The sequence below is a fragment of the Kitasatospora sp. NPDC058184 genome, assembly GCF_042883725.1.
Taxonomy (GTDB): Bacteria; Actinomycetota; Actinomycetes; order Streptomycetales; family Streptomycetaceae; genus Kitasatospora.
The window spans coordinates 1-111,983 of sequence record NZ_JBHVVE010000010.1 but is presented as its reverse complement, the minus strand read 5'-3'; the positions used below and the strand labels follow the sequence as shown (position 1 = coordinate 111,983).

Genomic DNA, 111,983 nt, shown 5'->3' with positions numbered 1-111,983 from the left:
ACTGCCCGCGCTGCTGGGCTGATGCGGCGTTCCGCCCCGGGCGGCGGCCCGGGGCGGAACGGTGGGCTCAGGCGACCGGCCGGCTCAGGCGGACGACTCCTTCGGCCGGCGCACCGACCAGAGCAGGGTGCCGTCGATCAGGACGTTGCAGCCGAGGAACGCCAGCAGGTAGGCGGAGGAGTCGGCCTCGCCGGGGAGCTTGGGGGCGACCCGCCCGGCCGGGTCCATCCGGACGGTGATCACCTGGCCGCGCTTGAACCGGGGGGAGCTCTCCGTGAGCGGGCCGCCCGGCACGTCGTCGTTCAGCTCCGTGGAGGCCAGGCTGTACGCCCGCCCGGTGCCGTGGAGGGCGTCGGTGACCTTCTCGTCGACGACCACGGCCTGCACGGTCCGCCCCGAACCCAGGATCAGGTTCGCCCAGGCCTCGGTACCGGCCAGGTAGGCGACGAAGCCGACGACGGAGATGCCCAGGCCCCAGGCGACCATGTTCTTCTGGAACCGGGGGTTGCTGTCGGCGTCGCGGCGCACGGCGAACGCGTACAGCACGATCAGCGGGTAGGCGAGCCCCACCACCGCGGCGAGGAACGAGTTGACGTAGACGTCCAGCGCGATGACGCCGACGAGCACCGCCGTGGTGACGGCGATGAGGGCCAGGGCCCCGCCGAGTCGGCGGGGCCCGCTCCGGGTGGTGCCCTGGTCGGGCTGGGTGATCGTCACCCGAAGGCCTTCCGGATGTTGTCCTGCCGCTCGGGCGGCAGGGCGTTCGACGTCTCGTTCAGCGGGGGGTAGAAGGAGATCCCGCTGATGGCGGCGCCCACCAGGACCGACCAGCCGTCCCAGTAGTCCAGGTGCTGGGTGGAGAAGACGACGGCGAGCACGTGGGGGCTCCACGGGTGCGCGAACAGGGCCTCCAGCTGGCGGACGGTGGTGACGCCCGACCCCGGCAGGCCGTAGGCCGTCCCGGAGACGGGCACGGCCAGGTCGCGGACGGTCACGGCGGCCCGGCCGAGCGGGAAGTCGAGGACCTCGATGTCGGCGTCCGGCCAGGCGGTCGCGAGCTCCCGGGCGACGCGCTGGGGGTAGCCGCCCGGGGTGCCCTGCTCCTGCTCGCGCAGGTACAGGCTGAACACGCCCTGGACGATCTCGCCCTCCTCGGTCTGCACCAGGCAGTTGGAGACGTGCACCGCACCCTCGCGCAGCTGCGCCTGGAGGGCGAGCTCGGCGGAGACGGCGATGCCGAGCTTCTGCTCCGGAGCGGCGTCGGTGAGCCCGTCGAGCCCGTCCACGATCCGGCTCATCCGGTCGCCCGGGTCCTCGGCCAGGTCGATGTCCGTGAACCCCTCGGGCAGGGAGAGCCAGACGGACGGCATGGTCGTATCAGTCATGTCCCACTCCCCAGACACCGGTGACGATCGCGCTGCCGCCGCCGAGCAGGGCGGGCAGGATCCGGCCCTTGCCGCTGCCGCCGATGGCGCCGCCGGCGCCGTTGAGCGCGGTGCCGCCGCCGGTGGTGTAGTTGATCGCGGCGCCCAGCCCCGGGCTCGGGCTGTCGGTGAAGAGGCCGGCCGCGGTGGGGGCCGTCAGCGCGACCCCGCTGGCCGCCTGCACGCCGTCGGAGACGTTCATCGCGGCGGCCTTGGAGAGCCCGAGCTTCATGGCGGGCTTCTCGATCGCGGTGGTGAAGATCGGGCTGGCCGGGTCCATCGCCCGGGCGGCGACGCGGATCTCCTTGGCGCCGGCGCTCACGGCCTTGGCCCCGCCCTCGGCGGCGCGGGCGCCCCGGAACGCGGTGACCCCGCCCTTGAGGAGGGCGCCTCCGGGCAGGGCCCCGAGGAGGTCGCCGGCCAGGGTGAGGTCGTTGCCGAGGTTGTCCCAGCTGGTCGGCATCAGGCCCTTGATGCCGTACTGCTTGGCGTGCAGGCCCGCCGCGCCGACGCTCAGCAGGATGGCGGGCAGGGCGAACGCGGGGCAGAAGATGGCCGCGACGCCGCAGATGCCGGAGGCCACCGTCAGCAGGTCCCCGCCGTGCTTGCTGAACCAGTCGCCGATCTTGCTGAGCATGCCCGGCTCCGGCGGGGCCTTGCTGTCGGCGGCCTTGCGGACGGCCTCGGCCGTCTTCTGGGCGTCCGACTTGTGGGTCCCGGCGAGCTCGTGGGCCTGCTTCTGGAGGCCGGCCAGCTCGTTGGAGGCGCTGGTGAGCAGGCTGGCGGCGGAGTCCAGGTGGTTCTTCGCCGTGTTGTAGCGCTGCTCCGCGGCGGCGAGGCTGGCGTCGTCGGGGTAGGAGCGGCCGGCCAGTTGGAGGTCGGGGGCGGCGGCCGCGGCGCTGTGGGCCTTGTCCGCCTCCTCCTTCTTCTTCTTGGCGGTGACCGCGGAGGCGGCCAACTCGGCTGCCTTGGGCTGGTGTTCGGTCAGCGCCTTGTACCAGACGTCGAGCGCCGTGTAGGCCGAGGTGATCGAGTCGGCGGCGTCCTGGAGGTAGCCGGGGAGCTTGCCGAACTGCTCGGAGAACTTCTTGGCGGCCTCACCCGTCCACTGGCCCTCGTTGTTGGAGATCTGGGAGAGCGTGGTGTGCACGCCGCTCAGGTGCTGGCCGACCCGGCGCAGGCTGGTGCTGAGCGCGGTGACGGCGGCGGAGTCGCCGGGCGTGGGGTTGAAGCCGAGGCCGGACCAGTCGGGCGCCGGCGTGGGGGCGCTCACGACTGCCCCGCCGGGGCGAGGACCTTGACGATGCTCTGCTCGGTGCCGTCGTAGTTCTTCTGCACCTGCTCAAGGCCCTCGTCCAGGGCCTTGACGCACTCGCGGACCTTCTTCAGGCCGAACTGCCACTTGTCCTTGAAGTGCCCGCAGGCCTCGTCCAGGAAGTCGAAGCCGGTGCCGGTGTGGCCGGCCGCCTCGAAGGCCTTGAGGCCCTGGTCGAGTTCGTCGGCACAGCCTTTGAGGTCTTGGGCCAGTTTTGCGAGGAATTCGGTACTGACTTTGAAGTCGGACACTTTCGCCCCCCGATGCGTCGATTGTCGGACCGGGCGAGCATAGCTCCAGCCGACCGGGGAGAGATCGTCACGGTCGTCACCGGAGGCGGTCGTTACGGGACCTTTACGGGCCGTCGACGCCTTCTTGACGTCGGCGGCCCAGCTTCGAGGTGTATACGTACGGTCGGTCTCAGCGGCGCCAGAAGCCGCGCTTCTTCGGGGTGACGAGCCGCACCACGGCCGTGACGAACAGCTCGGCGACGGGGGAGGGCCCCGGGCCGTGGTTGAGGTGGCTCTCGGCGGTCCACTCGCCGAGGACGGTGCCGGGGCTGCCGTCGAAGGGGCTGAACGCGTGCTCCAGGGTCACGTAGCGGACGGTCCTGGCGCCGCCCGGCTGGACGGCGGCGACGAAGTGGGCCTCGGTGGCGCCGACCGGGGCGGGCAGGGTGACCAGCAGCATGTGGTGGCCGTCGACCGACAGGTGGCGGCAGTCGAGGCCGTGGTCGGGCAGGCGGTCCTCGGGCGGCAGGGTGCTGCCGAGGTCGTCCCAGATCTGGGTGACGACGGGCAGCAGGCTGCCGCCGTCCGGGGTCGGGGTGGCCACGCGCGGGCCGAACTCCAGCACCTGGCGGGCCAGCTCGCGGTGGACGAAGCGGTAGTGGTGTGGGCGGGGGTCCGTCATGGGGGACACCGTAGCGAAGCGTCCGGGGCGGGTCGTCGGCACGTCCGACGTCCCGCCCCGGAAGGGGAGTTGACCAGCGAATTCAGAGTTGACGGAGCGTCAGAAAAGGTGTCGGAAACGGCGTCAGGAGTGCCCGCCCCTGAGGTTGAGCACGACCACCCCGACGATCACCAGCGCGATCCCCAGCCACTGGAGCCGCCCGAGCGACTCGCCGAAGGCGACCACCCCGATCCCGGCGACCGCCGCGGTGCCGGCCCCGGACCAGACCGCGTAGGCGACCGAGACCGGTATGTGCTTGAGCGCGCGGCCGAGCAGCAGGAAGGAGAGCACGTAGCCGACACCGACGCCGAGGCTCGGCCAGAGCCGGGTGAACCCCTCGGTGAGCTTGAGGCAGCTGGTGGCGCAGACCTCGCTGATGATGGCCAGGGCGAGCAGGAGATAGGGCATGTCAGGGTCGAACCGCGCCGGCGCCGGCGAGCTTCCCGAGCAGGGCGAGGTCGGCCTGCTCCAGGCTGGCGAGCAGGGTGATCCGCTCGCCCCGCGGCATCGGCACCGGGGTGGACGGCACGGCGAGCACGGCGCAGCCGGCCGCGGTGGCGGAGGCGACCCCGGTCGGGGTGTCCTCGACGGCGAGGCAGTCGGTCGGGTCCAGGCCGAGCCGTTCGGCGGCGGCGAGGTACGGGTCGGGCGCGGGCTTGGTGCGCGGGGTGTCCTCGGCGGCCAGGGTGACGGCGAACCAGTCCCGGCCGATGGCGGACAGCACCAGGTCCACCACCCGGCGCGGGGAGGCGGAGACCAGCGCGGTCGGCACCCCCGCGTCGCGCAGCGCGGCCAGCAGGGCGAGCGCGCCGGGGCGCGGCACCGTCTCGGCGGCGACCTTGGCGGCGAAGGACTCGCCGAGCCGGGCGGCGAGTTCGGCCTCGCTCAGGGCGGTGCCGCTGACCGCGTGCAGGTGGGCGGCGGTGTGCTCGACGGCCTGGCCGAGCACCTCGGGGGCGTCCTGGTCGGTGAGCGGGTGGCGCAGTTCCTCGGCGATCTCGGCGGCGGTCTGCCACCACAGCTGCTCGGTGTCGACCAGGGTGCCGTCCATGTCGAACAGGACGGCGGCGGGCAGCGCGTTGGACGCGGGCATGGCGGTGTCAGGCATGGCGGTACCTTCGGTGGTTCTCCGGCGCTTCGTCGGCGCTTCTTCGGTGCTCCGCCGGTACGTCGTCGGGCGGAGCGGGGAGGTACGAGGCTCTCAGGCGGCGCGGCGGTCCACCAGCACCGGGCGCTCCGGCAGGGTGAGCGCGGCCCGGGCGCCGGCCGGCAGTGCGGTGGCGGCCTCGGTGGGCAGGTCGGCCTTGACCTCGGTGCCGTCGTCCAGGCGGACGGTGAGCCGGGTGACGGCGCCCAGGAAGGAGGCGGTGACCACCAGCGCGGGGCCGTCCTCGGCCGGGGTCAGGGTGACGTTCTCCGGGCGGACCAGCACCTGGAGCTCGCCGTCGGCCGGGACCTCGCCGTCCACCGCGTGCCGGCGGCCGAGCACCTCGACGCCGTCCGAGGTGCGGGTGCACGGGATGCGGCTCATGGTGCCGACGAACTCGGCGACGAAGGCGGTGGCCGGCCGGCCGTACAGCTCGGACGGGGCGGCGCACTGCTCCAGCCGTCCGGCCCGCAGCACCGCGACCCGGTCGGCCATCGACAGCGCCTCCTCCTGGTCGTGGGTGACGAACAGGGTGGTGATGCCCAGCTCCTGCTGGAGGCGGCGGATCTCCTCGCGCAGCTGGAGGCGGACCTTGGCGTCGAGCGCGGACAGCGGCTCGTCCAGCAGCAGGACGCGCGGCTGGAGGGCGAGCGCGCGGGCGAGCGCGATGCGCTGCTGCTGGCCGCCGGACATCTGGTGCGGGTAGTGGTCGGCGCGGTGCGGCAGGCCGACCAGCTCCAGCAGCTCCAGGGCCCGCTTGCGGCGCTCGGCCTTGCCGGTGCCGCGCATCCGCAGCCCGAAGGCGACGTTGTCCAGCGCGGTCAGGTGCGGGAAGAGGCTGTAGGACTGGAACACCATGCCCGCGTCGCGCTTGTGCGCGGGGATCGCGGTGATGTCCTGGCCGTCGACCAGCACCTCGCCGGAGTCGTGCTGCTCGAAGCCGGCCAGGATCCGCAGCGCGGTGGTCTTGCCGCAGCCGGACGGGCCGAGCAGGGCGAGCAGCTCGCCCGGGCGGACGGTCAGGTCCAGGCCGTCGAGGGCGGTGGTGGCGCCGAACGCGCGGCGCAGGGAACGGAATTCGACGGTGGCGCTGCCGGAGGCGAGCGGGGCGTCGGCGGCGATGGCGGTGGCCGTGGTCATGACTGGTGACTCCGGGGGGTTTCAGGAGGTGGCGGTCTTGGCGCGGCGCTCGCGCCCGGCGGTGGCCAGCAGGAGCAGCAGCAGCCAGGTGAGCAGCAGGCTCAGGATGGAGACCGCGACCGACATGTGGGCCTGGCTGTTGCCGACCGAGTAGATCCAGACCGGGAAGGGCTGGAAGCCGAGGATCGAGGCGGTGGTGAACTCGCCGAGCACCAGGGCCAGGGTGAGGAAGGAGGCGTTCAGCAGCGCCCCGCGCAGGTTGGGCAGGACGACGGTGAACACCGCGCGCGGCCAGCTCGCGCCGCAGTTGCGGGCGGCCTCGACCAGGGTGCGCACGTCCATCGAGCGCAGGCCGGCGTCCAGGGCGCGGTAGGCGAGCGGCAGGGCCATCAGCACGTAGGCGATGACCAGCACCAGCGGGAAGTCCGGGTCCTGGATGAACACGAAGGTCTGGAAGAACGGGGTGTCCATCAGGTAGTCCGGGCCCCAGCGGAGCACGCCGATCAGGCCGGCGGTCAGCGCGACCGGCGGGACGACCAGCGGCAGGGTGCAGAGCACGTCGAGCACCGGGCGCAGCTTCGGCGAGCCGAGCCGCACGGAGATCAGCGCCGGGACGAGCAGGAGCAGCAGCACCACGACGGTCACGACGGCGAGGCCGAGGGTCAGCCAGAGGCTGTCCAGGAAGCCGGGGGCGGAGAGCAGCCCGGTGTAGGCCGCGAAGGAGATGCCCTGGGGGTCGTCGATCGAGAACCAGAAGGAGGCCGCGAGCGGGACGACGAAGTAGACGCCGGCGAGCAGCAGCACGGCTCCGCGCCACCAGCGCACGGTGCGTCGGCCGGGGCGGGCGGGGGTGGTCAGCTGAGCCATCGGGCGCTCCGGCGCTGGAGGGGGAGGTACACGGCCATCACCAGGACGGCCACGAAGATCATGTTGAGGCTGAGGGCGAGGGCGAGGTTGCCCTGGCCGACCAGCACGTTGCCGGAGAGCGCGTCCGCGATCGAGCGGCTGACCAGCGGGACGGTCGCGCCGACCATGGCGGCGGCCGTCGCGTAGGCGGCGAAGGCGCTGCCGAAGAGCAGCACGAAGCCGCCGAGCAGGGAGGGCAGCAGGATCGGCAGGGCGACGTGGAGCCAGTACTGGACGGTGGTGGCCCGGTTGTTCTGGGCCGCCTCGCGCCACTGGGTCCGCAGGCCGTCCAGGGCCGGGGTGATGGTGAGCACCATCAGCGGGACGAGGAAGTACAGGTAGACGACGGTCAGGCCGGTGAACGAGTACAGCGACCAGCCGTGGTCGGTGAGGTGCAGCAGCTTGGTGATCTCGCCGGCGTTGCCGAGGGTGGCGACGAACGCGAAGGCGAGCGGCAGGCCGCCGAAGTTGGCGAGCACGCCGGAGGCGGTGAGCACCGCCTGGCGCAGCCAGCCGCGCCGGGAGGTGACGACGGCCTGGGCGAGCGGCAGGCCGAGGACGGTGGCGAGCAGCGCGGTCAGCGCGGAGAGCTTGAGGCTGCTCAGCATGGCCGTCTGGTAGCCGCCCTGGACGGAGGCCGTCAGGTTGTCGAAGGTGAACTGCCCGGCGCCGGACTCCGCGTCGCTGGAGGTGGTGAACGCGCCGATCACGATGGCGACGGCGGGAAGGCCGAAGCCGATCAGGAAGAACAGCAGCAGCGGCACGGCCGCCAGCCAGGACGCGCCGCCGAGGCGGGCGAGCGGCCGGCGCCGCGGGCCGGGCGCGGTGGTGGTGGGGGAGGTGGTCGTGGCGGTGGCGGACGCCCCCGCGCCGCCACCGGGGGAGGTGGCGGCGGGGGTGGTCGGCACCGGGGTGGGAGCCGTGGTCATGAGTGCCTTTTCTCAGCCCGAAGTGCGGTACGTGGCCTGGGTGTCAGCCCGCGATCGCCTTGGTCCAGTTCTCGGTGACGACCTTCTTGGCCGCGTTGATCTGGTCGACGGTCGGGAAGGTGGTGAACGGCTTCTCGACGGTGGGCAGCTTGGCGGCGCCGGCGGCGTCCAGGGTGCCGTCCTTCTTCAGGGCCTCGAAGGTGGACGGGGTGGCGTAGCCGCCGAGGAAGAGGTTCTGGCCCTCGGTGCTGAACAGGTACTCCTGCCACAGGCGGGCGGCCGCCGGGTGCGGGGCCCACTTGTTGACGGCCTGGTTGTAGAACTGGGCGTAGGAGCCGTCGGTCGGGATGGAGACCTTCCAGTCGACGCCCTTGTCCTTGAACTCGTCGGTGTAGCCGGCGTTCAGGTAGGACCAGTCGATCGAGATCGGGGTCTCGCCCTTCTCGACGGTGGCCGGGGTCGACTCGACCGGGTTGAAGTTGCCGGACTGCTTCAGCTTGCCGAAGAAGTCGATGCCGGGCTGGATGTTGTCCAGCGAACCGCCGTTGGCGAGCGCGGCCGCGTAGACGCCGCCGAAGGCGGAGCCGGACTTGGTCGGGTTGCCGTTGAGGGCGACCTGGCCCTTGTACTCCGGCTTGAGCAGGTCGGCGAAGGTCTTCGGGCAGTTGGCGATCTTCTTGGCGTCGCAGCCGATGGAGACGTAGCCGCCGTAGTCGTTGACGGCGGCGCCGTTCGCGTCCTTCATGGTGTCCGGCACCTTGTCGAAGGTGGCGACCTTGTAGGGGGCGAGGATGCCGTCCTTGACCGCCTGGAGGGCGAAGGCGCTGCCCAGGTCGACCACGTCGGGGGCGCGGTCCTGGCCCTTGCGGGAGTTGATCGCGTTGATCTCGTCCTGGCTGGAGCCGTCCGGGTTCTCCTCCTCGACCTCGATGCCGTACTTGGCCTTGAAGCTGTCGATGATCTTGCCGTAGTTCGCCCAGTCCCGGGGCAGCGTGATGACGTGCAGCTTGCCCTCCTTCTTGGCGGCGGCGATCAGGCCGTCCATGCCGCCGAAGTCGGCGGCGGAGGTGGCCGTCTTGGCGTCCTTGGCGCCGCCCTGGGCGGTGTCGCCGGACTTGGCGCTCGAACCGGCGGAGCCGCAGGCGGTGAGGGAGAGCGCGGCGGCGGTCAGGACGGCCGCGAAGGCGGCGGCGCGGGCGCGGTGCACGGTCACGGGGAAGTCTCCTGTTAAGGGGGCGTACTGCGAGGGCGCTCGCGGGGGGTTCCGCGGGCTGGCGTCTCGCGAAGGATCGCGAAGGCCTGGGACGGCCTGCGAAGGTTCGTGAAGCCTTGCGAAGGTTCGCGAGGCCTTGCGGAGGGCGGCGGGCCGACCGGGGTGAGCGATCGATCGACGTCGTCCGAGTTGACTAGCCAACTTCGCTGACGGCAGTAAGTACGCCGGAGTCCGGTGACGGGAAGGTGAACGGACGGCCCAGCGCCGGGGTCGGGTGCGGGAACGGTGGAATCCGGCCATCGGAGCGTGATCCGTTCGGTGCGATGCTTCGAAGGCGCAGCGGAGTAAGGTCGGGCTGTCCGCGCCGGTACGGCTGCGCAGGACACCGCCCCAGGAGGGACATTGACTGACGTGGCAACTGAGCCCCAGCGCCCCGAGGGCCCCCCGGCCGCGGACGGGAGCCCGGCGGCCGGAGCCCCCTCGGCGGCCGGGGAGTCCCCGGCGGAGCGCCCCGGCGCGCTGTACCGGAAGGTGGCCGCCGACCTGCGCGAGGCGATCACCACCGGCGCGTACGGCGAGGCCGGCCGGCTGCCCGCCGAGGGCGCGCTGGCCGAGCAGTACGGCGTCTCCCGCGGCACCGTCCGCCAGGCGCTCGCGGTGCTGCGCTCCGACGGACTGGTCACCTCCCGCCGCGGCACCCGCCGGGTGGTCCTCGGCGGCGCCCGGGTGCAGAGCTTCTCCGAACTGCTCAGCTTCACGCACTGGGCGTACTCGATGGGCGAGGAGCCCGGCGGCATCCTCGACTCGCTGGTGCGCCGCCCGGCCGACGCCGCCGAACGCGAGCAACTGCGCCTGGAGCAGGGCGCCGAGGTGTACGTCATCGTCCGGCTGCGGACGCTCTCCGGCACGCCGGTGATGGTCGAGCGCACCGTCTACCCGCCGCGGGTCGGCGAGATCGTCGCCGAGCTGCCGCCGGACGTGGTCTCGCACACCGAAGTGCTGCGCGAGCACGGCATCCTGTTCACCGACGCCGACCACACCATCGACATCGTCCCGGCCAACGGTGAGGACGCCCGGCTGCTCGGCTGCCGCCGGGGCGGTCCGCTGCTGCGCGAGCGGCGCCGCACGACCGACCCGACGGGCACGCCGGTGGAGTGGTCCCAGGACCGCTACCTGCCCGGGACGGTGGCGTTCAGCGTGCACAACTCCCTGGCCACGTCGGCACTTTCGCGGCACGCGCGGGAGCTGGACTGAGCCCAGCCGGCTACCGCATGAGCGCGGCGAGCAGCGGGCGGTAGTGCGCGAAGCCGGGCGTCGGGGCGCCGGCCTCCTTCGCCTGCTCGTCCCAGCGCCGCACCGCCACCGCGTCCCGCGCGCCCGGGAGTTCGGCGAAGGCGGCGGCCTGCTGCTCGTCCATCGGGCCGCCCTGGACGGTCAGGGTGTACTCGGAGGCCGCGGAGAGCCGCTCCCGGTAGCCGGGCTCGACCGCGCACAGGTAGCGCTTGGCGGCCACGTGCAGCCGGACCGGCTCGGTGACCTCCGGGCCGAACCAGCCCGCCAGCCAGTCGGCCCCGGAGTCGCTGTGGCGGTTGTCCTGACCCTGCATCAGATCCGTTCCGTGCAGGGCCCCGTGGAAGTGGCCGACGTCGTGCAGCAGCGCGGCGGCGACCAGGTGGTCGGGCGCCCCGGCCGCTTCGGCGGCAGCGGCGGCCTGGAGCATGTGCTCGGCCATGGTGACCTCCTCGCCCAGGTACTCCGCGGCGCCCTCGCCGGCGAACAGCGCGGCGATCGTGTCCAGGGCGGCGGCGCGGCGGCGCAGCACGGCGAGGGTGGAGGAGAGCGAGTCGAGGTCGGCGTAGCAGCCCTGGAGGTGCCGGTGGCCGTCCTGCTGGAAGGCCGTCCGGGCGTGCAGCAGGCGGGTGTTGTCGAAGACCAGGCAGTCGCCGGGGCCGAGGCGGAAGGTGAGCTGGAGCTCGGGGCGCAGGGTGATCTCGGCGAAGCGGCGGTAGGCGGCGTAGAAGGCGTCCAGGCCCGATCCGCGCAGGGTGCCGGTCGAGCGGTTGTTGAACCGGACCTCGCGGATCCGCCCCTTCGGGTCCAGGTCGATCAGCGGGCGGTCGGCCCGGAGCTCGGTGCGGCGGTCGCGGAAGACGAACGGGACGGGCGTGCGGGTGAGGACCTCGAAGGCCTCCGGCGCCTCGTCCCGGAGGACCGCCGCGGCCTTGAAGCCGTCCACCAGTCCGGAGTCGCCGCCGGTCGCCGAGTTCTCCAGGCAGTGCAGCAGCTGGAGGGTCGGCACCGGGTCCCGGTACGGGTTGTCGGTGTGCGGGGCGATGGCGACGCTGGTGAAGGCGAGGTTGTTGGGGGACGGTTCGACCCGGACGTCGAACAGCTCCCCGTAGTTGGTGACCCGCACGTACCCGAAGCTCTCCGCCACCCGCAGCACCTGCCGCTCGACGGTCGGCACCCCGCGCAGCACGGCGAAGCCGCTGTCCCGTACGGCGGCCAGCACCGCGGCCTGCTCGGCCGGGTCGGTCAGGTAGGCCTCCCACGACGCCCCGGGGAGGCCGGGCGCGAAGTCCGCCGCCGTCCAGAGCCGCTTGCCCCGCTCGGTGCGCCCGTCGCCCTCGTCCGTCCCGTCCAGCCACTCCCGCGGGTACCGCGACCGGTGCCCGTCCGACCAGAGCACCTCCAGGTGCCCGTCGGCCTCCGTGCTCGCGGCGACCGCCAGGTCCGGCGGCAGCTCGTGGATCTGGAACAGCTTCTGTCCGTTGCGCGGGTCCCGGCACTCGGCGCACGGGCAGTTGTCGCGCAGCCAGTACGGCGGCAGCTCGGTCATCGGTCTTCTCCTCGGCGGCACTACGGCTGTCGTGTCGGCCAAAGTTGTATAGCCAACTTCGGCCCTGCCGGGAGCCTGCCCGCCCTCGGTGATTTCCACGTGCCCGGCGGGTGAACGCCACGGGAACTGTGCCCGGTGGGCCGTCCCGGAAAGTCCTTGCACGTGATGGTCCGGACCTGCTCCAATCTGCGCGTGCATGAAGCCGATACCGCCCCGCCCGCCGTCCCCGCCGCGCCCGTGCCGGACGGCGTCCACGCCGAATCCGTGGTGGACGAGGCCCCCGCCGGCCCGCTCCCGCGTTCCCGCCGCAGGTTCTGGCTGGGCGTCACCGGTGTCGCCGTCCTCGGAGCGGCGGTCTTCGGCGTCGCCTTCGCGGACAACTTCGCCGCCCTCGGCGCGTACGGGTACCGCGCGCCGGATTCCTTCGACGGGATGCGACTGCGCCCGGAGGTCTCCCGGGCCAAGCAGTCCACCAGTCTGGGCGGGCACTCCGGTGTCACGAGCACCGGCTACCAGGACCCCGCCGACAGTCGGGGGGCCGTCGTCATGGTCTACGAGAAGCACATCTTCCTGCCCTCCTCGGAGCTCGACGACGTCGTCGCCGCCCAGGACACCGAGGAGGTGACCCTCACCGGCCTGCGCGACGTCGAGCCCGGCGAGCGGGGCGGGGCCATGAAGTGCGGCCTCGGGAACACCCTGGGCAAGCCCGTCGCCGTCTGCGCCTGGGCCGACGGCAGCATGTGGGGCGTCTACGTGGAGTGGGTGCCGGGCCGGGCGCTCTCCGTCGACGCCGTCGCCGCCCGTACCCGCGAGTTCCGCAGGACGGCCGAAGTTCCGTCCTGAGCCGCCCGGCCGCCGCCTCCGGCGGGCTGTTCGGGTGAGGGGGTGCGGGGCGCCGCGCGTTTCGGTGGGGGAGGGGTGGGGGCTGCGGCACTGTCGGGGTGGATTTGTCCCGATATATGAGAGGTGCGAGCAATGGCCCATTCCTCCTCCAATCCGCCCGGCTCGGGGCACACCGCGCTGCGGCGCGAGGTCGGCGTCATCGGACTGCTCTGGGCCTCGGTCGGGGCGATCATCGGCTCCGGCTGGCTGTTCGGGGCGCAGAAGGCGGCGGTGGCGGCCGGGCCGGCGGCGCTGGTGTCCTGGGGCGTCGGCGCGGTGGCGATCATCCTGCTGGCGCTGGTGCACGCCGAACTGGGCGGGCTGTTCCCGGTGGCGGGCGGCACGGCGCGCTACCCGCACTACGCCTTCGGCGGGTTCGCCGGGATGTCCTTCGGCTGGTTCACCTGGCTGCAGGCCGCGACCATCGCGCCGATCGAGGTGCAGGCGATGATCAACTACGCCCAGCACTGGAGCTGGGCGGACGGCCTGCTGAACAAGGACCTGACGCTGACCGGCTGGGGGTTCGTCGTCGCGGCCCTGCTGCTCGGGGTCTTCGTCGCGGTCAACTTCCTCGGCGTGCGGCTGCTCGCGCACACCAACAGCGCGGCCACCGTGTGGAAGGTCGCCATCCCGGTGCTGACCATCATCACGCTCGGCCTCACCGAGTTCCACGGCTCCAACTTCACCGTCCACGGCTTCGCCCCGGACGGGGCCAAGGGCGTGCTCGCCGCGATCAGCAGCAGCGGGGTGATCTTCGCGCTGCTCGGCTTCGAGCAGGCCATCCAGTGGGCGGGCGAGAGCCGCAACCCGCGCCGGGACATCCCGCGCGCCGTGCTCGGCTCGGTGGTGATCGGCACGGTCGTCTACGTGATGCTCCAGGTGGTGTTCATCGGCGCGCTGCCGCCGGAGACCTTCGCCAAGGGCTGGACCACGCTCGACTACCCCGGGATCAGCGGACCGTTCGCCGGCCTGGCGACCCTGATCGGCCTGGGCTGGCTGGCCACCGTGCTGTTCATCGACGCGGTCGTCTCACCGGCCGGCACCGGGCTGGTCTACATCACCTCCAGCTCCCGGGTCACCTACGGCCTGAGCCGCAACGGCTACGCCCCGCAGGCGCTGCAGTCCACCGACAAGCGCGCGGTGCCCTGGCTCGGCCTGCTGATCGCCTGGGTGGCCGGGGTGATCTGCTTCCTGCCCTTCCCGAGCTGGCAGCGGCTGGTCGGCTTCATCACCTCGGCGGTGGTGCTGATGTACGCGGGCGCCCCGCTGGCCTTCGGGGTGCTGCGCAAGCGGCTGCCGGGGATGGAGCGCTCGTACCACCTGCCCGGCGGCTCGGTGGTCTCGCCGCTGGCCTTCGTGGTGGCGAGCCTGGTCATCTACTGGTCCGGCTGGGACACCCTGTGGCGGCTCGGCCTGGCGATCGTGATCGGCTACCTGCTGCTCGGCGGGTATTCCTGGTACGCGCGCTCGAAGGGGATGCCGAACGCGCCCCGGATGGACTTCCGGGCCGGGCAGTGGCTGCCGGTCTACCTGCTCGGCATGGGCGTGGTCTCCTGGCAGGGCACCTTCGGCGCGGGCGCGCAGGGGAACCTGCCGCTGTGGTGGGACATCGCCGTCGTGGTGGTGTTCTCGCTGGTCGTCTACTACTGGGCGCTGGCGATCGCGCTGCCGGCGGAGGAGATCGAGCGGAACATCCGCGGCGTCGAGGTGGTGGACGTCAACGGGCACTGACGGCCGGGTACGGCGGCGGCCCCGGGAGCTGTTCCCGGGGCCGCCGCCGTGCGCGGGTCGGGCCGTGACGGTCGCCGTGCGTGCGTCGGGTCGCGACGGTCGCCGTGCGCGCGTCAGGCCGCGACGGTCGCGTTCCAGGCGGCCTCGGCGGCGGCCAGGGCGGGCGCCGGGTCGGCCGAGGTGGCGGCGGCGAGGCCGGTGAGGCAGGCGCGGACGGTGTCCAGCGAGGCGGCCCGCCCGTAGTGGTTGACCCGCAGCATCGAACCGGCCAGCGCGCCGCCGCCCGGCTGGACCGGCAGGGCCGGGTCGAGGCGGGCGGCGAGGGCGGTCGCGTCGACGCCGTCCGGGGTGCGCAGGGTGGTGGCGACCGGGGCCGCGTGGGCGTCCTCGACGACGTACGGGGCCAGGGTGCCGAGCGCGCGGACGCCGGCCCGGGTGGCGGCCGAGGCGGCGCGGTGCCGGGCGATCACGGCGGGCAGGCCGTCGGCGGCGATCCGGTCCAGGCAGGCGCCGAGCGCGAGCATCTCCAACTGGGCCGGGGCGTGCGGCAGTACGGCGCGGCCGGCGTCGGTCCAGCGCTCCTTCCAGTCCAGCAGCGAGAGGTAGGAGCGGCGCGGGGCGGCCGGGTTGGCGGCGATCCGCGCCCAGGCGCGCTCGGAGACGGACACGGCGGAGACGCCGGCCGGGCCGCCCATCGCCTTCTGGCCGCCGATGACGCACAGGTCGACGCCCCACTCGTCGGTGAGCACGGGCTCGGCGGCGACGGAGGCCACCGCGTCGAGCATCAGCAGCGCGCCGTGCTCGCGGACCACGGCGCCGATCTCGGCGACCGGGTTGGTGTTGCCGGTGGCGGCCTCGGCGTGCACCAGGGAGACGAAGTCGATCTCCGGGTTCGCCTCCAGGGCCGCGGCGACCTGCTCGGCGCTCACCGCGCTGTCGAAGGGCACGGCCAGGTCGACGACCTTCGCCCCGCAGGAGCGCAGCCAGTTGCCGAAGGTCTGCCCGTACGGGCCGGTGACGACGTTGAGGGCGGTCGAGCCGGGGTGCGCGGCGCCGCGGATCGCGGCCTCCAGGGGGAGCAGCGCCTCGCCCTGGGTGACGATCACGTCGGCCCCGGTGTGCAGCAGGGCGGCCACCTGGTCCTCGATCGCCGCGAACTCGGCGGCGCTGAGCGGGGGCAGGTCGAGGAAGGGGCTCACGTCGGTATCGCCTTTCGCGGGGTTTCGCGGGGTTTCGCGGGAGTCGCGCGGGGGCCGCGCGGGGGTCGTGCGGGGGTCGTGCGGGGTGGGGGTGCGGAAACGAGTCTGCCGCATTGTGACTGCTTACACGGAACCCGCCCGTCGGTAGAGTGCGGCCATGAGCGATGGCGCGGTGCTGCACGTGCGGGGTCGGGTGCTGGTCGGTCCGCAGGACGTCCGGGACGAACTCTGGGTGGTGGACGGCCGGGTGAGCTTCACCCGCCCGCCGACCGCCGGGGACGTCCGGACGGTGACCGGCTGGGTGCTGCCCGGCCTGGTGGACGCGCACTGCCACGTCGGCCTGGACGCGCACGGCGCGGTGGACGCCGAGACCAGCGAGAAGCAGGCGCTCACCGACCGGGACGCCGGCACCCTGCTGATCCGCGACGCCGGCTCGGCCGCCGACACCCGGTGGATCGACGACCGCGAGGACCTGCCCCGGATCATCCGGGCCGGGCGGCACATCGCCCGCACCCGCCGCTACATCCGCAACTACGCGCACGAGATCGAGCCCGGCGACCTGGCCGCCTACGTCCGGGCCGAGGCCCGGCGCGGGGACGGCTGGGTGAAGCTGGTCGGCGACTGGATCGACCGCGACCGCGGCGACCTCGCCGCCTGCTGGCCCGGCGACGCGCTGGCCGAGGCGATCGCGGCGGCGCACGAGGAGGGCGCCCGGGTCACCGCGCACTGCTTCTCCGCCGAGTCGCTGCCGGACCTGCTGGCGGCCGGGATCGACTGCGTCGAGCACGCCACCGGCCTGACCGAGGAGCTGATCCCGGTCTTCGCCGAGCGCGGGGTGGCGATCGTGCCGACCCTGGTCAACATCGCCACCTTCCCGGACCTCGCGGCCGGCGGCGAGGCCAAGTTCCCGGCCTGGTCGGCGCACATGCGGCGGCTGCACGAGCGCCGGTACGCCACGGTGGGCGCCGCGCACGACGCGGGCATCCCGGTGTTCGTCGGCACCGACGCGGGCGGCTCGCTGGCGCACGGGCTGGTCGCGGAGGAGGTGGCGGAGCTGGTGAAGGCGGGGCTGAGCCCGGCCGAGGCGCTGTCGGCGGCGAGCTGGGGAGCGCGCGCGTGGCTGGGGCGGCCGGGGCTGGAGGAGGGCGCGCCGGCGGACTTCGTGGTGTACGCGCAGGACCCGCGGGCGGACGTCCGGGTGCTCGCGGACCCGCGGCTGGTGGTGCTGCGGGGGCGGCCGGTCGGGTAGCCGCGCCGGGGTTCCGCCGGCCCGCCTGGCCCTCTCGATCACATGATCATCCGCTGAAAGCCGTGTCGGTGTAGGCCGATAGGGTGGCGACCATGGCACCGCGTCCACTGAACGAGATCGTCGAGCCCGGCTGGGCCACCGCCCTGGAACCCGTCGCCGGACGGGTCGCCGCGATGGGCGACTTCCTGCGCTCCGAGCTGACCGCAGGCCGTACCTACCTGCCCTCCGGCCCGAACGTGCTGCGCGCCTTCCAGCAGCCCTTCGCCGACGTGCGGGTGCTGATCGTCGGGCAGGACCCGTACCCGACCCCCGGCCACGCCGTCGGGCTCAGCTTCTCGGTGGCGCCGGAGGTGCGGCCGATCCCGGCGAGCCTGATCAACATCTACCGGGAGTACGGCACCGACCTGGGCCTGCCGGAGCCGTCCAACGGGGACCTCACCCCGTGGACGAACCAGGGCGTGCTGCTGCTCAACCGGGTGCTCACCGTCCAGCCGCGCAAGAGCGGCGGGCATCGGGGCAAGGGCTGGGAGGCGGTCACCGAGCAGGCGATCCGGGCGCTGGTGGCGCGCGGCGGCCCGCTGGTGGCGATCCTGTGGGGGAGCGACGCCCGCAACCTGCGGCCGCTGCTGGGCAACGTCCCGTCGGTGGAGTCGGTCCACCCCAGCCCGATGTCGGCCGACCGCGGCTTCTTCGGCTCGCGGCCGTTCAGCCGGGCCAACGAGCTGCTGGTGCGGCAGGGGGCGCAGCCGGTGGACTGGCGGCTGCCCTAGGGCCTGTCGTCGAACTCGCGTCTGCGGGGCGCCGCTCCCCCAGCCTTCGGCCGGGAGGTACCCCCAGGGCACAAGCGCACCTCGCCGCGTTGTCGTCGGTCGCCAATGGCCCCCAGCCTTCGGCCGGGAGGTGCCCCCACCGCAGTGGCTCCCTCCTCCGCCTTGCGATGCACGCACCCCGACGCCGCCCCGCCCACCCTCCGGGCGGACGACGGGAGTTCGACGACAGGCCCTAGCAGAGATGGGTCAGCGCAGAACGCCAATCTCACTCCAACGGGTGAAATGACGTTCTGTGTTACTCATGTGACGGATTGTTCGAGAAGACTGGCGGCTCATCGTTTCATCTGTGTGGGGGTACCGCCTTGTCTTCTCGCCCGTCTTCGGCCTCGTCTTCGCGCCCGTCCGCTTGCCCGTCCGCTCGCCGAATCGTTTCCGCCGCCGCGGCCACCGCCGTGGTGGCGAGCTCCCTGCTCACCGCCGCGCCCGTCCAGGCGGCCGAGCCCGCCCCGTCGTCGCCCGGTAAGGCGCGCGCCGTCACCGCCGAACTCGACCTGGACGTCAGCCTGTTGAACAAGGCGGTGGACGTCCCGGTGAACATCGCGCTGAACAAGGTGGAGTCGCCGGCGCAGCGCGACGGCTCGATCCTGACCGCCACGGTGGCCGGGGTGGACCAGACGGGCCCGGTCACCCTGGTCAAGGCGGACGTCGGCAAGTCGGTCACCCGCGTCGACGCCAAGGGCGCCACCGCCTCCGTCAAGCTGGTCAACGCCGACGTGCACGCCCCCGGCCTGCCCGCCACCGCGCTGCTCGGCCTGGAGGCGATGAGCGCCGAGGCCAGCTGTCCGGTGGACGGGCAGCCCACCGCCGACGTGGTCGCGCCGCTCAAGCTCAGCGTGCTCGGCAAGCCGGTCACCGTCGGCCTGTACGGGCCGACCAAGGTGGACGTGCCGCTGGTCGGCAGCGTCTCGGTGGAGTTCTCCAAGAAGACCGTCACCACGACCACCGCCGCCGCCTCCGCCCTGGAGGTGCAGGTGGAGGTGAACCCGCTCAACCTGAACGTCGCCAAGGTCACCGGGAAGGTCACCGTCGCCTCGGTGAGCTGCGAGAAGCCCTCCGGGCCGGCGGCCACCCCGTCCGGCCCGGCCACCCAGAGCGCCGCGCCCACCAGCGCGCCCGCCGTCGAGCCGGTCGCCGACACCACCGCCTCGCGCACCCCCGTTCCGCAGGCCGCGGTGGAGAAGCCGGAGAAGTCGGAGAAGCTGGCCGCCACCGGCGGCAGCAGCGCCACCGGCCCGCTGGCCGCGGGGGCCGCGGCCCTGGTCGCGGGCGGGGCGGCCGCGCTGTGGGCCACCCGGCGCCGTCGCGCCGCGCACGCCCGCCGGCACTGACCGGGCGGCGGTACTGACCGCCCGCCGGCACTGACCGCCCGCCGGCGCTGACCGTCCGCCGGTACTGACCGTGTGGCTCCGCTGACCACGGGGTGGCGCTGGTCATGCGTCGTCACTGAGCGCACCGGCGTCGTCACTCATGGCACCCGGAACGGCGGGAGTGTCGCCCCCGGCACTCCCGCACCGTGACCGTGCCAATGCGGACGGTTGGTTCACCTGCGCGTTACACAAGAGGAACAACCGGGAAACGGCGGCTTGCGACGCTACGCGGGCACCCACCACCCAGCAATGCGAGGGACACGCAGTGGCAATCAAGGCCGAGTACATCTGGATCGACGGCACCAAGCCGACCGCGAAGCTCCGTTCCAAGACTCGCGTCCTGCCCAACGCCGACAAGATCCCGACCTGGGGCTTCGACGGTTCCTCGACCAGCCAGGCCGAGGGCCACGCCTCGGACCGCGTGCTGGACCCGGTGCGGGTGACGCCGGACCCGATCCGCGGCGGCGACAACATCCTGGTCCTCTGCGAGGTCCTGGAGACGGACGGCACCCCGCACGTCTCCAACACCCGCGCCCTGCTGCGCGAGGTCGCCGAGAAGTACGCCTCGCAGGAGTCGATCTTCGGCATCGAGCAGGAGTACACCTTCTTCAAGGGCTCCCGCCCGCTCGGCTTCCCGGAGGGCGGCTTCCCGGCCCCGCAGGGCGGCTACTACTGCGGCGTCGGCGCCGAGGAGGTCTTCGGCCGCGAGATCGTCGAGCTGCACCTGGACCGCTGCATCGACGCCGGCCTGGCCATCTGCGGCATCAACGCCGAGGTCATGCCCGGCCAGTGGGAGTTCCAGATCGGCCCGGTCGACGCGCTGACCGTCTCGGACGACATGTGGATCGCCCGCTACCTGCTGTACCGCACCGCCGAGGAGTTCGGCATCGACGCCACCCTCGACGCCAAGCCGGCCCGCGGTGACTGGAACGGTGCGGGCGCCCACACCAACTTCTCCACCAAGGCGATGCGCGAGGGCTACGACGCCATCATCACCGCCTGCGAGTCGCTCGGCACCTCGCAGGAGAAGGTGCTGGAGCACGTCAACCAGTACGGCCACGACATCCAGTCGCGCCTCACGGGCAAGCACGAGACCGCCCCGTGGAACGTCTACAGCTACGGCGTCTCCGACCGCGGCGCCTCGGTGCGCATCCCGTGGCAGGTCGAGGTGGACAAGAAGGGCTACATCGAGGACCGTCGCCCGAACGCCAACGTCGACCCCTACGTCGTCACCCGGCTCCTGATCAACACCTGCTGCGAGGCCCTGGAGAAGGCCGGCCAGGTCTGATCCGCCGCGTCTCCTGAGCAGTCCGCCGGGCCTCCCCTCCATGTGAGGGGAGGCCCGGCGGCGTTCCGGTCGGCTCCGCGAAATCGGCGGACCAGCCGTTGAACTCGGCCGAGCGGGGCTCCCGTTGCTACCGGAGAGGGCCCGACGGGCGGGCGCCGGGAAGCGCTCGCGCGCCGACCGGTCGCCGCCCGCGGCCCGAACCGTTCACTCAGGAGCGTTCATGAAGAAGATCCAGGCGGCCCTCGTCTCCGCCGCCGCCCTCGCGGGCATCGGGCTGGCCGCGGCTGCGGCTCCCGCCTCGGCAGCCGGCGGGACCACCGCCACCACGCCGGGCGTGCCGATCACGGTGCCGGGCGTTCCCTCGCCGGGTGCGCCGACCACGGTGCCGGGCGCTCCCAGGCCGGGCGTGCCGATCACGCCGGGCAAGCCGGCCGGGCCGGGTGTGGCGCAGGGCCTCGCCGTCGAGCCGGCCGGTTCCGGGAGCACCCCCGTGCCGGGTGTCACGACCTGCAGCGACCGACTGTTCGGCGGCACGTTCTACTGCGGCGGCAGCTACGGCAGCGGGGCGACCTTCTTCGACTTCCGGGACGGCACCCGCCTGATCCTGGTGATCGGCACCAACCACGCGGTGTACACGCGGTCGACCATCGCCAACTCCACCAAGCTGACCGATTGGAAGTCCCTCGGCGGCACCATGGCCGGCAAGGTCGAGATCACCGCGGCGACCATGGGCGGCGCCTTCCGCATCGACGTGCCCGGCGCCGACGGCCGGACCTGGTCCCGGGCCCGGGACACCAACGGCAGCTGGACCGGCTGGACGGCGCGGTAGCGAGCCGGTTCCGGCCGGGTCTTGATCGGGGTGGGGCGGTCCCGGAGAATCGGGCCATGACTGCTCCGGACCGCCCCCTCCTCGTGCGCCGTCTGCACGTGGACCTGGGGCGGGTGTGGGCGGACGGGTGTCGCGGTCGGCGGGTTCCGTCAACCGACCGCAGGCAGTACCGGCCCCAGGAGTGTGTCCGTCCATGGCTCTCACCTTCCACTGGTTCCTCCCCACCAACGGCGACAGCCGGCTGATCGTCGGTGGCGGGCACGGCTCCACGCCCGGCACGGCCGGCTCGGACCGGCCGCCGAGCGTCGGCTACCTCGGCCAGATCGCCCGCAGCGCCGAGCAGTTGGGCTTCGAGGGGGTGCTGACGCCGACCGGGGCCTGGTGCGAGGACGCCTGGCTGACCACCGCGATGCTCAGCCAGGTGACCGAGCGGCTGAAGTACCTGGTGGCGTTCCGGCCCGGGCAGATCAGCCCGACGCTGGCCGCGCAGATGGCCGCCACCTACCAGCGGCAGTCCGGCGGGCGGCTGCTGCTCAACGTGGTGACCGGCGGGGAGTCCGCCGAGCAGCGCGCCTACGGGGACTTCCTGGACAAGGACGCCCGGTACGCGCGGACCGGGGAGTTCCTGGGCATCACCCGGCGGCTCTGGGCGGGGGAGACGGTCGACCACCACGGGCCGCACCTGCGGGTCGAGGGGGCGCGGCTGAACCGGCTGCCGGACCCGGTCCCGGCGGTGTACTTCGGCGGCTCCTCCCCGGCCGCCGGCGACGTCGCCGCCGAGCACGCGGACGTCTACCTGACCTGGGGCGAACCGCCCGCCCAGGTCCGGGAGAAGATCCGCTGGATCCGCGGCCTGGCCGCCGCCCGGGGCCGGACCGTACGGTTCGGCATCCGGCTGCACGTGATCACCCGGGACACCGCCGCCCAGGCCTGGGCGGAGACCGAACGGCTGCTCGCCGCGATGGACCCGGAGCGGGTGCGGGAGACCCAGCGGGCGCTCGCCCGGAGCGAGTCGGAGGGCCAGCGGCGGATGCTCGCGCTGCACGGCGGCTCGGCGCAGCGGCTGGAGGTGTACCCCGGACTGTGGGCCGGCATCGGGCTGCTGCGCGGCGGCGCCGGGACGGCGCTGGTGGGCAGCCACCGGGAGGTCGCGGACCTGATCTGCGAGTACCACGGGCTGGGCGTCGACGAGTTCGTGCTGAGCGGGATGCCGCACCTGGAGGAGGCGTACTGGTTCGGCGAGGGCGTGCTCCCGCTGCTCGCCGCCCGCAACCTGTGGTCCCGCCCGTAGCGGGCGCCCGCTCCGCGCGTCGACCCGCAAACCGCTGGTCAAGCGCCCCCGCCGGACCGAGAATTCATGGCATGACCCAGCAGCCCCTGCTCCTCCTCGACGTGGACGGACCGCTCAACCCCTACGCCGCGCCGAAGCGGAGGCCCGAGGGCTACGCCACCCACCGGCTGCGCCCCTCCTGGTGGGTGGCGAAGCAGGAGCACCTGGCGGCGGTCCAGGCCCGGCAGGCGACCCGCGCCAGGCACGCCAAGCCCCCCGCCGTCCGGGTCAAGCCGCTGCGGGTCTGGCTCAACCCCTCGCACGGCGCGGAACTGCTGGCACTGCCCTACGAACTGGTGTGGGCCACCGGCTGGATGGGCGACGCGAACACCCACATAGGCCCGCACCTGGGCCTGCCCGAACTCCCGTACATCAGCTGGTCCGACCTGTTCGGCGAGGCACGGGACGGGCTGCACTGGAAGACCAGGGACGTGGTCGCCTGGGCCGCCGGGCGCCCGTTCGTCTGGGTGGACGACGAACTCGGCCCGCGGGACGAGGAGTGGATCGAGGCGAACCACCCCGGCCCGGCGCTCGCCCTGCACGTCAACCCCCGACTCGGCCTGCTCGCCGACGACTTCGCCACGCTACGGGATTGGGCGGAGGGGTGTGCTGTTCCAGGGGCGTGAACGGAGAAGGGTGGGGCGCGCGAGGTGTGAACGGTCGAGCGGAGTGCGCCGAGCGCCCCGTTGTGCTCGGGGCGCCGCCCTTTCTACCGTCCCGTCATGACCATTCTCACGGAGCCCATCGGCAGCATCCCCCGGCCGAGCACTCTGCTGAACGCCCTGACCGAACACGCCGAGGGGCGGCTGTCCGACGCCGACCTGAAGAAGCTGCAGGACGAGGCCACCGCCGACACCCTGGCCAGGCTGGCGGAGCTCGGCTGCCCCGTCCTGGTGGACGGCGAGCAGGCGAAGCCGAGCTTCGTCACGTACCCCCTCGCCGGGCTGACCTCCCTCGCCGGGGACGGCGCCGTCATCCCCTTCGCCGACGGACACACCCGGCAGCTGCCGCGGCTGACCGCCGGACCCTTCCGGTACCGGGTCCGTGCCGAGACCTATCTGCGCGACGCCCTGCGGCACACCTCGCAGCCCGTCAAGCAAGCCGTCATCGCACCCTCCGCGCTCAGCCTGCTCTACCCCGCCGACGGCATCGACGGGTACTCGCGCGAGAACTTCCTGGAGGACCTGGCCGACGAGGCCGAGGCCGACATTCGCGGCTGCCTGGACGCGGGCGCCCACGTCGTCCAACTCGACTTCACCGAGGCCCGGTTGTCGCTCAAGCTGGACCCGTCGGGCAGTCTGCTGGACGACTTCGTGGCCCTCAACAACCAGGTGCTCGACCGGTTCGCCGAGGAGGAGCGGGCCCGCCTCGGCGTGCACACCTGCCCGGGCGGGGACCAGGACTCCACCCACAGCCTGGACGTCGACTACGCCGAGCTGCTGCCGAAGCTCTTCCGGCTCAGGGTCGGCAACTTCTACGTGCAGCTGGCGAGCGAGGCCGACCCCGACCGCGTGCTCGCCGTCATCGCGGATCAACTCCGCCCCGGAATCCGGGTGTTCGTCGGAGTGACCGACCCGATCGACCCCAGGGTGGAGACCCCGGAGGAGGTGCGGGACCGGGTGCTGGCCGCAGCCCGGCACATCCCGGTCGACCAGCTCGGCACGACCGACGACTGCGGATTCTCGCCGTTCGCAGACGACGCCTCCACCTCGCGGGACACCGCCTTCGCCAAGATCGCGGCCCGCGTGAAGGGCACCGCCCTGGCGGCGGAGGCGCTCGGGCTCCAGTAGCGCTCGCCGGGTCGGCCGGGGGTGGGCTGTCGTGCGTCCGCCCGGCCGTCCGCCTGCCCGTCCGGCCGCCCGCCCGGCCTGACGGGCGGGCGGCCGGCGGCCGGGGGTGGGCTGGTGTTGCGCCGGTCAGGCCGAACGGAGAACGGCCTCAAGGGCGTTGAGGAACCGGTCGGTGGTCGCCTCGTCCCGGACGGCGATCCGCAGCCACTCCTCGCCCAGCCCCGGGAAGGTGTCCCCGCGCCGGACGGCGAAGCCGTGCTCGCGCAGCCGCCGCCGGACCGCCGCCGCCTCGGGCAGCCGTACCAGAACGAAGGAGGCGGCCGGTTCGCCGTACAGCCGCACCGACGGGAAGGCGGCCAGGCCCTTCACCAAGTGCTCGCGCCAGAGCGCCAGTTCGGCCGCCGCCAGCTCCGCCTCGGCGAGCGCCGCCGGGCCGCTGCACGCCTCGGCGGCGGCCAGTGCCGGGGTGGAGACCGGCCAGAGCGGCTGGGCGGCGCCGAGGTCGGCGATCAGCGGTGCGGGTCCGAGCACGTAGCCGATCCGCAGTCCGGCCAGCCCCCAGGTCTTGGTGAGGCTGCGCAGCACGACGACCCGGCCGGGCAGGTCCCGGGCGGAGGCGAGGGACTCCCGCTCGCCCGGGACGGTGTCCATGAACGCCTCGTCCACCACCAGGGTGCGCCCCGGCCGGGCCAGTGCGGCGACGGCCTCGGCGGGGTGCAGCACGGAGGTCGGGTTGGTCGGGTTGCCGAGGACGACCAGGTCCGCCTCCTCGGGGACGGCGCCCAGCCGGAAGCCGTCCCCGGGGGAGAGCAGTACCCGGTGCACGTGGTGTCCGGCGTCCCGCAGGGCCGCCTCCGGCTCGGTGAACTGGGGGTGCACCACGACGATGTGACGTGGCGTCAGCACGCGCGCCAGCAGGACGAAGGCCTCCGCCGCCCCCGAGGTGAGCAGCACCTCCTCGACCGGGCGGGCGTGCCGGGCGGCCACGGCGGCGCGCGCGGCGCTCTGGTCGGGGTAGGCGGCGAGGTCGCCGAGGGTGGCCGCGAGGTGCTCGCGCAGCCAGGCGGGGGGAGTGCCGGTGCGGACGTTGACGGCGAGGTCGACCAGGCCGAGCCCGTCGGCGCGCACCTCGGCGTCGCCGTGGTGGCGCAGGTCGGGTTCGGGGGCGGTCACGCGGGGTCTCCTCGCTGGGTGGTGCGGCTGGTTCGGGTGGTCGCGACTGGTGGTGGACGTGATGCGGCTCTACGGGCCGGGTGGTGCGGCGGGCCGCGGGTCGTCGCCGAGGTCGAGCGGTGCGAGCCGTCCGTGCGCCGCCGCCCGGGCGATCGCGAGCGTGGCCCGCGCCGACTTCCGCTTGGTGACCACGAGCCGGCCCCCCGGCGCGCTCGCCAGCGCCGCGGCCTCGGCCACGCTCGCGGTGCCGACGGCCGTACCGACGGCGGCGGAGGGGTTCGGCACCGGCACGCCCGCGAGCACCTCGGGCGGGTGCTCGTCCACGGGTACGCCGGTGAGGTGGTCGGCCGCCCAGCGCACCGCCGGGTGGTCCGCCTTGCCCGCCACGGTGGCCAGCCGGGCCACCTCGGAGCGGTCCAGCCCGGCCTCCCGGAGGGTGTCCGTCAGCAGCCGCAGCACCTCGGTCCGCTCGGCGCCGCTGCTCGCACCGATCCCGACCACCAGGGTGCGGGGGACGACGGCGACCAGTCCGCTCACGTGCCGCACCCTTTCGTCCCAAGCTCCGGTGATCCCACCACGCCCGGGCGGAACGGGTCAATCGCGGCGGGTGTGAGATCCGACGCCGGTGCCGTCGCTGCTCCCGACGCCCTTCCCGGTGTCCTTCCCGATGCTCTTGCCGACGCCGCCGGTCCGCCGGGGCGCGGCAGCTGTTCGTCTGTTCTTCACTTGTCTTGTGCGGTACACGTCACCGCGGCACTCCTACTGTTCTCGGCGCTCCCGCCAGGAAGCCCCGACATCCGGAGGACCCCATGGCCTTCGCACGACTGCGCACCCCCGGCACCCCCTCTTCCGCCGTCGCCTCCCTCCCGCGCCCCGGCCGCCGCCGGCCGCGCCCGCTGCGTCCGCTCACCGCGCTGGCCGCCGGCCTCGGCCTGGTCGCCGGCTCGCTCGGCCTCTGGGCCGCCGGCGGCAGCGCGGCCGCCGACACCGCCGCGGGCGCCGCCGCCGGCCTGCCCGCGCCCGACCACGTGGTCGTCGTCGTCCTGGAGAACCACGCCTACTCCCAGGTGATCGGCAGCTCCAAGGCCCCGTACATCAACACCACCCTGGTGGCCGGCGGCGCGACGCTGACCCAGTCCTACGCGCTCACCCACCCCAGCCAGCCCAACTACTACATGCTGTTCTCCGGCAGCTCCCAGGGCATCGTGGACGACGGCTGCGTGGACGTCGGCGCCCTGCAGCAGCCCAACCTCGCGTCCGAGCTGATCGGCGCCGGCCAGACCTGGGCCAGCTACAACGAGGGCCTGCCCGGCCCCGGCGCCACCGACTGCAGCAGCGGCAACTACGCCCAGAAGCACAACCCGTGGTTCGGCTTCGGCAACGTGCCCACCTCCAGCGCGTACGGCATGGACGCGTTCCCGAGCGACTACAGCACCCTGCCGAAGGTCTCCTTCGTCGTCCCGGACCTCTGCGACGACATGCACGACTGCTCCGTCGGCACCGGCGACTCCTGGCTCCAGGCCAACCTCGACGGGTACGCGCAGTGGGCGAAGAGCCACAACAGCCTGCTCCTGCTCACCTTCGACGAGGACAACAAGCTGTCCGGCAACCGCATCCCGACCCTCGTCTACGGCGCCCACGTCGCCCCCGGCAGCAGCACCGCCACCACGTACAACCACTACGACGTGCTGCACACCCTGGAGGACCTGGCCGGGGTCAACGCCCACGCGGGCAACTCGGCCGGTGCCGCCGACATCACCGGAATCTGGAACTGACGCCCGTGTACGTCGCGGACTCCCGCAGCTCGAAGGCCCCCGCCGCCCCGACCGCCGCCGACGCGGCCCCCCTCGGGGCGGCCCCCGCGCCGGCCACCGGTCGGGCGCGGCGGGGCGCCGTGCCGGGGGCGGTCCTCGCCCTCGGCACGGTCAGCCTGGTCACCGACATCTCCTCCGAGATGGTCACCGCCGTCCTCCCGCTCTACCTGCTCACCGGCCTCGGCCTCTCCCCGCTCGGCTTCGGCCTGCTCGACGGCATCCAGAACGGCTTCAGCGCGCTGGTCCGGCTGGTCGGCGGCCACCTCTCGGACCGCCGCGGCCGCGACGGCGCCGCCCGCCACAAGGCCGTCGCGGCCGTCGGGTACGGGCTGTCCGCGCTGTGCCGGCCGCTGCTGCTGTTCGTCCACACCGTGCCGCTGATCGGCGCCGTGATCGCCGTCGACCGCACCGGCAAGGGCCTGCGCACCGCGCCCCGGGACGCGATGATCTCGCTCGCCACCGAACCCGCCCACCGCGGCCGGGCGTTCGGGGTGCACCGGGCGATGGACACGGCCGGGGCCCTGCTCGGCCCGCTCACCGCCTTCCTGGTGCTGCGGCTGGCCGGCGGCCCGCTGCTCGCCGACGGCGGCGAACGGCACGGCTACGACGCGGTGTTCACGGTCAGCTCGTGCGTCGCGGCGCTCGGCGTGCTGATCCTGCTGCTGTTCGTGCCGAACCGGCAGCAGGGCGACGACGCCTCGGCGCCCGCCCCCTCGCTGCGCGCTAGCCTCACCCTGCTGCGCCTGCCGGGGCTGCGCCGGCTGACGCTCTGCGCCGTCCTGCTCGGCCTCACCACCGTCAGCGACTCCTTCCTCTACCTGCTGGTCCAGCGCCGACTGGACCTGCCCGTCGACCTGTTCCCGCTGCTGCCGCTGGGCACCGCCGCGGCCTTCCTGCTGCTCGCCGTCCCGCTCGGCGCGCTCGCCGACCGGATCGGCCGCCACCGGCTCTTCCTCGCCGGGCACGGGGTGCTGCTGCTCGCGTACGGGCTGCTGCTCTCGCCGCTGCGCGGGCTGCCGGCGGTGCTCTGCGTGCTGGCGCTGCACGGCACCTTCTACGCGGCGACCGACGGCGTGCTCGCCGCGGCGGCCGCCGACGCCGTACCCGCCGAGCAGCGCGGCGCCGGGCTCGCCCTGGTCGGCACCGGGCAGGCGCTGGCCCGGTTCGCCTGCTCGCTGCTGTTCGGCGCGCTGTGGGGCGCGGTCGGCGGCTCGGCGGCGCTGGGCTGGTCGGCGGGGGCGCTGGCGCTGTGCGTGCTCGGCGCGGCGGCGGTGCTGCGCCGGTCCGAGCCCTCCGCCGCGGCGGTGCCGCACCTGTCCGAACCCGTCGTCGTGAAGCCCCCGGAGGAGAAGAGCCGATGAACCTGCGGAACCGGACCAGGGTGATCATCCTGCTGGTCGCCGTCGTGCTGCTCGGCGCGGTCGGCACCGGGGCCGTCCTCTACGCCGCCGACCGCACCGCCCGCCGGGACCAGGCCCAGCCCGGCGGGCCGTCCGTCGCGTCCGGCCCGGTGTCACTACAGGTGCAGTCCGGCGGACGACAGCTGTTGTTCCGCAACATGGCCTGGGGCCCGCACCGGGACGAGATCACCACCGTCGCCGCCGACCACCCGGACGGCCCGCGCACCGCCTCGGGCGTCCAGTGCCTGCGCTTCCACGCCGCCGCCGGCACCGGCATCTGCCTCCAGGCCCAGCACGGCGCGCTGGAGGACACCTACCGCGCCGTCGTCCTGGACGACCACCTGCGCGAGCTCCGCTCGTTCCCGGCGGCCGGGATCCCCACCCGCTCCCGGGTCTCGCCGTCCGGGCACCTCGCCGCCTGGACGGTCTTCGTCAGCGGCGACTCGTACGCGGGCAGCGACTTCTCCACCCGCACCTCGATCGTGGACGTCCGGGACTGGAACCTGCGGGAGAACCTGGAGGACTTCGCGGTCGTCCTGGACGGCCGCCCGTACCAGGCGCACGACATCAACATCTGGGGCGTCACCTTCGCCGACGACACCACCTTCTACGCCACCCTCGCCAGCGCCGGGCAGACCCACCTCGTCCGCGGCGACCTCACCGCCCGCACCCTCACCGCCCTGCACGACAACGTCGAGTGCCCCTCGCTCTCCCCGGACGGCACCCGCGTCGCGTACAAGAAGCGCGTCCCCGGCCTGCCCGCCGACGCCCCGTGGCGGCTGTACGTGCTCGACCTCGCCACCATGACCGAGACCGCCACCGCCGAGCAGCGCAACATCGACGACCAGGCGCTCTGGTCCGGCGCCGGCACCCTGGTCTACGCCCTGCCCGGCGACTACGGCGCCGACCTGTGGACCGTCCCGGCGGACGGTTCGGGCCGCGCGGAGCCGGTCACCAAGGCCGCGGTCGCCCCCGCCTACCTGGGCTGAGGAACTCTCGGCTACCGTCCCACGTCGAGCAGAGTGTGACGTCCCGATCAGGCATCTCGAACAAATGTCCTGATCAGACGTCCTGATCGAGCGTTCTGACCGAACGGGGGAGCAAGACAACCGTGGACGGCATCCCACCCGAGCGCACGGTGACCGACTCGTGGCCCGCCCTGCACGGCCGCCCGGTCCTGCGGCGCACCGTCGCCGTCGGGCTGGTGCTGTGCGTGTCCGTCGCCGCCGCCCTCGTGGTGCGCGGCGTCAACGCGCTCACCGCCGGCGGCACCGGCCGCGAGACCGACCGCGACCGCGCCGAACGCCTGGCCGGGCTCCACCCCTCCCAGCACCCCGGCGTCGGCCGCTTCTACGTCCCCGTCGGCGCCGTCTACACCCACACCTCCGACGGCGCCCCGGTCGCCTACCTGCACTACCGCCTCGGCGGCGGCCGGGCCCCCGGCCTCGGCGACTTCCTCAGCGCCTACGACCTCCCCGCGCCCGGCCCGGTCGCCCCGCTGCCCGCCGACCTGCTCGCCGCCCTCGGCGGCGACGAGCCGGCCGAGGCCCCGGAACTCCCCGACTCCCCGCCGCCGCCCGTCGCCACCCCCTCTCCCTCGGCCACCCCCACCCCCGCCGAGAGCCCGTCCCCGGAGGCCACCCCCGTCCCGGAGTCCGACGACCCCCTCGCCGAGCCCGCCGACCCCGCCGACCCGGCCCCCGTGGTCGCCCCCGCCCCGGACCCCGTCCCGGACGAGCCCGCCACCCCGGACGAGCCCACCCCCGACGACCCCACCCCGAGCCCCACCTGGACCCCCACCCCCACCCCCAGCCCCACTGCCCTCCCCACCCACACCCCCACCGCCCGCCGCATCTACGTCGCCACCATCTCCGGCGGCCTCCCCGGCGCCGCCGACATCTACATCCGCGCCACCGGCTGACCCCCGCCGGGCGCCGGGTCAGGCCACGTGTCGGTCGATGGTGAAGGCCATGACGCTGCCGGGTTGGAGCGGGAACGGGAGCTGGATCAGCCCGGCGGTGTTGTTGAACGGCGCGGGGAAGGTGGCCCGGACGCTCGCACCGTGGGCGGCCCCGAGCGCGCTGATCTCCGACGCGTTCACGCTCAGGCGGGTCGGCCGGAGCGCGGGATCAACGGTGAGCCGGTACTCGGCATCGGTGACATGGCGGAACACCTGGGCCTGCACGCGAATCCGTCGGTCGTTTCCCACGAACTTGCGTGCCGTGACGCTCAGCTCCACCAGGTGGCCCGCGGTGACCTGAACCTCGCGCGGTACCGGGAAGTGTTCGACCCTGGCGCGTCCGCCGACGACGTCCTCGTGCGTGGCGGGCGCGCGTTCCAGTTCGCGGTTGTCGACCCGGACCGCGCCGACCCTGAAGACTTCCGGGTCGTCCGGATCCAGGTTGTCGTCGATCATCCATCGGAGCAGGCACTCGGGCCCGGTGAAGCCGTCCAGTCCGGCGTCGTCGTTGGAGGCGAGGCAGGCGATCGTCACCGTTCCGGGCAGGGCCTCGATCCGGTAGGAGATCCGGAAGCTCTGGTAGAGGTAGTCCGGATGGGCGTCGCCGTTTGGTGCGGGCGAGAGCAGGCAGTCGTAGCGGTAGGCGGACAGCGCTCCGGCGAACAGCGGGTCACGCACCGGACCGAGGACGTCCTGCATGCCGCGAAGTACGGCGCTGTCCACCTGTTCCGTGGTCTCCCGTACGGTGAGGGAGCCGATCGCGAGGGTGACGGCCGCCGCCGACACGAAGGCGCCGCCGATGAGGCTGAGGACGGTGGCGAGGACCTGCTGGTGGGTCATCAGTGCCGCGGTCACCACGCAGACCAGCCCCACCGTCAATGCGAGGGTGTTGATCAGCGCGAGGATCTTGCGCAGTTGTCGTTCACGAGACACGGCCACGCGCCACCCCCGTGGGCCGCGTCAGAGCGCCGACCCCTCTGTGATGATCCGGACGATGCGTTCGGAGACCTCCCCGATCTCCTGCGCCGTACGAATGTTGTCCGCCTGCCCCTCGGTCAGAAAGACCATGGCGACGCGGTGTGCGGGATGCAGGACGATGCCCGCGTCGTTCACGATGCCGCGCAGGCTTCCGGTCTTGTGCCGGACCGGGACGTCGTCGTCCAGGCGGGACGGAATCCGGTCGTTGCGCAGGTAGTTGACCAGGTAGCGGCGGACCGGCTCGAGGTGGGGCGTCCGGTCGATGTACTCGACCAGCCGCAGCATGTCCTCGGCGGTCGTGGTGTTGGCCCGGCCGAGCGGACCGAGTTCCCGCTCGGAGAACCCGGCAGGGAAGGTCGTGCTGTGCAGTCCGACGGCCTTGATCGTGGCGTCGATCCGCTCCTGGCCCAGGACGGCGCGTACGTGCTCGGCTGCCGGATTGTCGCTGGTCACCAGGGCGAACCCGCACAACTCCCGTACGGTGACGGTCGAATCGGGGTCGAGGGCCTGCAGCACACTCGGGTACATCGTGCCCGGGAGGGCCCCGATCCGGACGCGCTCATCGGGGTCGAGCTCGCCGCGTTCGGCCGAGTCGAAGAGGGCCACCCCGAGGATCATCTTGGTCAGGCTCGCCGCAGGAAGCACCAGGTCCGCCCGGTGGGCGACGGTGAGCCGGGGGCCGTCGAGCGTCTTGACCAGGACGCTGCGCACGCCTGTGCCGCCGGCCGTCGCGAACGCTTCGATCTGTGCGGCGATCGCGGAGTGCAATCCGTCGGAATCGACCATCGGGCAGTCCCCTTCCTCCCGCTCTGGTCGAGTCGGGCCAACGGCTCCCTACCCGCACGGGAGCGCCGTACGCCCCGGTCCGATGACCGGGCGGGGCAGAGAGGCCGGGAACGGCCGAACGCCCGCGGGCGGGTAGCCGGCGGGCGTTCGGGAGGGGTTGGTCAGCGGGCGGCGGTGGCCGGTTCGGGGCGGGGGGTGGGGGGCTCGGCCGCGGCTGTGGAGGGGGTGGTGGTCGGGGCCGGGGTTGGGGTGCGGCGGGTGGGGGCCTGGCCGACGAGCATGGCGGCGAGGGCGAGGAGGAGGCCGAGGACCTGCCAGGGGGTGAGGGTCTGGCCGAGGACGAGGAGGCCGCCGAGGGTGGCGACGACCGGGTTGATCAGGCCGAGGAAGGAGGCCGGGCCGGCGCCGAGGTGCTCGATGCCGCGGAACCAGAGGGAGTAGGCGAGCGCGGTGCCGAACAGGCCGAGGTAGGCGAAGCCGGCCAGGTTGGCGGCGCTCAGGGCGGGCGGTGCGCCCTCGACCAGGGCGGCGAGCGGGACGAGGAATACCGAGCCGGCCAGGAGCTGCCAGCCGGTGAGGTCGAGCAGGGTGGCGCCCTCGGGGCGGCCCCAGCGGCGGGTGAGGACGGTGCCCATGGCCATCAGCGAGATCCCGGCGACCATCGAGGCGATGCCGACGCCGTCCAGCCGGGCGCCGCTCTTGAGCACCAGCAGGGCCACGCCGCCGACCCCGACCAGTCCGGCGATCACCGCCCGCCGTCCGGGTCGTACCCGCAGCACGCCGATCGAGAATCCGGCGACGAGCAGCGGCTGGATCGCCCCGATGGTGGCGGCGACGCCGCCGGGCAGGCGGTAGGCGCCGACGAACATCAGCGGGAAGAACAGCCCGATGTTGAGCATCCCGAGCACGGCTGCGCGCCCCCACCAGCGCCCCTTGGGAAGTCGGCGGCCGATCAGCAGCAGGAGCAGTCCGGCCGGGAGTGCGCGGAGCGCGGCGAGCAGCAGCGGGCGGCCGTCGGGCAGCAGCTGGGTGGTGACGAGGTAGGTGGTGCCCCACGCGGCCGGGGCGAGTGCGGCGGTGGCGGCGATCCCCGCGCGCTTGCGGTCCATGACGGCCATGACGTCCCCCTGAACGTTGATTATCTGAACGTTGAGATAATTTCTACGCCGGGGATCCGTGAACGTCAAGTATGTGAATGTTAAGATATCTACGTCGGGTGGGCAGTGGACACCGGACGGCTACGGACAGACGGCTCCGGAAGGGCGGCGGGCATGCACCAGCGCGACACCGTGGACGACATCGTCGAGCAGTGGGCCCGGGCCCGCCCCGAGCTGGACGCCGGGCCGATGGCCCTGATCGGCCGGCTGCGACGGCTCAACGTCCGGGTCGACAACGCCCTGCGCGAGTACTTCACCGCCTGCGGCCTGGACTCCTCCGAGTTCGACGTGCTGGCCACCCTGCGCCGCTCCGGCGAGCCGTACGAGCTCAACGCCCGCGCGCTGCTCAAGTCCGCGATGGTCACCTCCGGGGCCATCACCAACCGGGTCGACCGGCTGTCCGCCAAGGGACTGGTCGAGCGCAACCCCTGCCCGACCGACCGCCGGGCCGTCCTGGTCCGCCTCACCCCGGCCGGCAAGGAGCTGATCGACGGGGCCCTGGCCGGTCACGTCCGCAATGAGGAGCGCATCCTCTCGGCCCTCGACGCGGACGAGCGCAACCGGCTCGACGCCCTGCTGCGCAAGCTCCTCATCGCGCACGGGGACACCGAGCCGCTCCTCTGAGCCGGGTCGGTGCCTCCAAGGGCGGGCGCGGGCGGCGTGTCCAGCGGTGTCCCGGCGGCGTTATCCCCTGCGGAAGCCCACCGGAGGAGAGGCCCCGATGAAAGAGAAGACCCCCAGGGACATCGCCGTCGGCGACCAGCTGCGGGCCGCCGGCACCGAGGGTGCCCAGTGGCTGACCGCCTCCGGGTGGGGGCCGCCGGTCAAGGTGCCGCTGCAGGAGGCGGCGAAGTGGCAGCAGGAGACCCGCGCCCGGATGCTGGCGTCGCAGCGGGACGAGTCCTGCACCTGGTGCGACCACCTGCTGTACGGCGGGCCGCAGCCCATCGTCGTGCACGCGGAACACCCGACCCACCTGATCTGCCGCGCCTGCTCGATCGCCGCCCGCCCCCGCCGGGTCTGCCTGGACTGCGGGGAACCCGCCGCCTCCACGTCCCCGGCCGACGGGCGCGAGGACGTCTTCATGGGCGCGGTGGCGATCTACACCCGGCTGCGCTGCGCCGCCTGTCACCACTCCGACCCGCTCACCGGTACCTTCGGCCAGCCTGTCTGACCTGGGCACCCGGCGGGCCGCTCAACGGCGTGCGACCAGCGCGTACCGCTCGTCGTCCACCGGGCCGCCCCACAGCTCGGCCTCCCCGGCGAGCGGCTCGACCCGCAGCTCGGAGACCAACGGCCGTACGGCCGCCGCGAGTTCCTCCGCCCCGACCCCGCCGCCCCACGGCAGCGGCCCCGCCCCGGCCGGGTACGGCGAAACGGTGGCCTGCCCGGTCTCCCGCCAGCGGCCCTCGACCAGGACCAGCCGGCCGCCCGGCCGCAGCAGTCGCACCCAGGCGCGCAGCGCCCGCTCGGGCTCGGGGAGCGTCCAGACCAGGTGCCGCGACAGCAGGACGTCGAAGCTCTCGTCCCCGAGCGGCGGCGCGCCCGCGTCACCCACCAGGAACCGCGCCGTCAGGCCCGCCGCGACCAGCTTCGCCCTGGCCCGCCCGACCATCCGCGGCGCCAGGTCCACGCCCGTCACCCGGTGCCCGTCCGCCGCGAGCAGCAGCGACAGCGAGCCGGTGCCGCACCCGACGTCCAGCACGTCCGCCGCCCCGCCCGGCACCCACCCCCGCACCCGCCGAAGCCACGCCGCCCGCACCGGCTCCGCCCGCAACCCGTGGTCGGGCTCCTCGTCGAAGGCCGCGGCGGCCGCGTCCCAGTACTCGGCAATGGCGCGGCGGCCGGAGTCATCCATGGCGCGCATCATCGCAACCGCCACCGACACGGGCCGCTACCCGTCGATGGGGAAGGGGATCCCGTGCCGGTCCCCGCTCACCGACCGCCGAATGACGTTGACCAGCCTGACCTGTGCCGCAGTCGTCGACCGCCGAGCCTGCTCGAACTCGTCCGGAGACAGCGGATCGGTTCGTGGGTCGCGGCTACGAGCCACCTGATCGAGGAAGGTCCCGACGGCACGGCCGAACTCGTCGATCTCGGCGGCGACTTCCCTGGGTGCGATCAGGCTCGCGTGCATCAGGGCCGCACTCCATGCGCCCCAGTCGTAGTCCCAGCCACGCCGTTCGCCGTGTGCGCGCCTGAGTTCCATTGTGAACCCGGCGTAGTGGCCCAGTAGTTCCCGGTATGCGGCGAGCTGCTGGTCCCGGGACCAGTGCCGGTCCTGGGCGCGGCGCGTGACGATGCCGCCGACCAGTACACCTGCCGTGGCTGAAAGCGCCCCGGCCGCCGTCGTCACCAGTGTGTCCAGCATGGAGCCTCCTCGCCAGCGCTGACGAACGGCGGCACGAGACCAGGGCCCGGGTGCGTTGCGGGGAAGTACCCGAAGCTGCCCTAAGGTGGCACGGTGCCGGAACCCGCCGACCGTACCGGCTCACCCCACCACACCCCGGGGAGCTTGCCAACTGTGTTGGGCGGGTTGGAGGTTGGCGCTTGCGGATCGAATTCGACAGCTTCTCCCGAGCTGTCATTCGCCCAGGGGTCTTGTGGACCGTTGGCTCCAGGCGGAGCCAACGGCTCTCTGTGTGTCGCCTGCGCCCGCCCCGCAGTCGGGGCGGCAGATCCCCTCACCCCGCTCGGCCCAGGGTCGGCGGCTGCCAGTCGAAGGTCGCGGCCGAGCGGTTCAGCAGGGTGCGGGCGGGGAGGAGGCCGGTGAGGGTGAGGGCGGTGTCGCGCAGGAGGGTGGCGGCGGGGGAGCGGAGGGCGACGAGGTTGCCGATGCGGCGGGAGGCGGCGACGACGGCGGTGGTGCGGGGGAGCCGGGCGGCGGTGTAGGCGGGCAGGGCGGCGGCCGGGTCGGCGGCGGGGGTGAGCAGGGAGGCGAGGACGACGGCGTCCTCGATGGCCTGGCAGGCGCCCTGGCCCTGGAAGGGGCACATCGCGTGGGCGGCGTCGCCGAGGAGGGCGACCCGGCCGCGGTGGTGGGCGGGCAGCGGGTCGGCGAGGTCCCAGACGTCGTGGCGCAGGACGCGTTCGGGCTCGGCCAGGGCGAACAGCTGCGGTACGGGGGCGCACCAGTCGCCGAACCGGTGCAGGAGTTCGGCCCGTTCGTCCCCGTCGGCGGCCCGCTCGCCGGCCGGGGCGAGGGCGGCACCGTAGACGTAGACCCGGCCGTCGGCGAGCGGGACGACTCCGGCGAGCCGGCCGCGGCCCCACACCTCGCCGACGGCGGCCGGGCGGCGGTCGGGGGTGACGACGGCGCGCCAGGTGGTGAAACCGCTGTAGCGGGGGCCGGGGTGGCGGGGGAAGAGCAGGGCCCGGGTCGCGGAGCGGATGCCGTCGGCGGCGACGACCAGGTCGGCGGTCTCCTCCCCGTCGGCGGTGCGCAGGACGGCGGGCTCGGTGGCGCTGCCGGGGGTGACGAGGGTGGCGGGCGAGCCGGTGCGGACGGTGTCCTCCGGGAGCGCGTCGACCAGGGCGGCGATGACGTCGGCGCGGGCGACGGCGGCGATGGTGTCGCCGAAGCGGGCCTCGAAGGCCGTGGTGTCGAGGCGGGCGAGCCAGCGGCCGGAGGGGTGGCGCAGGCCGACGGCGGGGTGCGGGGCGGCGAGGGCGCGCAGGCGCGCGCCGACGCCGAGCCGGTCGAGGGAGCGCAGGGCATTGGGGGCGAGGGCGAGCCCGGCGCCGACGGGTTCGAGGGATTCGGCGCGTTCGTGGACGCGTACGGGGATGCCCTGCCGGTGGAGGGCGAGGGCGGCGGTGAGGCCGCCGATGCCGCCGCCGATGACGATCGCCTGGTGCAGGCCCATGAGGGGGCTCCTCTTCTCGCGCGACCCGGTCACTACAGGTGTAGTGTCCGATGTCCGGCACGCTACTACATGTGTAGTGAGCCGTAAACTACGGCTGTAGTGAGTTGGGGGAGCCCGACTGGAAAGGCCATGATCGGACCCATGACACCCCCGCGCCCGACCCTGATCGCCGACGCCGCCATCGACCTGATCGCCGACGCCGGCCTGCGCGGGCTCACCCACCGCGCCGTGGACGACGCGTCCGGCCTGCCCGCCGGCTCGACCTCCAACCTCGCCCGGACCAGGGCCGCCCTGCTGGAGCTCGTGCTCACCCGGATCGTCGAGCGGGAGACCGCAGACTTCCCGGTCCTCGCCGAGGGCGAACTGCCGCGGGCCGCCGTCCCGCCGCGCGAACTGCTGGCCGAGGTCGGCGCCGAGGTGCTCTTCCGGGCGCTCACGGAGGGCCGCCGGCTCACCCTGGCCCGCCTGGAACTCGCCCTGGAGGCCACCCGCAGGCCCGAACTGCGCACCCTCTACGACCGCCTGGGCGCGCGCTTCGCCCAGCGCGCCGCCGAGCTGCTCGCCGCCTCCGGCTCGGGCGACCCCACGGGGGACGCCCGCCGGTTGATCCGTTGGTGCGACGGCGTGCTGTTCAACGCCACGGCCGGCAGCGGGCACTGGCACGTGCCGATGCCGGAGGACCTGCGCGAGGAGATCGACCGCTACCTCGCCGTGCTGCTCGACCGGTAGGAGCCGGTAGGAGCCGGTAGGACCGGTGGGACCCGGCAGGGCCGGGGCCCGGGGGTGCCCGCCTATACTCCCTCTGCCCGATCAGGCAGGGGGAAGAAATGCTGAACACGCTCGACGTCGCGGTACTGGTGGTGGTCGGGGTGGCGCTGCTGGTGCGGCTGGCGACGCTGCCGGTGCTGGTTCGTGCCCAAGCGGCAACGCGCCGCCGGGCATTGGCGGCCGCCGGCGCGGACCCGGCCGGAGGTGCGCGGGGCGGCACCGGCGCGACGATCGGCGAACTGACGGTGGGTCTGCTGACCGCCGTGGGAGTGCTGGCCGTCCTGCGCGCCTGGAGCAGCGTCCTCTTCGAGGGGCTGGGGCGGTCGTTCGACGTCTACAACGCGCGGTACCTCACGATCGTCTCGCACCTGCCCCTCCACTCGGCGCGGACCTGGTACATCACCTCCTTCGTCGTCTGCCTGCTGCTCTGGCTGCTGCTCTGGTGCCTGACCCAGCGCAACCTGTGGACCGTCGGCATGCCGCCTCGGCTGTGGCGGGCCGGCCGGACCCGGGCCCAGGTCGCCGGCCTGCTCGCCCTCCGCGCGGTGCTCGCCGTGTTCCTCCTGCCGGTCGGGCTGATCGTCGCCGCGCTGGTGTTCCAGGCCGTCGCGATGGCGGCGAGCCGCCGGGCCAGGCCGGTCGGCGCGGAGGCGGTGCGCGCCGAAGAGGCCCGAGTGGCCCAGGCCGCCCAGGCCGCCCAAGCGGTCCAGGCGTTCCCGGCGTCGCCGAACCCGTACGTGCCCACCGCGCCGGCGCGGGCGCCGTACGTCCCGCCGCAGGCGCCGTACGCCCCGCCTCGGGCCCCGTACGTCCCCACGCAGTTCGCGCAGCCCGCCTCTCCGGCGCCGGCTGCCCCGGCCGCCCCGCCGGTGCTGCCGAGGCCGCCCGTCGGCAGCCCCCTCAGTGCTCACGAGCCCCGCACGATCGGCGGCTACCAGCTCCTCGGCCGGATCGGCTCCGGCGGCATGGGCACGGTCTACCTCGCCCAGCGGCAGGGCTCCGCCACCCAGGTCGCGCTCAAGACCATCAACCTCGAACTCCTCGACGACGCCGACCTGTTGCGCCGCTTCCAGCGCGAGTCCGAGGTGCTGGCGATGGTCCCCGGCGCCTACACCGCCCGGGTGCTCGACACCGGTGTGGACTCCGGACGCCCGTACCTGGCCATGGAGTTGCTGGACGGCCGCCCGCTGGACGCCCACCTGCGCGAGCAGGGGCCGATCCGCTCCGCCGAGGCGCTGCGGGCCCTCGCGCTGGCGCTGGCCGTGGCGCTGTCCGGGGTGCACCGGCTGGGGCTCGTCCACCGGGACCTCAAGCCCGCCAACATCATGCTGACCACGGCCGGTCCGCGCCTGCTGGACTTCGGCATCGCGGCGATCGTGGACGGCACCCGGCTGACCGCCACCGGCGGCGGGCCGGGCACCCTGACGTACATGGCGCCGGAGCAGTTCGGCGAGGAGCGGGTCGGTACGGCGGCCGACGTGTGGGCCTGGGCGTGCTGCGTGGTGTGCGCGGCGCACGGCGCCAGCCCGTTCGCGGCGACCAACACGGGAGCGGTGATCCGCCGGATCGTGGAGACCGGGCCCGAACCCGCGGCGCTGGCGGCGGTCCAGGCCCTCGACCCGGCGCTCGCCGCCGTCGTCACCCGCGCGCTGGCCATGGCCCCCGAGCAGCGCCCGGCGGACGGTACGGCCCTGCTGGCGGCGCTGGCGGCGGCCCAGCCGACGGCGCCGGACCCGGCGGCCGTCCACGACCAGATCACCCGGGGCTGGCAGACCCTCGCGCTGTAGCGGCGGCGCCGGGCCCGGCCCCAGTGGCTCCGGAAGGGAGGGTGCGGCCTCAGCCGTCGGACGTTACCCGCCCGGCGACGAGCCGGGCGCAGTCGTCCACCGAGGCCCGCGAGGTGTCGACGAGCAGGTCGTACGTGACGCCCTCGTGCACCAGCGAGGCCTGCGCGGCGGCCATCCCGGCCGCCCGGTCGCCGCGGGCGGCCTCCCGCTTCGCGGCCACCGCCGGATCGCAGCGCACCCCGACCCAGAGCACGTCCAGGCCCTCCAGCGCCGACCGCCACCGGGCCTGCGAGGCGGCGCCGCCGAGGAACACCTCGTCCACCACGATCCGGGCCTCGGCCCGGGCCATCGCCGCGACCCCGAGCGTCCAGGCGGCGTCCAGGGTGGCGAAGACCGGGCCGACCTCGACCGTCCCGTCCCCGTCCTCCAGCCCGCCGATGCCCTCGCCGCCGGTGCGCAGTGACGGCGGCAGCGCCTCGACCATGGTGTCCGCGCCGAGGTGCAGCCAGGGGTCCGGCAGCAGCTCCTGCAGGCGCAGGGCGATGCTCGACTTGCCGGAGCTGGACCCGCCGTTGAGAACGATCACATGCATGCGCGGAGCCTACGGCCGCACACCCCGCGACGTCGCGGCGTTATCCCGGGGGTGCCACAGGGGTGCGGCCGTGGACCGCACGGCCCCGACCGCCCCCATCAACGCCGCCCCCATCAACGCCGCTCCCCACCGCCGAAGCCCCGGACTACGCCGCCCCCGCCGCGAAGGCCGCCGCCGCGGCGGTGAAGGAGGCGGCCACCGCCGGTGCGCCCGCCCAGTGCAGGTGCAGGTAGGAGGCGTGCACGTTGCCGCTCGCGAAGCCCTCGGTGCGGGGGCCGGTCGGCAGGCGCCAGCCCCAGGCGGGGAGTTCGCCCGCGCCGGGCTCGCAGACCGTGCGGTGGAACTCGTGGCCGCGCAGCCTGGTGCCGGCCGGGGCCAGCGGGGAGTCGTGCAGGGCGACCGCCTCCCGGTAGCCGAGGGTGAGGCGTTCGGTCATCCGGGCGTCGGTGGGCAGTACGCCGCACATCGGCAGGCCGTCCAACTCCCGTCCCAGGTAGAGCAGTCCGGCGCACTCGGCGGCGACCGGCCCGCCCGCGGCGGCGAACGCGGCGATGGCGGCGCGCAGCGGGGCGTTGCCGCTCAGCTCGCGGACGTACAGCTCGGGGAAGCCGCCGCCGATGACCAGGCCGGCCGTTCCGGCGGGCAGCGAGGAGGCGTGCAGCGGGTCGAACGGGACCACCTCCGCGCCCGCCGCGCCGAGCAGTTCGGCGTTCTCGGCGTACGAGAAGGAGAAGGCCGCGCCGCCCGCCACCGCGATCCGGGGCCGGCCGGCCACCGGGGTGACCTCGGCCGACGGGGCCCAGGGTTCGGCGTCCAACTCTGGTGCCGTCCGGGCGAGTTCGAGCAGGGCTTCCAAGTCGACCGAGGAGGCGACCAGTTCACCCATGTCGGCGACCGCCCGGAGGGCCTCCGCCGAGCGTTCCACCGCCGGGATCAGCCCGAGGTGGCGGGAGGGTGTGGCGACCGCCGTCGAGCGGCGCAGCGCGCCCAGCACCGGCACGCCGGAGCCCTCCTCCAGGGCCTCGCGCAGCAGGTGCTCGTGCCGGTCGGAGGCGACCCGGTTGAGGATCACCCCGGCGAGCCGCACCTGCGGGTCCCAGGAGGCGAAGCCGTGCACCAGCGCGGCCACCGAGCGGGACTGCGAGGAGCCGTCCACGACCAGTACCACCGGCGCCCGCAGCAGCTTGGCGACGTGCGCCGTGGAGGCCAGTTCGCCGCGCCCGGAGGCCCCGTCGAACAGGCCCATGACCCCCTCGACGACGGCGACGTCCGCCCCCGCCGCGCCGTGCAGGAACAGCGGCGCGATCCGCTCCGGCCCGCACATGAAGGCGTCCAGGTTGCGGCCCGGGCGCCCGGCGGCGAGCGCGTGGTAGCCCGGGTCGATGTAGTCGGGGCCGACCTTGTGCGGCGACACCGCCAGCCCGCGCGCGGCGAGCGCCGCGATCAGGCCGGTGGCGACGGTGGTCTTGCCGGCGCCCGAGGAGGGCGCGGCGACGACGAGGCGGGGGATGTTGCTCAACGGTCTACCACTCGATACCGCGCTGGCCCTTGCGGCCGGCGTCCATGGGGTGCTTGACCTTGGTCATCTCGGTGACCAGGTCGGCGAAGCCGGTCAGCGCCTCGGGCGCGTACCGGCCGGTGATGACGACGTGCTGGCTGCCCGGGCGGTCCTTGAGCACGGCGACCACCTCGTCCGGGTCGACCCACCCCCAGTGCATCGGGTAGGTGAACTCGTCGAGCACGTAGAAGCGGTAGGTCTCGGCCGCGAGGTCGCGCTTGACCTGCTCCCAGCCCTCCTTGGCCGCCTCCTCGCTGGACATCTCCTGCTCGGCGGAGCGCTGGATCCAGGACCAGCCGGAGCCCATCTTGTGCCAGTCGACGGTGCCGCCCTCGCCGGAGGCGCCGAGCACGCGCAGCGCGTTCTCCTCGCCGACCTTCCACTTGGCGGACTTCACGAACTGGAACACCCCGACCGGCCAGCCCTGGTTCCAGGCCCGCAGCGCCATGCCGAACGCGGCCGTGGACTTGCCCTTGCCGGGGCCGGTGTGCACGGCGGTGATCGGCAGCGTGCGGCGCTGACGGGTCGTCAGGCCGTCGTCGGGGACGCTCTCGGGGACTCCCTTGGGCATGTCGGCTCAGGCCGCCTTTCGCATCGAAGTGGTCGAACGGTTCGCGGAGCGGTCCGCGGCGCGGTTCTCGCGGACGAGCGAGGCCACGCCCTCGGCGCGCAGCTCGTCCAGGCTGACGGCGGTCCCGCCGAGCAGCCCGGCCAGGGTGCGGGCCAGGCCCAGGCGGACCGGGCCGGACTCGCAGTCCAGCACCACGCTGGCCGTGCCCTGCGCCGCGAACAGCGCGGCCGCGCGGCGCGACTGGGCGAGCGCGTCCCGCCCGCCGGTGGCCCGGCCGTCGGTCACCACGACCAGCAGCGGGCGCCGGCTCGGGTCGCGCAGCCGCTCCACCCGCAGCACCTCGTGGGCGCGCAGCAGGCCGGCGGCCAGCGGGGTCCGCCCGCCGGTGGGCAGCGACTCCAGCCGGGCCGCGCCGACCTCCACCGAGGAGGTGGGCGGCAGTGCCAGCTCGGCGCCCGAGCCCCGGAAGGTGATCATGCCGATCTTGTCGCGGCGCTGGTAGGCGTCCATCAGCAGCGACAGCACCGCACCCTTGACGGCGGTCATCCGCTGCCGGGCGGCCATCGAGCCGGAGGCGTCCACCACGAACAGCACCAGGTTGGACTCCCGTCCCTGGCGCACCTGTTCGCGGAAGTCGTCCTTGTGCACCACCAGTGCCCGCCCGCTGCGCCCGCGCGCGGCCTGGTGCGGCGCGGCGGCCTGGAGGGTCGCGGTCAGGTGCAGCCGGGCGAGCGCGCCCTGCGGGCGGCGGGCGCGGATGGTGTGCCCGCCGGTGGTCTCGGCGGGGGAGCGGCGGCCCTGGGCGCCGTGCCCGGTGCCCTTCACGGTGAACAGTCGCGTCCGGTACGGGTCGCCGGCCGCGACCGGCGCCGACTCCCGCGCGGGGGCCGGGTGTTGGGCCGGTACGGGCGGCTGTGCGGGTGCCTCGGGGCCATCGGAGGTGGGGTCCTCGGGGGAGGGCGCCTCGGGCGCCTCGGGGCCGCCGTCGGACGGATCGGGCGCGCCGCCGCCGTCGGGGCCGCCCCCGTCCGGGCCGCCCTCCGGCCCGTCGCCGTCGTCGCTGCCGCCACCGTCGCCGTCCGGGTCGGGCCCGTCGTCCTCGGGCTCCGGCTCCTCCTGCTGGGCGTGCTCCTCCAGCGTCCGGTCCAGCTGCTCCTCGTCCAGCCCGGGCGCGTCGAAGGGGTTGCGGCGGCGGCGGTGCGGCAGTGCCAGCTGGGCGGCCTTGCGGACGTCCTCCTCCAGCACCTCGGTGCGCCCGTCCCAGGCGGCCAGCGCGACGGCGGTGCGGGCCATCACGATGTCCGCGCGCAGCCCGTCCACCTCGAACGCGGCGCACACAGCGGTGATCTGACGCAGCGCCACATCGGTCAGCTCGACCTTGGGCAGCAACTCCCGTGCGGCGGTGATGCGTTCGGCGAGCGCCCGCTCCTCCTCGGCGAACCGCGCGGCGAAGCCGGCCGGGTCCGCGTCGTACCCGAGCCGGCGGCGGACCACCTCGGCGCGCTCGGCCGGGTCCCGGGTGGCGGCGATCTCGACGGTCAGGCCGAACCGGTCGAGCAGCTGCGGCCGCAGCTCGCCCTCCTCCGGGTTCATGGTGCCGACCAGCAGGAACCGGGCCGCGTGCCGCACCGACACGCCCTCGCGCTCGACGTACGAGCGGCCCATCGCGGCGGCGTCCAGCAGCAGGTCCACCACGTGGTCCTGGAGCAGGTTCACCTCGTCGATGTAGAGCACGCCGCGGTGCGCCCGGGCGAGCAGTCCGGGCTCGTAGGCCTTGACGCCCTCGGCCAGCGCCCGCTCCAGGTCGAGCGAGCCGACGATCCGGTCCTCGGCCACGCCGACCGGCAACTCGACCAGCTGGGAGGGCCGTTCGGAGGAGGGCGGGGAGTCGTGCGGCCCGTCCGGGCACTGCGGGTCGGGCGCGGCCGGGTCGCAGGCGAAGCGGCAGTCGTCCACGGTGGCGATGGACGGCAGCAGGCCGGCCAGCGCGCGCACCATGGTCGACTTCGCGGTGCCCTTCTCGCCGCGCACCAGCACGCCGCCCACGGCCGGGGAGACCGCGTTCAGCAGCAGTCCGAGCCGCAGGTCGGCCATGCCGACGATCGCGGTGAACGGATAGCGGACGTCACTCATGCCGTACCCCAGTCCTGTCGTGCCTGACTCTGTGATCGTGCCCGGCCCTGCTGCCCCGCCCGGTTCGGCGGTCCTGCCCAGCCCTGCGTCCGTGTCCGGCTCATGCGTCACTCCCAGGGGCCCCGGGCGGGAGGAACGGCAGCGATCCGGCCGCCGGCACCCCGCCCTCGATCAGCTTCCACAGCGCGTCGGTGTCCGCGTGCTCCTCGATCAGGTCGCCCAGCCGGTCCAGCCGGGCCTCGCGCGCCGCGGCGAAGGAGGTGTCCGGCGCCGGGACGAACGCCCGGCCGGACAACTCGGCGACCTCGCGCAGGAGTTCGCGGCGGAACCCGTCGCTCTCCAGCGCGCCGTGCCAGGTCGTGCCCCAGACCGGGCCGACCCGGCAGCCGTCCAGGAAGGGACTGCCCCCCTCCACGGTCACCACCCCGTGGTGGATCTCGTAGCCCTCGACCCGCTGCCCGAACGCCTCGCCGACCGGCCGCGCCAGCACCTTCTCGACGCCGAACCGCACCCGCGTCGGCAGCAGCCCGAGACCGTCGACGGCGCCCGCCTTCGACTCGACCTCGTCCACGATCGAGTGCGCCAGCATCTGGTAGCCGCCGCAGACCCCGAGGACCGGCAGTCCGGCCGCCGCCCGCGCCTTCAGGGCCGGCTCCAGGCCGCGCTCGCGCAGCCAGGCGAGGTCCGCGACGGTGGCCCGGGTACCGGGCAGCACCACCAGGTCGGCGTCGGCCAGCTCCTCCGGCCTGGTCGCCCAGCGGACCAGCACGCCCGGCTCCTGCGCGAGCGCGTCCATGTCGGTGAAGTTGGACAGCCGGGGAAAGCGCACCACGGCCACCCGCAGCACGTCCGCGCCGAGCGGCCCGGGCCCGTCCGCCCGGTCCGCCACGGTGGACAGGTCCAGCGAGTCCTCGGCGTCCAGCCAGAGCCCGGGCAGCATCGGCAGCGTGCCCAGCACCGGACGGCCGGTCAGCTCGTGCAGCATCTCCAGCCCGGGCGCCAGCAGCCGCGCGTCGCCGCGGAACTTGTTGACGAACCAGCCCGCCACGTGCCGCTGGTCCTCCGCCGACAGCAGCGCCAGCGTCCCGTACATCGCCGCGAAGACCCCGCCGCGGTCGATGTCCCCGACCACCACCACCGGCAGGGCGGCGGCCGTGGCCAGGCCCATGTTGGCGATGTCGCGGTCGCGCAGGTTGATCTCGGCGGGCGATCCCGCGCCCTCGCAGACCACCACGTCGTAGCGGCCGCGCAGGTCGGCCAGGCACTCCAGGGCGCGCTCCAGCAGGACGGGCTTGCGCTCGCGGTAGTCCAGCGCGCCGACCTCGGCCACCGGTCGGCCGAGCAGCACCACCTGGCTGCGGCCGTCCGCGCCCGGCTTGAGCAGCACCGGGTTCATCGCCGCCTCCGGCTCCACCCGGGCGGCCTGCGCCTGCATCGCCTGGGCGCGGCCGATCTCGGCGCCGTCGGCGGTGACGAAGGAGTTGAGCGACATGTTCTGCGCCTTGAACGGCGCGACCCGTACGCCCTGGCGGGCGAGCCACCGGCAGATCCCGGCCGTCACCACGCTCTTGCCCGCGTCCGAGGTCGTCCCCGCGACCAGCAGTGCGTTGCTCATGCCCGTCCCCTCTTCTTCAGCAGTGCCCGCAGCAGGACGTGCCCCGCGACCGTCGTACCCAGCGCCAGTGCGCCCACCCGCCGGGAGAGCGCGCAGGCCCGCTCGATGTCGTCCACCGTCACCGGCCGCAGCTCCGCGCCCAGGACAGGCCGGTGCTCCACCCGCTCGCCGTACCGCAGCGTGCCGCCCAGTCGGACGCCCACCGCGCCGGCGAACGCCGATTCGGCCTGGCCCGCGTTCGGGCTCGGGTGCGCGGAGCCGTCGCGCCGCCAGACCCGCCAGGCGGTCCGGGGCTCGGGGGCGGCGGCCACGGTCAGCAGCGCCGTCAGCCGGGCGCCCGGCCAGCCCGCCACGTCGTCCAGCCGGGCCGAGGCCCAGCCGAACCGGGCGTAGCGGGGCGAGCGGTGGCCGACCATGGCGTCCAGGGTGTTCACGGCGCGGAAGGCCAGCAGGCCGGGGGTGCCGGCCAGGGCGCCCCAGGTCAGCGCGTTCACCACGGCGTCGGCGGTGTTCTCGGCCACCGACTCGACCACCGCCCGGGCGATCTGCTGCCCGTCCAGCGCGCTCGGGTCCCGCCCGCACAGGTGCGGCAGCCGCTCCCGGGCGGCGGCGAGGTCGCCGGCGGCCAGCGAGCGGCCGATGGTGCGGGCCTCCCGGGTCAGCGAGGTGCCGCCGAGCACCGTCCAGGTCGCGGCCGCCGCCAGCGCCGCCCGGCCCAGCGGGCGCCGGCCCACCGTACGGTCCAGGGCGAGCGCGCCCGCCGCGACCGCGCCCACGCACAGCGCGGTGTACCCGGCCCCGGCGGCGCGGTCGTCGCGCCACAGCCGCCGCTCCAGCCGGGTCGCGGCGCTGCCGAAGACGGCCACCGGGTGGCCCCGGCGGGGGTCGGCGAAGCGGGCGTCGGCGGCGTAGCCCGCGGCGGCACCGAGTGCGAACACGGCGGCGCGGGCCAGCGGGCGCGAGGCTCGGGTCAGCGGGCGCGGAGCGGGGGAAGGCGCGCGCGGGGTCATCGGCCGCACGGCGGAGGGCAGCTCGGAGTCCGGCCGGGCGGGGCAGCCTGCATCGCGTGCGTGTCCTCACTCAGGGTCCGCGCCCTGGATCGACGTGACGGCGGCGAGAGTCTCCTGGCTTCCGGGTCGAACGCACCCCCGGAGCCTTCCAGCGGCCGTCGACGGCCCGCCGTGGCGATGTTCCGAGCGTGCTCCCCGGTGACAGTGGCGGGACCGCGCCGGACTTCCACCGGCTTCCTCTCCATGCCTCCGTTTGGCCCCAGGATCCCATCACGGGCCCGAACCGGGAGTCAACCGAGGTCACGGAGGGGTTGGTCACACGGGGACGCCGCTGACGCCCTGTCGGATCGCCCGGCGCGGCCCCGCCCCGACCCCCGCCACGGGCACCCCCTGAGTACCGCCCTGAGTACCGCCCTGAGCACCCCGGGAGCGCCCGCCGGGTGACCCGGACGGCCCAGCCCGGTGGCCGCTCGGGCGGAGCGCCGGTGAACTGGGGCTCGAACACCGTCCGGTCCGTGAAGAACGTCCGTGAACGACGTCCGTGAACAACAGAGCGGGGAGCGAGATGCGTTGGGGAACCGCCGCCGTCGTGGCGGCCGCCGCGGTGGGGGCCGCCGTGCTGGTGGTCGGCCGCCGGGCCTCCGAGCGGATGGTCCGTCCGGTGACCGCCGTCCAGGAGTCCGGGCCGGTCCAGGTCCGCGCCCTCGCCGCCGGCCGGGTCACCTTCACCCGCGGCCCCGCGAGCCTGCGCCCCGGCCGCTGGGCGGTGGAGTGGGCGGACGGCGGGCACGCGGTCGTCGAGGAGGTGCTGCACGCCGACGAACAGGGCGTCACCCGTCGGCTGGTCCGCGCCGACCGGGGCACCCTCGTCCCCGGCACCGAGGTCCGCTTCACCCCGCAGGTCCACCTCGGCGACCCCACCGAGGCGCTCGGCCTCGCCTTCTCCGACACCACCGCCGACGGCGAGCTCGGCGCCCTCCCCGCCTGGCGGCTCGACGGCAAGCGCGGCACCTGGGTGATCCTGGTGCACGGCCCCGGCGACGACCGCCGGCAGACCCTCCCGGTGCTCCCCGTCCTCGACCGGCTCGGCCTGCCCGCCCTCGCCGTCACCTACCGCGGCGACCGGGGCGCCCCCGCCTCCCCGGACGGGCTCAGCCACTTCGGCGAGACCGAGTGGCGCGACATCGAGGCGGCGGTACGGCTGGCGCTCGACAGCGGCGCGGGCAAGGTGATCCTGTACGGCTGGTCCGTCGGCGCGACCATCGTGCTGCAGACCGTGGCCCGCTCCGCCTGGTCGCACGCCGTCCGCGGTCTGATCCTCGACTCGCCCGTGCTCGACCTGCCCGCCTCCGCCCGCCGGGACGCCGCTCGGGCCGGCTTCCAGGGCGTCGCCGCCGAGCTCGGCGCCCTCGCCGCCGAGGGCCGCACCGGGGTCGACCTCGCCGACTTCGGCCGCATCGCCGACGGCACCGACCTGCGGGTGCCGACCCTCCTCCTGCACAGCCCCGAGGACCGGATCGCGCCCTTCGGCGCCGCCGAGAAGCTGGCCGCCGCCCGCCGCGACGTGGTGAGCCTCCAGCCCTTCCCCGGCGCCGACCACGCCACCCTCTGGAACACCGCCCCCGACCGCTACACCGAACTCCTCCGCCGCTGGCTCACCCCGCTCCTCTAGGGGCTCAACCACCCCCCCTGTGCGCGAGGGCGTTTTCGGCTGGTCCCCGCCGCTTTTCCCGGTGCGATTCCCCCCGTCCGGGAATGAACGTTCCTCCCATTCCTCCGGGCCCGCGTGAAAAGTCGGCCCGGCCGACTTCCGGTGCGGCTCGATCCCGATCACGCCGCCCACCATCCGTCCGGATTCGGGCTGGACAGTCCTGCCGGGCGTCGCCGGGCCGAAACGCCCCCGTACGGGCCCCTCGGCTGTCAGGAGCAATATTTGGCCCGGCCCCTTACCCCCCACCCGTACGCACGGTGACCGCCCGAGCATTCCGGGCAACCGGCCCGCCCCCTGTGGCATGGGCAGGTCACACGTTTCCGGCCAGGCGGTTTGCCGTTGTTGCCCGATCTTGCGGAGGTGCCACCGGCGGTCGCCCGGTCGTACGGACAACCGGATGTGACAGAAGGCCGGTACAAGGGGAAGACTGCTCGACGTGACGTCTCGGAACCCGCGCGACCGTGATGCCCCGCTCCCGCCGACGATCGGTACCGGTGCGACGGTGACCCGTCTCCCCGGAACGGCCCAACGGCCCGCCGGTGGCAGGCCGGGCGGGGCGGGAGTCCCCCGTAACGCAGTACCCCGGCGACGAGGGCCCGCTCCGGCTCCCGGGCGGGGCAGGGTTCCCGTGCCGGAGGGCTTTCCGGCACCCTCCGAGCTGGCGCCGCTGGCCCGCCGGATGCTGGTGGACGCCGTCCGGGTCGCCCGCTGGGCCGGTGAGCTGGCCGAGGTCGACAAGCGCGGCGAGCTGCTCCCGGACGACGCCCGCGCGGCGGGCCGGGCCCTGGCCATGACGGTCGGTGCCGCCGCCAAGGCGTGGGGTCAGGCGCTGCTGGTGGGCCTGGTGGAGGCCCGGGACGGCGGAGCCGGCCCCGGCTGGCGCCTGCACGCCTGGGAGCACGACGACGAGGCCGTGGTGCGCGGCTGGTCGGCGCTGTTCGACGCCTGGACCCTGCTCGCCCCGGTGCCGCCCGCGGCGCTGCGCGGCGTCTTCGCCGTCCTGGCCGGGCAGGCCGTGGACCAGGCCCCGCAGCTGCTCTCCTTCCTGCACCTGGTGGACGGCCCGGTCGCCGAGAGCGAGCTGCTGGAGCTGCTGCGCCGCGGCCTGGACGAGCGCCGGGTCGGCACCGGCCTCGGCGGCCCCGGCCTGTCGCCGGTGCCGCACGCGGCCTCGGCCGTCTCCGCCGTCCGCGGCACCTGCCGTGCGCCGCAGATCGACACCCCGGCCGCGCCCTCGGACGTGGCCGCCGTCCTGGACTGGATGCTGGACGGCCTGGCGGCCGTCGGCGCCCTGGTGCGCAGGAACGACGCCGCGGAGCTGTCGCCGCTCGGCCACTGGGCGGTGCGGGCGAAGCTGGAGGAGATCTGCACGGTCGCGCAGACCGCGGCCGGGCACATCGAGCAGAGCGCCTTCGAGCTGCTGAACGCTTGCGCGGACTACTCGCCGGGCCCGGCCCGCGCCGAGTTCCGGGCCTGGGTCGCGGCCCGTCCGGCCGACCGGGCGGTGGGCGAGCTGCTGGACGCCGCCCAGGGCGACGACGCGCTGGTGCGCGGGCTGGCCTTCGAGGCGCTGCGGGTGGCCGGCGGACCGGCCGAGCAGGCGGTGCGCGCGGCGGTGGACGAGCCGGTGCTGCGCCCGTACGCGCTGCTGTGGCTGGCGGAGCGCGCGGACGAGGGCGTCGCCCCGGCGGACGTGCTGGGCGCGGAGGACGCGGCCTGGCTCTGGGTGGACACCGCGGCCGCGGTGCTCGACCACGGCGAGACCGAGCTGCTGGTGGGCCACGTCGAGGGCGCCGCGGCGGGCGACCCGGTCCGGCTGTTCGCCCGGGCCCGGCAGTCCGGCCACCCGCGGGCGGCCTCGGTGCTGACGGCGGTCTCGAGCGTGCACCCGGACCCGGGCGTGGCCCGGGCGGCCCGCCGCTCGGCGTTCAGCGTGCACACCGGCGGCGCCTGAGCCGCACGGGCGCACGGGAACACGGGCGCACAGGAACACGGGAACACGGAAAGGGCCCGGAACCATCAGGTTCCGGGCCCTTCCCCATGTCGGTCGTGGGACGGCTCAGCCGAGCCGCGACTCCGCCCGCCGGGCGCGGACGTCGCCGACCTTCTGCCCCACCTTGCGGCGGATGACCAGCAGCGGCGCCATCGCGGCGAGCGTGATCTGGGCGAACGCGCCGACGTGCATCAGGCTGTCGCCGCCGGGCAGCCCGGTCGCCCAGGCGGCCAGGCAGCCGATCGCGACGACGACCCAGCAGAGCGTGGCGGTGGCCAGCAGCCCCTGCGGCTTCGGGTACTCGATCCGGCTGACCATCAGGTACGCGGCGCCGAAGATGGCGAGCAGACCGGGCAGGAACGGCGGGTCGAGCAGCACGATGGCGATCACCGTCATCGCGCCCATCGGGCAGGGCATGCCCTGGAACACCCCGGGCCGCATCTTGACGGCCGAGAAGCGGGCCAGCCGCAGGACCACCGCGAGCAGTACGGTCAGCGCGATCAGCGCCGACAGCTTGCTGTTGGAACCCGGGGAGACCATGCCCCAGACCGCGACGAAGTAGGCCGGCGCGATGCCGAAGCTGATCAGGTCCGCGAGGTTGTCCAGTTCCGCTCCGAGGGCGGAGGAGCGCAGCTTGCGCGCCACCAGCCCGTCGAAGAGGTCGCACATCGAGCCGATCAGCAGCAGCGTGACCGCGGTGGCGGCGCTGTGCCGGTCCGGAGCGGCGTCCGGGTTGGTGATGTGCGGGACCAGGACCCCGGTGGTGATCGAGTAGATCGCCAGGAAGCCGCAGACGGCGTTCCCCAGGGTCAGGAAGTCGGCCGTGGACAGGTGCTGGGGAGAGCGCGGGGCACGCAGCTCGCGGTCCCGTGCCCAGCGGCGGCGGCGCAGGGCCGTCTCCTCGTCGTCCAGGCCGACGATTGTCTCAGGATCAGTCACGGTCAAGGCGCGTCACCCCGGCTGTGGTCTTCTGGCCGACCTCGACGCCGACCTCGACGCTGGCCGGCAGGTAGGTGTCGACGCGGGACCCGAACCGGATCAGACCGATCCGGTCGCCCTGCTCGACCTTGGTTCCGGCGTCCACGTACGGCACGATGCGGCGGGCCACGGCCCCCGCGATCTGGACCATCTCGATGTCGCCGAGCTCGGTGTCGAAGTGCCAGACGACCCGCTCGTTCTGGTCGCTGTCCTTGTTGAACGCGGGGACGAAGCCGCCCGCGACGTGCTCGACCGACGTCACGGTGCCCGGCAGGGGCGCGCGGTTGACGTGGACGTTCAGCGGGCTCATGAAGATCGCGACCCGGGTGCGGCCGTCCGGCCAGGCGTCGATGCTCTGCACCACGCCGTCGGCGGGGGAGATCACTCTGCCCGTGCCGATCTCACGCTCGGGGTCGCGGAAGAACCACAGCATGCCCGCGCCGAGGGCACAGGCGGGTACCGCAGCCAGGGCCCACTTGCCGCTGCGCCGGGTGAGGGCGGTGGTCACGGCGGCCGTGGCGAGGGTGGGGACGAACCAGGGGGTGGCTCCGCGCGCGATGGTCACGCGGGGTCGCCGACCGGCCGTCGGGGCTGCGAGGGCATCGCGGTCCGTGACGGAGGTGTGAGGGGACGGGCTGATGGGCATCGAAGACCTTTGTCGCGGGGGATCATGGCCGCTGGACGGGGGCCACCGCGGAATCGGTAATAGAGGGACGGCTTGCTGTCCCGGTGGATGCTATCGGGAGCAGACGGTGGGTGGGCAACCCGCCTGCTCGTTCACGTGTCCGGTGGCGGCGCGTGTGCGCGTCCACTCCTACGACCGTAGCTCGGCCCGGTCCGGTTCCCAAGGGACCCGACAGGGCTGGTGACTCTTGTCTCAACGGGTGCGCGGACGGAACCCGGCGGACGAAACGGCCGTAGCGGCCGGAAGCGGGTGTGCGGAAGCGGCCGCAGGGCGCGTCGTTGCAGCTGTACGCCCTGCGGCCGCTTCCGGCGGGCCGTGCCGGACCCAGGCGGACCAGGCCGGGCCCGTGACGGGGCACGGCCCCGCGCCGGGACGGGCCCGCACGCCCGTCGACCGGCGGTTCGAGGGGGCCGCCCGGCGACGGGGTGCGTCGGCGGGCGGCCCGGGGGTCAGTCGGCGATCCGGTACTCCTCGAGGAGCCGGCGCCCGACGATCATCTTCTGGATCTCCGCAGTACCTTCACCGATGAGCAGCATCGGGGCCTCGCGGTAGAGGCGCTCGATCTCGTACTCCTTCGAGAAGCCGTAGCCGCCGTGGATGCGGAAGGCGTCCTCGACGACCTCCTTGCAGTACTCGGAGGCGAGGTACTTGGCCATGCCGGCCTCGAGGTCGTTGCGCTCGCCGCCGTCCTTCTTGCGGGCGGCCATGACCATCATCTGATGGGCGGCCTCGACCTTGGTGGCCATCTCGGCGAGCTTGAACTGGATCGCCTGGTGCTCGGCGATCTTCTTGCCGAAGGTGGAGCGCTGCTGGGCGTAGGCGATGCCGAGCTCGAAGGCGCGGCGGGCGACGCCGCAGCCGCGGGCGGCGACGTTGACGCGGCCGACCTCGACGCCGTCCATCATCTGGTAGAAGCCGCGGCCCGGGACGCCGCCGAGAACGCGGTTCACCGGGACGCGGACGTCCTGGAGGACCAGCTCGGTGGTGTCGACGCCCTTGTAGCCCATCTTCTCGATCTTGCCGGGCACGGTCAGGCCGGGAACCGAGGGGTTCGGGCCGAAACCGGCCTCCTTCTCGATCAGGAAGGTGGTCATGTTCTTGTACGGGCTGCTGCCGCCCTCGTCGGTCTTGCAGAGGACCGCGACCAGGGTGGAGGTGCCGCCGTTGGTGAGCCACATCTTCTGGCCGTTGAGGACGTAGAACTCGCCGTCCTTGACGCCCTTGGTGGAGATGGCCGAAACGTCGGAGCCGAGGCCCGGCTCGGACATCGAGAAGGCGCCGCGGATCTCGCCGGCCGCCATCCTCGGCAGGAAGTGGTCCTTCTGCTCCTGGGTGCCGTGGGCGTTGATCATGTGCGCCACGATGAAGTGGGTGTTCACGATGCCGGAGACCGACATCCAGCCGCGGGCGATCTCCTCGACCACCAGGGCGTAGGTGAGCAGCGACTCGCCGAGGCCGCCGTACTCCTCGGGGATGGTGAGGCCGAACAGGCCGAGCTGCTTCATCCCCTCGACGATGGCGGTCGGGTACTCGTCCTTGTGCTCCAGCTCGGTCGCGACCGGAATGATCTCCTTGTCGACGAAATCCCGCACGGTGGCGAGGATGTCCCGCTGGATCTCGGTGAGGCCGTCGGTCTGTGCGAGGCGTCCCATCGTGCGGCTCCGAAAGGTCTGAGGGTCTGCGGAAAAGTCGGGGAATCCCCGGGGGGGGGGGGGGATTGCGGGGGCCCTGCCGGCGTGGCTGCGGCAGCAGGGCCCCCGGGCCGGGTGGGGCGCGGCCGATGACGGCGGCCTGCCCGTCCGGGGTCTCTCGGGGGGCCCGCGGTGAAAAGCGGGCCCCTATAGAGGGGAGGGGCTCAGGAGAGCGGGGTCGGGCGGCCGGGCTGCTCGCCGCCGCGCTCCTCGGTGTACGTCGCGGTCGGCACCATCACCTTGCGGCGGAAGACGCAGACGACCGTGCCGTCCTGCTTGTACCCCTTGGTCTCGACGTACACGATGCCGCGGTCGTCCTTGGACTTGGACGGCCACTTGTCGAGCACGGTGGTCTCGCCGTAGATCGTGTCGCCGTGGAAGGTCGGCGCGATGTGGCGCAGCGACTCGATCTCCAGGTTGGCGATCGCCTTGCCGGAGACGTCCGGGACGGACATGCCGAGCAGCAGCGAGTAGACGTAGTTGCCCACCACGACGTTCCTGCCGAAGTCGGTCGTCTTCCCGGCGTAGTTGGTGTCCAGGTGGAGCGGGTGGTGGTTCATGGTGAGCAGGCAGAAGAGGTGGTCGTCGTACTCGGTGACCGTCTTGCCGGGCCAGTGCTTGTAGACCGCGCCGACCTCGAACTCCTCGTAGGTGCGTCCGAACTGCATGGCTGCTCAGGCCTCCGGGATCTCGAACTTGGTGGTGCGCTGAAGGCCCGCGGCCCGGCCCTTGCCGGCGACGACCAGCGCCATCTTGCGGCTGGCCTCGTCGATCATCTCGTCGCCGAGCATCGCGGAGCCCTTGGCGCCGCCCGCCTCGGAGGTGCAGTAGTCGTACGCGTCGAGGATCAGCTCGGCGTGGTCGTAGTCCTCCTGCGAGGGCGAGTAGATCTCGTTCGCGGCGGCGACCTGGTCCGGGTGGAGCACCCACTTGCCGTCGAAGCCGAGGGCGGCCGAGCGGCGGGCGACCTCGCGGTAGCCCTCCTGGTTGCGGATCTGGAGGTAGGGGCCGTCGATCGCCTGGAGGTCGTTGGCGCGGGCGGCCATCAGGATGCGCATCAGGATGTAGTGGTAGGCGTCGGCGCCGTAGCCGGGCGGCTGCTCGCCGACCACCAGCGACTTCATGTTGATGGAGGCCATGAAGTCGGCGGGGCCGAAGATGATGGTCTCCAGCCGGGGCGAGGCCTCGGCGATGGCGTCGACGTTGATCAGGCCCTTGGCGTTCTCGATCTGCGCCTCGATGCCGATCCGGCCGACCTCGAAGCCCATGGTCTTCTCGATCTGGGTGAGCAGCAGGTCGAGCGCCTTGACCTGCTCGGCGTCCTGCACCTTCGGCAGCATGATGCAGTCGAGGTTGGGGCCGGCGCCTTCGACCACGGTGATCACGTCGCGGTAGGTCCAGTGGGTGGTCCAGTCGTTGACGCGCACGACGCGGGTCTTGCCGCCCCAGTCGCCGTTGTTGAGGGCGTCGACGATGTTGTGGCGGGCGCTCTCCTTGACCAGCGGGGCGCAGGCGTCCTCCAGGTCGAGGAAGACCTGGTCGGCCGGCAGGCCCTGGGCCTTCTCCAGGAAGCGCGGGTTGCTGCCCGGTACGGCGAGGCAGGAGCGGCGCGGGCGCAGTCGGTTGACAGCAGTCATCAGAATCGAGGGTTCCTTCCCAGTGGTCAGCTGGTCAGCTGGTCAGTTCGTGGCCGCGGTCGGTGCGGACGTCCACGGCTGGAGCTTGTTGGCCAGCCGGATCTCGTCCACGATCCGGCCGATGATGGTGGTGATGCCGAAGTCCTTCGGGGTGAACACGGCGGCGACGCCCGCGGCCTTGAGGGCCTCGCCGTCCGCTGCCGGGATGATGCCACCCACGATCACCGGGACATCCTCCACCCCGGCGCGGCGCAGCCGCTTCAGGACGTCGGGCACCAGCTCGCTGTGCGCGCCGGAGAGGATGGACAGGCCCACGCAGTGGACGTCCTCCGCGACGGCGGCGGAGACGATCTGCTCCGGGGTCAGCCGGATGCCCTGGTAGACCACCTCGAACCCGGCGTCGCGGGCCCGGACGGCGATCTGCTCGGCGCCGTTGGAGTGCCCGTCCAGGCCGGGCTTGCCGACCAGCAGGCGCAGCTTGCCGGCGCCCAGCTCCGCGGCGGTCGCGGCGACCGCGGCGCGGACCTGCTCCAGCTCGCCGCCGGGCTCGGCGGCCACCGCGACGGGGGCGCCGCCGACGCCGGTGGGCGCCCGGTACTCGCCGAAGACCTCGCGCAGGGCGAAGGCCCACTCGCCGGTGGTGACGCCGGCCCGGGCGCAGGCGAGCGTGGCCGGCATCAGGTTGGCCTCGGTGGCGGCGACGGCCTTGAGCTCGGCCAGCGACGACTGGACGGCGGCCTCGTCGCGCTCGGCGCGCCAGGCCTCCAGGGCGGCGAGCACGGACTGCTCGGAGGCCGGGTCGACGACCATGATCGCGGTGTCGAGGTCGGCGGTGAGCGGGCTCGGCTCGGTGGTGTCGAAGCAGTTGACCCCGATGATCTTGTCCTCGCCGGACTCGATCCGGGCCCGGCGGGCGGCGTGCGAGGCGACCAGGTTGGACTTCAGGTAGCCGGACTCGACGGCCGGGATCACCCCGCCCATCTCCAGCACCTTGGCGATCTCCGCCTCGGCGCCGGCCAGCAGCTCCTCGGTCTTGGCCTCGATCACCTGGGAGCCGTTGAAGATGTCGCCGTACTCCAGCAGGTCCGACTCGTACGCCAGCACCTGCTGGATGCGCAGCGACCACTGCTGGTCCCAGGGCCGGGGCAGGCCGAGCGCCTCGTTCCAAGCGGGCAGCTGGACGGCCCGCGCGCGGGCGTCCTTGGAGAGGGTGACGGCCAGCATCTCCAGGACGATCCGCTGGACGTTGTTCTCCGGCTGGGCCTCGGTCAGGCCGAGCGAGTTGACCTGGACGCCGTACCGGAAGCGGCGCTGCTTGGGGTCGGTGACGCCGTAGCGCTCCAGGGTGACCTTCTCCCACAGCCGGGCGAAGGCGCGCATCTTGCACATCTCCTCGACGAAGCGCACGCCGGCGTTCACGAAGAAGGAGATCCGGGCGACCACCTCGCCCATCCGCTCGGCCGGCACCTGGCCGGAGTCGCGCACGGCGTCGAGCACCGAGATGGCGGTGCACATCGCGTAGGCGATCTCCTGGACGGGCGTCGCCCCGGCCTCCTGCAGGTGGTAGCTGCAGATGTTGATCGGGTTCCACTTGGGGATGCTGCCGACCGTGTAGGCGATCATGTCGGTGATCAGCCGCACCGACGGGCCGGGCGGGAAGACGTGCGTCCCGCGCGACAGGTACTCCTTGACGATGTCGTTCTGGGTGGTGCCGGTGAGCGTGGCGATGTCCGCGCCCTGCTCCTCGGCGACCACCTGGTAGAGCGCCAGCAGCCACATCGCGGTGGCGTTGATCGTCATGGAGGTGTTGGTCCGTTCGAGCGGGATGCCGTCGAACAGGGTGCGCATGTCGCCGACGTGCCCGACCGGGACGCCGACCCGGCCGACCTCGCCGCGGGCGAGGACGTGGTCGGAGTCGTAGCCGGTCTGGGTCGGCAGGTCGAAGGCGACGGACAGGCCGGTCTGGCCCTTCGCCAGGTTCCGCCGGTAGAGCGCGTTGGAGTCGCTCGCGGTGGAGTGGCCGGCGTAGGTGCGCATCAGCCAGGGGCGGTCGCGCTTCCGGGGCTCGGTCATCAGATGTTCCTGAAACGGTTGATGGCGTCGAGGTGCTTGGCGCGGAACTCCGCGTCGTGCACGCCCAGGCCCTCCTCGGGGGCCAGGCAGAGCACGCCGACCTTGCCCTGGTGCCTGTTGTGGTGCACGTCCAGGGCGGCCTGGCCGGTCTCCTCCAGGGAGTAGACCTTGGAGAGGGTCGGGTGGATCTTCCCCTTGGCGATCAGGCGGTTGGCCTCGAAGGCCTCGCGGTAGTTGGCGAAGTGCGAGCCGACGATCCGCTTGAGCGACATCCACAGGTACCGGTTGTCGTACTGGTGCATGTAGCCGGAGGTGGAGGCGCAGGTGACGATGGTGCCGCCCTTGCGGGTGACGTACACCGAGGCGCCGAAGGTCTCCCGGCCCGGGTGCTCGAAGACGATGTCCACGTCCTCGCCGCCGGTGAACTCGCGGATCTTCGCGCCGAGGCGCTTCCACTCGCGCGGGTCCTGGTTGTTCTCGTCCTTCCAGAACCGGTAGCCCTCGGCGGAGCGGTCGATGATCGCCTCGGCGCCCATGGCGCGGCAGATCTCGGCCTTCTGGTCGCTGGAGACCACGCAGATCGGGGTGGCGCCGCCGGCCAGCGCGTACTGGGTGGCGTACGAGCCGAGGCCGCCGCTGGCGCCCCAGATCAGCACGTTGTCGCCCTGCTTCATGCCGGCGCCGTTGCGCGAGACCAGCTGGCGGTACGCGGTGGAGTTGACCAGGCCGGGGGAGGCGGCCTCCTCCCAGGTGAGGTGCCGGGGCTTGGGCAGCAGCTGGTTGGTCTTCACCAGGGCCAGCTGCGCCAGGCCGCCGAAGTTGGTCTCGAAGCCCCAGATGCGCTGCTCCGGGTCCATCATCGTGTCGTTGTGGCCGTCCGCGGACTCCAGTTCGACCGAGAGGCAGTGCGCGACGACCTCGTCGCCGGGCTTCCAGGCGTTGACCCCGGCGCCGGTGCGCAGCACCACGCCGGCCAGGTCGGAGCCGACCACGTGGTACGGCAGGTCGTGGCGCTTGGTCAGCGGCGACAGCCGGCCGTACCGCTCCAGGAAGCCGAAGGTGGAGACCGGCTCGAAGATCGAGCTCCAGACGGTGTTGTAGTTCACCGCGCTGGCCATGACGGCGACCAGGGCCTCGCCCGGGCCCAGCTCGGGCAGGGCGACCTCGTCGAGGTGAAGGGACTTGCGGGGGTCCTTGTCGCGGCTGGCGAGGCCCGCGAACATCTGCTCGTCGTCCTTGTGGAGCGTCACCGCCCGGTAGGACTCGGGGAGCTTGATCGCCGCGAAGTCCGCCGACGTGCTGTCGGTGCTGAGGATCGCGTCGAGGATTTCCTGCATGGCTGCCTCCGAAGGCGTACCTGTGCGAGGGTCACAGGGCGTCTGGGGGAGCCGGGAGCGGACACCGGCTTCGCTGAGGTGGGTGGTGGGCGGGTCAGACGGGGCACCCGGGGTGGACCGGGCCGTTCTGGCTCTCTGCTCCCGGGGTGTGGGAACGCCGGACGACGGCGCGCCGAGGTGGGGAGCCGCGGCGCCGCGACTGGTGAGTAACAAGGTAGTGGCACCCTGTGCCACTCGTAAAGACACCGGGTGCCAGGAATTCCAGTCGGTTCAGAGGCCGCGTGACGCGCGTTGCGCGGGCATGCGAAAGGCCCGCGCCGACATCCCGGCGCGGGCCCTCGATACCGCTCTGACCTGCGTGAATACTGGGTCTACGACTCCCGGGCGCCACTCAGTGCGGCCCGGATGCTGTCCACCACGACGTCCAGCGGAGCGTCCGTCCGGGCGACTGTGATGAGCACCTCACCTCCGGGACTGGCACTCAGTGCGCTCTCGACCCCGGCGTCCCCCGGGGTCCCGTTGGCACCCGGTGCCACCACCGATCCCCGCCGCCTGGCACCCGGGGCACTGGAGGCCCAGAAGGTCCGCCGGATCACCTCGAAGGAGTGGTCCAGCTGCGCCTCCACGTCGCCCCGGCCGCCGGCCCGCAGCCAGCGCCGCAGCACGTGGTTGTGCGCCGCGACCACCGCCGCCGCCGAGACCTCGGCCAGCATCGAGTCGTCCTCGCCGCCGCGCTGCCAGCCGGACGGGATGGACTCGCCGGTGTCGAAACGGCCCAGCAGGTAACGGGTGAACAGCCGCTCGTAGCGGGCCACCACGGCGATCTCCCGCTCGCGCAGCGCCGGGACCTGACGGATCAGCTGGTACCGCGCCACCGACACCCCCGGGGTGGAGGCGTACATCCGCAGCACCTCCTTGATGCCGCGGCAGACCACGTCCAGCGGGTGCTCCTCCGGCTCCGCGCTGGCCAGCAGGTCGGCCACCCGCACCAGGGTGTCGTCGTGGTCCGGGAAGATCGCCTCCTCCTTGGACCGGAAGTACCGGAAGAAGGTGCGCCGGGCCACCCCGGCGGCGGCCGCGATCTGGTCGACCGTGGTCTCCTCGTAGCCCTGCGAGGCGAACAGCTCCATCGCGGCCGTGGCCAGGTCCTGGCGCATCTGCTGGCGCTGCGCCGCCGCCCGGCGGCTGCCCGGCCCGCCCTCCGGCCCGGTGCCCCCGGTCGAGGGGCTGGTCCGGTCGGCGCCGCCGTGCGGCCCGGCGGGGTGCTGCGGGGAGGTTGACTGAACCCGATCCATGTCCGGAACGCTACACGGCCCGGACGGCGCGCCCGCGGCCCTTCCCCGCCGCACCGGCACCACCGGTCCGGTCACGGCCGGGCGGGGCCAGCGGGAGGTCGCCGTCCCGGGGCTCCAGACGGGGCGCGGGGAGGCCATGGAGCCCTGTGGCGGCGCGGCGTGCGGTCCGGCAGGGGGCGGCTCGTACGGCAGCTCGTACGGGCCGCCCCCGGCCTGCGGGGTGGTCACCGGCGCGCGTGGTCGCGGAAGCCGCGGCCGGTCTTGCGGCCCAGGCAGCCCGCCGCGACCAGGTGCTCCAGCAGCGGCGCGGCCGCCAGGCCGGGCTCGCGGAACTCCTGGTGCAGCACCCGCTCGATCGTCAGCGAGACGTCCAGGCCGACCACGTCCAGCAGCTCGAACGGGCCCATCGGGTAGCCGCAGCCGAGCTTCATCGCGGTGTCGATGTCGTCCACCGTCGCGTAGTGCTCCTGGAGCATCCGCACCGCGTCGTTCAGGTAGGGGAAGAGCAGCGCGTTGACGATGAAGCCGGCCCGGTCGCCGCACTCCACCGGGTGCTTGCGGACCTTCGCGGTCAGCTCCAGCACCGTCGCGGTGACGTCCGGCGCGGTCAGCACCGTGGAGACCACCTCGACCAGCTTCATCGCCGGGGCCGGGTTGAAGAAGTGCATGCCGATCACGTCCTGCGGCCGCGAGGTGGCGGTCGCGCAGCTGATCACCGGCAGCGAGGAGGTGGTGGTGGCGAGCACCGCGCCCGGCCGGACGATCTTGTCCAGGGTGGCGAACAGCTCGCGCTTGACCGCCAGGTCCTCGGCGACCGCCTCGACCACCAGGTCCACCTCGGCCAGCTCGGTGTACTGGCCGACCGGGGTGACCAGCGCCAGCGCGGCGTCCCGCGCCTGCGCGGACAGCCGGCCCTTGGCCACCGAGCGCTCCAGCGACCTCGCCAGCTGCGCCTTGGCCGCCTCGGCCTTCTCCTGGCTGCGGGCGGCCAGCAGCACCGGGTGCCCGGCCTTGGCGAACACCTCGGCGATGCCGGTGGCCATCGTCCCGGAGCCGCAGACGCCGACGGTGCGCACCTCCCGGCCCGGCACCTTCGGCAGGGCCGGCCCGGTCGCCGCGTCCACGGCGCGGGACGAGCCCGGCGCCTCGTAGGTGTAGAAGCCGCGGCCGGTCTTGCGGCCCAGCAGCCCGGCCGCGACCAGCTGGCCGAGGATCGGGGCCGGTGCGTGCAGGCGGTCCCGGGACTGCTCGTACATCGCCTCCAGCACGGTGCGCGCGGTGTCGACGCCAATCAGGTCGAGCAGCGCCAGCGGGCCCATCGGCAGGCCGCAGCCGAGCCGCATCGCGGCGTCGATGTCCTCCCGCGAGGCGTACTTGGACTCGAACATCGCGGCGGCCTGGTTCAGGTAGGCGAACAGCAGGCCGTTCACCACGAAGCCGGCCCGGTCGCCGGCCGCCACCGGCTCCTTGCCGAGGTCGCGGGCGAAGGCGGCGGCGTCCTCGGCGGTCCGCGGGGAGGTCAGCACGGTGCGGACCACCTCGACCAGCTTCATGCCGTGCACCGGGTTGAAGAAGTGCAGGCCGAGCACCCGCTCCGGACGGGCGGTCGCGGCGGCGATCCGGGTCACCGACAGCGCGGTGGTGCCGGTGGCGAGCACGGTGCCCTCCGGGCAGATCCGGTCCAGCTCGGCGAAGACCTCCCGCTTCAGCTCCAGCTGCTCGGGGACCTCCTCGATCACCAGGTCCGCCCCGGCGGCGGCCGCGAGCTCGTGGCCGACCGAGATCCGGGCCAGCAGCCCGGTGCGCTCCTCGGCGGTGAGCCGCTCCCGGCCGACCGCGTGCGCGGTGGCCTCCTCGATCCGGGCCAGCGCCCGGGCGGCCGAGTCCTCGGTGGCCTCGATGCCGATCACCCGGCGGCCGCTCTTGGCGACGGCCACCGCGACGCCGGCACCCATCGTGCCGAGGCCGACGACGGCGACAGTGGGGAAGGGACGCTCCATCTGTCCTGTACTCCTAGTCATGAAGGGCCCGCGCGTGCTCCGGCGGGCACGCCGCCGCGCCCGTACGCCGGGGGCGGCCGCCGCCGGAGGAGGGTCCACGCGCGAGGGCTGGGGAGATGACGGGGTGTCGGCACACCAGGGCGGAGGCCGGTCCGCTCCGGCCCGATCGCGGGTGTGCCGTGGTGCTCAGGCGCTCGAAGGTGAAGGAGGCGGCCCTGATACGAGGAGGAACCCGGCCCGCCGCGGTCCGCGGCACCGGCCGGTGAAGGTGAAGGCGCACCGTGCGGGCGCCGGAGAAGCGGCGACCGCGGCCTGCCGCCGGTGCGGCTCCCGAAGCCCGGCGGTGGTGCGTGCCCGGCCACTGTAGCGAAGCTACTGGCGAGTAGGAAGAGGGCGGGGACGGAAAACCGTTCGGGGCCGCGGGCGTTCGCCGTCCCGGTGCCCGCCGACGTGCCCGCCGACCTGCCCGCCGACGTGCCCGCCCCGAACAGGTGAACGGGTGAACGGGGGCGCCCGCAGGACCACCCGATAGGGGAGTTACCCGACCCCGACCGGCGGGGCAGCATGACGGCATGACCACCGGAACCGCCGCCGTCGACCCCACCGCGCCCGGGCCCGCCGAGCCGCCCGTCACCGCCGAACGGCTCGCCGCCGCCGCGGTGGCGGCCGTCGCGCTGCCACCGCGCGAGGAGCGGGCCGCCAGGGCGGCGCAGGCCGTCGACCGGCTGCGCACCGAGGCCGTCGAGGCGGTGGCCGTCACCTGGGTGGACAACGCGGGCATCACCCGGGTCAAGGCCGTGCCGCTCGGCGGCCTGCTGCACGCCGCGCAGTGGGGCGTCGGCACCGCGCCCTGCTTCGACGTCTTCCTCGCCGACGACGCGATCACCACCAGCCCGATCATCGGCGGCCCCACCGGGGACCTCAGGCTCTACCCGGACCTCGACCGGATCGTCCCGCTGGCCGCCCAGCCCGGCTGGGCCTGGGCCCCGGGGGACAGGTACACCCAGGCCGGCGCCCCGCACCCCGGCTGCCAGCGGCTGTTCGCCCGCCGGGCCCGGGCGGTGGCGGCCGCGCGCGGCCTGAGCCTCAAGGCGGGCATCGAGGTCGAGTGGACGGTCGCCCTGGCCGGCGCCCCGGGGGAGGAGCCGCAGTACCCGACGCACGGCCCGGCGTACGGGATGCACCGGGTCACCGACCTCTCCGACTACCTGCGGGACGTCCTGCGCGCTCTCGGCCGGCAGGGCCTGAGCGTCCTCCAGATCCACCCCGAGTACTCCCCGGGCCAGTTCGAGGTCTCGGTCGCCCCCGAGGACCCGGTCGCCGCCGCCGACACCTCCGTCCTGGTCCGGCACACCGTCCGGGCGGTCTCCGCCCGGCACGGCCTGCGGGTCTCCTTCGCCCCGGTGGTGGAGGCCGGCGCCGTCGGCAACGGCGGGCACCTGCATGTCAGCCTCTGGCGCGACGGGCGCAACCTCGGCCACGGCGGCCCCGGCCCGCACGGCCTGACGGCCGAGGCCGAGGGCTTCCTCGCCGGGGTGCTCGACGCGCTGCCCGAACTGCTGGTGCTGGGCTGCTCCAGCCCGGCCGGGTACCTGCGGCTGGTGCCCTCGCACTGGGCGGGCGCCTACCAGTGCTGGGGTCTGGAGAACCGGGAGGCCGCGCTGCGCCTGGTGACGGGCTCCACCGGGGAGCGGTCCGCCGCCGCCAACGCCGAGGTCAAGTGCTTCGACGCGAGCGCCAACCCGTACCTGGCGGTCGGCGGGGTGATCGCGGCCGGCCTCGCCGGGCTGGAGCAACGCCGCGCGCTGCCACCGGAGTTCACCGGCGATCCGGCGGCCGCCGAGCCCGGCGTGGTGCCCCGGCTGCCGGCCTCCCCGGCCGAGGCGATCGCCGCGTACGAGCGCTCGGCGGTGCTGCGCGAGGCCCTCGGCGAGCCGCTCTACCAGGCGGTGCTGGCGGTGCGCCGGGCGGAGCGGGAGCAGTACGCGGCCGTCACGCCCGAGGAGTTGGTCGCGGCCACCCGCTGGCGGTACTGAGCGGTGGCCCGGCCGGAGGGGCCCGCGCTGGTCGACCACCACTGCCACAGCGTGGTGGCGGCCGAGCTCGCCGACGACGCCCTGGCCGGGCTGCTCACCGAGTCCGACCGCCCGCCCGCGCCCGGCTGTTCGCCCTTCGACAGCGCGCTGGGCCTCGCGGTGCGGCGCTGGTGCCCGCCCGTGCTCGGCCTGCCGGCGCACGCCCCGGCCGCCGACTACCTGGCCCGGCGGCGGGAGTTGGGCGCGGCCGGGGCCACCGGGCGGCTGCTGGCGGCGGCCGGGCTGGACACCTGCCTGGTGGACACCGGGCTGACCACCGCCGCGGGCCACGAGCTGCTGCCGTTGGCCGAACTCGCCGGGGCCACCGGGGCGTCGGTGCGCGAGGTGGTCCGGCTGGAGTCGGTCGCCGCGGCGGTGACGGCCGGCGCCGGGGACTGGCCGGGGGCCGTCGCGCAGGCGCTCGGGTCGGCCGCCGCCGGGGCCGTCGCGGTCAAGTCGGTGCTCGCCTACCGGCACGGGCTGGCGGCCCCCGCCGAACGCCCCGCCACCGCGGCCGTGGTGGCCGCGGCCGGCGCCCACCTGCGCGCCGGGCGGGGCCGGCTGACGGATCCGGTGCTGCTGCACCACCTGCTCTGGACGGCCGTGGACGTCTGCGCCGAGCTCGGCCTGCCGCTCCAACTCCACACCGGCTTCGGCGATCCGGACCTCACCCTGCACCGGGCCGACCCGTCGCTGCTGACGGACTTCGTGCGGGCCGCCGAGCCCAGTGGCGTCCCGCTGGTGCTGCTGCACGGCTACCCGTACCACCGGCAGGCCGCCTGGCTGGCCCAGGCCTTCCCGACGGTGTACACCGACCTCGGGCTGACGGCCTCCTACACCGGGCCGCGGGTGGCCGCGGTGCTGGGCGAGATGCTGGAGCTGGCCCCGTTCGGAAAATTGCTGTTCTCCACCGACGCCTACGGGCTGCCCGAACTCTTTCTGGTGGGGACCTGTCAGTTCCGGTACGGACTGGGCGCGGTGCTGGCGGACTGGCAGGCCGACGGCGCCTGTTCCGCGGCCGACGCCGAGCGGGTGGCGGGCCTGGTCGCGGGCGGCAACGCGCGTCGGTTGTACGCGTTGTAGCGGCGCGATCCGCGCTGGTGGCCGAGGTTCCGAGGGGTGTGGCCGCACGTCGGCGAACCATCACTTTTTAACACTCTTGACCTCTGTTTCCCTGTTGACCCCCGAACGGTCGCATCCCGGTTTCTGGTTCAGATGTGACGATTAGATGACTACCTCTTGCGCTTATAAGCAAATATTCATTAGCGTCCCGGTCATTCCCAAGCGCACCTGCCACCGCAGCTGCCGCCTTGACGACTCGGGAGGCCAACCCTCATGCGTGTTCCTCGGATCAGCGGTACCCGGTACGCGGCAGTGGGCGTCGTGCTCGCCACTGCCGGCGCCCTCGCGCTGCCGGCCGGCACCGCCGTCGCGGCCCCCGCGGCCGACCCGACGACCGGTCCGGTGATGAGCTACGTCGTCAACACCAAGGCCAACCACGGTCAGGTGCAGAAGGTCGAGAAGGCCATCACCGGCCTCGGCGGCACGGTGGTCCAGTCGTACGAGCAGGTCGGCGTCGTGGTCGCCCGCTCGAACGACACCAAGTTCGCCGAGAAGCTGCGCCTGGCCAAGGGCGTCGACTCGGTCGGTGCCAGCCGCACCAAGGGCATCCAGGCCTCCGACCAGGGCAAGGCCGACGTCGCCGCCGAGCCGGCCGCCGCGGCCGCCCCGGGCCAGGAGCCCTACGACGCCTACCAGTGGGACATGCGTCAGATCGGTGCCGACAAGGCCCACAAGATCTCGCTCGGCAGCCGCAACGTCACCGTCGGCGTCCTGGACTCCGGCATCGACGCCACCCACGAGGACCTGGCCGCCAACGTGGACGCCTCGCAGTCGGTCTCCTGCATCGACGGCAAGACGAACACCGACTGGAAGGCCTGGCAGCCGACCACCAGCGACCACGGCACCCACGTGGCCGGCACCATCGGCGCCGCCAAGAACGGCAAGGGCATCGTCGGTGTCGCGCCGAACGTCAAGCTGGCCGCCGTCAAGGTCGTCGACGACGGCGGGTTCATCTACCCGGAGAACGCGGTCTGCGGCTTCGTCTGGGCCGGCGAGCACGGCTTCAAGGTGACCAACAACAGCTACTTCGTCGACCCGTGGATGTTCAACTGCAAGACGGACAAGGACCAGGCCGCCATCTCGGACGCCGTCCGCAAGGCCGTCGCCTTCTCGCAGCGCAAGGGCGTCCTCAACGTCGCCGCCGCCGGTAACGAGAACCTCGACCTGGCGCACAAGACCGTCGACGTGGCCAGCCCGGACGACACCACCCCCGCCTCCCGCCCGGTCACCAACGACTGCCTGTCGCTGCCGACCGAGCTGCCCGGCGTCGTCGCCGTCTCCGCGGTGGGCTCCGAGGGTGTCAAGGCGTACTACTCCAGCTACGGCAAGGGCGTCGTCTCCGTCACCGCGCCCGGTGGCGACCGCCGCTTCCAGCTCCCGGACACCCCCGACAAGGACGGCCGCATCCTGTCCACCATCCCCGGTGGCAAGTACGGCTACATGCAGGGCACCTCGATGGCCACCCCGCACGTCGCCGGCGTGGTCGCGCTGCTCGCCAGCACCTTCCCGTGGGCCAGCCCGGACGAGCTGACCGAGATGCTGACCAGCCACGCCGAGTCCGTCCCGTGCCCGAAGGGCGAGTTCAACCCGGGCGGCGCCGGTGCCTGGAAGGCCACCTGCGAGGGCACCACGAACGACAACGGCTTCTACGGCGCGGGCCTGGTCAACGCCGAGAAGGCGGTCCAGTGGTGGCGCTGACGCGCTGACCGCGGACAGCACTGAACAGTAGAACCGGGGAGCGGGCCCACAGGGTCCGCTCCCCGGTCGCGTTCCCACCCGTCGGCGTTCCGGCCGCGTCGGGCCCGAACCCGGCTAGCCCTCGTCGGCGTACTGCTCCCAGGCCGTCTCCACCGACGGCTTGCCGTGCAGGTCCGGTACGTCCCGCAGCCAGGCCGGCCGCCCGGCCCTGGTCCGGGCCGCCCGCCGCCGCTCCGCCTCGCGCAGCTGCTCGGGCGTGGCGAAGCCCTCCGGCAGCCACTCCTCGGAGAGCACCACCCGGGCGGCGAGGTGGGCGACGTAGGCGTGCCGGACGGCGTCCACCGAGTCGAAGCCGGGCTCGCCGGCCAGCCACTCGTCCGGGACGAGCGCCGCCACCTCCTCCAGCAGCGGCACGGTGACCAGCGGCCCGAGCTCCTCGTCGGCCAGCCGGACGTCCGGGGCCGAGCCGCCGAGCGCGTGGGCGCTGAGGTCGTACCGCTTGCCGACCGAGGCCTCGGCCCCCGCCCAGCGGTGGTGGAAGATCAGCGCGGCGCCGTCGTCGATCAGCCAGAGCCGCCCGTGCCAGACCACCAGGTTGGGGTTGTGCACGGTGCGGTCGACGTTGCCGGTCAGGGCGTCCAGCCAGACCACCCGGCCGGCCTCGGCCGAGTCCACCGTGATCATCCCCGGCCGGAAGTCCCGCGCGCCGGGCAGCAGGTCCATCCCGAGGTTGACCCCGGCGCTGGCCTTGAGCATGTCCTGGATCTCGGCGTCCGGTTCGTCCGCGGCGACGGCCGGGTCGAAGTCCACCAGCCGCAGCTCCGGCACCCGCAGGCCCAGCCGCCGGGCCAGCTCACCGACGATGACCTCGGCGATCAGAGCCTTGCGGCCCTGCGCGGCCCCGGTGAACTTGACCACGTACGTGCCTAGGTCGTCGGTCTCCACCACGCCCGGAACGGAGCCGCCGGCCCGCAGCGGGTCGACGTAGCGCACAGCAGTCACCAGATCGAGCACACCGGCCACCCTATCCCGCCGCGTCGCGGGCGGGACCCTGTGATTGGCTTGCCGGACAGAGCGGTTCCCACCACATGAGGAGAGCAAGGTCATGGGACAGGTGCAGGCCACCACCGAGCGGGTCTACGACGCCGCCCCCGAGCGGGTGTACGAGGCGCTGGCCGACTACCAGGTGACCCGCCCGAAGCTGCTGCCCGCGCAGTACAGCGAGTACGAGGTGCGGGTCGGCGGCACCGGCGCCGGCACCCAGGTGCACTGGAAGCTCCAGGCCACCGAGAAGCGGGTGCGCGACTGCCTCTTCACCGTCTCCGCGCCCGAGCCCGACCAGCTGGTCGAGAAGGACGCCAACTCCAGCATGGTGATCACCTGGACCGTCTCGGCCGTCGGCGAGGGCCGCGCCAAGGTCACCGTGACCGCCACCTGGCAGGGCGCCACCGGCATCGGCGGCTTCTTCGAGCGCACCTTCGCCCCGAAGGGCCTGAACCGGATCCACGACCAGGTGCTGGCCAACCTGGCCGCCGAGGTCCGCTGAGGCCCACCGAGGTCCACGTGGGGCCGCCGGGACCACCACGGTCCGCCGGCCCCGCGGATTCGCCAACCGCGCGATTCGCGCGCGTAGATCCATCGAACCGCTCGAATCGCCCGGGGATTCGAGCGGTTCGGTCTCCCGTACGAGCCGAAAGCCGTACGGGTGGCCGAACCGCCACCTGCGGGTGACGGGGGCCGCCCGGCACCGGTGGGCCACCCTAGGCTCGCCGCCGTGCATATGACGATCCTTCACATTTCCCAACCGGTGGACGGCGGGGTCGCCCGCGTCGTCGCCGATCTGGTCCGGGGCCAGCGGGAGGCCGGCCACCGGGTGCTGGTCGCCTGCCCGCGCGGCGGGCGGCTGGCCGCGGAGGCCGCCGCGGTGGGCGCGCTGGTCCAGGACTGGCCGGCCCGGCGCCCGCCCGGCCCGGGCACCCCCGCCGAGGCCTGGCGGCTGCGCCGGATCGTCCGGGCGGCCGCGCCCGACGTGGTCCACCTGCACAGCGCCAAGGCCGGGTTGGCCGGGCGGCTCGCGGTGCACGGCACGGTGCCGACCGTCTTCCAGCCGCACGCCTGGTCCTTCGCCGCCGTCGACGGCGCGCTGGCCGCCGCCACGCTGCGCTGGGAGCGCTTCGCCACCCGCTGGTCGCACCGGCTGCTGTGCGTCAGCGTCCAGGAGCGGGCCGACGGCGTGGCGGCCGGGCTGCACGCCGACTGGGCGGTGGTGCCCAACGGCGTGGACGTGCGCCACTACGCGCCCGCCGACCGCCGCGCCGCCCGGATCGCGCTCGGCCTGGACCTGGAGGCCCCGCTCGCGGTGTGCGTCGGGCGGCTGTGCCGACAGAAGGGCCAGGACGTGCTGCTGGCCGCCTGGCCGGAGGTGCTGCGCCGGGTGCCGAGGGCCCGGCTGGCCCTGGTCGGCGGCGGGCCGGAGGAGCAGCGGGTCGCGGAGCTGGTCCGGCAGACCGCCGAGCCCGCCCGGATCCGGCTGGTCGGGGACGTGCCGGACCCGCGCCCGTGGCTGGCGGCGGCCGACCTGGTGGTGCTGCCCTCACGCTGGGAGGGGATGGCGCTGGCCCCGCTGGAGGCGATGGCGGCCGCCCGTCCGGTGCTGCTGACCGACGTGCCCGGCGCCCGGGAGTGCCTGCCGCCGTCCGAGCTGGCGCACGCGGTCGTCCCGCCCGAGGACGCGGGGGCCCTCGCCACCCGTATGGGGGACGCGCTGTCAGATCCGATCGAATGCGAGCGGCGCGGCGCCCGGTTGCGCGAGCACGTGATGGGCCGGCACGACGTGCGCACCGTGGTCGAACAGGTTGACGTCCTCTACCGCCACCTGCTGGGCGCGGGACCGGCGGCGGGGCGGCGCCGGGCCCGTGTCCCAGAGCGGATCTGATCGTTTCACATGCCGTGAATGCCCGCCGTTTCCGGCGTTGTCGTATTCGCACCCTCGGCCGGATAGGGAGGCGAGGCGTCAAATCCGAAATACCTATTAATGGGCGGCTGGAATGAATCGGCAAGTCAACTTCCGGCCTGTACCGCCCGGTTCTGTATTGTCGGATTTTGCCTGCTTCGTTCGGATTTCATGTCGGGAATTCACGGCTGGGCCCCTCGCGACCGACTTCTTCGTGACCAGTTCCTTTGCGATCGGCCCCGCCGCCGGACATCCGGAAGCCGCGAGCGGCAGCAGGTGCTGTCAGGACCGCGCCCACCGGGCCGGGACGGCCGCCCCGCGCCAACCGGTGCCGGGGCACCGTCACCCCGGGCACACAGCAGGGGAGATCGTGCGCTGATGACCATTGACCACGAGAGTGTGCCGCGATCGAGCGGACCCCTGTCCGGCCCCCGCCGGCCCGGCACCGGGCTGCTCGACCGGCCGGCGGGGGCGGCGCACCTCCGGACGGTCCCGCCGCAGCACCGGTCCCGTGGGACGGTCCGCTCCCGGCTGGCCCTGTCACTCGCCCTGGTCCAGGCCGACGTCATCGCGCTGTGCTCCGCCGGCGGCATCGCCAACCGCGCCTTCGACCCGGCCGCCCCGCTCGACCCGCTGCTCGGCGTCCCCGCCGTCCTGCCCCTGCTGCTCCTGCTCAACCTGGCCGGCGGCCTCTACCGCCCCCGGCTCACCCTGTCCGTCCTGGACGAACTGCCCGCGCTGTCCGCCCGGGCCGTGGTCGCCACCGCCTTCGCCGTCACCCTGTCCGGCGGCCTCGGCGGCCACTGGCCCGACTGCGGCCCGGCCAGCCCGGCCCGGCTCACCGTCCTGCTCGGCGCCCAGCTGCTGATCGTGGCCGTCGGCCGCGCCGTCCTCTACCACCTGGTCCGGCGGATCCGCCGCAGCCGCCCCAGCCCCGTCCTGGTGCTCGGCGCCGGCCGGCTCGGCCGCCGGGTCGCCGCCGCCCTCCGCGCGCACGGCGAGTACGGGATGCGCCCGGTCGGCTTCCTCGACGCGGACCCGCCGCTGCTGCCCGGCGACACCGACCTGCCCGTGCTCGGCGGCCGCGAGGCACTGGAGCGCGAGGTGCGCCGGCACGGCGTCCAGCACGTGATCGCCACCGCCGGCGCCGCCGACGAGGCCGAGACCGCCGCCACCCTGCGCGACGCCGCCCGGCTCGGCTGCCAGGTCTGGCTGGTGCCCGCGCTGCGCGAGTACGGCTCGCTGCCCGCCGCCCCGATCACCGGCGGCGACCACCTGTGGGGCTTCCCCTGCCTGCGGCTCGGCAGCCCCGCGATGCGCCGCCCCGGCTGGGCCGCCAAGCGCGCCCTGGACGTCACCGCCGCCGCGATCGGCCTGCTGCTGCTCGCCCCCGTCCTGGTGCTCTGCGCCCTCGCCGTCCGCTTCGACACCGGCCCCGGCGTGCTCTTCCGCCAGCAGCGCACCGGCCTGGACGGCCGGGTCTTCACCGTCCTCAAGTTCCGCACCCTGCGCCCGAGCAACGAACACGAGTCCGCCACCCGCTGGAACATCTCCCAGGACCACCGGATGGGCGCCGTCGGCCGGCTGCTGCGCAAGAGCTCGCTGGATGAGCTGCCCCAGCTGTGGAACGTCCTGCGCGGCGACATGAGCCTGGTCGGCCCCCGCCCCGAACGGCCGTACTTCGTCATGCGGTTCGGCCAGGCCTACCCCGAGTACGCGGACCGCCACCGCGTCCCGGTCGGCCTCACCGGCCTGGCCCAGGTCAACGGCCTGCGCGGGGACACCTCCATCGAGGACCGGGCCCGCTTCGACAACCGCTACATCGAGAGCTGGAGCCTCTGGCAGGACGTCAAGATCCTGTGCCGCACCGCGGCCCTGATGCTCCACCCGGACGGGAGCTGACCCCTTCGTGGCCCTGACCCTCCCCGCCTTCCCCCGCCCGGCCTTACGGGCGGCCCTACCCGCGCTCACCGAGCGCACCAGCCCGCTGGCCGCCGCCACCGTCCTGCTGGTCTGCGTGCCCACCGGGGAGAAGGACGTCGCCGCCGCCGTCCACGTCACCGCCGCCGACCTCGCCTCGCTGGCCCTGGTGGCCCTCACCGCGCTCAACCTGCTGCGCGGGCGGCTGCCCGCGGTCAGCCGCACCACCTGCGCGCTGTTCGGCGGGATCGTGGTCGCCGCCGCCGTCGCCACCCTCGGCTCGACCGACCCGGCCGCCAGCGTCACCGGCTTCGTCCGGCTCGCCCAGGTGTTCGTCCTGGTCCCCGCCGCCGTCCTCTGCGCCCTGCGCGACCGCACCGACCAGCGCCTGGTGCTCGGCTCCTTCGTGCTCGCCGCGCTGATCCAGGGCGTGGTCGGCGCGAAGCAGTACCTCACCCACACCGGCGCCTCCTACACCGGCCAGCCGATCCGGGCCGTCGGCACCTTCGGCGCGCTCGACATCATGGCGATGTCCAGCGTGGTCAGCTTCGGCCTGCTCGCCGCCCTCGCCCTGGCCCTCGGCGAGCGAGGCCCCGGGGGAAACGCCCGGCTGCGCCGCGCGATGTTCGCCGCCGCCGCCTTCCTCGCCTTCCCGCTGGCCGTCTCCTTCAGCCGCGGCAGCTGGATCGCCACCGGCCTCGCCGCCACCGTCCTGCTGCTGCGCGTCGACGCCCGGCTGCTGCTGCGCGGCGCCGTCCTCGGCCTGGCCGCCGCGGTCGTCCTGGTCGGCGGCCTCGGCCTCGGCGGCTCCGGCGTCACCAAGCGGCTCAGCTCGATCGGCTCCGTCTCCGCCGCCCCCGACCAGTCCGTCTCCGACCGGTACGACCTGTGGTCCACCGCCGGACGGATCTGGCAGGACCACCCCGTGCACGGCGCCGGCCCCAAGGCCTTCCAGCAGCTGCGCGACAGCCACGCCCCGCTGCGGCTGTCCTCCGGCAGCGACGCCGCCGACGCCACCATCGGCTTCCAGCGCGAACCGCTGCTCTCCCCGCACAACATGTACTTCCTGGTGCTCAGCGAGCAGGGCCTGATCGGCATCACCGCCTACGCCGCGCTCTTCCTCGCCCTGCTGATCGGCTGCCTGCGCCACCGCCGCGGCCCCGGGCTCGCCGCCCTCGCCCTGCTCACCTGGGTCCTGGTCGACTTCCTGTACTCCGACATCGGCGGCACCACCACCGTGCTGACCTCCGTCGTCCTCGGCCTCGCCGCCCGCGCGGCCGCACAGCACCCCGGGCACCCCGCCGCCGGTCCGGCGACCACCGGAGCGGCCCGGTGACCACCGACCGGCCCGCCGCCGTCGCCTCCCCCCTCCCGGCCCCCCGCGGCGCCCCCGGCGGGGACCCGTCCGCCGGGCCCCACCCGGCCCCCCGGCGCGGCTTCCTCGCCAAGGCCTTCGGCATCACCGCCGTGCTCAGCGCCGCCGGCTCCGGCCTCGGTCTGCTGCGCGACCTCCTGCTGGCCCGCTACTTCGGCGCCAACCAGGGCACCGACGCCTTCCTGGTCGCCTGGACCGTCCCGGAGACCGCCGCGCCGCTGCTGATCGAGGACGCCATGTCCTTCCTCATGGTGCCCGCGTTCGCCCTCGCCCTGGTGCTGCGCGAGGAGGACCCGGACGCCCCCGACCCGGTCCGCCAACTGGTCCGCGCCACCCTGCCCTGGCTGCTGCTCGCGCTCAGCGGCCTCGCCCTGGCCGTCGCCCTGGGCGCCCCGGAACTGGTCGACCTGCTCGCCCCCGGCCTCACCGACCCCGGCCTGGCCGTCACCTGCACCCGGATCACCGCGGTCACCGTGCTGCCCTTCGGAGTGGCCGGCTACCTGGCCGCCGCACTGCGTGCCCACCACCGCTTCACCGCCCCGGCCGGCATCTACGTCGCCTACAACCTCGGCATCCTCGCCGTCCTGCTCTGCCTCCACTCCTACCTCGGCGTGCGCTCCGCCGCCCTCGGCGTCGCGGGCGGCAGCCTGCTGATGGCCGGTCTGCTGGTCGGCCCGTTCCTGCGCCGGCTGCGCCAGGGCCCGCCCGGCACCGGCCGGGGCCGCCGCTCGCGCCGGGCCCTGGTGCTGATGCCGCTCGCCCTGCTGCCGGTGGCCGCCTTCACGCTCACCCGGCAGTCCCAGGTCTTCGTCGAGCGCTACCTCGGCTCGGCCCTGCCGCCCGGCACCATCTCGCACCTCAACTACGCCGCCAAGGTCTCCCAGCTCGCCATGACGGCGGGCCTGCTGATCTGCACCGTCACCTTCCCGCTGGTCGCCCGGGCGCTGGCCGCCGGGGACCTCACCGCCGCCCGCGACCGGGTGGAGAAGGACCTCGGCCAGGCGGCGGCCGTCGTCCTGTTCGGCACCGCCTTCCTGATGGCCTGCGCCCCCTCGGTGGTCTCGCTGCTGTTCGAGCGCGGCGCCTTCGGCCCGCACGACACCGCCGCCACCGCCGACGTCATCCGGGTGTACAGCTTCGGCCTGCCCGCCCAGGCGCTGATCGGCGTGATGGTCCGCCCGTACTTCTCGCTGCGCCCGGTGGTCCGCCGGGCCGACGACCCGGGCGCCGAGGACGGCCGCCGGCTGCTGGACTGGTACCCGGCCGCCGCGATGGTGCTCGGCCTCGGCGTCACCGTCGCCACCGGCCTGCTCGCCACGCCCCGCTTCGGCGCCCTGGGACTGGCCGCCGGCAACGCGGCCGGGATCACCGCCGCCGCCGCACTGCTGCTGCACGGCCTGGTGCTGCGCGGCATCCCGCTGCGGCTGCACCGGGTGCTCGGCGGCCACGGCCGGCTGGTGGCCGCCGCCGCCGGGGCCACCGTGCTCGGCACCGCCGCCGCCGGGCTGGCCGCCGACCCCCTGCTGTCGACCCTCCTCGGGGGCCTCACCGTGGCGCTGGCCTTCGCGGCCCTCGGCACCGGGCTCGGCGCCCGCGAGGTGCGCGGCCCGGTCCTCGCCCTCGCCCGGGCCCTGGGGCCCGTCCGGAACCCGCCAACCGCCGCCGAAGAAGGGAAGCGTCCCGATGGACAATGAACGGGGAACCGTCCGTTCGGCCCGGGCCGGCCTCCACAGCGCACCGCCGGACCGGGCACGACCGCCCAGGAGCCGCCACCCGCTCGGCGCACCGCCGGTCCCCGGCTCCGCCTCGCCGTGGATCCTGATGTACCACTCGGTGGCGGTCGAGCAGGAGGACCCCTACCGGCTCACTGTCAGCCCCGAGCGGTTCGCCGAACAGATCGGCTGGCTGTACCGGAGCGGTCGGCGCGGCGTCTCCGTCCGCGAGCTGATGCGGGCCCACGCCCTCGGCCGGGACGACAGGCTGGTCGGCCTGACCTTCGACGACGGCTACGCCGACATCGCCCGGTACGCGGTGCCGACCCTCCAGGCGTACGGCTTCACCGCCACCGCGTACGTGGTCGCCGACCTGCTCGGCCGGGACAACGGCTGGGACACCGAGGGCCCGCGCAAGCGGCTGCTCACCGTCCAGGAGGTCACCGGGCTCGCCGGCGCCGGCTGGGAGATCGGCTCGCACGGCCTCGGCCACCGGGCGCTGCCCGGCCTGCCGCCCGAGGCCCTCGCCGTCCAGGCCCGGGAGAGCCGGCGGCTGCTGGAGGAGGCCGTCGGCGGCCCGGTCACCGGCTTCTGCTACCCGTACGGCGCCGTCGACCTGCCCGCCGCCCTGGCCGTGCGCGACGCCGGGTACGACCACGCCTGCGCCATCGCGCACTCCCCGCTCACCGGCCGCTTCGCCCTGCCCCGCTGCTACGTCGGCGACCGCGACGGCGCCTGGCGGCTGCGCGCCAAGCAGGGCCGGCACCGGTTGCGGGACGCCGTCACCGGGCTGCGCCACGCCCGCCGGGAGCCCCGGCCATGAGGGTGCTGCACATCGTCACCGGCCTGGCCGCCGGCGGCGCCGAGCGCCAACTGCACCTGCTGCTGCGGCACCTGCCGGCGCACCAGCAGTGCGAGGTGCTCGCCCTGACCAACCCCGGCACGGTCGCCGAGGCGCTGCGCGCCGACGGCGTCACCGTCCACCACCTCGGCATGCGCGGCAACCGGGACCTCGGCGCGCTGCCCCGGCTGGTCCGGCTGGTCCGGGCCGGCCGCTACGACCTGGTGCACACCCACCTGTACCGGGCCCAGCTGTACGGCCGGACGGCCGCCCGGCTGGCCGGGGTGCGCGCGGTGGTCTCCACCGAGCACTCGCTGCACGCCGGGGTGATCGAGGGCCGCCCGGTCACCCGGGGCGTCAAGGGCCTCTACCTGGCGGCCGAACGGCTCGGCAGCACCACCGTCGCGGTATCCCGCCAGGTCGCCCAGACGCTGCGTTCCTGGGGCGTCCCACCGGCCCGGATCGAGCTGATCCCGAACGGCATCGACACCTCCCGCTACCGCCTCCCGCCCGCCGAACGGGCCGTCGTCCGCCGCCGCCTGCGCGCCGAGCTCGGGCTGCCGTACGGGGGCTGGGTGGTCGGCGGGGTGGGCCGGCTGGTGCCCGGCAAGCGCTTCGAGGTGCTGGTCGAGGCGCTCGCCGAGCTCGACCCGGCCACCCGGCTGGTGCTGGTCGGCGAGGGTCCGGAGCGCGCCGCGCTGGAGCGCCGGGCCGCCGAACTCGGCGTGCGGGACCGGCTGGTGCTCACCGGGGAGCGCGACGACGTCCCCGAACTGCTGGCCGCCCTGGACGTGCTGGCCGCCCCCTCCACCGCGGAGACCTTCGGCCTCGGCGTCCTGGAGGGCCTCGCGGCCGGGCTGCCGGTGCGCTACAGCGCCTGCCCGGCGCTCGACGAACTGCCGCCCAGGGCCGCCCCGCAGGCCCGTCGCGTCCCCTCCGAGCCCGCCGCCTACGCCGCCGCGCTGCGCGACCTGCGGCCGCTCAGCGGGCACACCGCCGACCCGCTGCCGCACCCCCCGGCCGTCGGCCACTACGACATCGTCCGGGTCGCCGCCGACCTGGGCGCCCTCTACGACCGGCTGGCCCGCGTCTGACCGCCCGCCACCGCCGGAACCGCCGTACCAGACCCAAGGAGCAACACCCATGACCACACCGCGCCGAAGCGCCCGCCGCCTGGTCCGCCGCTGGTGGCCGGTGGTGCTCGCGGTTCCGCTGGGCGCCGCGGTCGGCGCCGGGTACGCCGTCGCCGCGTCCCCGTCGTACGCCGCGAACGCCTACGTCCTCGTGGTCGCGCAGAACCCCGGGGAGGCCGCGATCGCGACCAACTTCGCCCAGGCGTACGGCCGGCTGGCCGGGCAGCCGCAGGTGCTCGGGGTGGCAGCCGCCGAGACCGGCCACACCCGGTCCGAGCTGGAGGCCCTGGTGCACGGGACGACCTCCCCGGACGCCCCGATGATCGAGATCACCGGGACCGGGGAGCGACCCCAGGAGGCCGCCCGGACGGCCGACGCGGTGGCCCGCTCGCTGGTCGCCTTCGCCAACACCAGCAGCAAGGACACCAACGTCCGGCTGGTGACGCTCTCCCCGGCCGCCGCGCCGGACAGGCCGACCACGCCGTCCGGGAAGCTGGACGTCGCGGTCGGCGGCGCGACCGGGCTGCTGCTGGGCGCGCTGGTGATGATGACCCGGCGCCGGGGTGCCCCGGCGGCGCCGGAGGCCGTCGAGAGCCCCGCGACGCCGCAGGAGCCGCAGGTGCCGCGGGCCGCGCGGGTGCCGCAGGCCCCCGCCGCGTCCGCGCCGGTGGCCGTCCCGGCGACCCCGCGCCCGCGCCGCGAGGAGCCGGCCGGGGCCGGGACCGAGCCCAAGCCCGACGCCGGCCCCAAGGCCGCGCCCAAGACCGAGGCCGAGCCCGAGGCCGAGCCCAAGGCCGAGCCCAAGGCCGGGACCAAGAGCGTGAAGGCCCCGGTGAAGGCCCCGGTGAAGGCTGAGAAGAAGCCCGCCGGGAAGCCCGCCGCGAAGGCCGACACGCAGGCCGCCGCCGAGCCCCCGGCGGCGGAGCAGCCCCCGGCCGAGGCGCCGGCCCCCGCCACCGCGGAGCAGGCCCCCGCCCGGCAGCAGGCCCCGGTCGGGGGCGGTCGATGAGCACCGAGACCCGCAGAGGCGGCCTGCCCGCCCAGGCGACGGCGCCGGCCTGGACCACCGAGCTGCGCTGCCAGGACGACGCCCTGGACGCCCTCGCCGAGGAGTGGGACGACCTGGCCGCCCGCTGCCGGACCGCCACCTTCTTCCAGGCCGCCGACTGGCAGCGCTCCTGGTGGCGCCACTACGGCCGCCCCGGCGGCCTGCTCGTGGTGCTGGTCCGCCGGGACGGCCGGCTGGTCGGCGCGGGCGCCTTCGTGCGCCGCGGCGGGCCGCTCGGTGGCCTGACCGGCCTCGGCGGCGGGTTGGTCGACTACACCGACGTCCTGCTCGACGACGAGTGCGCCGACCGGGCCGCCGCCGAGTTCGCCGCCGCGCTCCCGCTCACCCGCCCCTGGCACTGGCTGGAGCTGCGCGAGGTGCACCCCGAGGCGGCGGTGCACCGGGTGTACGGGCACTGGCGCGGCAGCCGCCGCCGCTACCAGGACTCCCTCTGCCAGTACCTGCCGGCCGTCCCGATGGACCGGCTGCTCAAGCGGGTGCCCGGCAAGACCGCCCAGCGCAGCCGGGTGAAGCTCCGCAAGATCGCCGAGGCCGGGGTGGAGGTCCGCTCGACCCCGGTGGCGGAGGTGCCGCAGGCGCTGGACGCGATGCTGCGGCTGCACTTCCTGCAGTGGCAGGCGCGCGGCGTCACGCCCGAGCACCGCACCGAGCGGTTCGCCCGGCACCTGGCCGAGTCCAGCACCGGACTGGTCGCCGCCGGCCGGGCCGCCGTCCACCAGTTCCACCTGGACGGCCAGCTGGTCGCGGTCAACCTGCTGCTGCTCTGCCCGTCCTTCGGCGGGCTGTACATGTACGGGGCGCACCCGGTGCTGCGCGAGCGGCTGGACATCGCCGGACTGCTGTTCAGCGCGGCGCTGGACGAGACGGTCGGCGCCGGCGTCCCGCTGCTCGGCCTGCTGCGCGGCCAGGAGCCGTACAAGCAGCGCTGGCGGCCGGACCAGCTGGCCAACCAGCGGCTGCTGCTCGGCCCGGCGGGGGCGGCACCGGCGGCCGCCGTCCGGGCCGGGGCGGTGCGCGCCCGGCAGGCGGCGGCGCACCAGCTGCGCACCCGCTTCCCCCGCCTCAAGGAGGCGCTGCTGGCCCGCCGCCGCAGCTGACCGCTCAGTGCCGGGCGTGCCGCGCGCCGCCCGTCGGCTTGTGCGTCGGCTTGGGGGCCGTCGGACGGGTCGACGGGCTCGCCGCCCGGCTCGGGGTGGCGCCACCCCCGGGCACGGCGGGGGCGGCGGGTACGGCGGGCGCGTCCGGCGGGTCCTCCGGAGCCGGTGCCGGGGCGGTGGGCGGCGCCGGCACCCCTTCCGGCGCCGGGGCCCCCTTCGAACCGGACATCAGCTGCTTGAACGTCGTCGCCGAGCGGGGATTGCGGTCGCACTCGAAGAAGCCGTGCGGACAGTAGTCGGTGACGGTCTGGTAGGCGGTGTCGTGGGTGCGGATCCAGTCGACCATCCGGCGCACGTACTCGGGGTTGTCGCCGTTGCGGAACAGCCCCCACTCCGGGTACGAGACCGGCTTGCCGCGCTTGGCGGCGAACTCCACCTGGTCCTGGAGGCCGTACGGCTCGCGCACGTAGTCGTCGAAGGTGCCGCCGGCGGGCTGGTCGTAGCTGTCCATGCCGATGATGTCGACCACGTCGTCGCCGGGGTAGCACTTGGTCCACGGGACGGCGTCCAGGCCCCGGCTGGGGGCGAAGTCGAAGCGGAAGCGCTGGCCGGGCACCGAGCGCATCACCCCGACGATCCGCCGCCAGTACGCCTTCCACGCGGACGGGTCGGGCTTGCAGCGGTGGGTGTAGGTGGTGCCGTTCATCTCCCAGCCGAGCGTGAGCACGGTGTCCGCGCCGCCCAGCGCGACCAGCCGGCGCGCGAGCTTGAGGAAGTGCGCGTCGAAGTCCCCGCGCTCCCCCTGGGCGAGCAGCCTGGCGACCTCGCCGTCCGGCACGTTCGCCTCGTTGGGCACCAGCATCGGCACGCCGAGCACCAGCAGCCGGGACGGGTCGGCCTGCCGCCACTGCGACCAGAGGCCGAGCACCATCGCCTCGCCCTCGATGTCGCTCCAGTCGTTGCCCGCCAGATAGGTGTGGCCGACCTGCATGTTCGCGTCGCCGAGCCACTGCGCGTACTGGCGGATCTGCGGGATGTGGTTGTCCCAGGAGCCGACGAAGGCGCCGAACGGCGGCTCGTGGTTCGGGCGCTGGACCGGAGGGCGGGGGGCCGCGCCGCGCGGCTCGACGGCGTCCGAGGAGAGGGTGTGCCGTTCGGTCTGGCTGAACGGCGTCCCCGCCGGGACGCTGGCCGTGGCCATCAGCAGCAGGGTGGCGGCGGCCAGCGTCAGGCGGCCGATTCGCATGGTGCTCTCCTCCGGACGTCGCGTGGGCGGGGCGCACGGTCTCGGCGTGGACGGACCGTGACGCCCCGCTGGCCGACAGTAGGCCCGAAGGGGGACGAAAAAGCCGAATGTCACCCTAAAGTGGGCGCCATTCGAACGCCGTCTGCCGCAACGACCGGCGGCCGGTGCTCAGGTATCAGATCTGTAACGGTCCGGCCGGGCCAGTCCGGCCCGCTCCGGCGGACCCGGCGGAGCGGCCACGGCCCCGACGGCGCAGGTGGGCGGGCGGGCGCGCGGGGAGGGCGCGCGGGGCCCGGCGGACGCCCGGCGGGGCCCGGCGGCGGCGGAACCGGGCTGACTCGCGTACCCGGTGAAAGGTACGCTCCGGCCGTGTCCTGGAAGCCTCTGCGTGTACTGACCCCCCGCTCGATCCTGCCTGCCTCGGCGGTGGTGCTGGTCCTTGCGGCCGGGGCGGCGGCGCACGCGAACAAGCCGGTGCCGTTCGGCGACCGGGTCGCGGGACCGGGCGACGCGGGGGCGACGCCGGTGAACTCCGAGTCGCTCGGCTCGGCCGACCTCGACCTGCGGGTGGGCCCGGGCCTGGAGGCCTTCCACCAGCAGACCGGCGAGCAGGCCTGGTCCTACCGCCGCGAGGGCGTCGAGGCGCTCTACCTGGCGATGGCCGGCGACAACGCGATCGTGGTCTGGGACGACGGCATGGTCACCTCGGTGCGCCCCGGCGACCACGAGGTGCGCTGGCACCGGGTGGTGCCCGGCCTGGCCGACTGGCTGCACGGCGACGGCGAGCCCGGCGCCGACAAGCGGACCGACGCCCAGCGCAAGGCGCTCGCCAAGCAGCGGGCCGCGGCCGCGCTGCACACCGTCCAGCGGGACGGCTCGCCCTGGCTGGCCCTGGTCACCCCGAACCTCACCATGGGCCTGCGCGACGCCGACGGCGACCTGCGCTACAACGACAAGCCCTCCGGCGGCTGCGTCTACGACCCGCTGCGCGCCGTCCACACCGACTACGCCGTGCTGATCCCGCGCACCTGCACCAACAGCGGCGGGCAGGCCGTCTCCGGCGGCATCACCGGCTACCGGCTGGACAGCAACGGCTGGTCGACGAGCACCGGCCCGACGGCCACGGTCAAGGTGCTGGACCGCAGCCGGGTGGAGATCACCGACGGCCCGGTCGTCCCGCCCCGGGTGTTCGACACCAAGGCGGCCGCGCCCGAGACGGCCTGCGGCAGCGTGGGGGCGCCGTTCGCGGCGGTCCGGCCGCAGGGCGGCTGCGCGGCGGACCCGGCCGCGGGCCAGGACCCGGCCGGGAACCCGACCCCGGACGCTCCGGCGGCCGCCGGAGCCCCCGCTGGAGACCAGCCGGCCGGGCAGCCCCAGTAGCCGGGACGGCCCCCGGTCGGTGGGCCGGCGGGCCGGTGGATACCCCTGGGCGGTACTTCCCCGGGGGCGGTACGGGGCCCGGTAGACTTGCCGTCATGGCTATCTTCTCCGGGCAATAGCGGGCGGCGGCGCCGCGAGGGCCGCGCCGACCGCCGATGAAGCCCCCCTCATGCCAACCCGGCCCCGGGTCCGTCGCACCCGGCCGCCCGCCCACGTCCCAGGAGTAGTCCCCAGCCATGATTTCCGCCAACGCCCTCGAACTGCGTGCCGGTGCCCGGATCCTGATCGAGTCCGCGAGCTTCAAGGTCGCCGCCGGTGACCGGATCGGCCTGGTCGGCCGCAACGGCGCCGGCAAGACGACGCTCACCAAGGTGCTGGCCGGCGAGGGCCTGCCGGCCGCCGGAACCGTCACCCGTTCGGGCGAGGTCGGCTACCTCCCGCAGGACCCGCGCACCGGCGACCTGGACGTCCTCGCCAAGGACCGCATCCTGTCCGCCCGCGGCCTCGACACCGTGCTGAAGAAGATGCGCGAGAACGAGGACCGGATGGCCAACGGCCAGGGCGCCACCCGGGACAACGCGATGAAGAAGTACGCCCGGCTGGAGACCGAGTTCCTCACCAAGGGCGGGTACGCCGCCGAGGCCGAGGCCGCCACCATCGCCGCCGCGCTGGGCCTGCCGGACCGCATCCTCGCCCAGCCGCTGCACACCCTCTCCGGTGGTCAGCGCCGCCGCGTCGAGCTCGCCCGGATCCTCTTCTCGGACTCCGACGTGCTGCTGCTCGACGAGCCCACCAACCACCTGGACGCGGACTCGATCGTCTGGCTGCGGGACTTCCTGAAGACCTACAAGGGCGGCTTCATCGTCATCTCGCACGACGTCGACCTGGTCGAGACGGTCGTCAACAAGGTCTTCTACCTGGACGCCAACCGCTCCGCCATCGACGTCTACAACATGGGCTGGAAGCAGTACCAGCAGCAGCGCGAGGACGACGAGAAGCGCCGCAAGCGCGAGCGCGCCAACGCCGAGAAGAAGGCCGCGACCCTGAACGCGCAGGCCGACAAGATGCGCGCCAAGGCGACCAAGACGGTGGCCGCGCAGAACATGGCCCGCCGCGCCGACAAGCTGCTCTCCGGCCTGGAGCAGGTCCGGGTGAACGACAAGGTCGCCAAGCTGCGCTTCCCCGACCCGGCCCCCTGCGGCAAGACCCCGCTGACCGCCAGCGGCCTGTCCAAGTCCTACGGCTCGCTGGAGATCTTCACCGACGTCGACCTGGCGATCGACCGGGGCTCCCGGGTCGTCGTGCTGGGCTTCAACGGCGCCGGCAAGACCACCCTGCTGCGGATGCTGGCCGGGGTGGAGGCGCCGGACACCGGCGAGGTGATCCCGGGCCACGGCCTGAAGATCGGCTACTACGCCCAGGAGCACGAGACGCTCGACCCGGACCGCAGCGTCCTGGAGAACATGCGCTCGGCCGCGCCGGACACCGACCTGGTGCAGATCCGCAAGATCCTCGGCTCCTTCCTGTTCTCCGGGGACGACGTGGACAAGCCGGCCGGGGTGCTCTCCGGTGGTGAGAAGACCCGTCTGGCGCTGGCCACCCTGGTGGTCTCCTCTGCCAACGTGCTGCTGCTCGACGAGCCCACCAACAACCTCGACCCGGCCAGCCGCGAGGAGATCCTGGGCGCGCTGCGCGAGTTCTCCGGCGCCGTCGTGCTGGTCACCCACGACGAGGGCGCGGTCGAGGCGCTCGACCCGGAGCGGATCATCCTGCTGCCGGACGGCGTGGAGGACCTGTGGAACCCGGGCTACGCCGATCTGGTCTCGCTGGCCTGACCGGAAGTAGACGCGAGATCCGCTTTTTGGATGAGAATATCTAGTCCTTTCGGCGTGTCCGGGAATGAAGTAGACCTGGATTCCGTTTAAGGACTTTCCGTCGGCCCGCCACTCGATCGTGGTCGGGCCGACGCTGCTGATCAGCTCCTTTTCGGCAAACGGCGGCATCAGTCCGGGGGCGCGCACTCTGTGTGAGCGCCCTGCTGCGCTCGGATCACCACCGGTGGACCACGCAATTCCGACATCGACCTTGTCGAATGGGTGGCCAGGACGCGGTGGATGGGTGATCATGGGAATCTGACCGAGCAACGCTACGAGGAGGCACGGGTGGCCGAGACTCTGAAAAAGGGCAGCCGGGTGACCGGTGCCGCGCGTGAGAAGCTCGCGGCCGATCTCAAGAAGAAGTACGACTCCGGGGCGAGCATTCGCGCTCTCGCGGAGGAGACCGGTCGTTCGTACGGCTTCGTGCACCGGATGCTGAGCGAATCCGGAGTCATTCTCCGGGGCCGCGGCGGTGCCACGCGGGGCAAGAACAAAGCGACTGCCGGGGCCAGTTCCTGACGGTTCGTCAGCCATTGGCTGGATGACGCGGCGGCAGGACGCCGACCGAGGAGACGACGGTTGACCATTCAGCCGGGCGTCCGCCCTCGGGTCGTGTGGACCGGCCGCCGATCGTCATGTCCGGGGTGTCGTCCGTCCCCCGTTTTCCGAAGTCCGTTCATTTCTCCCGGGACCGTGCCCTTCGTTCCCTCGCCGAGTGCCCCGGGTCCCGTCGATCCTTCCCGGTCGGGGCCCCTGCCCTTGCGCGTCGAGGTTTGTTACTCTCCGGTAGCCACGTCCCTCGCCACCGGAGGTTCCCCGCATGACCGCTCCCGCCACCGACCCGCAGGCCCCGAGCTGGGAGCGGGACGGCGTCCGCCTGGAGATCGACGGTGAACTCGCCGTCGTCACCCTGTGCCGACCCAAGCGGCGCAACGCCCAGTCGCCCGCGCTCTGGCGCGCCCTCGCCGCCGCCGGGTGCGACCTTCCCGGCAGCGTCCGGGTGGTGCTGCTGCGCGCGGAGGGGGTCTCCTTCTCCGCCGGGCTGGACCGGGCCATGTTCACCCCCGAGGGCATCCCGGGCGAGCCCACCTTCCTCCAGCTCGCCGCCTCCACCGACCAGGAGCTGGACGCCGCCATCGCCTCGTACCAGGAGGCCTTCACCTGGTGGCGCCGTCCGGATCTGATCTCCATCGCGGCGGTCCAGGGCCACGCCGTCGGCGCGGGCTTCCAGCTGGCCCTCGGCTGCGACCTGCGGGTGGTCGCCGAGGATGTCCAGTTCGCGATGAAGGAGACCTCGCTGGGCCTCGTCCCGGACCTGGCCGGCACCAAGCCGCTCACCGAACTCGTCGGCTACGCGCGGGCGCTGGAGATCTGCGCGACCGGCCGCTGGGTGGGGGCCGAGGAGGCCGCCGCGATCGGACTGGCCAACCTGGTGGTGCCGGGCGAGGAGCTGGACGCCGCCGCCCGGGACCTCGCGGCGGCCCTGCTGGCCGCTCCGCGCGGCGCGGTGATCGAGACCAAGGCGCTGCTGCAGGGTGCCGCCGGGCGCTCCTTCGACGAGCAGCGTTCGGCCGAACGGGCGGCGCAGGCCCGTCGGCTGCGGGAGCTCGCCGGGATCGGCGACTGACCGCACGGTGATGACGCGGGGCCCGGCCCGGGGAGATTCCCCCGGGCCGGGCCCTTTCCCGTGCCGGGGGAGGGCCGCCGGTGCTCGCCGGGCGGGGATCGTGGCGAAATGCCAGAGTTGGGGAGGTTTGCGATATAGCTGGTGCCGTACGACGGGAGAAGCACCCATGCCTGACACTCCGACGCCCGCGACCATGCCCAAGCACACCGGCAGCGGCAGCGCCCCGAACCCCGGTCCGCCGGGGGCCGGCGGCGGTGCCAAGCCGGTGGGGGAGCGTGGCCGCACCGCGCTGGCCGTCGGCGTGGTGGAGAAGATCGCCGGGATGGCGGCCCGCGAGGTCGCCGGGATCCACGCGCTCGGCTCCGGGCTCGCCCGCACCTTCGGCGCGATGCGGGACCGGGTGCCCGGCGGCAAGCCCAGCGTCGGGCGGGGCATCAAGGCGGAGGTCGGCGAGAAGCAGACCGCGATCGACATCGCCCTGGTGGTCGAGTACGGCGTGGTCATTCCCGAACTCGCCCGCCAGGTGCGGGAGAACATCATCAACGCGGTGGAACGGATGACCGGCCTGGAGGTCGTCGAGGTCAACATCGCGGTCAACGACGTCCACCTCCCGGACGAACCGGAGTTCGAGGAGGAAGAGGAGCCGGTGGCGCCCTCCGGGCAGCGGCCGAAGCTCAAGTAGCGCGTTCGGCGGCGGGCCGACGGCGGACCCGACGAGGCAGCGGGACACGAGGGAGTAGCGGATGAACCTGGCCATCGTCGGCCTGGTGGTGGGCATGGCCCTCGGCTTCGCCGGGTACTTCGGCGGGTTCGCGGCCTTCCTGCTGGTGGCCGCGCTCGGGCTGGTCGGATTCGTGCTCGGGCGCCTGCTGGAGGGCGACATCGAGCTGGGCGAACTCGGGGACCTGCTCCGCGGCCGCGACCGGCGCCGCTGATGGCGGGCCCCGCGTCGGCTCCGGCCGCGCTCTCCGGGTCGGGTTCCGTGCCGGGCCCCGGCCCGGGTTCCGGTTCCGGTTCCGTGCCGGGGCGCCGGGGGCGGCTCCGGGTCGCCGACCGGGTGTACGCGCGGATCGCGGCCCGGGCCGTCCGGGAGGTGCTGACCGAGGCCTGGCCCGCCGGGCGGGCGAAGGGGGCGCCGCCGCACGTCTCGGTGACCGTACCGGGGAGCACGGTGACGGTCCGGGTGGCGGTCGAGCTGCCGTTCCCCTCGGACATCGCGGCGCTGGCCGGGGCTGTTCGGACGCGGATCGCGGAGCGGGTGGTGGGGCTGACCGGGACGAGGGTGTCGGAAGTCGTCGTCGTGGTCGAGAAGTTGGTGACGGGGGGCGCCTCGTGACCGAGGAGGTGCCCGGAACGGCGGCGGTGCCGGGGGCCCGGCCGGAGAAGGTCAGGCGGCTGCGGGCGCCCCGTACGGCCGCGGCGGCCCTGGTGGCGACGGCGGTGCTGGTGGTGGCGGGGGCGCTGCTGTACGACGTGGTCGCCGTACGGGTGGGGCAGCCGGCGCGGCGGTGGCGGGCGCAGATCGCGGACGAGCTGGCGACCCGCCACCTCGACGACCTGGCGGTGCTGGTGGGGGCCGGAGCGGCGACCGCGCTCGGCGGGTGGCTGCTGTGGCTCGCCGTCGCGCCCGGGCTGCGGCGGTGGCTCGTGCTGCGGCCCTACGGGGGGACGACCGCGGCCGTCGACCGGGCCGGGGTCGGACACCTGCTGGCGGACCGGGCGGCGGGCCTGGACGGGATCGACCGCCTGCGGATCCGGGTCGGGCGGCGGCGGGTCCGGATCTCGCTGGAGGGGCTGGCGGACCCGGCGCTGGTGCAGCGGCAGTTGCGGGACGAGCTGGAGCGGGTGGGGCTGGGGCGGCCGCTGCGGCTGGACGTGCGGACGGGGCGGGGGGCCGGGGGCGTGGTGGGGGAGGACCCGGGGGCGGGGACCACCGGTTCCGGGACGGGGGCCGGGGCGGCTGGCGGCGAGGGGGCGGCCGGGTGAGGAGGACGGTCGTCAACCGGGTGGTGCTGGGGGTGGTGGGGGCGGTGCTGCTGGCGGCCGGGGTGCTGGTGCTGGCGGGCGGGCTCGACCTGTACCGGCGGCTGGGCGTCCACCCGCCGCAGTGGTGGCCGCTTACCTCACCCGACCAGCCGGTGGTGAGCGCGCGTTCCCGGGGGCGGTGGGTGGCGTCGTCGTGGTGGTGGCCGACGGTGATCGGCGGACTGACCGCCCTGGTGGCGGGGATGGCGTGGTGGCTGGTGGCGCAGCTGCGGCGCAGCGGGCTGTCGAGCATCGCGGTGCCGACGCCGGGGGTGAGCGGGCTGCGGCTGCGGGTCGGTGCGCGGGCGTTGGAGGAGGCGCTGGAGAACGGGACGGCGGTGCTGCCGGACGTCGAACGGGCCGGGGTGCGGCTGGTGCGGGCGCCGGGGCACCCGAGGCTGCGCGGGGCGGTGCGGCTGCGGCCGGGCGGGGATCCGGCCGCGCTGGTGGAGCACTTCGAGGACGGGCCCCGGACGGACGCGTGCGGGAGCCTGCGGCTGGCGGAGCTGCCGGCCGACCTGCGGATCCGGGTCCTCCAGGCGGCCCACGCCGAGCCGCGGCCCGGGCGGGGGCGGCGCGGTCGGCGGGGGCGCGGGCAGGCGCGGGTGGAGTAGGCGGGTCGGGCTCAGAGGCCGCGGAGGGCGCCGCCGTCGACGGGGACCATGATGCCGGTCAGGTAGGAGGCGGCGGGGGAGAGCAGGAAGGCGGCGACCTTGCCGAACTCCTCGGGGGTGCCGTAGCGGCCCAGCGGGATCGAGGCGGTGGCCTGGGCGCGGGCCGCGTCGGGGTCGGCGGCGAGGCCGTCGAGCTCGCGGACCCGGTCGGTGTCGATCCGGGCCGGGAGCAGGCCGAGCACCCGGATGCCGCGCGGGCCGAGCTCGTCGGCGAGGGCCTTGGCGGCCATGGCGAGACCCGGGCGCAGACCGTTGGAGATGCCCAGGCCGGGGATCGGCTGGCGGACCGAGCTGGAGAGCACGAAGGCGATCACCCCGCCGTCGGGGAGCGCGGCGGCGGTGGCGCGGGCGAGGCGCAGGGCGCCGAGGAAGACGGACTCGAAGGCGTCCCGCCAGGCCTCCTCGGGGGTGGTCTCCACGGGGCCGGCCTGGGGGCCGCCGACGCTGATCAGGATGCCGTCGAGCCGGCCGAAGCGGTGCCGGGCCTCGGCGATGAGGCGCTCGGGGGTGTCGGGGTCGGCGTTGTCGGCGACGAGGCCGTGGGCGGTGCCGAGGGTCTCGAGCCCGGCGACGGCGGTGTCGACGGCTTGCCGGGTGCGGCCGCTGACGAGCACGCGGGCGCCGTCGGCGACGAGTTCGCGGGCGCTCGCGAGGCCGAGGCCCCGGGTGGCGCCGGTGACGATGTAGGCCTTGTCCTTCAGTCCGAGATCCATGGGGACATAGTGCCCGGTGTGGAGGGTGGGGAGCGGGTCGAGGGGGCTGGCGTTGACGCCGGGGGGAAGGTTTACGGTCGTCGTCGGAAGTGCGGGAGGAGTGGTTCGGCATGCGGATCGGGGAGTTGGCGGAGCGGGCGGGGACGACCACGCGGGCGTTGCGGTACTACGAGCAGTTGGGGTTGTTGCCGGCCCGGCGGGCGGGCAACGGGTACCGGGCGTACGACGAGGCGGACCTCAGGCTGCTGCGCGAGATCCGGATGCTGCAGGACTTCGGGTTCGGGCTGGAGGAGACCAGGCCGTTCGTGGAGTGCCTGCGGGCGGGGCACCCGGAAGGGGACTCGTGTCCGGCCTCGCTGGAGGTGTACCGGCGGAAGCTGGGGGAGCTGGACGAGTGCATCGCCCGGCTCCAGGACGTAAGGGCGCAGGTGGCGGGGCAGTTCGACCGGGCCGTACGGGCGCGGGACGAGCTGGCCGCCGTCGAGGAACCGCCCCATTGTGAACTGGCGAAGGAGTAGACGGTGGTGGAGATCGCGGGTGTGCCGGCGGTGACGGACGAGACGTTCGCCGCGGAGGTGCTGGCGGCCGAGGGTCCGGTGCTGGTGGACTTCACGGCGGACTGGTGCCCGCCCTGCCGGATGATGGCGCCGGTGCTGGCGGACATCGCGCGGGAGGAGGCGCACCGGGTGCGGGTGGTGAGCCTGGACGTGGACCACAACCCGCGGACCCAGGCGGCGTACGGGGTGCTGTCGATGCCGACGCTGATGGTGTTCCGGGGCGGGCAGCCGGTGCGGTCGGTGGTGGGGGCGCGGGCGAAGGCGCGGCTGCTGCGGGAGCTGGAGGACGTCCTCTAGGCGGGGACGGCGTCGAGCGGGACCTCGGCCTCGGCGGCCTGCTTGGCGCGGTCCTTGGCCTCGCGGCGGGCGAGGACCCAGACGCCGACCGGGATCATCGCGGTGAACAGCCACCACTGGATGGCGTAGGCCATGTGCGGGCCGATGTCGGAGTGGTTGGGCTCGGGGACCAGCTGGGGCTGGTCGGCCGGGGCCGGGGTGGTGCCGGCGAGTTCGAGGTAGCCGCCGAGGAGGGGGGCGCCCGTCCGCTTGGCCTGCTCGTCGGTGTTGATCAGGTTGAACTGGCGGTCGGGCAGGCCGGTGCGGTCCTTGATGCCGCTGGCGCCGTAGGTCTCCTCGGCGCGCAGGCGGCCGGTGAGGGCGACCTCGCCGGCCGGGGTGGCCGGGACGGGCGGGTACTCGGTGGCGCCGTTGCCGGAGGCGACCCAGCCGCGGTTGACCAGGAGGGTGCCCTTGCCGTCGGCGAGCCGGAACGGGGTCACGACGAAGTAGCCGATGGTCCCGCTGGAGTCGGTCCGCTTGCGGACCACGAACTCGTGTGCCGGGTCGTACTGTCCGGTGGCGGTCACCGTGCGCCAGGTGAGGTCCTTGGGGACCGCGAAGCCGGGGGTCGGCGACAGGGTGTCGAAGGGGACCGGCGCGGCCGTGAGGGCCTGGCCGATCAGCTCGTTCCGGGCCACCCGTGCCTCGTGGCGGTGAAGCTGCCAGAAGCCCAGCTTGATCGTCGCGGGGATCAGCAGCAGCGCGACCAGCATGGTGATCAGCCACTGTCGGGTCAGCAGAAAACGGTACACATGGGAACGGTACGCCGACCTCACAACGGGCTCACGCACCGGGGTGCGGGGCGACCTCGCGCAGCAGTTGGAGGAAGGCGTCCTCGCCGACGACGGGGGTGCCGACCTCGCGGGCCTTGCGGGCCTTGCCGCTCCAGCTGTCCGGCTCGTTGGTGACCAGCAGGCTGGTGAGGCGGCTCACCGAGGTGGCGATGTGCAGGCCGGCCTCGACCGCGCGGTCCTCCAGGACCTCGCGGTCGGTGGCGGTGTCGCCGGTGATGGCCACCCGCATGCCCTGGACCAGCGGCTTGCCGTCCTGCCAGCGCCCCGGGTTGGGGTACGGGCAGGGCGGGCGCTTCTTGGCCTGGCGGTACGAGGCGCCGGTCCAGTTGCCGCGGCCGGGGGCGGCGGGCTCCTCCTCACCGAGGTCGGTGACCGCGACGCAGTTCTGCAGCGGCAGCGGCACGCCGCCGTCGCGGGCGAGGTGCAGGCTGGGGCGGAAGGCCTCGGCGAGCACCCGGGCGTCGTCCAGGGCGTTGTGGGCGTGGCGCTGCCGGACGCCGAAGTGGGCGGCGAGCGAGGACAGCTTGCCGTTGGGCAGCGGCAGGCGCAGGTCGCGGGAGAGGACCATGGTGCACAGCCGCTGCTCGACCGGGGCGCGCAGGCCGGCCCGCGAGAACTCGCGGGAGATCATGTTCCAGTCGAAGAGCGCGTTGTGCGCGACCAGGACGCGGTCGTGCAGGCGCGCGGCGAACTCCTCGGCGATCTGCGGGAAGGTCGGGGCGGTGGCGAGCAGCTCGGCGGTGAGGCCGTGGATCCAGACCGGGCCGGGGTCCCGCTCGGGGTTGACCAGGGTGTACCAGTGGTCGACGACCTCGCCGTCCGGGTCCAGCTGGTAGACGCCCGCCGAGATGACGCGGTCCGAGCGGCCGAGACCGGTGGTCTCGACGTCGACGACCGCGAAGCCCCCGGCGGGGGCGGCGGAGCGCTGCGCGGGGACCGGGGCGGTCCGCGGCGCTCCGTACGTCTCGGGCTGGATCGGTTGCATGGTCCAACAGGATAAGGGGCCGGGCGGGGGGCTCCGGCCGGAATGTTCCGACCGACCGGCCGGAATAGAGTGGTCAGCGGGGGTGTCGTACACCTGGTCGAGACCGTTCAGCTAAGGAACAGCGCATGCGTGCCACCGTGATTCACGGCCCCAACGACATCCGGATCGAAGAAGTCCCGGACCCGGTGATCCAGTACCCGACGGACGTGGTGCTCCGGGTGGTGAACGCCTGTATCTGCGGCAGCGACCTGTGGGCGTACCGCGGGGTCGCGCAGCGGGTGGCCGGGCAGCGGATCGGGCACGAGTTCCTCGGCGTGGTCGAGGATGTCGGTGCCGAGGTGCGCGGCTTCGCCAAGGGCGACTTCGTGGTGGCGCCGTTCGTCTGGTCGGACGGCGTGTGTGACTTCTGTCTCGAAGGCCTCCAGACCTCCTGCCCGCACGGCGGGTTCTGGGGGCAGGTCGGTTCGGACGGCGGCCAGGGCGAGGCGGTGCGGGTGCCGTTCGCGGACGGGACGCTGGTGAAGCTGCCGAAGGAGGCGGCGGGCGACGAGAAGCTGCTGCCCGGGCTGCTGGCGCTGTCCGACGTGATGTCCACCGGGCACCACGCGGCGGTCTCGGCGCGGGTGCGGCCCGGGGCGACGGTCGCGGTGGTCGGCGACGGCGCGGTGGGCCTGTGCGGCGTCCTGGCGGCGCACCGGCTGGGCGCGGGCCGGATCATCGCGCTGGGCCGGCACACGGCCCGCACCGAGCTGGCCCGCCGCTTCGGTGCGACGGACGTGGTGGCGGAGCGCGGCGAGGCCGCGGTCGAGGCGGTGAAGGAGCTGACCGGCGGGCAGGGCGCGCACGCGGTGCTGGAGGCGGTCGGCACCGAGGAGTCGATGCGGACGGCCGTCTCGATAGCCCGGGACGGCGGCGCGGTGGGCTACGTCGGGGTGCCGCACGGCGGCAGCGCGGGCGTCGACATCGGTCAGATGTTCGGCCGGAACGTTTCGCTGAACGGCGGCGTCGCCCCGGCCCGCGCGTACATCCCCGAGCTGCTGCCGGACGTCCTCTCGGGCGCCATCGAGCCGGGCCTGGTCTTCGACCGGACCGTCGGCCTGGACGGCGTTCCGGACGGCTACCGCGCGATGGACGACCGCTCGGCCCTGAAGGTGCGGATCGCCTTCTGAGGCGTCGGCCTCCCGGCTCCGGCCCGTGCCGCCCCGTTCGGGGCGCGGCACGGGCCGGAGCCGTTCTCCGGGGAGGTTCCGGGGGCCGATCGTGGGCGGTGCGGTCGCTGGGATGGGCTGTTTTTCGGCCAATCGGATGGTGCGAGGGGGTGAACGGTCGACTGATCGCGGTCAACCCCTTCCGGGGCGGGCAGGACGCTCCTAGCATTGCGCGGCGCACACCAGACATGTGACGCCCCTCACGTTCGATCGTTCCCCCCGTGTGACAAATACGCCGAAGGAGTGAGACAGCGTGGATTCGCCGCCGCTCACCACCACCGCCGCCACGGAAGCCCAACTCATCGACGACAGCGAGGAGTTCCGTACGCTGCGGCGCTCGTTCCGGAGCTTCGCCTTCCCGGTCACCATCGGCTTCGTGCTCTGGTACCTGTTCTACGTCCTGCTCTCCTGCTACGCCCCGGGACTGATGCGCACCAAGGTCCTCGGGCACGTCAACGTGGCCCTGGTCCTCGGGCTGCTGCAGTTCGTGACCACCTTCGCCATCGCCGCCTGGTACGCCCGCTACGCGGACCGGCGGATCGACCCGCCCGCCGCGGCGATCCGCGAGGCGCACGGCGCCGTCGTCCACGCTCCCCGGGAGTCCGCCGAATGAGCCTGCTCGCCAGCTCCGCCACCGAGCACCGCGGCCTGACGATGGCCCTGTTCGGCGTGTTCGTCCTCGCCACGCTCGGCATCACCGTCTGGGCCGGGCGGCAGACCAGGAGCGCCGCCGACTTCTACGCCGGCGGCCGCGGCTTCACCGGCTTCCAGAACGGCCTGGCCATCTCCGGCGACTACATGTCCGCCGCCTCCTTCCTCGGCATCGCCGGGACCATCGCGCTCAGCGGCTACGACGGCTTCCTCTACTCGATCGGCTTCCTGGTCGCCTGGCTGGTCGCCCTGCTGCTGATCGCCGAACCGCTGCGCAACTCCGGCCGCTTCACGATGGCGGACGTGCTCGCGTTCCGGATGCGCCAGCGCCCGGTGCGCACCGCGGCGGGCGTCTCCACCATCGTGGTGTCGATCTTCTACCTGCTCGCCCAGATGGTCGGCGCCGGCACCCTGGTGGCCCTGCTGCTGGGGGCCGAGGGGGGCGCCGCCAAGCGCTGGACCATCGTCGGGGTCGGCGCGCTGATGATCGTCTACGTGGTGATAGGAGGGATGAAGGGCACCACCTGGGTGCAGATCGTCAAGGCGGTGCTGCTGATCGCCGGCGCCGCGCTGATGACCGTCCTGGTGCTGGCCAAGTACCACTTCAACCCCTCCGAACTGCTCGGCGCGGCGGCGAGCGCGAGCGGCAAGGGCGAGGCCTTCCTCCAACCGGGGCAGAAGTACGGCAGCGGCACCGCCAAGCTCGACTTCATCAGCCTCGGCATCGCGCTGGTGCTCGGCACCGCCGGCCTGCCGCACATCCTGGTCCGCTTCTACACCGTGCCCACCGCCAAGGCGGCCCGGAAGTCGGTGCTCTGGGCGATCGGCATCATCGGCGTCTTCTACCTGATGACCCTGGCGCTCGGCTTCGGCGCGGCCGCGCTGGTCGGCTCCAAGGCGATCAAGGCGGCGAACGCGGCGGGCAACACCGCGGCCCCGCAGCTGGCCGAGGCGCTCGGCGGGGGCGCCGGGAGCACCGGCGGCGCGATCCTGCTCGCGGTGATCTCGGCGGTCGCCTTCGCCACCATCCTGGCCGTGGTCGCCGGGCTCACGCTCGCCTCCTCGGCCTCCTTCGCCCACGACCTCTACGCCAACGTGATCCGGCGCGGGAAGGCGAGCGAGAAGGAGGAGGTGCGGTCGGCGAAGTGGGCCGCGGTCGCGATCGGGGCGGTGGCGATCGTGCTCAGCCTCTTCGCGGACAAGCTCAACACCGCCGCCCTGGTCGCGCTGGCCTTCGCCGTCGCCGCCTCGGCGAACCTGCCCACCCTGCTCTACTCGCTGTTCTGGAAGCGCTTCACCACCGTCGGCGCGGTCAGCTCGGTCTACGCCGGACTGCTCACCTCGGTGACGCTGGTGGTCTTCTCCCCGGTGGTCTCCGGCGCGAAGACCTCGCTCTTCCCGCACTCCGACTTCCACTGGTTCCCGCTGGAGAACCCCGGCCTGGTCTCCATCCCGGTCGGCTTCCTGGCCGGCTGGCTCGGCACGCTGCTGTCCAGGGAACGCCCCGACGCGGCGAAGTACGCTGAACTGGAGGTCCGCTCGCTGACCGGGCTGGGCGCCCACTGATCGTCCCGCGATGACTATGCTGGCCCGGCCCGCCGTGACGGTGGCCGGGCCGGCCGCATCTCGGGGAAGGACGAACGTGCTGCTCGACACCTTCGGACGCCAGGCCGTCGACCTGAGGGTCTCCCTCACGGACCGCTGCAACCTGCGCTGCACCTACTGCATGCCCGAGGAGGGCCTGCGGTGGCTGGCCAAGCCCGAGCTGCTGACCGACGAGGAGATCGTCCGGCTGGTCACCGTGGCCGTGCGCGACCTGGGCGTGCGCGAGGTCCGCTTCACCGGCGGCGAACCGCTGCTGCGTCCCGGACTGGTCGCCGTCGTCGCCGCCTGCTCGGAGCTGGAGCCGCGCCCGGAGCTCTCGCTGACCACCAACGGCATCGGACTGGCCCGCACCGCGACGGCGCTGCGCGAGGCCGGCCTCGACCGGGTCAACGTCTCGCTTGACACCCTCGACCCCGAGGTGTTCCACACCCTCACCCGCCGCCACCGCCACCAGGACGTCCTGGACGGGCTGGCCGCCGCCGAGGCCGCCGGGCTGGCACCGGTGAAGCTGAACGCGGTGCTGATGCGCGGGGTCAACGACCACGAGGCGGCCGACCTGCTGGCCTGGTGCCTGGAGCGGGGCTACGAGCTGCGCTTCATCGAGCAGATGCCGCTGGACGCCCAGCACGGCTGGGACCGTACGTCGATGGTCACCGCGACGGAGATCCTGGACCTGCTGCGCACCCGCTTCACGCTCACCCCGGAGCCGTCCGCGAGCCGGGGCGCGGCACCCGCCGAGCGCTGGCTGGTGGACGGCGGCCCGGGCCGGGTGGGCGTGATCGCCTCGGTCACCCGGCCGTTCTGCCGGGCCTGCGACCGCACCCGGCTGACCGCCGACGGCCAGGTGCGCAACTGCCTGTTCGCGACCGGCGAGACCGACCTGCGCACCGCGCTGCGCTCCGGCGCGGACGACGCCGAACTGGCCGCGCTGTGGCGGGCGGCGATGTGGGGCAAGAAGGCCGGGGCCGGGATCGACGACCCGGAGTTCCTCCAGCCCGAGCGGCCGATGTCCGCGATCGGCGGCTGAGCGGGCCGAGCGGGCCGAGCGGGTTGGGCCGGTTGAGCCGGTCGGGCAGGCGCTAGGCCGGCTTCCCGGAGCCCTCGGCGGGCTCGGGGGTCCAGTCGGCGAAGGCGACGACCTCCTTGAGGAAGCCGCGCACCGAGAGGAACTGGGACAGGTGCTCGCGGTGCCCGTCGCAGGCGAGCCAGGTCTTGCGGCGGTCCGGGGTGTGCAGCTTGGGGTTGTTCCACACCAGCACCCAGCCGGCGTCCGTCCGGCAGCCCTTGGCGGAGCAGATCGGCGTCTGCGGGGTGTCCATCGGGCCGTCCTCAACGATTGGCGGGTGGGTCTGCACCGCCAGTCTGTCACGCCCGTCCGGGCCGACCGGATCCGGGCATGGCGACGCCGGGCAGCCACGGGGGGAGCCGCCCGGCGTCGGTCCGTCGCTCCGACGGGGGATGCGGAGCGCGTACGCAGTATGTCACGCCAAGACCCTCGGATGGGGAGGTCTTGCATGATTAATCTGAGCTTCTTTTGAGCTTTCGCTGAGCCGGACGGGGGTGAAGCGGCATGAAACGGACGGTCAGTCCACGTCCTGTGAAGGATCGGTGGGAACGGCCTTTGCCTCTCCTGTACCAGCCTTCGCACCAGCCCCACCCGTCCCACCGGGGCCGAGCATCAGCGGGGTGTCCAGCGGGATGTCGAAGGTGCTCGGCAGCCCCGGGGCCCGCTCCCGGCCCGCGTTGGCGATCAGCACCGCGAAGTACGGCAGCAGGACGGCGCCCGCCAGCGCCGCGAACGCCAGCCAGCGCTGGACGTCCCACAGCACCACCGCGAGCAGCACGCAGACCGTGCGGAGCAGCATCGAGATGACGTAGCGGCGCTGGCGTCCCCGGACGTCCTCGGTGAGGCTGCTGCGCGCCCCCGTGATCCGGAAGACCTGCCCGTCGTCGGCGCTCTTGCCCATGTGTCCTACCGCCCTCGTCGCGCACCCGCGCGCCTGGCCGCGCGGCCTCCTCACGGTACGCCCGGGCGCACCCGGCGACGAGACCGGGTGGGCCGCACCCACCCGGTCGGGTACGCGAAGGGCCTGTCCGGCGGAGCGGACAGGCCCTCGGCGGTGCGGTGCGGCGCTAGGGCCTGTCTTCAAACTCGCGTCTGCGGGGCGACGCCGGGGCACGCACCTCGCCGCGTTGTCGTCGGTCGCCAATGCTCCGCAGTGGCTCCCTCCTCCGCCTTGCGATGCACGCACCCCAACGCCGCCCCGCCCGCCCTCCGGGCGGACGACGGGAGTTTGAAGACAGGCCCTAGGAGCGGCGGGAGAGGTACTGCGGGGGCACGGCGTCGGTGAGCCAGACGCCGTTCTCGCTGAGCCGGAACTCGTGGCCGGCCGCCGTCATCGCCGCCGCGTTCACGGTCAGCACCACCGGACGGCCGTGCCGGGCGCCGACCCCGGTGGCCGTCCCGGTGTCCGCCGAGAGGTGGACGTCCTGGCGGGCCATCGGGCGCAGGCCCTCGCGGAAGATCGCCGCCAGGTGCCGGTCGGCGGTGCCGTGGTAGAGCACGGGCGGCGGCACGGTGGCGGTCAGGCCGAGGTCGACCGCCACCGTGTGGCCCTGGTTGGCGCGGATCGAGAGACCGTCGGGCGAGTAGCCGAAGCGGCGCTTGTTGTTGGTCGCCACGACGTGGTCCAGCTCGGCCCGGGTGAGCGGCCGGCCCCGGGCGGCGAGCCCGGCGAGCAGCTCGTCGACCCGGACCCAGCCGGACGCGTCCAGCGCGACCCCCGCCAGCCCGGGCTCGTGCCGCAGGATCCGCGACAGCATCTTGCTCGACCTGACCAGGCGCTTCTCGTCCATCATGTCTCTCGTATCCCCCGTTGGTCAGCGGCTAAGAGGCCTGGCTGACCGAACTCATGTTGAAGTCCGTGACACGCACGGGTGGCATCGCGGTGCGGGTGACGTTGTCGCTCCACTCGCGGGGCAGGCAGCGTTCGGTGCGGCCCACCTCGGTGATCCGGTTCAGCAGGTCCACCGGGGACTCGTTGAACCGGAAGTTGTTGACCTCGCCGACGACCTCGCCGTTCTCCACCAGGTAGACGCCGTCCCGGGTGAGCCCGGTGAGCAGCAGCGTCGCCGGGTCCACCTCGCGGATGTACCAGAGGCAGGTGAGCAGCAGGCCGCGCTCGGTGCGGGCGATCATCTCGTCCAGCGTCGGCGCGGACTCCTGGTCGGCCGTCTCCAGTACGAGGTTGTCGATCGCCGGGCGCAGCGGCAGGCCGGTGAGGGCGGCCGCGTGGCGGGTGGTGACCAGGTCGTTCAGCACGCCCTCGCGGATCCACTCGGTGGCGGTGATCGGCTGGCCGTTGTCGAAGACCGAGTAGTCCCCGCCGGAGGAGTGGGTGAGCACGAACGGCGCGGCCTCCAGGCCGGGTTCGCGCGGGTCGGAGCGCAGGGTCAGCGGCAGGGCGCTGAGCTTGTCGCCGATCCGGGTGCCTCCGCCGGGCTTGGAGAAGACCGTCCGGCCCTCCTGGGCGTCCCGGCCGCCGGAGGACCAGTTGAGGACGATCAGCAGGTCGGCGACGGCCGAGGGCGGCAGCAGCGCCTCGTACCGCCCGGCGGGCAGGTCCACCTTGCGGGAGCCCCAGCCGAGCCGCCTGGTCAGCTCGGTGTGCAGGCCGGCGACGTCGACGTCGGCGAAGTCCCGGGTGGAGGCGCCCACCCAGGCGGAGCTGGAGAGGTCGGCGGTCTTGGCGTTGATCTCGACCATGCCGGTGGGCTGGTCGTGGCGCAGCCGCAGGCCGGTGGAGCTGCCCAGGTAGCTGGAGGTCATCTCGTGCCGGGCGAAGCCGTACAGGAGCTGGCCCTGGGCCGCGGCGCGGGCGAAGGCCTCGCCGAGGGCCGGGCCGAAGGCGTCGAACACCTCGATGGAGGTCAGTGCGGGCGGCTCGGTGAAGTCCGGCGAGGAGGGCCCGCCGGCGATCAGCGGCTGGGCGTCCTCGGCCGGGCCGGCCGCGCGGGCGGCCTCCTCGGCGGCCCGTACCAGGCCCTCCACCTCCGCCGCGGTGACGGCCTCGCGGGAGACCACGCCGGAGGCGGTGCCCTCGGCGCCGGCCACGGTGGCGATCACGGTGAGGCGGCGGCCGCGGGTGACGCCGTTGGTGGTCAGGGCGTTGCCGGCCCAGCGCAGGTTGGCGGTGGACTCCTCGTCGGCGATCACCACGCAGCCGTCGGCGCGGGAGAGGCCGAGCGCCAGCTCGACGAGTTCGTGGGGCTGCTTCGCGGTCATCAGTGACCCGCCTCCTGCTGGGTGTTGAGCACGTTGACGTTGCGGAACAGCGCCGACGGGCAGCCGTGGCTGACCGCCGCGATCTGACCGGGCTGCGCCTTGCCGCAGTTGAAGGCGCCGCCGAGGAAGTAGGTCTGCGGGCCGCCGACCGCCGCCATCGAGCCCCAGAAGTCGGTGGTGGTGGCCTGGTAGGCGAAGTCCTTGACCTGGCCCGCGAGTTCGCCGTCCTTGATGGCGTAGGCGCGCTGCCCGGTGAACTGGAAGTTGTACCTCTGCTGGTCGATCGACCAGGAACGGTCGCCGACGATGTAGAGGCCGTTCTCGACCTGGCCGACCAGGCCCGCGGTGTCCGGGCCGTCGGCGGCCGGCCGGAGCGAGACGTTGGCCATCCGCTGCACCGGGACGTGCGCGGGGGAGTCGGCGAAGGCGCAGCCGTTGGAGCGCTCGAAGCCCTTCAGCGCGGCGATGCGGCGGTCGAGCTGGTAGCCGACCAGGACGCCGTCCCTGACCAGGTCCCAGGACTGGGTGGCCACGCCCTCGTCGTCGTAGCCGATGGTGGACAGGCCGTGCTCGGCGGTGCGGTCGCCGGTGACGTGCATCAGCTCGGAGCCGTACTTGAGCGAGCCGAGCTGGTCGAAGGTGGCGAAGGAGGTGCCGGCGTAGGCGGCCTCGTAGCCGAGCGCGCGGTCCAGTTCGGTGGCGTGGCCGATCGACTCGTGGATGGTCAGCCAGAGGTTGGTCGGGTCGATCACCAGGTCGTAGCGGCCGGCCTCGACGCTCGGGGCCCGCATCTTCTCGGCCAGCAGGACGGGCAGTTCGGCGAGTTCGGCGTCCCAGTCCCAGCCGGTGCCGGTGACGTACTCGTAGCCGCGGCCGACCGGCGGGGCCAGGGTCGTCATCGAGTCGAAGGCGCCGGTGCGCTCGTCGACCGAGGTGGCCTCCAGGTCGGAGTGCACCCGGATCCGCTGCTGGGTGGTCACCGTGCCGGCGGTGTCCGCGTAGAACTTGTTCTCCTGGACGGTCCGCAGGGCCGCCTGGACGTGCGAGACGCCCTCGGCGGCCAGCAGCCGGGAGCTGCGCTCGGCGAGCAGCGCGGTCTTCTCGGCGTCCGGCACCTCGAAGGGGTTGACCTCGTACGCGGAGACCCAGGTGACGTCCCGGTGGACCGGCTCGGCGGCCAGCTCGACCCGCTCGGTGGAGCCGGCCGCCCGGCTGATCCCGCCGGAGAGGCGGGCCACCGCGACGGCCTGCTCGGCGACCCGGGCCGCCGCGTCGGGGGTGAGGTCGACACCGGCGGCGAAGCCCCAGGCGCCGTCCAGCACCACCCGGACGGCGAAACCGAGCTGCACGCTGTCGGAGGTGCCGGCCGGGCGCGCGTCGCGCAGCCGCCAGGAGGCGCTGCGGATCCGCTCCAGGCGGAAGTCGGCGTGGCTCGCGCCCAGTTCGCGGGCGCGGGCGAGGGCGGCGTCGGCGAGGGGCCGCAGCGGCAGGGCGAGGAACGCCGGGTCGACGGCGCGCCCGTGCGGGGCACCGGAGCGATCGGCCGGAGGGATCGGAGGCAATCGGGCTCCCAGGTCGCGGAGGGTGGCGGTGCGGCGCCACAGGGGCGCCCGCACCGCATCATTTCCCGTCCACCGGGTTTCCGGCCAGCGCATTTCGACCGGTGCGCCGCAGTGAGGGACCGTCCGGTCGGGCCTCCGGTGCCCGGCTCCGCGGCCCTCGGGCGCGGGCCGTCAGCCGACGGTCTCCCACCAGCCGTCCAGCTCCGGCGGGTTGTCGACGTCGACCCGCTCGCCGGGGCGCGGCACGGCCAGCGGGACGGCCTGCTCCTTGGCGGCCTTCACCAGTCGTTCGATCGGCTCGGCCCACGGGTGCAGGCCCAGGTTGAAGGTGCACCAGTGGACCGGCACCAGCAGGCCGGCGGTCAGGTCCCGGTGCGCGAGGACGGCGTCCTCGGGGGTCATGTGGATGTCCGCCCAGGCCGCGTCGTAGGCGCCGATCTGGACCAGCGCGGCGTCGAAGGGGCCGTGCTGCGCGCCGATCCGGGCGTAGCCCTCGAAGTAGCCGGAGTCGCCGGTGTAGAAGACCTTGCGGTTCGGGCCGGCGATCACCCAGGAGCCCCACAGGGTGGTGTTGCGGGTCAGCCCGCGGCCGGAGAAGTGGTGCGCCGCGGTCAGGGTGAGCACCAGGTCGCCCAGGGTGCAGGTCTCGTCCCAGTCCAGCTCGATGATCCGGTGCTCGGGGACGCCCCAGCGGCGCAGGTGGGCGCCGATGCCGAGCGGCACCGCGAAGGGCGCGGACTGGCTGCGCACCAGGCGCTTGACCGTCGCCATGTCCAGGTGGTCGTAGTGGTCGTGCGAGATCAGCACCGCGTCGACTTGGGGCAGCTCCTCCAGCCCGACCGGCACCGGGTGCAGCCGCTTGGGGCCGACGTGCGCGGCGGGGGAGCAGCGGTCGCTCCAGACCGGGTCGAGCAGCACCCGGAAGCCCTCGATCTCCACCAGCGCGGAGGCGTGCCCGTACCAGGTGACCTCCACGCCCTCGGCGGCCGGCCCGGGCGGGGTGGCGGGGCGGACGGTCGGCACCGGGTGGGCGGGGACGCGGCCGGCCCGCTCGAACAGCATCCGGCGGGCGGTGGCGCCGTCGAAGCCGGGGGCGCCGGTGGCGCGGGCGAGCGCGGAGGGCGCGTTGTGGAAGACGCCGTCGCGGTACTGCGGGGAGTTGCGCACCCGCTCCTCGCGCTCGCCGTCCGGCCGTCGCCCGAACGCCGCCGGCAGGTCGCGCAGCGACCAGGCGGTCGCGCCCAGGCCGGCCGCCAGGGCGGTGAGGGCCAGCAGTCGTCCGCGTCGGTGGGTGCTCCCGGGCCGTGCCTTGGTCATCCGCTCTGCCTTCGTCGCTCGCCGGGATGGTCGGGGATCGGTACGGCCGGTCCCGGGCCGGCCCCGCACCACGGGGGCAACGGGTGCGCCCGCCCGTGTTGTTCCCGTACAGTCGCCCCGATCCGGGCAGCGCCCGGGCCTGGGCGGTCTCCGTCGCCGGGACGGCACGGACGGGTACGGATTGTCGGATTGCGACAGATCCGCCGGGGCGGCGCTGTGGGAGACCGATGCGCCGCCGTCGCCGACCGCCCGATAGCGTCACACTGCGTACGCATTCCGACGTACGCGCTCACTCACGGAGAGAGGTGGATCGTTGAGCCGCTCGGTTCTCGTCACCGGAGGAAACCGGGGCATCGGCCTCGCGATCGCCCAGGCCTTCGCCGAAGCGGGCGACAAGGTGGCCATCACCAGCCGCTCGGGCGAGGTGCCCGAGGCGCTGGCCAAGTACGACGTCCTCGCGGTGCGCTGCGACATCACGGACGCCGGGCAGGTCGACGCCGCCTTCACCGAGATCGAGCAGAAGCACGGCGCGGTCGAGGTGCTGGTCGCCAACGCGGGCATCACCAAGGACACGCTGATGCTGCGCATGTCCGAGGAGGACTTCACCTCCGTCGTGGACACCAACCTGACCGGCACCTTCCGGGTGGTCAAGCGCGCGTCCAAGCTGATGATGCGCGCCAGGAAGGGCCGCGTCGTGCTGATCTCGTCCGTGGTGGGCCTGTCCGGCTCCCCGGGCCAGGCCAACTACGCCGCCTCCAAGGCCGGCCTGGTCGGCTTCGCCCGGTCGCTGGCGCGCGAGCTCGGCCCGCGCAACATCACCGTCAACGTGGTCGCCCCCGGCTTCGTCGACACCGACATGACCGCCGTGCTCAGTGACGAGCGCCGCGCGGAGATCGTCGCGGGCGTGCCGCTGGGCCGCTACGCGGCGCCCGCCGAGGTCGCCTCCACCGTGCGGTTCCTCGGGTCGGACGAGGCCGCGTACATCACTGGAGCCGTCATTCCCGTCGACGGCGGATTGGGCATGGGTCACTGATCATGAGTGGAATCCTCGAAGGCAAGCGGATCCTGATCACCGGTGTGCTGATGGAGTCCTCCATCGCCTTCCACACCGCCAAGCTCGCGCAGGAGCAGGGCGCGGAGATCATCCTCACCGCCTTCCCGCGTCCGAGCCTGACCGAGCGGATCGCCCGGAAGCTGCCGAAGCCGGTCAAGGTGCTGGAGCTGGACGTCTCCAACCCGGAGCAGCTGGCCGGCATCGCCGACCAGGTCCGCGAGCACCTGCCGACCCTGGACGGCATCGTCCACTCGATCGGCTTCGCCCCGCAGGACGCGCTGGGCGGCAACTTCCTGGACACCCCGTGGGAGTCCGTGGCTACCGCGATGCACGTCTCGGCGTACTCGCTGAAGTCGCTGACCACGGCGCTGCTGCCGCTGATGCAGGACGGCGGTTCGGTGGTCGGCCTGACCTTCGACGCGCAGTACGCCTGGCCGCAGTACGACTGGATGGGCCCGGCCAAGGCCGCCCTGGAGTCGACCAACCGCTACCTGGCGCGCTACCTGGGCGACCGGGACATCCGCTGCAACCTGATCTCGGCCGGTCCGATCGGCTCGATGGCCGCCAAGTCCATCCCGGGCTTCGGCGACCTGGCCGACACCTGGAACCACCGCTCCCCGCTGAAGTGGGACCTGAGCGACCCGGAGCCGGCCGGCCGCGGCATCGTCGCGCTGCTGTCGGACTGGTTCCCGAAGACCACCGGCGAGATCATCCACGTCGACGGCGGTCTGCACGCCATCGGCGCCTGACGCTCCGCCCGTACGCCGCTGCCCGGCCCTCCCTCGCGGGGGTGCCGGGCAGCGGCGTTCCATGTGGACGCCGGCGCGGTCAGACGTCCGCGGTGCCGCAGGCGCCGATGGCGCGGCCGGCCTCGACGGAGGCGCGCTGGGCGTCGCCGTCCCGGATGGCCTCCAGGATGGTGTGGTGGCCGATGTAGCGCTCGGCGATCAGCTCGGGGCCGACGTCGTGCCGCAGGTGCTCGCGGGTGACCTCGCCGAGGTCGGCGTAGACGGCGAGCAGGACGTCGTTGTGGGCGGCGGCCACCACGGCCTGGTGGAAGGCGGCGTCGGCCTGGACGAAGTCCTCGGCGTCGCCGGAGTGCCAGGCGGCCTCCCGGCGGGCCAGGGCGCCGTCCAGGAGCTCCAGGTCGCGCGGGGTGCGGCGGTGGGCTGCGAGGCCCGCGGCCGAGGTCTCCAGGGCCGCCCGCAGCTCGGCGACCTGGTCCTGGCCGGCGTCGGCGAAGCGGCGGTGCATCACGCCGGCCAGCTCGCTGGTGGCCAGCACGTACGTGCCGGAGCCCTGGCGGATGTCGAGCAGCCCGTTGTGGGCGAGGGCGCGGACGGCCTCGCGGACGGTGTTGCGGGCGACGCCGAGCTGTTCGACCAGGGCGGCCTCGGTGGGGATGCGCGAGCCGACCGGCCACTCCCCGGAAGTGATCTGGGCACGCAGCTGTGCGATCACCTGGTCGGACAGCGGGGTGCGCCTCGGCGAGGACAGCGCCACGGGGTACTCCTTGCGGCTACGGCTCGGGTGGGGCCTGGGTGGGAGGTGGCCGGTGGATGAACGGTCGGCACATCATGCCAATTCCAAGGTGCATCAATTCATCCCATCATTCTATGATGCTCTCTATGCCCGCAGCAGACACCACCGCTTCCTCCCGGACCGAGAGCCGGCCGCCGACCGAAGAGCGGCCCGCCGCCTCCGGCTCCGCCAAGTACCTCGGCGTGCTGTTCGCCGTCGCGATCGCCGCCGCCGCCTTCAACCTGCGCCCCGTGGTCACCAGCCTCGGGCCGCTGCTCAAGCAGGTCCGCGACGACCTCGGGATGAACCCGACGCTCGCCGGGCTGCTCACCGCCGTCCCGTCGCTCTGCTTCGGGCTGTTCGGCTTCGCCGCGCCCGCGGCGGCCCGTCGGATCGGTCCGATCGCGGTCGTCACGGCGGGCATGGGCGCCATCACGGCGGGCGTGCTGGCCCGCTCGTTCGCCGGCGGCACCGCCGTGTTCCTGCTGCTCACCGCCCTCGCCCTGGCCGGGGTGGCGGTCTCCAACGTGCTGCTGCCGGTGGTGATCAAGCGGTACTTCCCGGACCGGGTCGGGCCGATGATCGGCCTCTACTCGATGGCGCTGTCCGCCGGCACCGCGCTGGCCGCCGCCGTCACCGTGCCGCTGACCAAGTCGCTCGGCGGCGACTGGCGCTACGGCCTGGGCGTCTGGGCCGTCCTGGGGGCGCTCGCCCTGGTGCTCTGGCTGTTCGTGCTGATCGCCAAGCGGGAGCGCGGCGAGCGGGCCGGCGGCGCCGCCGCCCCCGTCCGGCTGCCGATCACCCGCAGCCGGACCGCCTGGGCGCTGGCCGGGTACTTCGGCCTCCAGGCCACCGGCGCGTACGTGGTCATGGGCTGGATGTCGCAGATCTTCCAGGACGCCGGCATCGGCGAGGGCACCACCGGCGTGCTGCTCGCGGTCACCATGGTGATCGGCGTGCCGGTCTCCTTCGTGCTGCCCAACCTGGCCGCCCGCCGCGGCGACCAGCGGCTGTTCGTGGTGCTGCTGGCCTGCTGCGGCATCGCCGGGTACGCCGGCCTGGCGATCGCCCCGGCCGGGGGCGCCTGGCTCTGGGCGGTCCTGCTGGGCCTGTCCAACTGCGCCTTCCCGCTGGTGCTGACCATGATCGGACTGCGGGCCCGGTCCGCGGGCGGGGTCGCGCAGCTCTCCGCCTTCGCCCAGGGCATCGGCTACCTGGTGTCCATCCCGGGCCCGATCCTGGTCGGCTGGCTCTACGGGGCCACCGGCGAGTGGTACTGGCCGCTGGGCTTCCTGTCGCTGCTGCTGGTGCCGCAGATGCTGTTCGGCCTGCGCGCGGCGCGGGCCCGGCACATCGAGGACGAGGCGGTGCACCCGGCGGAGCGGGCCGCGGTGTGACGCCCCCGCCGGGGGTGTGAGGACGCGCGGGGAGGGACGGGCCCGACGGCGAGGGTCAAGACCCGGCCAAGGGGGCGGGGTCGGCGGACGGCGGGCGTGTTCGGAGTGGGAGACTTCCGGACATGCCCGTTCTCGATCCAAACCCCACCGACGGCCGCAAGCAGCTCGGCCGCATCGCCCTCGCCTTCGCCGCCATCGCGGTGCTGGTGTCGATCATCGCCACCGTCGCCGCCACGATGGGCTGACGGACGGCCGTACGCCGGCTGACGCCCCGGTGAACGGGGCATGGTGACACGGGTCGTCCCTCGGAGTGGCGGCATCCCGGGGCATCGCGCCGCCGGGCCGCTTTTCTGCCAAGCTTGCTGGGTATGAGCGCCGACACGCCCCGCAGGATCATCGTTCTCCGCCATGCCAAGGCCGACTGGCCGAACGGCGTGGACGACCACGACCGGCCGCTGGCCGACCGGGGCCGTCACCAGGCCCCGGACGCCGGCCGCTGGCTGGTCGACTCCGGCATCAGCCCCGACTACGTGCTCTGCTCGACCGCGCTGCGCGCCCGCGAGACGTGGAAGCTGGCGGTGCACGAGCTGCCGCAGCGGCCGCTCCGGACGGTGTACGAGGAGCGGGTCTACGAGGCCAGCCCCGGGGAGATCATCGCCGTCCTCCAGGAGACCCCGGAGGAGTACGCGGACGTGGTGCTGGTCGGCCACAACCCGGGCGTGCTGGGGCTGACCCAGGTGCTGGCCGGGGACGCGGGCGATCCGGACGCGCTGGAGCGGCTGCGCCTCGGGGGTTTCCCGACGGCGGCGGTCGCGGTGCTCAGCTTCAGCGGCTCCTGGAAGGGCGTCGAGCCGGGCGTGGCCCAGCTGGTCTCGTACCACACGCCGCAGGACTGACCGCGGGACCGTACACGAGGGGCGCGCGGATCGAATCCGCGCGCCCCTCTGGTACGTCCACAGGCCCTCTCCGGGCGGCCGCCTCACTCCATCGGCCGCCGGACGGGCCCTACTCGGTCGGGGTGCCGTGCAGCGCGTCGGCGGCCTCGACCTCCTCGCGGGTGATGCCCAGCAGGTACAGCACGGTGTCCAGGAACGGCACGTTCACCGCGGTGTCGGCGGCCTCCCGCACCACCGGCTTGGCGTTGAACGCCACCCCGAGGCCGGCCGCGTTCAGCATGTCCAGGTCGTTGGCGCCGTCGCCGATCGCCACCGTCTGCTCCAGCGGCACCTTCGCCTGCTCGGCGAAGCGGGCCAGCCAGCGGGCCTTGCCCGCCCGGTCCACGATCTCGCCGACCACCCGGCCGGTGAACCGGCCGTCCACCACCTCCAGGGTGTTCGCGGCCGCGAAGTCCAGCCCCAGCTGCTCCACCAGGTGGTCGGTGACCTGGGTGAAGCCGCCGGACACCACCGCGACCTGGTAGCCGAGGCGCTGGAGCGTACGGATCAGGGTGCGCGCGCCCGGCGTGAAGCGGACCTCGGCGCGCACCTTCTCGGTCACCGAGGCGTCCAGCCCGGCCAGCAGCGCCACCCGGGCCCGCAGCGACTCGGCGAAGTCCAGCTCCCCGCGCATGGCCGCCGCCGTCACCGCGGCGACCTCCTCCTCGCAGCCCGCATGGGCGGCGAACAGCTCGATCACCTCGTCCTGGATGAGCGTGGAGTCGACGTCCATGACCACCAGGCGCTTGGCCCGGCGCTCCAGACCGGCGGCGACCACCGCGACGTCCACCCGCTGGGTGGCCGCCTCCTGGGCCAGCGCGGCCCGCAGCTCGTCGGTGGCCACACCGGAGACGGCCAGCTCGACCGCCGTCACCGGGTACTTGGCGAGCCGGAAGACACGGTCGATGTTGCCGTCCGAGGCGGTGATCCGGGAGGTGAGCGCGGAGACGGCGGCGGCGGTCAGCGGGTTGCCGAGCACCGTGACGTGCGAACGGCCCTCACGGCGCGGCCGGTTGTCACCGATGCCGGAGAGGATCTCGGCCTGGAGCTTCTGCTCGTCGGCCCAGCGGTGGACGGTGGCCCGCAGCCCGCCCTCGGCGCCGGGTGCGGTGGGCGGGGTGACCAGGGCGCACAGCGTGATGCGCCCACGGGTGACGACCTGCTCGATGTCGATGACGTCGACGCCGAAACCGGCCAGCGTCGTGAAGAGGCCGGCGGTGATGCCGGGACGGTCCTTGCCGAACACCTTGACGAGCAGGGTGCGCTCGTCCGCGGTCCGGTGCTGGGCGGCGGGGAGGGGCTCAGCGGCCAGGGGCGATGCGTTCATGGTGCCTCCCACGCTACCGGGCGCCCGAGGGCCCGGGAGCACCCGTCCCACCTCGCGGGACGCCGCAGGTCCGGGCTCGGTAGCAGCCTGGTCACAGTCGCCCGGGCCGACTTTCACCGGCGGTCGGCGGGCTGGAATGATTCCCCCGGCAGTCACAGGAACATCGCGGCCCCGGCCGGGGCCACAATTCGGGGGAACCGAGAGAGCGGGGCAGGCGAGCAGTGCCGCAACTCGTCATCGAGATCAACGGACAGCAGCGGACTCTGGAGCCCGGGCGGTCCTACACCATCGGGCGAAACCCGCAGTCGGACTTCACGTTCGACGACGCGAGGGTCTCCTGGCAGCACGGGACCATCGGCTTCAACGGCAGCGGTTGGCAGCTGGACGACCACGGCAGCACCAACGGAACGTACGTGGCCGGTGCCCGCACCCTCCAGGCCCAGCTGTTCCCCGGCGCCGTGGTGAACCTGGGCAACCCGGAGAACGGCCCCCGGCTCGGCTTCTCCGCGCCCGCCCAGGCCGCCGCCCCGCACGCCGCGGCCCCGCAGGCCACCCCGATGCACGAGGCCGCCACCAGCCGCGGCCCGGTGCCCACGCCCCAGCAGCCCGCCCCGCAGCAGGGCTGGCCGCAGCACGACCCGTACCAGCAGCAGCCGCAGCAGGCCTGGCCCGGCCAGCAGCAGGCCCAGCCGCCGTTCCCGCAGCAGCAGTACGCGCCGCCGCAGGACCGGCCGGCCCCGCAGCAGCAGCCCCAGCCCCAGCCCCAGCACGGCGGCTTCCCGCAGCAGGGCTTCCCGCCCCCGCCGCACGACGGCGGGCCGCAGCCGACCATCATCCGCAACCTGACCTCGGCGATGCGCACCGTCCGGATCGGCCGCGCGCTCGACAACGACATCGTGGTGTCCGACCTCCAGGTCTCCCGCCACCACGCCGAGCTGCGCCAGCTCCCGGACGGCCGCTACGAGATCGTCGACCTCGGCAGCCACAACGGCATCTTCCTCAACGGCCAGCGGGTGCAGCGTCAGCTGATGGGCCCGCAGGACCGGCTGACGGTCGGCCACTCCGGCTTCGTCCTGGTCGGCGACCAGCTGCAGGAGTTCGTCGACACCGGCGCCGTCTCCTTCTCCGCCCGCCACCTGACCGTCGAGGTCGACCACAAGGGCGGCAAGAAGGTCCTGCTCGACGACGTCAGCTTCGGCGTCCCGGAGAAGTCCCTGGTGGCCGTCATCGGCCCGTCCGGCTCCGGCAAGTCGACCCTGCTGCGCGCCCTCACCGGCTACCGCCCGGCCGACCGCGGCGAGGTGCTGTACGACGGCCGCAACCTCTACAAGCAGTTCGCCGAACTCCGCTCGCGCATCGGCCTGGTGCCGCAGTCCGAGATCCTGCACCGCGAGCTCACCGTCCGGAAGGGCCTCAAGTACGCGGCCCGGCTGCGCTTCCCCGGGGACACCGAGGCGAAGGAGCGCGAGGCCCGGATCGACGAGGTGCTGTACGAGCTGCGCCTCGACAAGCGCGCCGACAACAAGATCACCGCGCTCTCCGGCGGCCAGCAGAAGCGCGTCTCGGTCGCCCTGGAGCTGCTCACCAAGCCCTCGCTGATCTTCCTGGACGAGCCCACCTCGGGCCTCGACCCGGGCATGGACCGCGAGGTCATGCAGATGCTGCGCGGCCTGGCCGACGACGGCCGCACGATCCTGGTCGTCACCCACTCGGTGGCCGAACTCGCCCTCTGCGACCGGCTGCTGGTGATGGCGCCGGGCGGCTCGGTGGCCTACTTCGGCCCGCCGGACGAGGCGCTGCACTTCTTCGGGTACGAGACCTGGGCGGACGTCTTCCAGGCCTTCGAGAACTACCCGGACCACGACTGGGCCGGCCGCTACCGCGGTTCGGTGCACTACCAGCAGTACTCCGCCCCGACCGTCGAGGCGGGCGAGGTGCAGCACGTCCAGGTCGCCCAGGAGGCCGTCAAGCCGCCCAAGCCGCAGAGCTGGGGCTCGCAGCTGTGGACCCTGATGCGCCGCTACATGTCGGTGCTCGCCTCGGACCGCGGCTTCCTGGCCCTGTCGGTGCTGCTGCCCGCGGTGATCGGCGCGGTCAGCGTGCTGATCCCCAACGAACCGGGGCTCGCGCCCAACCCGAACACCCAGCTCCACCTCAACAACGGGGCCGCGACGATCCTGCTGATCCTGGCGATCGGCGCCTGCTTCTCCGGAGCGGCCAACTCGGTCCGCGAGCTGATCAAGGAACGGGCGATCTACGAACGGGAACGGGCCACCGGGCTCTCCCGCTCGGCGTACATGATGTCCAAGATCATCGTGCTGGGCTTCTTCAGCGTGATCCAGGGCGCGATCATCTCCGCCGTCGGCTTCCTGCCGCGCAAGCTCCCCGAGCACGGCCTGCTCGTCAAGAACCTGCCGATCGTCGAGATGACCGTCGGCATGATCCTGCTCAGCTTCGCCGCGATGATGTTCGGCCTGATGATCTCCGCGCTGGTGAAGACCGCCGAGAAGACCATGCCGCTGCTGGTCATGTTCGCCATCGTCCAGGTCGTCTTCACCGGCTGCCTCTTCCAGATCTTCAGCAAGCCCGGCCTGGAGCAGGTCGCCTGGCTGATGCCGGCCCGCTGGGGCACCGGCATCGTGTCCACCACGCTGGACCTGTCCACGCTCATGGGCCCCTGGAACAAGGACTTCCAGAACCCCAACTACGACCCGCTCTGGAAGCACAGCGTCGCCCAGTGGGCGATCGACGCGGGCGTGCTGGTGGCCATCTCGGTCGTCATCGGCGTCCTCGTCACCCGGCTCCAGCGCCGGCACGAGCCCGAGGTCATGCAGAAGGGCTGACCCCTTCCCCGACGTCTCGGACGGCAGTCCGAGGGGCGGTCCTCCCACGCCTTGGGTTCTAGGAGTCGTTGCAACACCCCAGTTCAGGGGATGCATTGGACTTCGAGATCCGTGAGGACCGGACGCCTCAGGGCCCGAG

The 111,983-nt window shown here is 73.9% G+C and carries 104 protein-coding genes and 1 riboswitch (1 of these 105 running past the window's edge); of the genes, 55 read left to right on the top strand and 49 right to left on the bottom strand.

The window, feature by feature from the left end; translation table 11 throughout:
- Positions 1-22, top strand: the 3' portion of a protein-coding gene (locus tag ACFVXH_RS20645) for a phosphonatase-like hydrolase (protein ID WP_074002110.1). It extends 683 nt beyond the left edge of the window; only the last 22 of its 705 coding nucleotides appear in the window; its start codon lies off the left edge, out of view; the stop codon is at positions 20-22.
- A 62-nt stretch (positions 23-84) separates the two neighbouring features.
- On the opposite strand, the gene ACFVXH_RS20640 is transcribed toward ACFVXH_RS20645, so the two are convergent.
- The 11 genes from ACFVXH_RS20640 to ACFVXH_RS20590 all read right to left on the bottom strand — a co-directional run bounded on the left by ACFVXH_RS20640 (position 85) and on the right by ACFVXH_RS20590 (position 9,025).
- Complete coding sequence (locus ACFVXH_RS20640; RefSeq protein ID WP_387825809.1) at positions 85-717, bottom strand: hypothetical protein; 633 nt, start codon at positions 715-717, stop codon at positions 85-87.
- Complete coding sequence (locus ACFVXH_RS20635; RefSeq protein WP_387825806.1) at positions 714-1,385, bottom strand: hypothetical protein; 672 nt, start codon at positions 1,383-1,385, stop codon at positions 714-716. Before ACFVXH_RS20635 ends, ACFVXH_RS20640 begins: the two co-directional genes overlap by 4 nt.
- A complete protein-coding gene (locus ACFVXH_RS20630; protein ID WP_387825803.1) occupies positions 1,378-2,697 on the bottom strand; it encodes a putative T7SS-secreted protein in 1,320 nt (439 codons plus the stop codon). Before ACFVXH_RS20630 ends, ACFVXH_RS20635 begins: the two co-directional genes overlap by 8 nt.
- Positions 2,694-2,990, bottom strand: coding sequence for a hypothetical protein (locus ACFVXH_RS20625; RefSeq protein ID WP_049654274.1), 297 nt, complete (start codon positions 2,988-2,990; stop codon positions 2,694-2,696). Before ACFVXH_RS20625 ends, ACFVXH_RS20630 begins: the two co-directional genes overlap by 4 nt.
- 169 nt (positions 2,991-3,159) lie before the next feature.
- A complete protein-coding gene (locus ACFVXH_RS20620; RefSeq protein WP_074001651.1) occupies positions 3,160-3,651 on the bottom strand; it encodes a hypothetical protein in 492 nt (163 codons plus the stop codon).
- 123 nt (positions 3,652-3,774) lie between these two features.
- Positions 3,775-4,098: a multidrug efflux SMR transporter gene (locus tag ACFVXH_RS20615; protein ID WP_049654278.1), complete on the bottom strand. Its 324-nt coding sequence runs from the start codon at positions 4,096-4,098 to the stop codon at positions 3,775-3,777.
- A gap of 1 nt (position 4,099) precedes the next feature.
- Positions 4,100-4,798: an HAD family hydrolase gene (locus ACFVXH_RS20610; RefSeq protein ID WP_387825799.1), complete on the bottom strand. Its 699-nt coding sequence runs from the start codon at positions 4,796-4,798 to the stop codon at positions 4,100-4,102.
- Between the two features lie 93 nt (positions 4,799-4,891).
- The gene (locus ACFVXH_RS20605) at positions 4,892-5,977 is read right to left on the bottom strand and encodes an ABC transporter ATP-binding protein (protein ID WP_387825796.1); all 1,086 of its coding nucleotides are present in this window, start codon (positions 5,975-5,977) and stop codon (positions 4,892-4,894) included.
- A 21-nt stretch (positions 5,978-5,998) separates the two neighbouring features.
- Entirely contained in the window at positions 5,999-6,844 is an 846-nt protein-coding gene (locus ACFVXH_RS20600; RefSeq protein WP_049654281.1) for an ABC transporter permease, read from the bottom strand.
- The gene (locus ACFVXH_RS20595; RefSeq protein ID WP_074001649.1) at positions 6,832-7,812 is read right to left on the bottom strand and encodes an ABC transporter permease subunit; all 981 of its coding nucleotides are present in this window, start codon (positions 7,810-7,812) and stop codon (positions 6,832-6,834) included. The genes ACFVXH_RS20600 and ACFVXH_RS20595 overlap by 13 nt, the downstream gene beginning before the upstream one ends.
- Positions 7,813-7,855: 43 nt before the next feature.
- Positions 7,856-9,025 carry an ABC transporter substrate-binding protein gene (locus ACFVXH_RS20590; RefSeq protein ID WP_049657932.1) on the bottom strand — a complete coding sequence of 390 codons (1,170 nt, stop codon included), beginning with the start codon at positions 9,023-9,025 and terminating at the stop codon, positions 7,856-7,858.
- A gap of 411 nt (positions 9,026-9,436) precedes the next feature.
- Between ACFVXH_RS20590 and ACFVXH_RS20585 the strand changes: the two genes are divergently transcribed.
- On the top strand, positions 9,437-10,279 hold the full coding sequence (locus ACFVXH_RS20585; protein ID WP_380779248.1) for a GntR family transcriptional regulator: 843 nt from the start codon (positions 9,437-9,439) through the stop codon (positions 10,277-10,279).
- A gap of 10 nt (positions 10,280-10,289) precedes the next feature.
- On the opposite strand, the gene ACFVXH_RS20580 is transcribed toward ACFVXH_RS20585, so the two are convergent.
- Positions 10,290-11,864, bottom strand: a complete 1,575-nt coding sequence (locus ACFVXH_RS20580) for a phosphonate degradation HD-domain oxygenase (RefSeq protein WP_380779246.1) — start codon at positions 11,862-11,864, stop codon at positions 10,290-10,292.
- A 192-nt stretch (positions 11,865-12,056) separates the two neighbouring features.
- Between ACFVXH_RS20580 and ACFVXH_RS20575 the strand changes: the two genes are divergently transcribed.
- Positions 12,057-12,707 (top strand): hypothetical protein, encoded by a 651-nt coding sequence (locus tag ACFVXH_RS20575; RefSeq protein WP_387825791.1) that lies wholly within the window; start codon positions 12,057-12,059, stop codon positions 12,705-12,707.
- A gap of 132 nt (positions 12,708-12,839) precedes the next feature.
- Entirely contained in the window at positions 12,840-14,477 is a 1,638-nt protein-coding gene (locus ACFVXH_RS20570) for an APC family permease (RefSeq protein WP_049657940.1), read from the top strand.
- A gap of 113 nt (positions 14,478-14,590) precedes the next feature.
- On the opposite strand, the gene ACFVXH_RS20565 is transcribed toward ACFVXH_RS20570, so the two are convergent.
- Complete coding sequence (locus tag ACFVXH_RS20565; RefSeq protein ID WP_117490014.1) at positions 14,591-15,676, bottom strand: alanine--glyoxylate aminotransferase family protein; 1,086 nt, start codon at positions 15,674-15,676, stop codon at positions 14,591-14,593.
- Positions 15,677-15,833: 157 nt separating this feature from the next.
- Between ACFVXH_RS20565 and ACFVXH_RS20560 the strand changes: the two genes are divergently transcribed.
- From ACFVXH_RS20560 to ACFVXH_RS20525, 8 genes are all read left to right on the top strand, one after another.
- Positions 15,834-16,925, top strand: coding sequence for an amidohydrolase family protein (locus tag ACFVXH_RS20560; RefSeq protein WP_074001643.1), 1,092 nt, complete (start codon positions 15,834-15,836; stop codon positions 16,923-16,925).
- A gap of 92 nt (positions 16,926-17,017) precedes the next feature.
- Positions 17,018-17,695, top strand: a complete 678-nt coding sequence (locus tag ACFVXH_RS20555) for a uracil-DNA glycosylase (RefSeq protein ID WP_049659571.1) — start codon at positions 17,018-17,020, stop codon at positions 17,693-17,695.
- A gap of 311 nt (positions 17,696-18,006) precedes the next feature.
- The gene (locus ACFVXH_RS20550; RefSeq protein ID WP_387825786.1) at positions 18,007-19,083 is read left to right on the top strand and encodes an SCO1860 family LAETG-anchored protein; all 1,077 of its coding nucleotides are present in this window, start codon (positions 18,007-18,009) and stop codon (positions 19,081-19,083) included.
- Positions 19,084-19,387: 304 nt separating this feature from the next.
- On the top strand, positions 19,388-20,410 hold the full coding sequence (gene glnII, locus ACFVXH_RS20545) for a glutamine synthetase (RefSeq protein WP_074001642.1): 1,023 nt from the start codon (positions 19,388-19,390) through the stop codon (positions 20,408-20,410).
- A gap of 220 nt (positions 20,411-20,630) precedes the next feature.
- The gene (locus tag ACFVXH_RS20540) at positions 20,631-21,239 is read left to right on the top strand and encodes a hypothetical protein (protein ID WP_074001641.1); all 609 of its coding nucleotides are present in this window, start codon (positions 20,631-20,633) and stop codon (positions 21,237-21,239) included.
- A gap of 193 nt (positions 21,240-21,432) precedes the next feature.
- Positions 21,433-22,530 (top strand): LLM class flavin-dependent oxidoreductase, encoded by a 1,098-nt coding sequence (locus ACFVXH_RS20535; protein ID WP_117490022.1) that lies wholly within the window; start codon positions 21,433-21,435, stop codon positions 22,528-22,530.
- Between the two features lie 71 nt (positions 22,531-22,601).
- Positions 22,602-23,195, top strand: coding sequence for a hypothetical protein (locus tag ACFVXH_RS20530; protein ID WP_049656658.1), 594 nt, complete (start codon positions 22,602-22,604; stop codon positions 23,193-23,195).
- A 96-nt stretch (positions 23,196-23,291) separates the two neighbouring features.
- Entirely contained in the window at positions 23,292-24,359 is a 1,068-nt protein-coding gene (locus tag ACFVXH_RS20525) for a cobalamin-independent methionine synthase II family protein (protein ID WP_049656656.1), read from the top strand.
- A gap of 126 nt (positions 24,360-24,485) precedes the next feature.
- On the opposite strand, the gene cobC is transcribed toward ACFVXH_RS20525, so the two are convergent.
- Together cobC and ACFVXH_RS20515 are read right to left on the bottom strand one after the other, a co-directional pair.
- Positions 24,486-25,532 (bottom strand): Rv2231c family pyridoxal phosphate-dependent protein CobC, encoded by a 1,047-nt coding sequence (gene cobC, locus ACFVXH_RS20520; protein ID WP_387825781.1) that lies wholly within the window; start codon positions 25,530-25,532, stop codon positions 24,486-24,488.
- A gap of 69 nt (positions 25,533-25,601) precedes the next feature.
- Entirely contained in the window at positions 25,602-26,069 is a 468-nt protein-coding gene (locus tag ACFVXH_RS20515; RefSeq protein WP_387825779.1) for a cobalamin biosynthesis protein, read from the bottom strand.
- Positions 26,070-26,341: 272 nt separating this feature from the next.
- On the opposite strand from ACFVXH_RS20515, the gene ACFVXH_RS20510 reads away from it, so the two are divergent.
- From ACFVXH_RS20510 to ACFVXH_RS20495, 4 genes are all read left to right on the top strand, one after another.
- Positions 26,342-27,307 (top strand): alkaline phosphatase family protein, encoded by a 966-nt coding sequence (locus ACFVXH_RS20510; RefSeq protein ID WP_387825776.1) that lies wholly within the window; start codon positions 26,342-26,344, stop codon positions 27,305-27,307.
- Positions 27,308-27,312: 5 nt separating this feature from the next.
- Positions 27,313-28,707: an MFS transporter gene (locus ACFVXH_RS20505; protein WP_387825773.1), complete on the top strand. Its 1,395-nt coding sequence runs from the start codon at positions 27,313-27,315 to the stop codon at positions 28,705-28,707.
- Complete coding sequence (locus ACFVXH_RS20500) at positions 28,704-29,735, top strand: TolB family protein (RefSeq protein WP_380737310.1); 1,032 nt, start codon at positions 28,704-28,706, stop codon at positions 29,733-29,735. The genes ACFVXH_RS20505 and ACFVXH_RS20500 overlap by 4 nt, the downstream gene beginning before the upstream one ends.
- Positions 29,736-29,857: 122 nt before the next feature.
- A complete protein-coding gene (locus tag ACFVXH_RS20495) occupies positions 29,858-30,667 on the top strand; it encodes a hypothetical protein (protein WP_387825770.1) in 810 nt (269 codons plus the stop codon).
- 18 nt (positions 30,668-30,685) lie between these two features.
- Here ACFVXH_RS20495 and ACFVXH_RS20490 read toward each other — a convergent pair whose 3' ends face one another.
- The 3 genes from ACFVXH_RS20490 to ACFVXH_RS20480 all read right to left on the bottom strand — a co-directional run bounded on the left by ACFVXH_RS20490 (position 30,686) and on the right by ACFVXH_RS20480 (position 33,579).
- Positions 30,686-31,639: a hypothetical protein gene (locus ACFVXH_RS20490; protein ID WP_387825767.1), complete on the bottom strand. Its 954-nt coding sequence runs from the start codon at positions 31,637-31,639 to the stop codon at positions 30,686-30,688.
- Between the two features lie 27 nt (positions 31,640-31,666).
- On the bottom strand, positions 31,667-32,470 hold the full coding sequence (locus ACFVXH_RS20485) for a serine hydrolase (protein ID WP_387825764.1): 804 nt from the start codon (positions 32,468-32,470) through the stop codon (positions 31,667-31,669).
- Positions 32,471-32,631: 161 nt separating this feature from the next.
- The gene (locus ACFVXH_RS20480) at positions 32,632-33,579 is read right to left on the bottom strand and encodes an EamA family transporter (RefSeq protein WP_117492054.1); all 948 of its coding nucleotides are present in this window, start codon (positions 33,577-33,579) and stop codon (positions 32,632-32,634) included.
- Between the two features lie 162 nt (positions 33,580-33,741).
- On the opposite strand from ACFVXH_RS20480, the gene ACFVXH_RS20475 reads away from it, so the two are divergent.
- Together ACFVXH_RS20475 and ACFVXH_RS20470 are read left to right on the top strand one after the other, a co-directional pair.
- Positions 33,742-34,251 carry a MarR family winged helix-turn-helix transcriptional regulator gene (locus tag ACFVXH_RS20475; protein ID WP_049655344.1) on the top strand — a complete coding sequence of 170 codons (510 nt, stop codon included), beginning with the start codon at positions 33,742-33,744 and terminating at the stop codon, positions 34,249-34,251.
- Between the two features lie 97 nt (positions 34,252-34,348).
- Positions 34,349-34,801 carry a hypothetical protein gene (locus ACFVXH_RS20470; RefSeq protein WP_387825761.1) on the top strand — a complete coding sequence of 151 codons (453 nt, stop codon included), beginning with the start codon at positions 34,349-34,351 and terminating at the stop codon, positions 34,799-34,801.
- Between the two features lie 21 nt (positions 34,802-34,822).
- Here ACFVXH_RS20470 and ACFVXH_RS20465 read toward each other — a convergent pair whose 3' ends face one another.
- The 3 genes from ACFVXH_RS20465 to ACFVXH_RS20455 all read right to left on the bottom strand — a co-directional run bounded on the left by ACFVXH_RS20465 (position 34,823) and on the right by ACFVXH_RS20455 (position 37,493).
- Positions 34,823-35,494, bottom strand: coding sequence for a class I SAM-dependent methyltransferase (locus ACFVXH_RS20465; RefSeq protein WP_387825758.1), 672 nt, complete (start codon positions 35,492-35,494; stop codon positions 34,823-34,825).
- A 27-nt stretch (positions 35,495-35,521) separates the two neighbouring features.
- On the bottom strand, positions 35,522-35,998 hold the full coding sequence (locus ACFVXH_RS20460) for a hypothetical protein (RefSeq protein WP_387825755.1): 477 nt from the start codon (positions 35,996-35,998) through the stop codon (positions 35,522-35,524).
- A gap of 313 nt (positions 35,999-36,311) precedes the next feature.
- The gene (locus ACFVXH_RS20455; protein WP_387825752.1) at positions 36,312-37,493 is read right to left on the bottom strand and encodes an FAD-dependent monooxygenase; all 1,182 of its coding nucleotides are present in this window, start codon (positions 37,491-37,493) and stop codon (positions 36,312-36,314) included.
- A gap of 141 nt (positions 37,494-37,634) precedes the next feature.
- On the opposite strand from ACFVXH_RS20455, the gene ACFVXH_RS20450 reads away from it, so the two are divergent.
- A complete protein-coding gene (locus ACFVXH_RS20450; protein WP_049655369.1) occupies positions 37,635-38,222 on the top strand; it encodes a TetR/AcrR family transcriptional regulator in 588 nt (195 codons plus the stop codon).
- 98 nt (positions 38,223-38,320) lie between these two features.
- A complete protein-coding gene (locus tag ACFVXH_RS20445; RefSeq protein ID WP_387825749.1) occupies positions 38,321-40,048 on the top strand; it encodes a serine/threonine-protein kinase in 1,728 nt (575 codons plus the stop codon).
- A 49-nt stretch (positions 40,049-40,097) separates the two neighbouring features.
- Here ACFVXH_RS20445 and cpt read toward each other — a convergent pair whose 3' ends face one another.
- From cpt to ACFVXH_RS20415, 6 genes are all read right to left on the bottom strand, one after another.
- Positions 40,098-40,634, bottom strand: coding sequence for a chloramphenicol phosphotransferase CPT (gene cpt / locus ACFVXH_RS20440; RefSeq protein ID WP_387826178.1), 537 nt, complete (start codon positions 40,632-40,634; stop codon positions 40,098-40,100).
- A 151-nt stretch (positions 40,635-40,785) separates the two neighbouring features.
- The gene (locus ACFVXH_RS20435; RefSeq protein WP_387825746.1) at positions 40,786-42,159 is read right to left on the bottom strand and encodes a cobyrinate a,c-diamide synthase; all 1,374 of its coding nucleotides are present in this window, start codon (positions 42,157-42,159) and stop codon (positions 40,786-40,788) included.
- 4 nt (positions 42,160-42,163) lie between these two features.
- A complete protein-coding gene (gene cobO / locus ACFVXH_RS20430) occupies positions 42,164-42,769 on the bottom strand; it encodes a cob(I)yrinic acid a,c-diamide adenosyltransferase (protein ID WP_049655361.1) in 606 nt (201 codons plus the stop codon).
- Positions 42,770-42,775: 6 nt separating this feature from the next.
- The gene (locus ACFVXH_RS20425; RefSeq protein WP_387825743.1) at positions 42,776-44,902 is read right to left on the bottom strand and encodes a putative cobaltochelatase; all 2,127 of its coding nucleotides are present in this window, start codon (positions 44,900-44,902) and stop codon (positions 42,776-42,778) included.
- Between the two features lie 100 nt (positions 44,903-45,002).
- Positions 45,003-46,517: a cobyric acid synthase gene (locus ACFVXH_RS20420; RefSeq protein ID WP_387825740.1), complete on the bottom strand. Its 1,515-nt coding sequence runs from the start codon at positions 46,515-46,517 to the stop codon at positions 45,003-45,005.
- Positions 46,514-47,527 carry a cobalamin biosynthesis protein gene (locus ACFVXH_RS20415; RefSeq protein WP_387825737.1) on the bottom strand — a complete coding sequence of 338 codons (1,014 nt, stop codon included), beginning with the start codon at positions 47,525-47,527 and terminating at the stop codon, positions 46,514-46,516. The genes ACFVXH_RS20420 and ACFVXH_RS20415 overlap by 4 nt, the downstream gene beginning before the upstream one ends.
- Before the next feature lie 107 nt (positions 47,528-47,634).
- Positions 47,635-47,768: riboswitch (cobalamin riboswitch) on the bottom strand.
- Between the two features lie 324 nt (positions 47,769-48,092).
- On the opposite strand from ACFVXH_RS20415, the gene ACFVXH_RS20410 reads away from it, so the two are divergent.
- Both ACFVXH_RS20410 and ACFVXH_RS20405 read left to right on the top strand, forming a co-directional pair.
- A complete protein-coding gene (locus ACFVXH_RS20410) occupies positions 48,093-49,199 on the top strand; it encodes an alpha/beta hydrolase family protein (RefSeq protein ID WP_387825734.1) in 1,107 nt (368 codons plus the stop codon).
- Between the two features lie 667 nt (positions 49,200-49,866).
- Complete coding sequence (locus tag ACFVXH_RS20405) at positions 49,867-51,192, top strand: hypothetical protein (protein ID WP_074001623.1); 1,326 nt, start codon at positions 49,867-49,869, stop codon at positions 51,190-51,192.
- Positions 51,193-51,297: 105 nt separating this feature from the next.
- Here the strand turns inward: ACFVXH_RS20405 and ACFVXH_RS20400 are convergent, their stop codons facing one another.
- The 9 genes from ACFVXH_RS20400 to ACFVXH_RS20360 all read right to left on the bottom strand — a co-directional run bounded on the left by ACFVXH_RS20400 (position 51,298) and on the right by ACFVXH_RS20360 (position 62,927).
- Complete coding sequence (locus ACFVXH_RS20400; protein WP_369808332.1) at positions 51,298-52,176, bottom strand: phosphatidylcholine/phosphatidylserine synthase; 879 nt, start codon at positions 52,174-52,176, stop codon at positions 51,298-51,300.
- Positions 52,163-52,855, bottom strand: a complete 693-nt coding sequence (locus ACFVXH_RS20395) for a phosphatidylserine decarboxylase (RefSeq protein WP_387825730.1) — start codon at positions 52,853-52,855, stop codon at positions 52,163-52,165. Before ACFVXH_RS20395 ends, ACFVXH_RS20400 begins: the two co-directional genes overlap by 14 nt.
- 488 nt (positions 52,856-53,343) lie before the next feature.
- On the bottom strand, positions 53,344-54,546 hold the full coding sequence (locus ACFVXH_RS20390; protein ID WP_387825727.1) for an acyl-CoA dehydrogenase family protein: 1,203 nt from the start codon (positions 54,544-54,546) through the stop codon (positions 53,344-53,346).
- A gap of 203 nt (positions 54,547-54,749) precedes the next feature.
- Positions 54,750-55,253: a MaoC family dehydratase gene (locus ACFVXH_RS20385; protein WP_049655661.1), complete on the bottom strand. Its 504-nt coding sequence runs from the start codon at positions 55,251-55,253 to the stop codon at positions 54,750-54,752.
- A gap of 6 nt (positions 55,254-55,259) precedes the next feature.
- Positions 55,260-56,222, bottom strand: a complete 963-nt coding sequence (locus ACFVXH_RS20380; protein WP_049655662.1) for a CoA ester lyase — start codon at positions 56,220-56,222, stop codon at positions 55,260-55,262.
- Positions 56,223-56,264: 42 nt separating this feature from the next.
- A complete protein-coding gene (locus ACFVXH_RS20375) occupies positions 56,265-58,295 on the bottom strand; it encodes a protein meaA (protein ID WP_049655664.1) in 2,031 nt (676 codons plus the stop codon).
- The gene (gene ccrA, locus ACFVXH_RS20370) at positions 58,295-59,632 is read right to left on the bottom strand and encodes a crotonyl-CoA carboxylase/reductase (RefSeq protein WP_049655667.1); all 1,338 of its coding nucleotides are present in this window, start codon (positions 59,630-59,632) and stop codon (positions 58,295-58,297) included. The genes ACFVXH_RS20375 and ccrA overlap by 1 nt, the downstream gene beginning before the upstream one ends.
- A gap of 371 nt (positions 59,633-60,003) precedes the next feature.
- A complete protein-coding gene (locus tag ACFVXH_RS20365) occupies positions 60,004-60,927 on the bottom strand; it encodes a TetR family transcriptional regulator (RefSeq protein ID WP_380737341.1) in 924 nt (307 codons plus the stop codon).
- A gap of 224 nt (positions 60,928-61,151) precedes the next feature.
- The gene (locus tag ACFVXH_RS20360; RefSeq protein ID WP_375873289.1) at positions 61,152-62,927 is read right to left on the bottom strand and encodes a 3-hydroxyacyl-CoA dehydrogenase family protein; all 1,776 of its coding nucleotides are present in this window, start codon (positions 62,925-62,927) and stop codon (positions 61,152-61,154) included.
- A 572-nt stretch (positions 62,928-63,499) separates the two neighbouring features.
- On the opposite strand from ACFVXH_RS20360, the gene ACFVXH_RS20355 reads away from it, so the two are divergent.
- The 3 genes from ACFVXH_RS20355 (at position 63,500) to ACFVXH_RS20345 (ending at position 67,822) form a co-directional block, all read left to right on the top strand.
- Positions 63,500-64,963 carry a glutamine synthetase gene (locus ACFVXH_RS20355; RefSeq protein ID WP_387825722.1) on the top strand — a complete coding sequence of 488 codons (1,464 nt, stop codon included), beginning with the start codon at positions 63,500-63,502 and terminating at the stop codon, positions 64,961-64,963.
- 3 nt (positions 64,964-64,966) lie between these two features.
- The gene (locus ACFVXH_RS20350) at positions 64,967-66,085 is read left to right on the top strand and encodes an amidohydrolase family protein (RefSeq protein WP_387825719.1); all 1,119 of its coding nucleotides are present in this window, start codon (positions 64,967-64,969) and stop codon (positions 66,083-66,085) included.
- Between the two features lie 252 nt (positions 66,086-66,337).
- Positions 66,338-67,822 (top strand): S8 family serine peptidase, encoded by a 1,485-nt coding sequence (locus ACFVXH_RS20345; RefSeq protein WP_049659264.1) that lies wholly within the window; start codon positions 66,338-66,340, stop codon positions 67,820-67,822.
- 114 nt (positions 67,823-67,936) lie between these two features.
- Here the strand turns inward: ACFVXH_RS20345 and ACFVXH_RS20340 are convergent, their stop codons facing one another.
- Entirely contained in the window at positions 67,937-68,836 is a 900-nt protein-coding gene (locus ACFVXH_RS20340) for a HipA family kinase (protein ID WP_387825716.1), read from the bottom strand.
- A 91-nt stretch (positions 68,837-68,927) separates the two neighbouring features.
- Between ACFVXH_RS20340 and ACFVXH_RS20335 the strand changes: the two genes are divergently transcribed.
- From ACFVXH_RS20335 to ACFVXH_RS20295, 9 genes are all read left to right on the top strand, one after another.
- The gene (locus ACFVXH_RS20335; RefSeq protein ID WP_074001617.1) at positions 68,928-69,368 is read left to right on the top strand and encodes an SRPBCC family protein; all 441 of its coding nucleotides are present in this window, start codon (positions 68,928-68,930) and stop codon (positions 69,366-69,368) included.
- A 234-nt stretch (positions 69,369-69,602) separates the two neighbouring features.
- On the top strand, positions 69,603-70,757 hold the full coding sequence (locus ACFVXH_RS20330; RefSeq protein WP_387825713.1) for a glycosyltransferase: 1,155 nt from the start codon (positions 69,603-69,605) through the stop codon (positions 70,755-70,757).
- A 396-nt stretch (positions 70,758-71,153) separates the two neighbouring features.
- Positions 71,154-72,677, top strand: a complete 1,524-nt coding sequence (locus ACFVXH_RS20325; protein ID WP_375873293.1) for a sugar transferase — start codon at positions 71,154-71,156, stop codon at positions 72,675-72,677.
- Between the two features lie 7 nt (positions 72,678-72,684).
- Positions 72,685-74,031, top strand: coding sequence for an O-antigen ligase family protein (locus tag ACFVXH_RS20320; protein ID WP_387825710.1), 1,347 nt, complete (start codon positions 72,685-72,687; stop codon positions 74,029-74,031).
- Complete coding sequence (locus ACFVXH_RS20315) at positions 74,028-75,764, top strand: lipid II flippase MurJ (RefSeq protein ID WP_074001613.1); 1,737 nt, start codon at positions 74,028-74,030, stop codon at positions 75,762-75,764. Before ACFVXH_RS20320 ends, ACFVXH_RS20315 begins: the two co-directional genes overlap by 4 nt.
- Entirely contained in the window at positions 75,754-76,605 is an 852-nt protein-coding gene (locus ACFVXH_RS20310) for a polysaccharide deacetylase family protein (protein ID WP_380777209.1), read from the top strand. Before ACFVXH_RS20315 ends, ACFVXH_RS20310 begins: the two co-directional genes overlap by 11 nt.
- Entirely contained in the window at positions 76,602-77,717 is a 1,116-nt protein-coding gene (locus ACFVXH_RS20305) for a glycosyltransferase (protein ID WP_387825706.1), read from the top strand. The genes ACFVXH_RS20310 and ACFVXH_RS20305 overlap by 4 nt, the downstream gene beginning before the upstream one ends.
- A gap of 49 nt (positions 77,718-77,766) precedes the next feature.
- On the top strand, positions 77,767-78,765 hold the full coding sequence (locus tag ACFVXH_RS20300) for a Wzz/FepE/Etk N-terminal domain-containing protein (RefSeq protein ID WP_387825703.1): 999 nt from the start codon (positions 77,767-77,769) through the stop codon (positions 78,763-78,765).
- The gene (locus tag ACFVXH_RS20295) at positions 78,762-79,922 is read left to right on the top strand and encodes a GNAT family N-acetyltransferase (protein WP_387825700.1); all 1,161 of its coding nucleotides are present in this window, start codon (positions 78,762-78,764) and stop codon (positions 79,920-79,922) included. The genes ACFVXH_RS20300 and ACFVXH_RS20295 overlap by 4 nt, the downstream gene beginning before the upstream one ends.
- A 4-nt stretch (positions 79,923-79,926) precedes the next feature.
- Here the strand turns inward: ACFVXH_RS20295 and ACFVXH_RS20290 are convergent, their stop codons facing one another.
- On the bottom strand, positions 79,927-81,168 hold the full coding sequence (locus ACFVXH_RS20290) for a glycoside hydrolase family 26 protein (protein ID WP_375873298.1): 1,242 nt from the start codon (positions 81,166-81,168) through the stop codon (positions 79,927-79,929).
- Between the two features lie 369 nt (positions 81,169-81,537).
- Here ACFVXH_RS20290 and ACFVXH_RS20285 point away from each other — a divergent pair, with 369 nt between their 5' ends.
- From ACFVXH_RS20285 to ACFVXH_RS20245, 9 genes are all read left to right on the top strand, one after another.
- Positions 81,538-82,548 carry a hypothetical protein gene (locus ACFVXH_RS20285; RefSeq protein ID WP_387825697.1) on the top strand — a complete coding sequence of 337 codons (1,011 nt, stop codon included), beginning with the start codon at positions 81,538-81,540 and terminating at the stop codon, positions 82,546-82,548.
- A 236-nt stretch (positions 82,549-82,784) separates the two neighbouring features.
- Positions 82,785-84,383 carry an ABC-F family ATP-binding cassette domain-containing protein gene (locus ACFVXH_RS20280; protein WP_049658446.1) on the top strand — a complete coding sequence of 533 codons (1,599 nt, stop codon included), beginning with the start codon at positions 82,785-82,787 and terminating at the stop codon, positions 84,381-84,383.
- Between the two features lie 327 nt (positions 84,384-84,710).
- A complete protein-coding gene (locus ACFVXH_RS20275; protein ID WP_049658450.1) occupies positions 84,711-84,944 on the top strand; it encodes a helix-turn-helix domain-containing protein in 234 nt (77 codons plus the stop codon).
- 301 nt (positions 84,945-85,245) lie between these two features.
- Positions 85,246-86,052 carry an enoyl-CoA hydratase/isomerase family protein gene (locus ACFVXH_RS20270; RefSeq protein ID WP_387825693.1) on the top strand — a complete coding sequence of 269 codons (807 nt, stop codon included), beginning with the start codon at positions 85,246-85,248 and terminating at the stop codon, positions 86,050-86,052.
- Positions 86,053-86,245: 193 nt separating this feature from the next.
- Entirely contained in the window at positions 86,246-86,734 is a 489-nt protein-coding gene (locus tag ACFVXH_RS20265) for an Asp23/Gls24 family envelope stress response protein (RefSeq protein ID WP_074001607.1), read from the top strand.
- A 61-nt stretch (positions 86,735-86,795) separates the two neighbouring features.
- A complete protein-coding gene (locus ACFVXH_RS20260; RefSeq protein WP_049658455.1) occupies positions 86,796-86,987 on the top strand; it encodes a hypothetical protein in 192 nt (63 codons plus the stop codon).
- Positions 86,988-87,070: 83 nt separating this feature from the next.
- Positions 87,071-87,388, top strand: coding sequence for a hypothetical protein (locus tag ACFVXH_RS20255; RefSeq protein ID WP_241852790.1), 318 nt, complete (start codon positions 87,071-87,073; stop codon positions 87,386-87,388).
- Positions 87,385-88,038 (top strand): DUF6286 domain-containing protein, encoded by a 654-nt coding sequence (locus ACFVXH_RS20250; RefSeq protein WP_387825689.1) that lies wholly within the window; start codon positions 87,385-87,387, stop codon positions 88,036-88,038. The genes ACFVXH_RS20255 and ACFVXH_RS20250 overlap by 4 nt, the downstream gene beginning before the upstream one ends.
- The gene (locus tag ACFVXH_RS20245; RefSeq protein ID WP_143204497.1) at positions 88,035-88,691 is read left to right on the top strand and encodes an alkaline shock response membrane anchor protein AmaP; all 657 of its coding nucleotides are present in this window, start codon (positions 88,035-88,037) and stop codon (positions 88,689-88,691) included. Before ACFVXH_RS20250 ends, ACFVXH_RS20245 begins: the two co-directional genes overlap by 4 nt.
- 11 nt (positions 88,692-88,702) lie before the next feature.
- On the opposite strand, the gene ACFVXH_RS20240 is transcribed toward ACFVXH_RS20245, so the two are convergent.
- Positions 88,703-89,464 carry an SDR family oxidoreductase gene (locus ACFVXH_RS20240; protein WP_049653500.1) on the bottom strand — a complete coding sequence of 254 codons (762 nt, stop codon included), beginning with the start codon at positions 89,462-89,464 and terminating at the stop codon, positions 88,703-88,705.
- A 110-nt stretch (positions 89,465-89,574) separates the two neighbouring features.
- Between ACFVXH_RS20240 and ACFVXH_RS20235 the strand changes: the two genes are divergently transcribed.
- On the top strand, positions 89,575-89,982 hold the full coding sequence (locus ACFVXH_RS20235) for a MerR family transcriptional regulator (RefSeq protein WP_049653502.1): 408 nt from the start codon (positions 89,575-89,577) through the stop codon (positions 89,980-89,982).
- Positions 89,983-89,985: 3 nt separating this feature from the next.
- Positions 89,986-90,318 (top strand): thioredoxin, encoded by a 333-nt coding sequence (gene trxA, locus ACFVXH_RS20230; RefSeq protein WP_049653505.1) that lies wholly within the window; start codon positions 89,986-89,988, stop codon positions 90,316-90,318.
- Here trxA and ACFVXH_RS20225 read toward each other — a convergent pair.
- Both ACFVXH_RS20225 and ACFVXH_RS20220 read right to left on the bottom strand, forming a co-directional pair.
- Positions 90,315-91,112: an SURF1 family protein gene (locus ACFVXH_RS20225; protein ID WP_074001604.1), complete on the bottom strand. Its 798-nt coding sequence runs from the start codon at positions 91,110-91,112 to the stop codon at positions 90,315-90,317. The genes trxA and ACFVXH_RS20225 overlap by 4 nt on opposite strands.
- Before the next feature lie 31 nt (positions 91,113-91,143).
- A complete protein-coding gene (locus tag ACFVXH_RS20220) occupies positions 91,144-92,139 on the bottom strand; it encodes a DEDDh family exonuclease (RefSeq protein WP_074001603.1) in 996 nt (331 codons plus the stop codon).
- Between the two features lie 125 nt (positions 92,140-92,264).
- Between ACFVXH_RS20220 and ACFVXH_RS20215 the strand changes: the two genes are divergently transcribed.
- From ACFVXH_RS20215 to moaA, 4 genes are all read left to right on the top strand, one after another.
- Positions 92,265-93,308: a zinc-dependent alcohol dehydrogenase family protein gene (locus ACFVXH_RS20215; RefSeq protein ID WP_387825683.1), complete on the top strand. Its 1,044-nt coding sequence runs from the start codon at positions 92,265-92,267 to the stop codon at positions 93,306-93,308.
- A gap of 292 nt (positions 93,309-93,600) precedes the next feature.
- Positions 93,601-93,960, top strand: a complete 360-nt coding sequence (locus ACFVXH_RS20210; RefSeq protein WP_049653515.1) for a DUF485 domain-containing protein — start codon at positions 93,601-93,603, stop codon at positions 93,958-93,960.
- Positions 93,957-95,564, top strand: a complete 1,608-nt coding sequence (locus ACFVXH_RS20205) for a cation acetate symporter (protein ID WP_049653517.1) — start codon at positions 93,957-93,959, stop codon at positions 95,562-95,564. Before ACFVXH_RS20210 ends, ACFVXH_RS20205 begins: the two co-directional genes overlap by 4 nt.
- Positions 95,565-95,640: 76 nt before the next feature.
- Positions 95,641-96,630 carry a GTP 3',8-cyclase MoaA gene (moaA, locus tag ACFVXH_RS20200; RefSeq protein ID WP_049653518.1) on the top strand — a complete coding sequence of 330 codons (990 nt, stop codon included), beginning with the start codon at positions 95,641-95,643 and terminating at the stop codon, positions 96,628-96,630.
- 52 nt (positions 96,631-96,682) lie between these two features.
- On the opposite strand, the gene ACFVXH_RS20195 is transcribed toward moaA, so the two are convergent.
- From ACFVXH_RS20195 to ACFVXH_RS20170, 6 genes are all read right to left on the bottom strand, one after another.
- Positions 96,683-96,922 carry a hypothetical protein gene (locus ACFVXH_RS20195; RefSeq protein WP_049653520.1) on the bottom strand — a complete coding sequence of 80 codons (240 nt, stop codon included), beginning with the start codon at positions 96,920-96,922 and terminating at the stop codon, positions 96,683-96,685.
- 264 nt (positions 96,923-97,186) lie between these two features.
- Positions 97,187-97,570, bottom strand: coding sequence for a DUF3099 domain-containing protein (locus ACFVXH_RS20190; protein WP_049653522.1), 384 nt, complete (start codon positions 97,568-97,570; stop codon positions 97,187-97,189).
- A 340-nt stretch (positions 97,571-97,910) separates the two neighbouring features.
- Positions 97,911-98,459, bottom strand: a complete 549-nt coding sequence (locus tag ACFVXH_RS20185) for an RNA 2'-phosphotransferase (protein ID WP_375873315.1) — start codon at positions 98,457-98,459, stop codon at positions 97,911-97,913.
- Between the two features lie 31 nt (positions 98,460-98,490).
- Positions 98,491-99,888 carry a metallopeptidase TldD-related protein gene (locus tag ACFVXH_RS20180; protein WP_387825679.1) on the bottom strand — a complete coding sequence of 466 codons (1,398 nt, stop codon included), beginning with the start codon at positions 99,886-99,888 and terminating at the stop codon, positions 98,491-98,493.
- Positions 99,888-101,441 (bottom strand): TldD/PmbA family protein, encoded by a 1,554-nt coding sequence (locus ACFVXH_RS20175; RefSeq protein ID WP_387826174.1) that lies wholly within the window; start codon positions 101,439-101,441, stop codon positions 99,888-99,890. Before ACFVXH_RS20175 ends, ACFVXH_RS20180 begins: the two co-directional genes overlap by 1 nt.
- Before the next feature lie 180 nt (positions 101,442-101,621).
- Positions 101,622-102,767 (bottom strand): MBL fold metallo-hydrolase, encoded by a 1,146-nt coding sequence (locus ACFVXH_RS20170; RefSeq protein ID WP_117490081.1) that lies wholly within the window; start codon positions 102,765-102,767, stop codon positions 101,622-101,624.
- A 313-nt stretch (positions 102,768-103,080) separates the two neighbouring features.
- Between ACFVXH_RS20170 and fabG the strand changes: the two genes are divergently transcribed.
- Together fabG and fabI are read left to right on the top strand one after the other, a co-directional pair.
- Positions 103,081-103,800: a 3-oxoacyl-[acyl-carrier-protein] reductase gene (gene fabG, locus ACFVXH_RS20165; protein ID WP_049652094.1), complete on the top strand. Its 720-nt coding sequence runs from the start codon at positions 103,081-103,083 to the stop codon at positions 103,798-103,800.
- Positions 103,801-103,802: 2 nt separating this feature from the next.
- Positions 103,803-104,570 (top strand): enoyl-ACP reductase FabI, encoded by a 768-nt coding sequence (gene fabI / locus ACFVXH_RS20160; protein ID WP_049652095.1) that lies wholly within the window; start codon positions 103,803-103,805, stop codon positions 104,568-104,570.
- 79 nt (positions 104,571-104,649) lie between these two features.
- Here the strand turns inward: fabI and ACFVXH_RS20155 are convergent, their stop codons facing one another.
- Positions 104,650-105,324, bottom strand: coding sequence for a FadR/GntR family transcriptional regulator (locus tag ACFVXH_RS20155; protein WP_074001597.1), 675 nt, complete (start codon positions 105,322-105,324; stop codon positions 104,650-104,652).
- Positions 105,325-105,440: 116 nt separating this feature from the next.
- Here ACFVXH_RS20155 and ACFVXH_RS20150 point away from each other — a divergent pair, with 116 nt between their 5' ends.
- From ACFVXH_RS20150 to ACFVXH_RS20140, 3 genes are all read left to right on the top strand, one after another.
- Positions 105,441-106,739, top strand: coding sequence for a CynX/NimT family MFS transporter (locus ACFVXH_RS20150; RefSeq protein WP_387825674.1), 1,299 nt, complete (start codon positions 105,441-105,443; stop codon positions 106,737-106,739).
- Between the two features lie 122 nt (positions 106,740-106,861).
- Positions 106,862-106,984, top strand: a complete 123-nt coding sequence (locus ACFVXH_RS20145) for an SGM_5486 family transporter-associated protein (RefSeq protein ID WP_255357429.1) — start codon at positions 106,862-106,864, stop codon at positions 106,982-106,984.
- Positions 106,985-107,107: 123 nt separating this feature from the next.
- A complete protein-coding gene (locus ACFVXH_RS20140; protein WP_049652098.1) occupies positions 107,108-107,635 on the top strand; it encodes a histidine phosphatase family protein in 528 nt (175 codons plus the stop codon).
- A 109-nt stretch (positions 107,636-107,744) separates the two neighbouring features.
- Here the strand turns inward: ACFVXH_RS20140 and serB are convergent, their stop codons facing one another.
- Entirely contained in the window at positions 107,745-109,001 is a 1,257-nt protein-coding gene (gene serB, locus ACFVXH_RS20135; protein WP_049652099.1) for a phosphoserine phosphatase SerB, read from the bottom strand.
- A 221-nt stretch (positions 109,002-109,222) separates the two neighbouring features.
- Between serB and ACFVXH_RS20130 the strand changes: the two genes are divergently transcribed.
- Positions 109,223-111,844: an FHA domain-containing protein gene (locus tag ACFVXH_RS20130; protein WP_387825669.1), complete on the top strand. Its 2,622-nt coding sequence runs from the start codon at positions 109,223-109,225 to the stop codon at positions 111,842-111,844.
- The last annotated feature ends 139 nt before the right edge of the window (positions 111,845-111,983 follow it).

Bases quoted from the DNA above. Each gene is read 5' to 3' on its own strand.
- ACFVXH_RS20635 (WP_387825806.1), bottom strand. From the start codon at position 1,385: ATGACTGATACGACCATGCCGTCCGTCTGGCTCTCCCTGCCCGAGGGG.
- ACFVXH_RS20620 (WP_074001651.1), bottom strand. From the start codon at position 3,651: ATGACGGACCCCCGCCCACACCACTACCGCTTCGTCCACCGCGAGCTG.
- ACFVXH_RS20615 (WP_049654278.1), bottom strand. From the start codon at position 4,098: ATGCCCTATCTCCTGCTCGCCCTGGCCATCATCAGCGAGGTCTGCGCC.
- ACFVXH_RS20610 (WP_387825799.1), bottom strand. From the start codon at position 4,798: ATGCCTGACACCGCCATGCCCGCGTCCAACGCGCTGCCCGCCGCCGTC.
- ACFVXH_RS20605 (WP_387825796.1), bottom strand. From the start codon at position 5,977: ATGACCACGGCCACCGCCATCGCCGCCGACGCCCCGCTCGCCTCCGGC.
- ACFVXH_RS20600 (WP_049654281.1), bottom strand. From the start codon at position 6,844: ATGGCTCAGCTGACCACCCCCGCCCGCCCCGGCCGACGCACCGTGCGC.
- ACFVXH_RS20595 (WP_074001649.1), bottom strand. From the start codon at position 7,812: ATGACCACGGCTCCCACCCCGGTGCCGACCACCCCCGCCGCCACCTCC.
- ACFVXH_RS20580 (WP_380779246.1), bottom strand. From the start codon at position 11,864: ATGACCGAGCTGCCGCCGTACTGGCTGCGCGACAACTGCCCGTGCGCC.
- ACFVXH_RS20570 (WP_049657940.1), top strand. From the start codon at position 12,840: ATGGCCCATTCCTCCTCCAATCCGCCCGGCTCGGGGCACACCGCGCTG.
- ACFVXH_RS20560 (WP_074001643.1), top strand. From the start codon at position 15,834: ATGAGCGATGGCGCGGTGCTGCACGTGCGGGGTCGGGTGCTGGTCGGT.
- ACFVXH_RS20555 (WP_049659571.1), top strand. From the start codon at position 17,018: ATGGCACCGCGTCCACTGAACGAGATCGTCGAGCCCGGCTGGGCCACC.
- ACFVXH_RS20540 (WP_074001641.1), top strand. From the start codon at position 20,631: ATGAAGAAGATCCAGGCGGCCCTCGTCTCCGCCGCCGCCCTCGCGGGC.
- ACFVXH_RS20535 (WP_117490022.1), top strand. From the start codon at position 21,433: ATGGCTCTCACCTTCCACTGGTTCCTCCCCACCAACGGCGACAGCCGG.
- ACFVXH_RS20530 (WP_049656658.1), top strand. From the start codon at position 22,602: ATGACCCAGCAGCCCCTGCTCCTCCTCGACGTGGACGGACCGCTCAAC.
- ACFVXH_RS20525 (WP_049656656.1), top strand. From the start codon at position 23,292: ATGACCATTCTCACGGAGCCCATCGGCAGCATCCCCCGGCCGAGCACT.
- ACFVXH_RS20510 (WP_387825776.1), top strand. From the start codon at position 26,342: ATGGCCTTCGCACGACTGCGCACCCCCGGCACCCCCTCTTCCGCCGTC.
- ACFVXH_RS20500 (WP_380737310.1), top strand. From the start codon at position 28,704: ATGAACCTGCGGAACCGGACCAGGGTGATCATCCTGCTGGTCGCCGTC.
- ACFVXH_RS20485 (WP_387825764.1), bottom strand. From the start codon at position 32,470: ATGGTCGATTCCGACGGATTGCACTCCGCGATCGCCGCACAGATCGAA.
- ACFVXH_RS20480 (WP_117492054.1), bottom strand. From the start codon at position 33,579: ATGGACCGCAAGCGCGCGGGGATCGCCGCCACCGCCGCACTCGCCCCG.
- ACFVXH_RS20475 (WP_049655344.1), top strand. From the start codon at position 33,742: ATGCACCAGCGCGACACCGTGGACGACATCGTCGAGCAGTGGGCCCGG.
- ACFVXH_RS20470 (WP_387825761.1), top strand. From the start codon at position 34,349: ATGAAAGAGAAGACCCCCAGGGACATCGCCGTCGGCGACCAGCTGCGG.
- ACFVXH_RS20465 (WP_387825758.1), bottom strand. From the start codon at position 35,494: ATGCGCGCCATGGATGACTCCGGCCGCCGCGCCATTGCCGAGTACTGG.
- ACFVXH_RS20460 (WP_387825755.1), bottom strand. From the start codon at position 35,998: ATGCTGGACACACTGGTGACGACGGCGGCCGGGGCGCTTTCAGCCACG.
- ACFVXH_RS20455 (WP_387825752.1), bottom strand. From the start codon at position 37,493: ATGGGCCTGCACCAGGCGATCGTCATCGGCGGCGGCATCGGCGGCCTC.
- ACFVXH_RS20450 (WP_049655369.1), top strand. From the start codon at position 37,635: ATGACACCCCCGCGCCCGACCCTGATCGCCGACGCCGCCATCGACCTG.
- ACFVXH_RS20445 (WP_387825749.1), top strand. From the start codon at position 38,321: ATGCTGAACACGCTCGACGTCGCGGTACTGGTGGTGGTCGGGGTGGCG.
- cobO (WP_049655361.1), bottom strand. From the start codon at position 42,769: ATGCCCAAGGGAGTCCCCGAGAGCGTCCCCGACGACGGCCTGACGACC.
- ACFVXH_RS20425 (WP_387825743.1), bottom strand. From the start codon at position 44,902: ATGAGTGACGTCCGCTATCCGTTCACCGCGATCGTCGGCATGGCCGAC.
- ACFVXH_RS20420 (WP_387825740.1), bottom strand. From the start codon at position 46,517: ATGAGCAACGCACTGCTGGTCGCGGGGACGACCTCGGACGCGGGCAAG.
- ACFVXH_RS20415 (WP_387825737.1), bottom strand. From the start codon at position 47,527: ATGACCCCGCGCGCGCCTTCCCCCGCTCCGCGCCCGCTGACCCGAGCC.
- ACFVXH_RS20410 (WP_387825734.1), top strand. From the start codon at position 48,093: ATGCGTTGGGGAACCGCCGCCGTCGTGGCGGCCGCCGCGGTGGGGGCC.
- ACFVXH_RS20395 (WP_387825730.1), bottom strand. From the start codon at position 52,855: ATGCCCATCAGCCCGTCCCCTCACACCTCCGTCACGGACCGCGATGCC.
- ACFVXH_RS20390 (WP_387825727.1), bottom strand. From the start codon at position 54,546: ATGGGACGCCTCGCACAGACCGACGGCCTCACCGAGATCCAGCGGGAC.
- ACFVXH_RS20385 (WP_049655661.1), bottom strand. From the start codon at position 55,253: ATGCAGTTCGGACGCACCTACGAGGAGTTCGAGGTCGGCGCGGTCTAC.
- ACFVXH_RS20380 (WP_049655662.1), bottom strand. From the start codon at position 56,222: ATGACTGCTGTCAACCGACTGCGCCCGCGCCGCTCCTGCCTCGCCGTA.
- ACFVXH_RS20375 (WP_049655664.1), bottom strand. From the start codon at position 58,295: ATGACCGAGCCCCGGAAGCGCGACCGCCCCTGGCTGATGCGCACCTAC.
- ccrA (WP_049655667.1), bottom strand. From the start codon at position 59,632: ATGCAGGAAATCCTCGACGCGATCCTCAGCACCGACAGCACGTCGGCG.
- ACFVXH_RS20365 (WP_380737341.1), bottom strand. From the start codon at position 60,927: ATGGATCGGGTTCAGTCAACCTCCCCGCAGCACCCCGCCGGGCCGCAC.
- ACFVXH_RS20360 (WP_375873289.1), bottom strand. From the start codon at position 62,927: ATGGAGCGTCCCTTCCCCACTGTCGCCGTCGTCGGCCTCGGCACGATG.
- ACFVXH_RS20355 (WP_387825722.1), top strand. From the start codon at position 63,500: ATGACCACCGGAACCGCCGCCGTCGACCCCACCGCGCCCGGGCCCGCC.
- ACFVXH_RS20345 (WP_049659264.1), top strand. From the start codon at position 66,338: ATGCGTGTTCCTCGGATCAGCGGTACCCGGTACGCGGCAGTGGGCGTC.
- ACFVXH_RS20335 (WP_074001617.1), top strand. From the start codon at position 68,928: ATGGGACAGGTGCAGGCCACCACCGAGCGGGTCTACGACGCCGCCCCC.
- ACFVXH_RS20330 (WP_387825713.1), top strand. From the start codon at position 69,603: ATGACGATCCTTCACATTTCCCAACCGGTGGACGGCGGGGTCGCCCGC.
- ACFVXH_RS20325 (WP_375873293.1), top strand. From the start codon at position 71,154: ATGACCATTGACCACGAGAGTGTGCCGCGATCGAGCGGACCCCTGTCC.
- ACFVXH_RS20310 (WP_380777209.1), top strand. From the start codon at position 75,754: ATGGACAATGAACGGGGAACCGTCCGTTCGGCCCGGGCCGGCCTCCAC.
- ACFVXH_RS20305 (WP_387825706.1), top strand. From the start codon at position 76,602: ATGAGGGTGCTGCACATCGTCACCGGCCTGGCCGCCGGCGGCGCCGAG.
- ACFVXH_RS20300 (WP_387825703.1), top strand. From the start codon at position 77,767: ATGACCACACCGCGCCGAAGCGCCCGCCGCCTGGTCCGCCGCTGGTGG.
- ACFVXH_RS20295 (WP_387825700.1), top strand. From the start codon at position 78,762: ATGAGCACCGAGACCCGCAGAGGCGGCCTGCCCGCCCAGGCGACGGCG.
- ACFVXH_RS20290 (WP_375873298.1), bottom strand. From the start codon at position 81,168: ATGCGAATCGGCCGCCTGACGCTGGCCGCCGCCACCCTGCTGCTGATG.
- ACFVXH_RS20280 (WP_049658446.1), top strand. From the start codon at position 82,785: ATGATTTCCGCCAACGCCCTCGAACTGCGTGCCGGTGCCCGGATCCTG.
- ACFVXH_RS20270 (WP_387825693.1), top strand. From the start codon at position 85,246: ATGACCGCTCCCGCCACCGACCCGCAGGCCCCGAGCTGGGAGCGGGAC.
- ACFVXH_RS20265 (WP_074001607.1), top strand. From the start codon at position 86,246: ATGCCCAAGCACACCGGCAGCGGCAGCGCCCCGAACCCCGGTCCGCCG.
- ACFVXH_RS20260 (WP_049658455.1), top strand. From the start codon at position 86,796: ATGAACCTGGCCATCGTCGGCCTGGTGGTGGGCATGGCCCTCGGCTTC.
- ACFVXH_RS20240 (WP_049653500.1), bottom strand. From the start codon at position 89,464: ATGGATCTCGGACTGAAGGACAAGGCCTACATCGTCACCGGCGCCACC.
- ACFVXH_RS20235 (WP_049653502.1), top strand. From the start codon at position 89,575: ATGCGGATCGGGGAGTTGGCGGAGCGGGCGGGGACGACCACGCGGGCG.
- ACFVXH_RS20220 (WP_074001603.1), bottom strand. From the start codon at position 92,139: ATGCAACCGATCCAGCCCGAGACGTACGGAGCGCCGCGGACCGCCCCG.
- ACFVXH_RS20215 (WP_387825683.1), top strand. From the start codon at position 92,265: ATGCGTGCCACCGTGATTCACGGCCCCAACGACATCCGGATCGAAGAA.
- ACFVXH_RS20205 (WP_049653517.1), top strand. From the start codon at position 93,957: ATGAGCCTGCTCGCCAGCTCCGCCACCGAGCACCGCGGCCTGACGATG.
- ACFVXH_RS20195 (WP_049653520.1), bottom strand. From the start codon at position 96,922: ATGGACACCCCGCAGACGCCGATCTGCTCCGCCAAGGGCTGCCGGACG.
- ACFVXH_RS20190 (WP_049653522.1), bottom strand. From the start codon at position 97,570: ATGGGCAAGAGCGCCGACGACGGGCAGGTCTTCCGGATCACGGGGGCG.
- ACFVXH_RS20185 (WP_375873315.1), bottom strand. From the start codon at position 98,459: ATGGACGAGAAGCGCCTGGTCAGGTCGAGCAAGATGCTGTCGCGGATC.
- ACFVXH_RS20180 (WP_387825679.1), bottom strand. From the start codon at position 99,888: ATGACCGCGAAGCAGCCCCACGAACTCGTCGAGCTGGCGCTCGGCCTC.
- ACFVXH_RS20170 (WP_117490081.1), bottom strand. From the start codon at position 102,767: ATGACCAAGGCACGGCCCGGGAGCACCCACCGACGCGGACGACTGCTG.
- fabI (WP_049652095.1), top strand. From the start codon at position 103,803: ATGAGTGGAATCCTCGAAGGCAAGCGGATCCTGATCACCGGTGTGCTG.
- ACFVXH_RS20150 (WP_387825674.1), top strand. From the start codon at position 105,441: ATGCTCTCTATGCCCGCAGCAGACACCACCGCTTCCTCCCGGACCGAG.
- ACFVXH_RS20145 (WP_255357429.1), top strand. From the start codon at position 106,862: ATGCCCGTTCTCGATCCAAACCCCACCGACGGCCGCAAGCAGCTCGGC.
- ACFVXH_RS20140 (WP_049652098.1), top strand. From the start codon at position 107,108: ATGAGCGCCGACACGCCCCGCAGGATCATCGTTCTCCGCCATGCCAAG.
- serB (WP_049652099.1), bottom strand. From the start codon at position 109,001: ATGAACGCATCGCCCCTGGCCGCTGAGCCCCTCCCCGCCGCCCAGCAC.